111 protein-coding genes, 1 tRNA gene and 3 pseudogenes (1 of these 115 only partly in view) are annotated in these 111147 nt (G+C 64.6%); 60 read left to right on the plus strand and 55 right to left on the minus strand.

What is annotated here, in order from left to right:
• Positions 1-26: 26 nt before the first annotated feature.
• Together ACSFDB_RS05730 and ACSFDB_RS05735 are read right to left on the minus strand one after the other, a co-directional pair.
• Positions 27-977 (minus strand): Vms1/Ankzf1 family peptidyl-tRNA hydrolase, encoded by a 951-nt coding sequence (locus tag ACSFDB_RS05730; protein WP_440770046.1) that lies wholly within the window; start codon positions 975-977, stop codon positions 27-29.
• 29 nt (positions 978-1006) lie between these two features.
• Positions 1007-1384: a DUF5802 family protein gene (locus ACSFDB_RS05735; protein WP_440770047.1), complete on the minus strand. Its 378-nt coding sequence runs from the start codon at positions 1382-1384 to the stop codon at positions 1007-1009.
• A 413-nt stretch (positions 1385-1797) separates the two neighbouring features.
• Here ACSFDB_RS05735 and ACSFDB_RS05740 point away from each other — a divergent pair, with 413 nt between their 5' ends.
• Together ACSFDB_RS05740 and ACSFDB_RS05745 are read left to right on the plus strand one after the other, a co-directional pair.
• Positions 1798-2862 (plus strand): hypothetical protein, encoded by a 1065-nt coding sequence (locus ACSFDB_RS05740; RefSeq protein ID WP_440770048.1) that lies wholly within the window; start codon positions 1798-1800, stop codon positions 2860-2862.
• 128 nt (positions 2863-2990) lie between these two features.
• A complete protein-coding gene (locus ACSFDB_RS05745) occupies positions 2991-3647 on the plus strand; it encodes a metalloregulator ArsR/SmtB family transcription factor (RefSeq protein ID WP_440770049.1) in 657 nt (218 codons plus the stop codon).
• Positions 3648-3674: 27 nt separating this feature from the next.
• Here ACSFDB_RS05745 and ACSFDB_RS05750 read toward each other — a convergent pair whose 3' ends face one another.
• Positions 3675-4292 carry a DUF8526 domain-containing protein gene (locus ACSFDB_RS05750; protein ID WP_440770050.1) on the minus strand — a complete coding sequence of 206 codons (618 nt, stop codon included), beginning with the start codon at positions 4290-4292 and terminating at the stop codon, positions 3675-3677.
• 82 nt (positions 4293-4374) lie between these two features.
• On the opposite strand from ACSFDB_RS05750, the gene ACSFDB_RS05755 reads away from it, so the two are divergent.
• Both ACSFDB_RS05755 and ACSFDB_RS05760 read left to right on the plus strand, forming a co-directional pair.
• Positions 4375-4584 (plus strand): hypothetical protein, encoded by a 210-nt coding sequence (locus tag ACSFDB_RS05755; protein ID WP_440770051.1) that lies wholly within the window; start codon positions 4375-4377, stop codon positions 4582-4584.
• Positions 4585-4743: 159 nt separating this feature from the next.
• Positions 4744-4941, plus strand: coding sequence for a hypothetical protein (locus ACSFDB_RS05760; protein WP_090305731.1), 198 nt, complete (start codon positions 4744-4746; stop codon positions 4939-4941).
• Positions 4942-4948: 7 nt separating this feature from the next.
• On the opposite strand, the gene ahbB is transcribed toward ACSFDB_RS05760, so the two are convergent.
• Positions 4949-5989, minus strand: coding sequence for a siroheme decarboxylase subunit beta (ahbB, locus tag ACSFDB_RS05765; protein ID WP_440770052.1), 1041 nt, complete (start codon positions 5987-5989; stop codon positions 4949-4951).
• 250 nt (positions 5990-6239) lie between these two features.
• On the opposite strand from ahbB, the gene ACSFDB_RS05770 reads away from it, so the two are divergent.
• The 3 genes from ACSFDB_RS05770 (at position 6240) to ACSFDB_RS05780 (ending at position 8851) form a co-directional block, all read left to right on the plus strand.
• Positions 6240-7310, plus strand: a complete 1071-nt coding sequence (locus ACSFDB_RS05770; RefSeq protein ID WP_440770053.1) for an anthranilate phosphoribosyltransferase — start codon at positions 6240-6242, stop codon at positions 7308-7310.
• 178 nt (positions 7311-7488) lie between these two features.
• The gene (locus ACSFDB_RS05775) at positions 7489-8250 is read left to right on the plus strand and encodes an SDR family NAD(P)-dependent oxidoreductase (RefSeq protein ID WP_440770054.1); all 762 of its coding nucleotides are present in this window, start codon (positions 7489-7491) and stop codon (positions 8248-8250) included.
• 64 nt (positions 8251-8314) lie between these two features.
• Entirely contained in the window at positions 8315-8851 is a 537-nt protein-coding gene (locus ACSFDB_RS05780; RefSeq protein WP_440770055.1) for a small multi-drug export protein, read from the plus strand.
• A 2-nt stretch (positions 8852-8853) separates the two neighbouring features.
• Here the strand turns inward: ACSFDB_RS05780 and ACSFDB_RS05785 are convergent, their stop codons facing one another.
• Together ACSFDB_RS05785 and ACSFDB_RS05790 are read right to left on the minus strand one after the other, a co-directional pair.
• Entirely contained in the window at positions 8854-9843 is a 990-nt protein-coding gene (locus tag ACSFDB_RS05785) for a succinylglutamate desuccinylase/aspartoacylase family protein (RefSeq protein WP_440770056.1), read from the minus strand.
• Positions 9844-9984: 141 nt separating this feature from the next.
• Positions 9985-11157, minus strand: coding sequence for a glutamate-cysteine ligase family protein (locus ACSFDB_RS05790; protein ID WP_440770057.1), 1173 nt, complete (start codon positions 11155-11157; stop codon positions 9985-9987).
• A 655-nt stretch (positions 11158-11812) separates the two neighbouring features.
• On the opposite strand from ACSFDB_RS05790, the gene ACSFDB_RS05795 reads away from it, so the two are divergent.
• The 4 genes and pseudogenes from ACSFDB_RS05795 to ACSFDB_RS05810 all read left to right on the plus strand — a co-directional run bounded on the left by ACSFDB_RS05795 (position 11813) and on the right by ACSFDB_RS05810 (position 15973).
• Positions 11813-12331: a peptidylprolyl isomerase gene (locus ACSFDB_RS05795; RefSeq protein ID WP_440770058.1), complete on the plus strand. Its 519-nt coding sequence runs from the start codon at positions 11813-11815 to the stop codon at positions 12329-12331.
• Positions 12332-12508: 177 nt separating this feature from the next.
• Positions 12509-13213, plus strand: coding sequence for a xenobiotic acyltransferase family protein (locus tag ACSFDB_RS05800; protein WP_440770059.1), 705 nt, complete (start codon positions 12509-12511; stop codon positions 13211-13213).
• A gap of 343 nt (positions 13214-13556) precedes the next feature.
• Positions 13557-14065: pseudogene (locus ACSFDB_RS05805) on the plus strand (peptidylprolyl isomerase).
• Between the two features lie 183 nt (positions 14066-14248).
• Positions 14249-15973, plus strand: coding sequence for an outer membrane protein assembly factor BamB family protein (locus tag ACSFDB_RS05810; RefSeq protein WP_440770060.1), 1725 nt, complete (start codon positions 14249-14251; stop codon positions 15971-15973).
• Between the two features lie 191 nt (positions 15974-16164).
• Here ACSFDB_RS05810 and ACSFDB_RS05815 read toward each other — a convergent pair whose 3' ends face one another.
• A complete protein-coding gene (locus tag ACSFDB_RS05815) occupies positions 16165-16782 on the minus strand; it encodes a DUF192 domain-containing protein (protein WP_440770061.1) in 618 nt (205 codons plus the stop codon).
• Positions 16783-17030: 248 nt separating this feature from the next.
• Between ACSFDB_RS05815 and ACSFDB_RS05820 the strand changes: the two genes are divergently transcribed.
• The 3 genes from ACSFDB_RS05820 to ACSFDB_RS05830 all read left to right on the plus strand — a co-directional run bounded on the left by ACSFDB_RS05820 (position 17031) and on the right by ACSFDB_RS05830 (position 18600).
• Positions 17031-17978: an oxidoreductase gene (locus ACSFDB_RS05820; protein ID WP_440770062.1), complete on the plus strand. Its 948-nt coding sequence runs from the start codon at positions 17031-17033 to the stop codon at positions 17976-17978.
• Between the two features lie 84 nt (positions 17979-18062).
• Positions 18063-18404 (plus strand): ferredoxin, encoded by a 342-nt coding sequence (locus ACSFDB_RS05825; protein WP_440770063.1) that lies wholly within the window; start codon positions 18063-18065, stop codon positions 18402-18404.
• A gap of 112 nt (positions 18405-18516) precedes the next feature.
• Positions 18517-18600: transfer RNA gene (locus tag ACSFDB_RS05830), tRNA-Leu, on the plus strand.
• Between the two features lie 351 nt (positions 18601-18951).
• Here the strand turns inward: ACSFDB_RS05830 and ACSFDB_RS05835 are convergent.
• The 5 genes from ACSFDB_RS05835 to ACSFDB_RS05855 all read right to left on the minus strand — a co-directional run bounded on the left by ACSFDB_RS05835 (position 18952) and on the right by ACSFDB_RS05855 (position 23129).
• Positions 18952-19656 carry a TOBE domain-containing protein gene (locus ACSFDB_RS05835; protein WP_440770064.1) on the minus strand — a complete coding sequence of 235 codons (705 nt, stop codon included), beginning with the start codon at positions 19654-19656 and terminating at the stop codon, positions 18952-18954.
• The gene (locus ACSFDB_RS05840; RefSeq protein WP_440770065.1) at positions 19656-20423 is read right to left on the minus strand and encodes an amino acid ABC transporter ATP-binding protein; all 768 of its coding nucleotides are present in this window, start codon (positions 20421-20423) and stop codon (positions 19656-19658) included. Before ACSFDB_RS05840 ends, ACSFDB_RS05835 begins: the two co-directional genes overlap by 1 nt.
• Entirely contained in the window at positions 20420-21139 is a 720-nt protein-coding gene (locus tag ACSFDB_RS05845) for an ABC transporter permease (protein WP_440770066.1), read from the minus strand. The genes ACSFDB_RS05840 and ACSFDB_RS05845 overlap by 4 nt, the downstream gene beginning before the upstream one ends.
• A gap of 12 nt (positions 21140-21151) precedes the next feature.
• Positions 21152-22072, minus strand: coding sequence for an ABC transporter substrate-binding protein (locus ACSFDB_RS05850; protein WP_440770067.1), 921 nt, complete (start codon positions 22070-22072; stop codon positions 21152-21154).
• A gap of 256 nt (positions 22073-22328) precedes the next feature.
• On the minus strand, positions 22329-23129 hold the full coding sequence (locus ACSFDB_RS05855; protein WP_440770068.1) for a DUF7344 domain-containing protein: 801 nt from the start codon (positions 23127-23129) through the stop codon (positions 22329-22331).
• Between the two features lie 136 nt (positions 23130-23265).
• Between ACSFDB_RS05855 and ACSFDB_RS05860 the strand changes: the two genes are divergently transcribed.
• On the plus strand, positions 23266-23508 hold the full coding sequence (locus ACSFDB_RS05860) for a hypothetical protein (RefSeq protein ID WP_440770069.1): 243 nt from the start codon (positions 23266-23268) through the stop codon (positions 23506-23508).
• 27 nt (positions 23509-23535) lie between these two features.
• Here ACSFDB_RS05860 and ACSFDB_RS05865 read toward each other — a convergent pair whose 3' ends face one another.
• Positions 23536-25008 (minus strand): aldehyde dehydrogenase family protein, encoded by a 1473-nt coding sequence (locus ACSFDB_RS05865; protein ID WP_440770070.1) that lies wholly within the window; start codon positions 25006-25008, stop codon positions 23536-23538.
• Positions 25009-25290: 282 nt separating this feature from the next.
• Here ACSFDB_RS05865 and ACSFDB_RS05870 point away from each other — a divergent pair.
• Both ACSFDB_RS05870 and ACSFDB_RS05875 read left to right on the plus strand, forming a co-directional pair.
• Positions 25291-25736 (plus strand): annotated as a pseudogene (locus ACSFDB_RS05870) (IS5/IS1182 family transposase); the annotation flags it as partial.
• A pseudogene (locus tag ACSFDB_RS05875) lies at positions 25666-25827 on the plus strand (IS5/IS1182 family transposase); the annotation flags it as partial. The pseudogenes ACSFDB_RS05870 and ACSFDB_RS05875, both read left to right, overlap by 71 nt.
• Positions 25828-25956: 129 nt before the next feature.
• On the opposite strand, the gene ACSFDB_RS05880 reads toward ACSFDB_RS05875, so the two are convergent.
• Positions 25957-26895, minus strand: coding sequence for a hypothetical protein (locus ACSFDB_RS05880; RefSeq protein ID WP_440770071.1), 939 nt, complete (start codon positions 26893-26895; stop codon positions 25957-25959).
• Between the two features lie 60 nt (positions 26896-26955).
• Entirely contained in the window at positions 26956-27237 is a 282-nt protein-coding gene (locus tag ACSFDB_RS05885; protein ID WP_440770072.1) for a helix-turn-helix domain-containing protein, read from the minus strand.
• A 264-nt stretch (positions 27238-27501) separates the two neighbouring features.
• Here ACSFDB_RS05885 and ACSFDB_RS05890 point away from each other — a divergent pair, with 264 nt between their 5' ends.
• The 4 genes from ACSFDB_RS05890 (at position 27502) to ACSFDB_RS05905 (ending at position 29692) form a co-directional block, all read left to right on the plus strand.
• Complete coding sequence (locus tag ACSFDB_RS05890; RefSeq protein ID WP_440770073.1) at positions 27502-28191, plus strand: hypothetical protein; 690 nt, start codon at positions 27502-27504, stop codon at positions 28189-28191.
• Positions 28192-28213: 22 nt separating this feature from the next.
• Complete coding sequence (locus ACSFDB_RS05895) at positions 28214-28594, plus strand: hypothetical protein (RefSeq protein ID WP_440770074.1); 381 nt, start codon at positions 28214-28216, stop codon at positions 28592-28594.
• A gap of 501 nt (positions 28595-29095) precedes the next feature.
• Positions 29096-29491: a hypothetical protein gene (locus tag ACSFDB_RS05900; RefSeq protein WP_440770075.1), complete on the plus strand. Its 396-nt coding sequence runs from the start codon at positions 29096-29098 to the stop codon at positions 29489-29491.
• Positions 29492-29494: 3 nt separating this feature from the next.
• Positions 29495-29692: a helix-turn-helix transcriptional regulator gene (locus ACSFDB_RS05905; RefSeq protein WP_440770076.1), complete on the plus strand. Its 198-nt coding sequence runs from the start codon at positions 29495-29497 to the stop codon at positions 29690-29692.
• A gap of 172 nt (positions 29693-29864) precedes the next feature.
• Here the strand turns inward: ACSFDB_RS05905 and nadC are convergent, their stop codons facing one another.
• From nadC to nadA, 3 genes are read right to left on the minus strand one after another with little or no spacing between them, the layout of a single operon-like run.
• Positions 29865-30680: a carboxylating nicotinate-nucleotide diphosphorylase gene (gene nadC / locus ACSFDB_RS05910; protein ID WP_440770077.1), complete on the minus strand. Its 816-nt coding sequence runs from the start codon at positions 30678-30680 to the stop codon at positions 29865-29867.
• A gap of 6 nt (positions 30681-30686) precedes the next feature.
• Positions 30687-32273: an L-aspartate oxidase gene (locus ACSFDB_RS05915; RefSeq protein ID WP_440770078.1), complete on the minus strand. Its 1587-nt coding sequence runs from the start codon at positions 32271-32273 to the stop codon at positions 30687-30689.
• Between the two features lie 6 nt (positions 32274-32279).
• Positions 32280-33413 carry a quinolinate synthase NadA gene (gene nadA / locus ACSFDB_RS05920; protein WP_440770079.1) on the minus strand — a complete coding sequence of 378 codons (1134 nt, stop codon included), beginning with the start codon at positions 33411-33413 and terminating at the stop codon, positions 32280-32282.
• Between the two features lie 205 nt (positions 33414-33618).
• Here nadA and gfo6 point away from each other — a divergent pair, with 205 nt between their 5' ends.
• Positions 33619-34689, plus strand: coding sequence for a D-xylose 1-dehydrogenase Gfo6 (gene gfo6 / locus ACSFDB_RS05925; protein ID WP_440770080.1), 1071 nt, complete (start codon positions 33619-33621; stop codon positions 34687-34689).
• 61 nt (positions 34690-34750) lie between these two features.
• Here the strand turns inward: gfo6 and ACSFDB_RS05930 are convergent, their stop codons facing one another.
• Together ACSFDB_RS05930 and ACSFDB_RS05935 are read right to left on the minus strand one after the other, a co-directional pair.
• Entirely contained in the window at positions 34751-35230 is a 480-nt protein-coding gene (locus ACSFDB_RS05930; protein ID WP_440770081.1) for a DUF2267 domain-containing protein, read from the minus strand.
• A gap of 109 nt (positions 35231-35339) precedes the next feature.
• Entirely contained in the window at positions 35340-36899 is a 1560-nt protein-coding gene (locus ACSFDB_RS05935; protein ID WP_440770082.1) for an amidohydrolase, read from the minus strand.
• Positions 36900-37070: 171 nt separating this feature from the next.
• On the opposite strand from ACSFDB_RS05935, the gene ACSFDB_RS05940 reads away from it, so the two are divergent.
• The 3 genes from ACSFDB_RS05940 (at position 37071) to hmgA (ending at position 39309) form a co-directional block, all read left to right on the plus strand.
• Positions 37071-37463 (plus strand): hypothetical protein, encoded by a 393-nt coding sequence (locus ACSFDB_RS05940; protein WP_440770083.1) that lies wholly within the window; start codon positions 37071-37073, stop codon positions 37461-37463.
• A gap of 79 nt (positions 37464-37542) precedes the next feature.
• On the plus strand, positions 37543-37935 hold the full coding sequence (locus ACSFDB_RS05945; protein ID WP_440770084.1) for a hypothetical protein: 393 nt from the start codon (positions 37543-37545) through the stop codon (positions 37933-37935).
• A 123-nt stretch (positions 37936-38058) separates the two neighbouring features.
• Positions 38059-39309 carry a hydroxymethylglutaryl-CoA reductase (NADPH) gene (gene hmgA, locus ACSFDB_RS05950; RefSeq protein WP_440770085.1) on the plus strand — a complete coding sequence of 417 codons (1251 nt, stop codon included), beginning with the start codon at positions 38059-38061 and terminating at the stop codon, positions 39307-39309.
• A 39-nt stretch (positions 39310-39348) separates the two neighbouring features.
• On the opposite strand, the gene ACSFDB_RS05955 is transcribed toward hmgA, so the two are convergent.
• The 3 genes from ACSFDB_RS05955 to ACSFDB_RS05965 all read right to left on the minus strand — a co-directional run bounded on the left by ACSFDB_RS05955 (position 39349) and on the right by ACSFDB_RS05965 (position 40643).
• Complete coding sequence (locus tag ACSFDB_RS05955) at positions 39349-39705, minus strand: hypothetical protein (RefSeq protein ID WP_440770086.1); 357 nt, start codon at positions 39703-39705, stop codon at positions 39349-39351.
• A gap of 66 nt (positions 39706-39771) precedes the next feature.
• Positions 39772-40296: a DUF5817 domain-containing protein gene (locus tag ACSFDB_RS05960; RefSeq protein WP_440770087.1), complete on the minus strand. Its 525-nt coding sequence runs from the start codon at positions 40294-40296 to the stop codon at positions 39772-39774.
• A 158-nt stretch (positions 40297-40454) separates the two neighbouring features.
• On the minus strand, positions 40455-40643 hold the full coding sequence (locus tag ACSFDB_RS05965) for a hypothetical protein (protein ID WP_440770088.1): 189 nt from the start codon (positions 40641-40643) through the stop codon (positions 40455-40457).
• Positions 40644-40797: 154 nt separating this feature from the next.
• On the opposite strand from ACSFDB_RS05965, the gene ACSFDB_RS05970 reads away from it, so the two are divergent.
• The 4 genes from ACSFDB_RS05970 to ACSFDB_RS05985 all read left to right on the plus strand — a co-directional run bounded on the left by ACSFDB_RS05970 (position 40798) and on the right by ACSFDB_RS05985 (position 45148).
• Entirely contained in the window at positions 40798-41136 is a 339-nt protein-coding gene (locus tag ACSFDB_RS05970; protein ID WP_440770089.1) for a cupin domain-containing protein, read from the plus strand.
• 361 nt (positions 41137-41497) lie between these two features.
• Positions 41498-42886 (plus strand): DoxX family membrane protein, encoded by a 1389-nt coding sequence (locus ACSFDB_RS05975; protein WP_440770090.1) that lies wholly within the window; start codon positions 41498-41500, stop codon positions 42884-42886.
• A gap of 111 nt (positions 42887-42997) precedes the next feature.
• Positions 42998-44374, plus strand: coding sequence for an NRAMP family divalent metal transporter (locus ACSFDB_RS05980; RefSeq protein WP_440770091.1), 1377 nt, complete (start codon positions 42998-43000; stop codon positions 44372-44374).
• A gap of 48 nt (positions 44375-44422) precedes the next feature.
• The gene (locus tag ACSFDB_RS05985; protein ID WP_440770092.1) at positions 44423-45148 is read left to right on the plus strand and encodes an SDR family NAD(P)-dependent oxidoreductase; all 726 of its coding nucleotides are present in this window, start codon (positions 44423-44425) and stop codon (positions 45146-45148) included.
• A gap of 225 nt (positions 45149-45373) precedes the next feature.
• Here the strand turns inward: ACSFDB_RS05985 and ACSFDB_RS05990 are convergent, their stop codons facing one another.
• A complete protein-coding gene (locus ACSFDB_RS05990; RefSeq protein ID WP_440770093.1) occupies positions 45374-45757 on the minus strand; it encodes a helix-turn-helix domain-containing protein in 384 nt (127 codons plus the stop codon).
• Positions 45758-45852: 95 nt separating this feature from the next.
• Between ACSFDB_RS05990 and ACSFDB_RS05995 the strand changes: the two genes are divergently transcribed.
• A complete protein-coding gene (locus ACSFDB_RS05995; protein ID WP_440770094.1) occupies positions 45853-46473 on the plus strand; it encodes a DUF7509 family protein in 621 nt (206 codons plus the stop codon).
• 18 nt (positions 46474-46491) lie between these two features.
• Here ACSFDB_RS05995 and ACSFDB_RS06000 read toward each other — a convergent pair whose 3' ends face one another.
• The 4 genes from ACSFDB_RS06000 to ACSFDB_RS06015 form a co-directional block, all read right to left on the minus strand.
• A complete protein-coding gene (locus ACSFDB_RS06000) occupies positions 46492-46923 on the minus strand; it encodes a GNAT family N-acetyltransferase (RefSeq protein ID WP_440770095.1) in 432 nt (143 codons plus the stop codon).
• A 111-nt stretch (positions 46924-47034) separates the two neighbouring features.
• A complete protein-coding gene (locus ACSFDB_RS06005; RefSeq protein ID WP_440770096.1) occupies positions 47035-47961 on the minus strand; it encodes a hypothetical protein in 927 nt (308 codons plus the stop codon).
• Between the two features lie 197 nt (positions 47962-48158).
• Entirely contained in the window at positions 48159-49421 is a 1263-nt protein-coding gene (icd, locus tag ACSFDB_RS06010) for an isocitrate dehydrogenase (NADP(+)) (protein ID WP_440770097.1), read from the minus strand.
• 245 nt (positions 49422-49666) lie between these two features.
• Positions 49667-49948: a hypothetical protein gene (locus ACSFDB_RS06015; RefSeq protein WP_440770098.1), complete on the minus strand. Its 282-nt coding sequence runs from the start codon at positions 49946-49948 to the stop codon at positions 49667-49669.
• Positions 49949-50048: 100 nt separating this feature from the next.
• On the opposite strand from ACSFDB_RS06015, the gene ACSFDB_RS06020 reads away from it, so the two are divergent.
• The 3 genes from ACSFDB_RS06020 to map all read left to right on the plus strand — a co-directional run bounded on the left by ACSFDB_RS06020 (position 50049) and on the right by map (position 52139).
• Positions 50049-50975: an isoaspartyl peptidase/L-asparaginase gene (locus ACSFDB_RS06020; RefSeq protein WP_440770099.1), complete on the plus strand. Its 927-nt coding sequence runs from the start codon at positions 50049-50051 to the stop codon at positions 50973-50975.
• 65 nt (positions 50976-51040) lie between these two features.
• Positions 51041-51175 (plus strand): hypothetical protein, encoded by a 135-nt coding sequence (locus ACSFDB_RS06025; protein WP_440770100.1) that lies wholly within the window; start codon positions 51041-51043, stop codon positions 51173-51175.
• 67 nt (positions 51176-51242) lie between these two features.
• A complete protein-coding gene (gene map / locus ACSFDB_RS06030; protein WP_440770101.1) occupies positions 51243-52139 on the plus strand; it encodes a type II methionyl aminopeptidase in 897 nt (298 codons plus the stop codon).
• A 178-nt stretch (positions 52140-52317) separates the two neighbouring features.
• Here map and ACSFDB_RS06035 read toward each other — a convergent pair whose 3' ends face one another.
• A complete protein-coding gene (locus ACSFDB_RS06035; RefSeq protein WP_006088794.1) occupies positions 52318-52518 on the minus strand; it encodes a DUF7835 family putative zinc beta-ribbon protein in 201 nt (66 codons plus the stop codon).
• A 251-nt stretch (positions 52519-52769) separates the two neighbouring features.
• Here ACSFDB_RS06035 and ACSFDB_RS06040 point away from each other — a divergent pair, with 251 nt between their 5' ends.
• Together ACSFDB_RS06040 and ACSFDB_RS06045 are read left to right on the plus strand one after the other, a co-directional pair.
• Complete coding sequence (locus ACSFDB_RS06040) at positions 52770-53312, plus strand: HIT family protein (RefSeq protein ID WP_440770102.1); 543 nt, start codon at positions 52770-52772, stop codon at positions 53310-53312.
• Between the two features lie 157 nt (positions 53313-53469).
• Entirely contained in the window at positions 53470-53874 is a 405-nt protein-coding gene (locus ACSFDB_RS06045; RefSeq protein WP_440770103.1) for a cupin domain-containing protein, read from the plus strand.
• 40 nt (positions 53875-53914) lie between these two features.
• On the opposite strand, the gene ACSFDB_RS06050 is transcribed toward ACSFDB_RS06045, so the two are convergent.
• Positions 53915-54151: a glutaredoxin family protein gene (locus ACSFDB_RS06050; protein ID WP_440770104.1), complete on the minus strand. Its 237-nt coding sequence runs from the start codon at positions 54149-54151 to the stop codon at positions 53915-53917.
• 128 nt (positions 54152-54279) lie between these two features.
• On the opposite strand from ACSFDB_RS06050, the gene ACSFDB_RS06055 reads away from it, so the two are divergent.
• On the plus strand, positions 54280-54759 hold the full coding sequence (locus ACSFDB_RS06055) for a redoxin domain-containing protein (RefSeq protein ID WP_440770105.1): 480 nt from the start codon (positions 54280-54282) through the stop codon (positions 54757-54759).
• 21 nt (positions 54760-54780) lie between these two features.
• Here the strand turns inward: ACSFDB_RS06055 and ACSFDB_RS06060 are convergent, their stop codons facing one another.
• Together ACSFDB_RS06060 and ACSFDB_RS06065 are read right to left on the minus strand one after the other, a co-directional pair.
• Positions 54781-56034 carry a tRNA (N(6)-L-threonylcarbamoyladenosine(37)-C(2))-methylthiotransferase gene (locus tag ACSFDB_RS06060; protein ID WP_440770106.1) on the minus strand — a complete coding sequence of 418 codons (1254 nt, stop codon included), beginning with the start codon at positions 56032-56034 and terminating at the stop codon, positions 54781-54783.
• Positions 56035-56197: 163 nt separating this feature from the next.
• Complete coding sequence (locus tag ACSFDB_RS06065; protein WP_440770107.1) at positions 56198-57319, minus strand: glycoside hydrolase family 26 protein; 1122 nt, start codon at positions 57317-57319, stop codon at positions 56198-56200.
• 94 nt (positions 57320-57413) lie between these two features.
• Between ACSFDB_RS06065 and gatD the strand changes: the two genes are divergently transcribed.
• From gatD to ACSFDB_RS06080, 3 genes are all read left to right on the plus strand, one after another.
• The gene (gene gatD / locus ACSFDB_RS06070) at positions 57414-58664 is read left to right on the plus strand and encodes a Glu-tRNA(Gln) amidotransferase subunit GatD (RefSeq protein WP_440770108.1); all 1251 of its coding nucleotides are present in this window, start codon (positions 57414-57416) and stop codon (positions 58662-58664) included.
• Positions 58665-58806: 142 nt separating this feature from the next.
• The gene (locus tag ACSFDB_RS06075) at positions 58807-59775 is read left to right on the plus strand and encodes a GNAT family N-acetyltransferase (protein ID WP_440770109.1); all 969 of its coding nucleotides are present in this window, start codon (positions 58807-58809) and stop codon (positions 59773-59775) included.
• A gap of 146 nt (positions 59776-59921) precedes the next feature.
• The gene (locus tag ACSFDB_RS06080) at positions 59922-61187 is read left to right on the plus strand and encodes a sulfite oxidase (protein WP_440770110.1); all 1266 of its coding nucleotides are present in this window, start codon (positions 59922-59924) and stop codon (positions 61185-61187) included.
• 33 nt (positions 61188-61220) lie between these two features.
• Here ACSFDB_RS06080 and ACSFDB_RS06085 read toward each other — a convergent pair whose 3' ends face one another.
• From ACSFDB_RS06085 to ACSFDB_RS06095, 3 genes are read right to left on the minus strand one after another with little or no spacing between them, the layout of a single operon-like run.
• On the minus strand, positions 61221-61502 hold the full coding sequence (locus ACSFDB_RS06085; RefSeq protein WP_440770111.1) for a ubiquitin-like small modifier protein 1: 282 nt from the start codon (positions 61500-61502) through the stop codon (positions 61221-61223).
• A gap of 31 nt (positions 61503-61533) precedes the next feature.
• A complete protein-coding gene (locus ACSFDB_RS06090; RefSeq protein WP_440770112.1) occupies positions 61534-62850 on the minus strand; it encodes a DUF8167 domain-containing protein in 1317 nt (438 codons plus the stop codon).
• A complete protein-coding gene (locus ACSFDB_RS06095; RefSeq protein WP_440770113.1) occupies positions 62847-64109 on the minus strand; it encodes a DUF8167 domain-containing protein in 1263 nt (420 codons plus the stop codon). Before ACSFDB_RS06095 ends, ACSFDB_RS06090 begins: the two co-directional genes overlap by 4 nt.
• Positions 64110-64326: 217 nt before the next feature.
• Between ACSFDB_RS06095 and ACSFDB_RS06100 the strand changes: the two genes are divergently transcribed.
• The gene (locus tag ACSFDB_RS06100; RefSeq protein ID WP_440770114.1) at positions 64327-65298 is read left to right on the plus strand and encodes a patatin-like phospholipase family protein; all 972 of its coding nucleotides are present in this window, start codon (positions 64327-64329) and stop codon (positions 65296-65298) included.
• Positions 65299-65348: 50 nt separating this feature from the next.
• Complete coding sequence (locus tag ACSFDB_RS06105; RefSeq protein ID WP_440770115.1) at positions 65349-66548, plus strand: NAD-binding protein; 1200 nt, start codon at positions 65349-65351, stop codon at positions 66546-66548.
• Between the two features lie 109 nt (positions 66549-66657).
• Here ACSFDB_RS06105 and deoC read toward each other — a convergent pair whose 3' ends face one another.
• Positions 66658-67293, minus strand: coding sequence for a deoxyribose-phosphate aldolase (gene deoC, locus ACSFDB_RS06110; protein WP_440770116.1), 636 nt, complete (start codon positions 67291-67293; stop codon positions 66658-66660).
• 72 nt (positions 67294-67365) lie between these two features.
• On the opposite strand from deoC, the gene ACSFDB_RS06115 reads away from it, so the two are divergent.
• From ACSFDB_RS06115 to ACSFDB_RS06135, 5 genes are all read left to right on the plus strand, one after another.
• Entirely contained in the window at positions 67366-68343 is a 978-nt protein-coding gene (locus ACSFDB_RS06115; protein WP_440770117.1) for a ribose 1,5-bisphosphate isomerase, read from the plus strand.
• A 136-nt stretch (positions 68344-68479) separates the two neighbouring features.
• A complete protein-coding gene (locus ACSFDB_RS06120) occupies positions 68480-69301 on the plus strand; it encodes a DUF63 family protein (RefSeq protein ID WP_440770118.1) in 822 nt (273 codons plus the stop codon).
• Between the two features lie 37 nt (positions 69302-69338).
• Complete coding sequence (locus ACSFDB_RS06125; RefSeq protein ID WP_440770119.1) at positions 69339-70217, plus strand: ATP-dependent ribose-1-phosphate kinase; 879 nt, start codon at positions 69339-69341, stop codon at positions 70215-70217.
• Between the two features lie 146 nt (positions 70218-70363).
• Positions 70364-70666, plus strand: a complete 303-nt coding sequence (locus ACSFDB_RS06130) for a HalOD1 output domain-containing protein (RefSeq protein ID WP_440770120.1) — start codon at positions 70364-70366, stop codon at positions 70664-70666.
• A 122-nt stretch (positions 70667-70788) separates the two neighbouring features.
• On the plus strand, positions 70789-71517 hold the full coding sequence (locus ACSFDB_RS06135) for a guanosine phosphorylase (RefSeq protein WP_440770121.1): 729 nt from the start codon (positions 70789-70791) through the stop codon (positions 71515-71517).
• 99 nt (positions 71518-71616) lie between these two features.
• On the opposite strand, the gene ACSFDB_RS06140 is transcribed toward ACSFDB_RS06135, so the two are convergent.
• Positions 71617-72477 (minus strand): HNH endonuclease, encoded by an 861-nt coding sequence (locus tag ACSFDB_RS06140; RefSeq protein ID WP_440770122.1) that lies wholly within the window; start codon positions 72475-72477, stop codon positions 71617-71619.
• Between the two features lie 135 nt (positions 72478-72612).
• Between ACSFDB_RS06140 and ACSFDB_RS06145 the strand changes: the two genes are divergently transcribed.
• Entirely contained in the window at positions 72613-73293 is a 681-nt protein-coding gene (locus ACSFDB_RS06145; RefSeq protein ID WP_440770123.1) for an amphi-Trp domain-containing protein, read from the plus strand.
• Between the two features lie 3 nt (positions 73294-73296).
• Here ACSFDB_RS06145 and ACSFDB_RS06150 read toward each other — a convergent pair whose 3' ends face one another.
• On the minus strand, positions 73297-74031 hold the full coding sequence (locus tag ACSFDB_RS06150) for a DUF547 domain-containing protein (RefSeq protein WP_440770124.1): 735 nt from the start codon (positions 74029-74031) through the stop codon (positions 73297-73299).
• A gap of 115 nt (positions 74032-74146) precedes the next feature.
• On the opposite strand from ACSFDB_RS06150, the gene ACSFDB_RS06155 reads away from it, so the two are divergent.
• The 3 genes from ACSFDB_RS06155 to ACSFDB_RS06165 all read left to right on the plus strand — a co-directional run bounded on the left by ACSFDB_RS06155 (position 74147) and on the right by ACSFDB_RS06165 (position 77401).
• The gene (locus tag ACSFDB_RS06155) at positions 74147-75172 is read left to right on the plus strand and encodes an AI-2E family transporter (protein ID WP_440770125.1); all 1026 of its coding nucleotides are present in this window, start codon (positions 74147-74149) and stop codon (positions 75170-75172) included.
• 118 nt (positions 75173-75290) lie between these two features.
• Positions 75291-76352, plus strand: coding sequence for a DUF7972 family membrane protein (locus ACSFDB_RS06160; protein ID WP_440770126.1), 1062 nt, complete (start codon positions 75291-75293; stop codon positions 76350-76352).
• An 80-nt stretch (positions 76353-76432) separates the two neighbouring features.
• Positions 76433-77401, plus strand: coding sequence for an AAA family ATPase (locus ACSFDB_RS06165; protein ID WP_440770127.1), 969 nt, complete (start codon positions 76433-76435; stop codon positions 77399-77401).
• Here the strand turns inward: ACSFDB_RS06165 and ACSFDB_RS06170 are convergent.
• From ACSFDB_RS06170 to ACSFDB_RS06190, 5 genes are read right to left on the minus strand one after another with little or no spacing between them, the layout of a single operon-like run.
• Positions 77387-78778, minus strand: a complete 1392-nt coding sequence (locus ACSFDB_RS06170) for a hypothetical protein (RefSeq protein ID WP_440770128.1) — start codon at positions 78776-78778, stop codon at positions 77387-77389. The two genes, ACSFDB_RS06165 and ACSFDB_RS06170, sit on opposite strands and share 15 nt — an antisense overlap.
• Positions 78775-80112 (minus strand): DUF58 domain-containing protein, encoded by a 1338-nt coding sequence (locus ACSFDB_RS06175; RefSeq protein WP_440770129.1) that lies wholly within the window; start codon positions 80110-80112, stop codon positions 78775-78777. The genes ACSFDB_RS06170 and ACSFDB_RS06175 overlap by 4 nt, the downstream gene beginning before the upstream one ends.
• Entirely contained in the window at positions 80109-80795 is a 687-nt protein-coding gene (locus ACSFDB_RS06180) for a DUF7269 family protein (RefSeq protein WP_440770130.1), read from the minus strand. Before ACSFDB_RS06180 ends, ACSFDB_RS06175 begins: the two co-directional genes overlap by 4 nt.
• Positions 80792-82444 carry a DUF4129 domain-containing protein gene (locus ACSFDB_RS06185; protein ID WP_440770131.1) on the minus strand — a complete coding sequence of 551 codons (1653 nt, stop codon included), beginning with the start codon at positions 82442-82444 and terminating at the stop codon, positions 80792-80794. The genes ACSFDB_RS06180 and ACSFDB_RS06185 overlap by 4 nt, the downstream gene beginning before the upstream one ends.
• Positions 82441-83529, minus strand: coding sequence for a M48 family metallopeptidase (locus tag ACSFDB_RS06190; protein ID WP_440770132.1), 1089 nt, complete (start codon positions 83527-83529; stop codon positions 82441-82443). The genes ACSFDB_RS06185 and ACSFDB_RS06190 overlap by 4 nt, the downstream gene beginning before the upstream one ends.
• A 177-nt stretch (positions 83530-83706) precedes the next feature.
• Between ACSFDB_RS06190 and ACSFDB_RS06195 the strand changes: the two genes are divergently transcribed.
• Both ACSFDB_RS06195 and ACSFDB_RS06200 read left to right on the plus strand, forming a co-directional pair.
• The gene (locus ACSFDB_RS06195) at positions 83707-84039 is read left to right on the plus strand and encodes a hypothetical protein (protein WP_440770133.1); all 333 of its coding nucleotides are present in this window, start codon (positions 83707-83709) and stop codon (positions 84037-84039) included.
• Between the two features lie 81 nt (positions 84040-84120).
• On the plus strand, positions 84121-84411 hold the full coding sequence (locus ACSFDB_RS06200; protein WP_440770134.1) for a hypothetical protein: 291 nt from the start codon (positions 84121-84123) through the stop codon (positions 84409-84411).
• Positions 84412-84532: 121 nt separating this feature from the next.
• Here the strand turns inward: ACSFDB_RS06200 and ACSFDB_RS06205 are convergent, their stop codons facing one another.
• A complete protein-coding gene (locus tag ACSFDB_RS06205; RefSeq protein WP_440770135.1) occupies positions 84533-87607 on the minus strand; it encodes an FAD-binding and (Fe-S)-binding domain-containing protein in 3075 nt (1024 codons plus the stop codon).
• Positions 87608-88482: 875 nt separating this feature from the next.
• Positions 88483-89367 (minus strand): 3-hydroxyacyl-CoA dehydrogenase family protein, encoded by an 885-nt coding sequence (locus tag ACSFDB_RS06210; protein ID WP_440770136.1) that lies wholly within the window; start codon positions 89365-89367, stop codon positions 88483-88485.
• 280 nt (positions 89368-89647) lie between these two features.
• Between ACSFDB_RS06210 and ACSFDB_RS06215 the strand changes: the two genes are divergently transcribed.
• Positions 89648-90790 carry a thiolase family protein gene (locus ACSFDB_RS06215; RefSeq protein ID WP_440770137.1) on the plus strand — a complete coding sequence of 381 codons (1143 nt, stop codon included), beginning with the start codon at positions 89648-89650 and terminating at the stop codon, positions 90788-90790.
• A gap of 166 nt (positions 90791-90956) precedes the next feature.
• On the opposite strand, the gene ACSFDB_RS06220 is transcribed toward ACSFDB_RS06215, so the two are convergent.
• From ACSFDB_RS06220 to ACSFDB_RS06235, 4 genes are all read right to left on the minus strand, one after another.
• The gene (locus tag ACSFDB_RS06220; protein ID WP_440770138.1) at positions 90957-92096 is read right to left on the minus strand and encodes an acyl-CoA dehydrogenase family protein; all 1140 of its coding nucleotides are present in this window, start codon (positions 92094-92096) and stop codon (positions 90957-90959) included.
• A gap of 222 nt (positions 92097-92318) precedes the next feature.
• Positions 92319-93875 (minus strand): long-chain-fatty-acid--CoA ligase, encoded by a 1557-nt coding sequence (locus ACSFDB_RS06225; protein ID WP_440770139.1) that lies wholly within the window; start codon positions 93873-93875, stop codon positions 92319-92321.
• A 60-nt stretch (positions 93876-93935) separates the two neighbouring features.
• The gene (locus ACSFDB_RS06230) at positions 93936-96197 is read right to left on the minus strand and encodes a TRAP transporter permease (RefSeq protein WP_440770140.1); all 2262 of its coding nucleotides are present in this window, start codon (positions 96195-96197) and stop codon (positions 93936-93938) included.
• A gap of 75 nt (positions 96198-96272) precedes the next feature.
• Entirely contained in the window at positions 96273-97349 is a 1077-nt protein-coding gene (locus ACSFDB_RS06235) for a TAXI family TRAP transporter solute-binding subunit (RefSeq protein WP_440770141.1), read from the minus strand.
• A gap of 293 nt (positions 97350-97642) precedes the next feature.
• Here ACSFDB_RS06235 and ACSFDB_RS06240 point away from each other — a divergent pair, with 293 nt between their 5' ends.
• The 3 genes from ACSFDB_RS06240 (at position 97643) to rdfA (ending at position 100662) form a co-directional block, all read left to right on the plus strand.
• Complete coding sequence (locus tag ACSFDB_RS06240) at positions 97643-98806, plus strand: acyl-CoA dehydrogenase family protein (RefSeq protein ID WP_440770142.1); 1164 nt, start codon at positions 97643-97645, stop codon at positions 98804-98806.
• A gap of 224 nt (positions 98807-99030) precedes the next feature.
• The gene (locus ACSFDB_RS06245) at positions 99031-99795 is read left to right on the plus strand and encodes an IclR family transcriptional regulator (RefSeq protein WP_440770143.1); all 765 of its coding nucleotides are present in this window, start codon (positions 99031-99033) and stop codon (positions 99793-99795) included.
• Between the two features lie 249 nt (positions 99796-100044).
• Complete coding sequence (gene rdfA, locus ACSFDB_RS06250) at positions 100045-100662, plus strand: rod-determining factor RdfA (protein ID WP_440770144.1); 618 nt, start codon at positions 100045-100047, stop codon at positions 100660-100662.
• 508 nt (positions 100663-101170) lie between these two features.
• On the opposite strand, the gene ACSFDB_RS06255 is transcribed toward rdfA, so the two are convergent.
• The 4 genes from ACSFDB_RS06255 to ACSFDB_RS06270 all read right to left on the minus strand — a co-directional run bounded on the left by ACSFDB_RS06255 (position 101171) and on the right by ACSFDB_RS06270 (position 104401).
• Positions 101171-102346, minus strand: coding sequence for a threonine synthase (locus ACSFDB_RS06255; RefSeq protein WP_440770145.1), 1176 nt, complete (start codon positions 102344-102346; stop codon positions 101171-101173).
• A gap of 98 nt (positions 102347-102444) precedes the next feature.
• A complete protein-coding gene (locus ACSFDB_RS06260; protein ID WP_440770146.1) occupies positions 102445-103266 on the minus strand; it encodes a fumarylacetoacetate hydrolase family protein in 822 nt (273 codons plus the stop codon).
• 2 nt (positions 103267-103268) lie between these two features.
• Complete coding sequence (locus ACSFDB_RS06265; RefSeq protein WP_440770147.1) at positions 103269-103619, minus strand: cupin domain-containing protein; 351 nt, start codon at positions 103617-103619, stop codon at positions 103269-103271.
• Complete coding sequence (locus ACSFDB_RS06270; RefSeq protein WP_440770148.1) at positions 103616-104401, minus strand: SDR family oxidoreductase; 786 nt, start codon at positions 104399-104401, stop codon at positions 103616-103618. The genes ACSFDB_RS06265 and ACSFDB_RS06270 overlap by 4 nt, the downstream gene beginning before the upstream one ends.
• A 507-nt stretch (positions 104402-104908) precedes the next feature.
• Here ACSFDB_RS06270 and ACSFDB_RS06275 point away from each other — a divergent pair.
• Positions 104909-105703 (plus strand): IclR family transcriptional regulator, encoded by a 795-nt coding sequence (locus ACSFDB_RS06275; protein ID WP_440770149.1) that lies wholly within the window; start codon positions 104909-104911, stop codon positions 105701-105703.
• An 85-nt stretch (positions 105704-105788) separates the two neighbouring features.
• Here ACSFDB_RS06275 and ACSFDB_RS06280 read toward each other — a convergent pair whose 3' ends face one another.
• Positions 105789-107081 carry a nickel pincer cofactor-dependent isomerase, group 22 gene (locus ACSFDB_RS06280; RefSeq protein WP_440770150.1) on the minus strand — a complete coding sequence of 431 codons (1293 nt, stop codon included), beginning with the start codon at positions 107079-107081 and terminating at the stop codon, positions 105789-105791.
• A 90-nt stretch (positions 107082-107171) separates the two neighbouring features.
• On the opposite strand from ACSFDB_RS06280, the gene ACSFDB_RS06285 reads away from it, so the two are divergent.
• From ACSFDB_RS06285 to ACSFDB_RS06295, 3 genes are all read left to right on the plus strand, one after another.
• Positions 107172-107360, plus strand: coding sequence for a hypothetical protein (locus ACSFDB_RS06285; protein WP_440770151.1), 189 nt, complete (start codon positions 107172-107174; stop codon positions 107358-107360).
• Between the two features lie 69 nt (positions 107361-107429).
• Positions 107430-108647, plus strand: a complete 1218-nt coding sequence (locus ACSFDB_RS06290; RefSeq protein ID WP_440770152.1) for a mandelate racemase/muconate lactonizing enzyme family protein — start codon at positions 107430-107432, stop codon at positions 108645-108647.
• A gap of 63 nt (positions 108648-108710) precedes the next feature.
• Complete coding sequence (locus ACSFDB_RS06295) at positions 108711-109889, plus strand: CaiB/BaiF CoA transferase family protein (protein ID WP_440770153.1); 1179 nt, start codon at positions 108711-108713, stop codon at positions 109887-109889.
• 49 nt (positions 109890-109938) lie between these two features.
• Here the strand turns inward: ACSFDB_RS06295 and ACSFDB_RS06300 are convergent, their stop codons facing one another.
• Positions 109939-111147: the 3' portion of a TRAP transporter permease gene (locus ACSFDB_RS06300; protein ID WP_440770154.1), read on the minus strand. Its footprint extends 783 nt past the window's final position; 1209 of the gene's 1992 nt are visible here — the last part of the coding sequence; its start codon lies off the right edge, out of view — the gene reads right to left on this strand; it ends in the stop codon at positions 109939-109941.

The raw sequence follows: 111147 nt of genomic DNA on the forward strand, positions 1-111147 counted from the left end.
ACGGCAGGTGCCAACACGCGAGACGCTTACAGTACCCGCAGATCGGTCGTCCAGAACGACCGGTGAGCGTCCTCGAGCGCCGGTTTCGGGTCGCCGGTCGCGTCGACGGCGGCGGTTCCCGCGACATCGAGCCCCGATTCCTCGACGAGCGTGTCGACGACGCCGCGCTGACCGACGACGAACAGGCGCTCGACGTCGTAGTCGGCGAGGGCCGCCGTACAGCGCTCGAGGTGGTCGTCGATCTGGTCGTCCCGAATGCGTTCGAATCGAGCCTGCGAGAAACCGCCCTTCGAGTGGCTGCCCTTCACGTCGCTCTCGAAGCCCCGGTAGTCGACGCGCTCGTCGCCCTCGTAGACGCCGAGCGCGAACAGATCGGTTCGGACGAGCGCGAGCGCGTACCGGCCGGTCGGCAGGAGCCACTCCTCCTCGAGGGCGAAGCGGTCGGCCCACGTCGTGTGCGACTCGTCGCCGCCGAGCGTCTCGTCGGTGAGGTCGACCGGCGGCTCGAGCGTGACGGCGACAAGCCCGGCGTCGTCGACGCAGAGCACGCACGGGGCCGCCTCGTCGACGAGCCCGGTTCGGTCGCCCAGCACGTCCTCGAGGTTGAGATCCGTCTCGTCCCGGAGGTCGTCGACGGTGTCGTCGGCCCCGAGAACGGCCGTCAGGGCCCCCTCGGGACCGGTCCGAACGGAGGTCAGTCGATCGACCACGTCGGCGAGGCGACGTCCGCGCAGGCGTTCGCGACGACGGACCGCGAGGCTGTCGCCGTCGTCGTCGACCTGCTCGAGTTCGCCCTCGAGTTGGGCGATACGGTCCTCGAGCCGGTTGACTGTCTCTTCGGCGTCCTGTCTGGCCGTGGCCGCGTCGGCCCGGCGCTCGGATTCGGCCTCGTAGCGGCTCTGCAGTCGCTCGTTTTCCTCCTCGAGTTCGTCGATACGGTCTTTGAGCGAGGCGCGGCCGAGCAACTCGTCGAGCATTCGTTCGAAGGGGCGAAGCGAGAATACTTCTAGGTTCCGGCGTTTCGCACGTCGTCGCCGGAGTCGGGCCAGCCGCCGGACCAGGTGAGCAGTCGCTCGGCGTGCTCGCGTCGGGCGAGCAACACCTCCCGGAGCGACGGCGGATTCCGGACGTCACAGCCCTCGAGCATCGGCTCCGGGAGGGCGAGCGTGTTCGTCGGCACGTTCTCGTTCCCGTGGACCGGAAAGTGCTGGCTCTCGAGTTTCATCACGAGCGGTGCATCGAGGCGTTCGACGCCGTCGCCGGTCGCGTACACCGCTTCGTTGATCTGCTCGTGTTGGTCGCTGTGCATGAGGGCGTGATCCCCGTCGGTCGGCGTCACGTAGAGTCGTCCGAGATAGTAGCTCCGCGAAAAGCGCTCGAACATGCTATACTATACCACACTCCGACGAGACATAACTATTTTCGGACAGGCTTAAGTCGAAGGACTAACAGCGAAGACGGTCACCGGCAACGGATTCCGGACTGCGAGGAACTGGTTCGACTGGCCAATCAGTTCACGAACGATCAGAGGGGCGTGTGAACGATAGTCACGGCCTGGGAGCGCGACCCGACGGTGCGGACCGCGGCTGTTGCTCGCACGGACAGCGATCGGAGATGAACGGCCTTCACGATCGCAGCGTTCGAGCTGAAACTCGAATTCAAGGATCGGTTGGATGCTACCAAAAACGGCGCTAACGGTTGTGAACGGTCGAAATTGAACTGACGATCCACAAATTCGATTGAACGGTACGAACGAAGGTCACTCTTTTTAGTATGTTCGGGACAAGTGGAATAGTAATGAGAACCAGTCGGTCGGTCGCGTTCCTCGTACTGGTCGCCATCGTCGGACTCACGGTCGCCCCGATCGCGAGTGGTGCCGTCGTGGGGACGCTTACCGACGATTCCGACAGCGAGGGCGAGTCGAGCGACGAGGTGAACACGGACGTATCCGCGTTCATGCAATCCGTGGCAACCGACACCGATCGGTCAGTCGAGTCCGGAATGCACGATTCGAGGTTCGAAGCCGCCGATGACGATCGCCGGGCCGATATCGTGCTCGAGCGAACGGCCGACCTCGAGGACCGACACGCCGACCTCGAGGCCGAACGTGAGGAACTCGAGGAACGGAAAGACGACCTCCACCGGGGAGAGTACCAGGCGCGGATGGCGCAGGTGACCGTCGAGATCCAATCGCTCGAGCGAGCGATCGATCGGACCGAACAGCAGGCCACCGAAACCGACGTCGATGACGAGCGACTCGACGAACGCCTCGGGGAACTCAGAGAGAACGCCGCAACGCTGTCAGGTCCGGAGGTAGCCGAGATCGCACGCGGACTCGGCGGCCCTGACGGTACTCCCGGCGGTGGCCCACCGGCGCACGCAAGCGCCGGCAATCAGTCGAACGGTGCTCTCGATCAGGGAAACGGTAGCCCACCGGATCACGCCGGTCCCGGCAACCAGTCGGATACTGGGAGTCAAGGGCAGGGAAACGCTAGCCCGCCCGGTCAGGCCGACCCCGGCGACCAATCGGACGACGGAAATCCGGGGCAAGGAAACGCTAGCCCGCCAGAACAGAGCAGTTCTGACGACCGGACCGACGACGAAGCGCAGGCCGGCGACGAAGCGCAGGCCGACGACGAGAACCCGGGGCAGGGAGCCAGTCCTGACCGAGGGACCGACGTCGATCGAGAAACCGGTAGTCCGCCGGACCACTCCGAGTCCGACGGACAGACTGATGGCGAAGACGCCGAACAGGGCGACGAGCCTCCCTCGAACGAGGGCGACTCCGGCAACCAGACAAACACCGGAAGTCCGGGGCAGGGAAACGCTAACCCGCCGGGCCACGCTGGCGCCGGCAACTGACGGGCGATTCGAACACCGACTCGAGCGATACTCCACCGTTCTCACCGACCGCCACCGACCCAGACCCGTACGTCTGCGTTCGCACCGAGCAGACACCCTTTTCAGCGACGACCCCTAACCCTCTCGTGATGGACTCCGCCGCGTTGCTGGATTTGTTGGGGAACGAAAACCGGAGACGGATCCTCCGGCTGCTCGCCCGCAAGCCCTGTTATGTCACCGAAATTTCGGAGTACCTCGGCGTGAGTCCCAAGGCGGTCATCGAACACCTCCGGAAGCTCGAGGAGGCGGGCCTGATCGAGAGCCGGGTCGACGACCAGCGTCGGAAGTACTTTCATATCGCTCGCCACGTCCGTCTCGAGGTGAACGTCTCGCCCTACGGCTTCGCGAGCAAGAGCGCCTATCCCGCCAACAGCAGCTTCGACATCACGACCTGTCGGCACCTCACGCTCGACGTCTCCTGGGACGAAGGCGGCGATCTCGACGACCTCCTCCACGCACTGGAAGATCTCGAGCAACTCGAGAACGAACTCTCGCTGGCCCAACGATGGGTTCAGGGACGACTCTGTGATGTGCTCGACGGCATCTCCGAGACGGTCGGCACCGGTCCCGAAAGTCGGATCTACGCCGACCTGCTGGCGAGCATTCGCTCCGAACCGAAATCGGTCGGCGAACTCGCCGAGGACGTCGACGCACCTCGCGAACTCGTCGCCGAACTGCTCGAGTCGATGGCCGACGAGGGGGTCGTTCGCCGGACCGAGCGGGGATGGGAGCTGACGACGGCCTAAACGGGCTCGACTCCGCGAGTCGGCCGCTCAGTCGATATCTCGAACGAGCCCGTTACGCAGGTCACGACCGAAGTAGTAGCCGATGAGACAGCCCACCAGCCCGGCGGCCACGCCGACGGCGACGACGGCCTGGTAGGAGCCGGCGACCGCGAGCACGGTGTAGCTGGCCAGCGCAGAGAGGCCGCCGACCGTCGTCCCCGCGGCGGCCATCTCGAGGTACCGTCGTTTCGACGTGAGCAGTCCGACCGCGAAGGCGACGCCGAACATGCCGAGGACGCGGCCCGCGAACGGAATCGTCATTCCCCCGGCGACCAGTCCGGTTCCGACCAGCAGGACGAACGCGAAGAACGCTCGCGGCGAGAAGTACTGCTCGAGCGAGGGTCCCGACGTGGGGATCGAGAGCTTCGACTTCAGGCTCGAGAGCCGCGACGAACCCGATTTCGCGTCGGGTTCAGCGGGAGCATCGAGCGGCGTAGACGTCGTCCGCGAGTCCGCGTCGACCGACCGCTGTGGCTCACCCTCCTCCGGGGATCGTGACTCGCCGGGGTCGACGCCGCCCCCAGTTCCCGAGAGCAGTTCCTCGGTCTCCGCGAGGAGATCCTCGGTGTCGCGGCTCTCGGTCACCTCTTCCGAGCGATCGCTCATACTCGTTCGTTGCATTCGAGAGCGCATGGGTTTTTCCCCAACCGGCCACAGGATATACGACTCCGGACCCCCCACCGGAGTCATGGAGTGGCTCGCGCCGGCGACGTTCGGACTGTTCGCGGCCGGCGCAGGCCTGCTGTGTTACGTCCTCGTCTCGAACCTCGAGCCACAACCGGAGTATCCGGCGCTGATGACGGACCTGATGCGACTGCTCGGGGCCGGCATCGCGATCTGCGGGCTCGCGATAGGCGGCGTGTTTCTGTACGCGGCTGCGGGGACCTACCTCGGCTGAGCGACCGCTCAGAACCGGCGCGGATACCGACTCGCGATGCATCGTCTCCGTCGGTCGCGTCGCTGTTGCTCCCGTGGCCCGACGTCAGGCACAGCGACAGTTCTCGGCAGCCGATACGAAGAGACCTATTTTTCACCGCGGAGCCAGTATCTGTCAGCGATGAACGCCGAACTGCTCGCGTTCGGTGTCAGTGCACTCGCCTTAGGGATCGGTGCGTTGGTCGGTGCCCGGCACCTCTATCCGCGACTCGAACTCGCCGAGGACGCCGAGTCCTCGCTGCAGTTGCTGACCGCGATGATCGCGGGCGTGCTCCTCCTGACCGGGTTAGGGCTGGTGCTGGTCGGTTTGTTCGGCTAACGTAGCGTCACTGCCCGACGAGTTCCTCGTAGCGCGCGCCGGTCTGTTTCAGCGTCTCGGTCGAGTAGAGGCGCTCGTGGTCGACCGGAAGATAGTCGGTCGCCAACTCGTCGATCTTGGCGTCGACAGCGTCAGGATCGCGACCGTGGATCATCGTGAACAGGTTGTACGACCAGCCCTGCTCGGGCCGGCGCGGTCGGTGATAACAGAGCGTGACGTAAGGCAGACCGCCCGCGCGCTCACCCCACGCGTCGAGGTGGTCGTCGGGGACGTCCCAGACGACCATGCAGTTCGAGTCGAAGCCGGTAACGACGTGGTTGACCACGCAACCGATGCGTTTGATACAACCGTTGTCGACGAGCCGACCGATCGACTCGAGCACGTCCTCGACGTCCGCCTCGAGCCGGGCCGCGATATCCCCGTACGGCGTCCTCGAGAGCGGAAAGCCGTCCTGGATCGCGAGCAGGAGATCGGCGTCGAACGCGGAGAGGTCGCCGGTCGCCTCCTCGCTCATGCGGGTCGCGGAGGAGTCGGTGCCCGCGTCTATCGATTCGCGTGCGAACCGGTCCGCGTTGACGACGGGGAACTCGAGGTCGATATAGTAGTCCGTCAGCATCGGCAGGTTGAGAACCGCACAGCCGGTTCGGGCCTCGATTTCCGCGAGGATTTCGTCCCGCGTCGCCCGCGAGCCCGCGGTGACGACGAACCACATGTTCCACTCGTGGTCGCGGGCGTAGTTGTGGTTGACCTGCCGGTACTCGTTGATGATCGCGGCGACCTCGTCGAATCGGTCGTCGGGTGCCTGCACGGCCGCCAGCGTCGACGACCCGATCACCGGCGGGTTGAGCACGGCTCCGAACCGCCGGACGATGCCGGCGTCGTGGAGTCGGCTGACCCGCTCGAGCGCGTCGTCCTCGTCGATACCGAGATCCGAGCCAATGTGGCGAAACGGACGTTCCGCGACGGGAACGCCGCTCTGGTAGCCGTCGATGATGGCCGCGTCGACGTCGTCGATCGACTCGCGCCACTCCCCCGAGAGGCTGCTCATTGGATGGGCTAGGGAGAACACCACCGTATCGTTTTCGGGTCCGCTCGAGCGCCGGCGGGTGTCGGGGTCGGTCCAGACCGGGCGGAGACTAGGTCGCCGCTGCGCCACCCGGCCGGTTGCCGACGTAGAACCGGTGGCGACCGATCCGATTTCTGGGACTGTCGCGTTGTTGGCCGAAAAACCCGTCATTCGTCGGCGAGACGAGACCGGAAACGGGAGGTTTTTGCGCCGCCCGTCCCAACGAGCGCGTATGGCGAAGGCAACCCAGGAGTTCGGCGAGTGGCCGCTCAAACGGCTGATGACGGAGATCGTCGGCTCCGGTCCAAAGTCCGCCGACGACATGACTCGCGAGCAGGCTCGAGAGGCCCTCCAGCGCATTCTGGCCGGCGAGCCCGACGAGACGACACTCGGCGCGTTCTGGCTGGCCAACCGCTGGAAGCGCAACAACCCCGAGGAACTCGCGGGCTACACCGACATCATGCTCGAGGAATCGGTCGTTACCGCCGAGCCCGACGCGAATCCCGTCGACTGCGGCGCGAACTACGACGGCAAGCACACCTCCGCCGTCCTCGGCGTTGGCGCCGGACTCGTCGCCGCCGCCGCGGGAACGCCCGTCGTCGTCCACTCCGGTGATCGAGTTCCGACCCAGAAGGCGACCGCGTACAAACACGTCCTCGACGAACTCGGCGTCCGGACGGAACTCGAGCCGACCGAGAGCGCCGAGATGGTCGACGAGACCGGCTTCGGCTTCTACTACCAGCCCGCCTTCAATCCCGGTATTCAGGAGCTCTACGAGCGACGCGACATGATGGGCGTCCGGACGTTCGTCAACACCATCGAGACCGTCGCCAACCCCGCCAACGCCGACGTTCACCTCGGCTCGTTCTACCACCTCGCGTTCGCGAAGAAGATGACCGACCTGATCGAGGAGAGCGACCACCTCTCCTTTTCCCGTGCTATCTTCTTCCAGGGGATGGAGGGCTACGACGACATCCGACCCGGCTACACGAAGGTCGCCGAGTGGGACGAAGGCGAGGCGGAGCTCGAGGACTACGAAATCGAAACTGCGAACTACGGCATGGAGATGGAGGCTGAGGACCTCGCGGTCGACGACGTCACCGCGGATTCGGCGTCGATCACCGAGGAGGTGCTGGCCGGCGAGCGCGACGACGACTTCGCCGACGCCATCGCGCTCAACGGCGCGTTCCGGATGTACGCCCGACAGGACGTCGAGAGTTTGGAGGATGGCCTTGAAAAAGCGCGTAACGTGATCGCGGACGGCAGTGCAGAGTCGGTGCTCGAGGATCTTCGCGCGTTCTGAATCGCGTCGGTGCGGGCGACGTTCACGATAGCGGATCCCGGTTTTTGCTGAAGACCTGCGAACGGCCGTTCAACCATCTTACCACTGTTTAGGTTTCGAGAGGTTTCGGCAAACAGAACCAGTTTCCGAATCGATAATGATGAACGACTTTATGTAGCCGCCCTCCGATGTCGCGAGTATGCGATTAGCAGACAAGACCGTCGTCATTACGGGTGCGGCATCGGGGATCGGCGAGGAGACTGCAAAGCGGTGTGCCGAGGAGGGCGCCCGCGTCGTCGTCACGGACGTCGATACGCCGGGTGGCGAGGAGACCGTCGCCGACATCGAAGCGGCCGGCGGCGAGGCCGAGTTCCGCGAACTCGACGTCACCGATAGCGAGCGGTTCGACGAAGTCGTCGATGCCGTCGCCGAGGAGTACGGCATCGACGTGATGATCAATAACGCCGGCACCGGTCACCCCGGTGGGAGCCTCGAGGACGTCGACGACGCCGTTCGGGATTTCGTGATCGACGTCAACATCAAGGGCGTCTGGAACGGCTGTGCCGCCGCGCTTCCCCACATGAAAGCACAGGGCCACGGCTCAATCGTCAACGTCGGCTCGCTGGCCTCGATCCTCGGACTGCCAAAGCAGGCCGCCTACTCGACGACCAAGGCTGCCGTCCTGAACATGACTCGAACGATCGCCGCCGAGGCCGGTCCCTACGGCGTCCGCGCCAACGCCGTCTGTCCCGGCTTCACGGAGACCCAGATGCTCGATCAGTACTTGGCAACGCAAGACGATCCTGAAGCGGCTCAGCAAGCGATGGCCGAGGATTACCCGCTGAAGCGACTCGGTAAACCGGAGGAGATCGCCGACTCGATCCTCTTCCTCGCCAGCGACGAAGCGTCGTTCGTCAGCGGCCACGGGCTGGTCGTCGACGGCGGCTTCTCGACCTGCTGACGGATTCGGCCGGGAACGCTGCCGGACGCGCAAATCGAAACCGGTTTTTCGCCGACGGTCGTTTATGGCTACTAATACGTCCGTCGGCCGGACGGCTTTCACGATGCTCGTTCCAGCACTCGTCGACGTCGGCACGATCCTCGAGGAGGGAACCGGCCTCGGCCGCTACCTACTCGTCTTCCTGCTCGCGATGACTCCGGCGATCGAGCCGTTCGTCGTCATCCCGGTCGCCATCGGACTCGGACTCGATCCGGTCGCGACGGGGCTTGCCGCCTTCGCGGGCAGCGCCACCGCCGTCGGCGCGATCGTCGTTGGGCACGGGCGACTGGTCGCCTGGTGGTACCGACGGACCGGCACCGACCCAACCGACTCGAGCAAACGCTACGGACGCGCGCGACGGCTCTGGAAGCGCTACGGACTCGCCGGTCTCGCCCTCGCCGGCCCGATACTCGCGGGCATCCATCTCACGGCGTTGCTCGCGGTAGTCGCCGGTGACGACACGCGAGCGATCCTCGGGTGGCTCACGGTCGGACTCGGCGTCTGGACGGTCGCGCTCGTCGTCGTCTCGACGGTCGGCTTCTCGCTGTTGGGGCTTCCCTGAGCTCACTCCTCGCGGATCAGCGCGACGCTCGCGAGCTGGTCGCCGCCGACGACGGTCGCCTCCTGCGTGAGCGCGTAGAGAATTCCGTTGCGGTCGGCCACGGCCTCGTGTAGTGGTTCGTACGTCGTCGGATCGTACACCGTGCCGATCGGCGTTCCGGCGGTGATCTCCTGACCGACCTCGAGCGATGGCTTCGGTCGGAACAAGCCGGCCGTAGTGGCGGTAACCTGTCCCAGATGGTTGCGAGCGACGGTGAGATCTCGCTCGGGGATCTCGCCGGGAAGCATCCCGAGGTACCGACAGACATCGAGCAAGCCGTCGACGCCCTCGTCGACGACGTCCTCGACGATCTGCTTGTTGTGCGCGAGTTCGGGGGTGATCGATGGGATCCCTTCGTTCGCGGCGGCGACGCGGAGCTTTCCGGCGAATCCGCGTCGATGCCACTCGTCGGAGGCGTCGTCGTCGGCCTCTTCGGACAAGAGGAGATCGATTCCGAAGGCCTCGGCGAGCCGACGAGACCGCGTATCGCCCTCCTGGTAGACGGTGTGGGGGAGCATGTCGGGACTGCCCGTGTGGAGGTCGATAACGGCGTCGGCCTGGCTGATCTCCTCCCAGAGGCGGGCGGCCATTCGCTGGTGGAGGCTCCCGCCGGCGTCGCCCGGCCAGATCCGATTCATGTTGGCGTTGACGCTGTCGAGTTGCTCCGGCGTCGTATAGGAGACGCGATCGAACGTTAACGGATTCGCGACGGGAACGGCGACGACGGTTCCCGACAGCGACTCCAGCGGCAGCCGTTCGTGAAACCGCCGAAGTGTCTCCGTTCCGTTGATCTCGCGACCGTGCTGGGCCGCCTGTACGTAGAGCGTCGGACCCTCCTCGGCGCCCCGATACGTGTGGGTCGTCGTCGTGAGCGCCACGCCGGACGGTAACCGTGCGAGCGTTATCTCGTTCGTCTCGTGGGTTCCGTCGGTCTCGGGAATTCCGTGGCTCATGGTTTATCGTTCCACGTCCGGTGGTATGTAGCTGCGGCCGCCTGCTGCCATCGGATCAGACGTGTCACTCCGTCCCTCCGTCGTCGGATCGACCCGACGCTGGGGAGGCACGCGAGAGTCCGGTACTCGAGGCGGGTGAACTTAGACGCTACCGCGACGAAATCGCTCTCCCGAGTCGATCAGTTCGTTCGTCCGAAGACGGCGGTCGTCGGCAGCCGCGTGACGTTCTCCGAACGGATCGTCGGACTGCTTCGCCGCATCGAGCAGGTCGACATCCGCTCTGAGGAGTCGCGCACACTCGAGTCGCATCGCCCTGGCCTCGTCGGGGGAGATCGTCCCGGCGAGCGGGAAACGCTCGACGAGCGGCGAGTAGGCCGTCGGATCGATCCCGAACGACCGGAGGTACGTCCGAACTCGAGGGGTCAGCCCATCGACGATCGCTTCGTCGGACAGCCCTCGGAGATGCTCGAACGTCGGGATGACGATCGCTCCCGGATAGCAACCCGGCTCGCCGCCGACGACCACGGGCTTCGTCGCCGCCTCCTCGAGAATCCGTGCGATATCGAACGCGAGTTGGGAGAGCTGGCTCGGAAGGGCAGTGTCCGACGCACGCCACTCGACGGTTCCAAGGTCGTCCCGGATCCGGACGGGACTGTGGATCACGTTCTCGATCGAGAACTGTTCGTACACGGTGGCCTCGGGAACCCCGCTGGCGACGGCGAGGTTCAGAAACGAGTCGAAGTTCTGCCGTGCCTGTTTCGCACGCGCGTCCGGTGTCAGCACGTATGGCTGGAGTTCGCGAAAGCGGTGAAACCGGTCGTCCATCCCGCGACGATACGCGGCGGCCCGCGCCGCGGTCGCCGTTCGCTGCCCGCCGTAGTACGGCGACGACGCGACGAGCGCGAGCGCCGGATCGAGTGCCGTGAGGAGGTTCGCCTGTGCGATCGAATTCGTTTGGTCGAAATGAACGTGCATGCCAGCGACGTTCTTCGCGAACCGCAGGTCGTCGCCGTAGATCCGCTCGAGCGTCGCGCCCCGTTTCGATCGCACGGCCGGCGACTCCTCGAGTAGCGGCGTTCCGAGCGGGACGAGCTGTTTCCCGTGTGCGGTCGCGACGTCGAGAACCGTGTTCAGTACGTCGATAAACGCGATCTCGAGGGCGACTCGTGACTCCATCGGCGGGAGGACGACTTCGATGAGTGAGTCCACGAACTCCGGAACCACGCACTCGTGTGCCTGCACGAGCGGGTCCCCCGACGTGAGATCACCTTTCTCGTCGATCACCCAGTATTCGACCTCGAGTCCTAGTTTCATAGCGATCACTTGTACGAACGTTCTACATCCCGACAGCCAGTGGCGGGCGAAATAGTTCGCGCAGTGTACTACTCTTCCGAGAAATATAAGGTCATTCTAGCATTTAGAGTACTTACCTATAAGTTATAATATACTCGCAGGCGGTTAAACCACTACTCGCGGGGCTTGCAGTACGGGAACCAACACCGGAGAGAAACGGGGAACGAACTCAACAACCTACCAGAAGAACCGGTCGAGTACATCACATCGGCTGAAAGCGTGCATTGCGGACTCGCTGAAGGTACTGCGCTACACATTACAGGCGCGAGTGGAACGCCAGTATCCGCACAAGCGAAGCGAGTGTAGTCCACCGACGGCGAGACCGGTGGCCGAGCAGTCGGTCATCGACGTGTTTGCGCCCGACGAGGGACGCCTTGCGTCCCTCAAGCCGTGCGAGCGGATTGCCATAGCGAACCCGAGGGAGAAAGCGTTCGTTCCCTGTACTCAGCGCGGTGTTCGACGGCTACCTGGGTCTGTCAACAGCGGTTCCGGTAACTGCGTCGTCCGTGCGCACCGCTGATGGTACGGCACGTATCACTACGGCGAGTTTCGACGGCGCTCGCCGTCACAACTCGAGACCACTACCGTTTTCTGTCGGCCCACCGTCGGCGAAGCTATGGGAGACGTTACTGCGACCCTCCACACCAACAAGGGAGACATCGAGGTCGAACTGTACGACGAACGCGCGCCACGAACCGTCGACAACTTCGTCGGGCTCGCGACCGGCGGAAAGAGCTGGGAGGACCCCGAAACGGGCGAGGAGGTCGACGACGAGCCGCTGTACGACGACGTCGCGTTCCACCGCGTCATCGAGGACTTCATGATCCAGGGCGGCGACCCGACCGAAACCGGTCGCGGCGGCCCCGGCTACCAGTTCGACGACGAGTTCCACGACGAACTTCGACACGACGACGCGGGCATCCTGAGCATGGCGAACTCCGGGCCGGACACGAACGGCTCGCAGTTCTTCATCACGCTCGACGCCCAGCCCCACCTCGACGACCGACACTCCGTCTTCGGGAAGGTCACCGACGGGATGGACGTCGTCGAGGAGATCGGCAGCGTCAACACCGGCCGCAACGACGAGCCCAAAGAGGACGTCGTCCTCGAGTCGGTCTCCGTCGACTACGAGTAATCTCGGCACCGGTCTCGAGCGGCACTCGAGCGTGTCGCCCTCGAATCACCGAGCGGAGCTTCCCGACATCGGGACATTCCTAGAGCATGAGTGTTACCGCTCGAACAGACGCTCTCGTGAGTGCGGTGCAAAAACGGGTGATGCTTTTTATACTGATCTTCCGAAACACCGAACACGGTGACTCTCGAGACCCTTGTGGAACGGACGCTGTCGGTACTGGGTTATCCGTCCGTGACACACGGGCTCGCTGACTGGTATTTCGATTCGACTGACCTCGAGATCGCTCCCTCCGCTCGTATCGCGATGGGCTGTCTGCTTCGAGGCGCGGTCAATCTCCGCCCGCATACGAGAGTGAGTCGAGGCTGCATCCTCGCCGGCGACGTGACGATTGGAAAACGGACGAACCTCGAGCCGAACTGTGACCTCATCGGAGAGGTCGAACTCGGTCGATACTGTGCAATCGCCCGCGAGACGACGTTCCAGCAGACGAACCACGAGACGAGGAGACCGTCACAACAGATCCGGTTTTACGACGAGGTGCTCGACAGCGACCTTCCGCCGACGACGAAGGGGGCGATCACGGTCGGTAATGACGTCTGGATCGGGACCAGGGCGACGATCCTCTCCGGCGTGACGATCGGGGACGGTGCCATCATCGGGGCCGGAGCGGTCGTCAGTTCCGACGTCGAGCCGTACGCCGTCGTCGCCGGGGTCCCGGCCGAACGGATCAAGTGGCGATTCCCTCGGGCGGTTCGAGAGAAGCTGCTGGAACTCGAGTGGTGGAACTGGGACGAGGAGACGATGCGCGATCGACGAGCGTTCTTCGAGCACGACCTCCGGACCGTCGACGACGTCGCGGAGATAGCGACCCTGCTTGAGTGAACCCGTGTTCGAAAGCCGTGCGCGTGTGGTCACGGCCGACGGAACGCAGTCCGACGGCCCTGAGTCGTGTTGTGCGCGTTCGCGAACCGCCTCGAGACCGTCTCCGCCGACGACGGATGCGCCTCGGGACGAGTTCGAAATCCGATATCGTTATTTTGTCGCCGCGCTCACCAGCGGTATCGCTCCACATCGGCCGCTCCATCGACGAACGCTGCTCGCAGCGACCGGCTCGGCTCTCGGACTCGCCCTCGCCGGCTGCGCGAATACCGCTGGAGAGGATGTAAAACGCGACGCGGACGCGAGCGACAGCGGATCGACTTCGGACGCCAAGACGGCCGACGCGCTGACGGCGACACTCCACATCAACACGGGCGACGTAGCGGTCGAACTCTACGCCGACCGCGCCCGCGAACCGTCGAGAACTTCGTCGGTCTCGCGACCGGCGAGCGGCCGTGGACCGATCCCGAAACGGGCGCGGACGTCGACGGCGAACCGCTGTACGAGGACGTTCTCTTCCACCGCGTCATCGAGGACTTCATGATCCAGACCGGCGATCCGCTCGGCACCGGCCGCGGCGGTCCCGGCTACCGGTTCGACGACGAGTTTCGCGACGACCTCCGACACGACGATGCGGGCGTTTTGAGCATGGCCAACTCCGGGCCGAACACGAACGGCTCGCAGTTCTTCATCACGCTCGAGGCCCAGCCCCACCTCGATGGCAGACACACCGTCTTCGGCAGGGTTACTGCGGGAATGGACGTCGTCGAAGCGATCGGGAGCGTCGACACCGACGCGAACGAACGGCCTCGAGAGGACGTCGTCCTCGAGTCGGTCTCCGTCGGCGACGAATAACGGGACCCCAGAGCGCGGGTTCGTCGTTCGGGACGCCCTTCGAATCTCGAGGTGCGTACAGACCGAGCATACGTCGCTCAGTCGAGCGAAGACGGTACTGGAGTTCGGTTTGAAACAGTTGCACGGCTACGAACTCGCATTAAGAGCCAGATAGTGTTACGACAAGTTTCGCCACATGGTCGTATGTCTACGTGGAACCGACGATCCGTACTGGCAACTGGTGCAGCGCTCTCGCTCGGCGGGCTTTCGTCGATCGGTGCGGGATCGGAGGCTGACGACGCCGCAGAGCTACCGGATCCGACCAGCGATCCCAATCCAGAAACGGATGAGGACTGGCCCTCCTACGACGGCGGTGCTGGACACTCGAGGTCCATTTCGGACACCCGCGAGTTCGACGGTGAGACCCTCGAGGCCGCCTGGTCGGTCGCCATCGATAGTGGCCGCGGCGAATTCGGCGCCTCAGTCGCCGTCGCCGACGATACCGTCTACACGAGAACCGAGTCCGCGGTCGTCGCGCTCGAGGCGGCGGACGGGGCGGTCGTCTGGGAGACCGACGATGTCGACGCGTGGGGGCCGGCAGTCGCCGGCGAAACCGTCACGCTCTCGGGCGAGGAGGTCGTCGCGCTCGATCGAGCCGACGGAAGCGTGCGGTGGACCACCGAGTTCGACCCCGAAGACCGAGGCGACGTCAGCAGGCACACGGTAGCCTACGACGCCGTCTTCGTTGTTTTCGACGGAACGCTGTACGCCCTCGAGATCGACGACGGTTCGATCCGCTGGCGGCTCGAGTCGATCCGGGACGAAGACGGTGAGGAGCACGAGTTTGTCACCGACGTTGCTGCGGCGAACGGCGTCGTCTACGCCGTCTCCGAGGAGGTCGCCCTCGCGCTCGAGCCCGACTCGGGCAGCGAAGTCTGGCGGTCCGAGGTGTACAACGGCGGGGTGTCCCTTCCGTCCCGCGCGACATCGGCGGGCGCCCTCCTCGGGGGCGATATGTACGAGCGTTCGATCAGTGATGCTGAGTCGGGTGAGGGTATCGGAGTGGTCAACTCGGAGTACATCGAGCCGGTTTTGGACGAGGAGATGTACGTCGACGGCGGTCCGCACACGTTCTCGGGGCAGTCCTACGCCGCGGACGACGAGTACGAGTGGGACGTCGACATTCACTACAGTTCGGTGTCGACCGTCATCACCGGCGACACCGTCTACGCCTACGTCGACGAGGCGAACCACCCGCCGAACGCGGAGTACAGCGCGGATCTCGTCGCCCTTGACAGGTTCGACGGGACCGAACGGTGGGTACGATCGGCCGACGAGGCGCCCGTTGGCCCGATACGGGCGATCAGCGGCGAGACCATCTACGTCGACCACGACGGCGAACTCGTCGCGCTCCAGGAGCAAACAGACGAGAAAGACGGTGACGACCAGCCCGACGAGGGTAACGAAAGCGGCGAAGATGACGACGGTTCCGGCGATGACGGCACCGACGAAGACACGGACGAGGGAGGCGACGAGCGGAGCGGATCCGAAGACGAGGACCAGCAACAGGACGGGGAGGACGACACCGACGAGGGCGAACCCGACGAAAACGACCAGCATCAGGACGACGAGAATGAATCCGATGAGGACGAATCCGACGGCGACGACCAGAGCGGGTCCGCCGGCGGAGACAACGACGGTTCGGAGGCCGGAGATGAAGACGCTGAAACCGAGACAGACGCCGAAAACGAAAGCGAGACGAATACGGGGAACGAAACCGAGACAGACGTCAGCGACGACACAGATACCGACGGCGTGCCCGGATTCACGACCGGTGTTGGACTTCTCGGTGGGGCGACCGCTCTCGAGTGGCTGCGCCGAACGTCAGGCGCTGACGAATCGACCAGCGTGAACGAACCACCCGAGTAAGGGACTCGATTGCCGTCCGTCGGACGGGACTGCTGACACCGTATGTACGTATCGAACCGGATGGCTCGATTTCACGCTCCGTCCGGATCGACGAAAGCCGTACTACCGACCATCGAAACCACTGAATCCGACACGCCTCGAGTTCGAGAACCCATCGCCCGTTCCGAACGGTTCGCCCCAGCGATCGAAAGCTACAGTTCGAACTCGAGGCGGTCCCCTTCCTCGACGTCGCGCTCGTCAGTCCACTCGTAGACGACCTCCAGCACGTACTGGCCGCGGCCGGCGTAGGTCTGTTCGCTGCCGTCCTCGTCCGGGCCGGGCTCCGGCGCGTGATGGATCTCCGTGATAACCCCCTCGTCGTCGGCGAAGACGATGTCGATCCCGAACGACATCTCCCGCATAAAGAACTCGCGATCCTCGACCGCCTCGTAGACGAACAGCATGCCGCGGTCGTCGGGTAACTCCTCGGTGTCGCTCAGTCCCAGGCCTTGCAGCTCCGGCGTGTCGGCGATGGCCGCCGTCACCGTACCCAGTTCCTCGCCGTCGGAATCCGTCACCGCTACCTCGGTCGTCTCGTACTCCGCGTGAACCTCGGCCGAAGAGTCGTCACTATCATCGATGTCGCCGGTATCGTCGGTATCGTCGCTCGAGTTCTCCGTCGTCTCTTCGAGTTCGTCACCGTCATCGTCGGCTCCCTCATCGTCGCCGGTATCGTCGGCACAGCCCGCGATTACGAGAGTACCGAGGCTCGCGGCGGCTCCTGTCAGCACGGTTCGTCGGTTCACGGTCGACGATTGTCGCGAAGTCATTTCGATACGCAACCGACCACGAAAGCGCTGATAAGTGTTTGTCGATCGGTTCGTGAATATAACTCGGCGGACAAGGTTCGAATCGCCTACCGAGCGGCTCGGTCGGCTTCGTGCCTCGAAGGTGAGGCCGTTTGCGGCAACCCTTCGTGACGTGCTGACTCCAAGTAGCGTCGTCGAACGGAGGCCGAGAGTCGTCGGTGGGAAACGCAGTGCGTACGTTTAGGGAGAACGCACGCGTTAGAGACAATGTGAACTGGACAGCCGACGACGTCCCCGACCTGCACGACCGAACGATGGTCGTCACGGGAGCCAACAGCGGGATCGGTCTCGAGGCGACCCGCGAACTCGCCCGAAACGGCGCGACGGTAGTCATGGCCTGTCGGGACACCGAGCGCGGCGAGGCCGCCGCAGCGGACGTCCGCGCGGACGTTCCCGACGCCGACCTCCGCGTTGAGGCCTGCGATCTGGCGAGCCTCGAGTCGATCCGCGCATTCGCCGAGCGCCTCGAGGGCGAGACCATCGACGTCCTGATCAACAACGCCGGGGTCATGGCGATTCCCCGCTCGGAGACCGACGACGGGTTCGAGACCCAGTTCGGCGTCAACCATCTCGGCCACTTCGCGCTCACGGGGCTGTTGCTCGAGAATCTCGGGATCCACGAGGGGCGCGACTCGCGGATCGTCACCGTCTCGAGCGCGATGCACGAACGCGGCGAGGTCGACTTCGACGACCTCCAGGGCGAGGACTCGTACGACCCGTGGGACGCCTACTGTCAGTCGAAACTGGCGAACGTCCTGTTCGCGTACGAACTCGAGCGGCGGCTGCTCACCGCGGACGCGAACGCCGAGAGCGTCGCGGTCCATCCGGGTTATGCGAACACGCAGTTGCAGTTCCGCGGCCCCGAGCAGAGCGGCAGTCGGATCTGGATGGCGGCGTCGCGGCTCGCGAACACCGTGGTCGCGCAGTCGGCCGAGATGGGCGCGCTCCCGACGCTGTACGCGGCGACCGCGCCGGACGCGGAGGGCGGCGCGTACTACGGTCCCGGCGGACTGCTGAACATGCGCGGCGCTCCCGAACGACAGGCTTCTTCGGATCGGTCGTACGACCGCGAGACCGCTCGTCAACTGTGGAAGGTCTCGAGCGATCTGACCGGTGTAACGTACGATCTTCCCGAACCGAAGGCCCCGTCATCGTGAGCTGTTGACTCGAGAGCGCCCGGTGCGATGGTCGCTCTCGCGGCGACCGTAACGCGAAAGGCGACGCAGCCGAACTGTCGAGTAATGAGCGACGACGACGGTATCCAGCGCGCGAGCGACGTCGGCTCGTCTGACGCGCCGCCGATCGAGGAGAAGCCCTACAAGATCATCTTCGAGGCCAACAAGTGCTTCGGCGCGGGCAAGTGCGCCGAGGTCAGCGACAATTGGGAGATGTCCATCGCCTCAGGTATCGCCAAGCCGAAAACGTACTTCTTCGGCGAGGACGATCTCGAGCATAATGTCCGCGCGGCGGAGGTCTGCCCGGCGAAGAAAGACGATGGCTGCATTCACGTCGTCGACCGCCGCACCGACGAGGAGATCGCGCCGGACCCCCACGGCGACGGGACGCTGAGCGTCGACTGGTAGGGCTCGCGTTCGCAATCCGGCGGGCGCGACTCACTTCGGTCGCGATTCGATCGCTCGAGGGAACACCGAAACGCACATCCCGAACCGGGGACAACGGACGACTGCCTTCTGTGCGAGGGTAGCCAAGCAGGCCAACGGCGGTGGGCTTAAGACCCGCTCCTGTAGAGGTCCGAGGGTTCAAATCCCTTCCCTCGCATCGCTGTCGCGAGTCATTCACGAGCGACAGCGATCGAATGGAAGGAGTTGAACGAGAGAAGACGCAGCGCGAACGGAGTGAGCGACCGTCTTCGCGTTGTTCAAATCCCTTCCCTCGCATGTCACGCGAACACCGGTGAGCGGTGACTGCGAGCGGAGGAATTTGAATCAGGGAGAGGAGCGGAGCGAAACGACCGTGGTTCAAATCCCTTCCACCGAATTCCGTTTCTCACGATCATTCAGTTCGAAATTCCGGTAGAGTATAGAGACCATCCGAGAAATAAGTAGAGAACCGTTTCGGCGTGCTCGAGGCGACCGGCAGTAGACGCCGTCCGTCGAGCACGGAATCCTGCTACGACTCCGACCTCGAGTCCACGCTAATCCCCCTCGCCGCCGTCGCCTTGAACGACGCCGTGATCGACCGGCCGGCCTCGAGACCCAGTCGCTCCGCGCTGGCTCGAGTGACGAGTGCCTGTAACGTCGTTTCGTCCGCGAGCCGAACCGTCACGCGGTCGATCGCATCGCCGGATTCGACGTCCGAGACCGTCCCCGAGAACCGGTTGCGGAGGCTGGTGTCGTCGTCTCGAGGGGTTTCGTCGGGATCTGTCAGGACGACGGCGTCCGAGCGGATGCTAACCTGCACTTCGCTCGCGTTCTCGGGGGCGAGCGCCAGTATCGAGCCGACGGCGGTCTCGACGGTCGCGAGTTCGCCCGTTCGGTCCCGAACGGTGCCCGAGATAACGGACTCCGTGACCCGGGCCACGCCGTCGAGTTCGGCAGCGTGTCGGTCGAACCGTCGGCGAAGGTCGTGGGCGTTCTGCGTAAGAACTGTCCCACCGCCACCGCGGCCGCCGCGTTGCCGTTCGGTGACCGGACCGACGGCGTCTTCGATCTCGACGATCCGATTCTGCAGGCGCGCGTACGACCGGCCGAGTTCGTCGGCCGCGCTGTGCATCGAACCGTGGTCGTCGATCGCCTCGAGCATCTCGACGTCGCGGCGATCGATCGTCACGCCGTCGACCGACAGTGTCGTGGTGTAGCCCTTTTCGATCGTCATCAGTAGATCAACTCTCCGTCGATGAACTTCCGTGCACGTTCATCGGTTGGCTCCTCGAACACCGTTTCGGTTGGCCCGACCTCGATAATCTCGTCTTCGAGCAACACGGCGACCCGATCCGCGATCCGTTCGGCCTGATGCATGTCGTGGGTGGCGATCGCGACGCCGATGCCCCGATCTCGCGCGTTGCGGATCGCCTCCTCGAGGACCGCCGTGTTTCGCGGGTCGAGGTCCGACGTCGGCTCGTCGAGGAGGAGCACGTCGGGTTCGTACGCGAGCGCCCGGGCGAACGCGACGCGCTGGGCTTCGCCGCCCGAGAGCGACGAGGCGTCCTGCTCAGCCTTGTCGGCCAATCCGACAGCGGCGAGCGCGTCGGTCACCTCGATGGTGCCGTTTTCGGCCCCGACGAGACTCGCGAGTTCGTGTCGAATGCGGTCCGTCCACGACTGTCTGACTCGGAGCCCGTACTCGGCGTTGCGAACGACGCTCGCGTCGAACAGGCTGGCTTCCTGAAAGACCATTCCAATTCGGCGACGGTACTCGAGTCGTTCACGGTCGCCGACCGCCCAGACGTCGGTTCCGTCGTACTCGATCGAGCCGTCGTCGGGCGCGTCGAACAGCGCGAGCAGCCGCAGCAGCGTCGACTTCCCGACGCCGGAGGGGCCGATGATGGCGACGACCTCGCCGGGCGAGACAGATAGCGAGACGTCCTCGAAGACGGTCTCGTTGTCGTAGGCGTGGCAAACGTCCGTCGCGCGCAGCGTCATCGGTACCGCCCTCCGCCGTCGTTTCCGAGTCGAACGACGACCGCGTTGACGGCCAGGACGAGGACGAGCAGGATCGCGCCGAGGAGCATCGCGGTCTCGAACCGGCCCTGCCGGGCCTCGAGCTGGATCGCCGTCGTGAGCGTCCGGGTGACCGACGTTCCGTCCGAACGGGCGATGTTACCGCCGACGATGAGGACGGAGCCGACTTCGCTGATCGCACGGCCGAAACCCGCCAACACGGCCGTCGCGATCCCGTAGCGCGCTTCCTTGATGGTGACGAACGCGACGTCCGTCCGCGTCCCGCCCATCGCGTACGCCGCGTCCCGGACGTTCTGCTCGACGCTGCTGACCGCGGCGAGACTCACGCCGGCGATGACGGGCGCTGCAAGCACGAACTGCGACAGGATCATCGCCTCGGGGGTGAAAACGAGGTCGAACGAGCCGAGCGGTCCCTGATTCGAGACGGCAAAGAGGACGACGAGGCCGACGACGACGCTGGGAAAGCCCATCCCGGTGTTGATGAGCGACGTGAGCAGCGTCTTCCCGCGAAACTCTTTGAAGCCGATGAGGAGGGCGACCGGAAGACTACACAGCGTGCTCAGCGCGACGGCGACGAGACTGACGTACAGCGAGACGACGATGATGCTGCGGATGTAGTGCCACTCGAAGGGAAAGTCGACGACCAGCGGCGCGCCCGTGGTGAGTTCGAGTACCATCCGTGCGCCCCCTCAGTCGTCCGTGCCGTCCCAACCCTCGGGGACGTACTGCTGGAAGTTCGGTTCCTCGGAGACGGCCTCCGGAAAGAACAACTGTTCGCCCTCGACCGCGTACTGCTCGATCCGTTCGCGGCTCTCGAGTCCCGTGAGATACCCGATGTACGCCATCGCGAGGTCGTAGTTCACGTTGTCGTGGACGGCCGGATTGACGGCGACGATGCCGTACGGATTCGCGAGCAGGTCCGGACCGTCTCCGATCGGACCCTCGACGTGGATCTCGAGGCCGATATCCGACCGCATCGAGAGATACGTGCCGCGGTCGGCGAGCGTGTAGCCGCCGCCCTGGTCCGTCTGGGTGAGTATCTCGCCCATGCCGCCGCCGCCGTCCAGATACCACTCGCCGAATTCGTCGTCGCCGACGCCGGCGGCGTCCCAGATCCCGAGCTCTTTTGCGTGGGTACCCGAGTCATCCCCACGAGAAACGAACGTCGACTCCGCCTCGGCGATGTCGGTAAACGCCGCTTCGACGTCCGTACTCCCCGAAACCCCCGCGGGATCGTCGGCGTCGCCGACGACCACGAAGTCGTTGAACATCAGGTCTCGGCGATTGATTCCGTAGCCCGCTTCCAGAAACTCGTCCTCGAGCGAGCGGGCGTGGACCATCACGACGTCCGCGTCACCGCTGCGGGCGGTCTCGAGTGCGGCACCCGTCCCCTGACCGATCGCCTCGACGGTGACGCCGTATCGGTCCTCGAAGGGCGCGTTGAGTTCGTCGAGCAGGCCCGTATCGTAGGTGCTCGTCGTCGTCGTGAGCCGGAGCGTTTCGCCGGTGATCGCTCCCTCCTCCCGGCTCCTGAACGCCGTACAACCGGCGATTCCGGCAGCTGCCGCAGAGCCGACCGCTGCGACGAACTGCCGGCGTTGTATCGACATAGATACTACGATACTGCCTCGGATGAAATAGGTTTGGATCGCGGCGTAACCACAGCGAGTTACGTCCGTCTCGATTGAGAACGCCGTTCGGGCACGAGGAGTGCGTTTTTCGACGTAACCGAATCAGCTGCGTAACCAAAAAAGGCAACTCATCCGAGCGCTACCGAAACCCGACCCAGCGTTCCACCAGACGAGACGTGTACTCGCGTCTCACTCACTACCGAACCCGAGGCCGGCGGAGATGTGCCGCGAGGAACTACTCTTCGACCGATGACTGTTTCTCGTCGGGCAGTCGTGCGAGCGCTTCGATGGTGGCGACGACCGGTTCGTCGGCGTCCGCGGGACGAACGACACTACTCGCCGCGTCGTACTCGAGCGCCCCGTCGGCGGCCAGTTTCGGCAGTCGATGCTGGACGAGATCGAGGTAGACCGCCTCCTCGGCCGTCCCCTCGAGCGACGCGATCTGTGCCGCGATCGTTTCGACGCCGAGCGGCCGGTCGGCGAGCGATACCGCCTGTAGCGTGTACCATGCTCGCGTATCGGACGCGAGACTGGCAACGGTTCGTGCGTGCGGCGAGAGGGAGTCGATGTCACCCTGTCCGTCGGCGGCGTCCGCTTCCTCGAGCGACCCCAGTTCGACGGTGTGTCGCTGGTTCGCCGCTGCGGCGGCCAAACCGACGACGCCGCCGCTCAACATGCCGATGATGAGCAAAAGCGACGAATCCGCGACGGCGTTTCCGACGAGCCACTCCGCGAGCAGGAAGCCCGAGACGAGCAGTCCGGCGGTGAGGGAGCCGACGAGAGACCACGTCGCGATCGACCACTGATCCTCGTAGGAACGCCGCTGCATCGCGACCCAGTAGCCCGTGTAGACGAGTGCGAGCGCCGGCGCGATCACGAGCAGGCTTTCGATCGATTGGACGACGATCGGTTCGGGGTAGCGATACACCTGTCCCAGCCCGGCGACCCCGAGTGCGATTCCGAGCACGGCGACGAACCACGCCGCGCTCTCTTGCCATCTCGTCGACCGTGGCCGTCTGCTGTCCAGTGAGCCCATCTCTGTCTGTACTGTAGCACGTCGCAGAGTAAGAACGTTCGTGCGTTCGTCGAAGGGGAATCGATCGGTCCGGCCAACCAGAGGGTGCAGGTGCAACTGTTTCACGTCACCGGCTGGTACCACGGCCGAGAGTCCGATGGGCAACCCGAATCGAGAGCAATCACGGATCGCCAACAACCGACTGGCAGTCGCCGTAGTCGTCGGTTCGCTGCTCGTCCTCTCGGCAGTCGGACTGCTCTATCGGACCGGGCTGCTCGAGGACATCGTGCCGACCTACGGCCCTGCAGCCGACGCAGCTCCCCTCTACGTTCTGATGGCCGTCGCGCTGCTCGCACTCGTCGTCTGGAGCTGGGGCCGGCTGTTCTCGTGGTTCGAGTAAAAGCGGCGACGACGGGACGGCTTCGACCTAGAAGGGGTACTCTCGAGACTCGCGCTGGACCGAGATCCACTTCGTCGTCGTCAGCTCCTCGAGGATCGACTCGCCGTTGTACCGGCCCAGTCCGGACTGTTTCATCCCGCCGAAGGGGACGTGGGGCTCGTCGTTGACCGGCTGATCGTTGATGTGGATCATCCCCGTCTCGATACCGTCGGCGATCGATCGGGCCTGCGCGAGGTCCTCGCTGTGGACCGACCCCGAGAGGCCGTGGATCGTGTCGTTGGCCAGTTCGATCGCCTCCTCGTCGCTCGAGTAGGGGATCACGGGCGCGACCGGGCCGAAGTGTTCGTTACACGCCGCAGCCATGTCGTTGTCCGCGTCGGAGAGGACCGTCGGCTGGACGACCAGTCCGTCGTGCTCGCCGCCCGTCTCGAGGGTCGCGCCTTCGTCCACTGAGGTCTCGACGTACTCGAGGATCTGATCGCGCTGGCCCTCGTCGATGATCGGTCCGACGACGGTGTCCTCGTCGGTCGGATCGCCGGTCGGAAGATTCGCCGCGCGGTCTGCGAGCATCCCCACGTAGTCGTCGTAGACGTCCTCGTGGACGAGGTGGCGGTTGATCGAGATGCAGATCTGGCCCTGGTGGAGGAACGAACCGAAGACGCCGCCGTCAACCGCGCGCTCGAGGTCGGCCTCGTCGGTGACGACGTGGACGTTGTTCCCGCCGAGTTCGAGCGCGGGAAGCGCGCAGTTGCCGGCCGCGTTCGCGGCGACTCGCTGGCCGATCTCGGTCGACCCCGTGAAGGCGAGCACCCGCGGAGTCTCGTGGTCCGAGATCGCGTCACCGATCTCGGAGCCGCTGCCGGTGACGACATTGAGGACGCCCTCCGGCACGCCGGCTTCCTCGAAGATCCGCGCGAGGAGCAAGCCGCCCGTGATCGGGGTGTTCGAGGCCGGTTTGAGCACGACCGCGTTGCCGGTCGCGATGGCCGGCGCGACCGCTCGCATCGAGAGATGCAGCGGGAAATTCCACGGCGAGATGACGCCGACGACGCCGGCGGGCTGGCGCTCGACGACGTTCTCCTTTCCGGGAATGGTCGACTCCATCTGCTGGCCATCCATTCGGAACGGGTAGCTCGCCGCCTGCTGCATCATCCCCGTCGCCGTCTGCAGTTCCGCCCCGGACTTGACTTGTGTGCTGCCGGACTCGAGGGCCAGCAGTTCCATGATCTCCTCGCGGTGCTCGCGGACGAACTCGAGTGCGGCGGTGATCACGCCCGCTCGTGCCTGGGGCGGTTGCTGGGCCCACTCTTTCTGGGCCTCGCTCGCGGCCTCGTAGGCCCGATCGACGTCGTCCTCGGTCCCGGCCGGAACGGTCGCGATCGCCTCACGCGTGTAGGGGTTCTCGACCGCGATCGTCTCGCGATCGTCGGGCTCCGTCCACTCGCCCGCGAGATACAGCGAATTCCAGCCCGAATCGGGTGTCAACGGGAGCTCTGTCATACGGCGACGTTACCCGACGAATGTGGAAAAGTGACATACTGGCAGGCGCAACGGGGCGAAATCCACGTTCGCTCCGTAACCCCTCCGAAGCGGAACGTCACCGTGTCCAGCGGTAGGTGCAGGTCAGGCAGGTAACAAAATCGCATTTGGGTTCATTATTTGCTGTTCATAGCAAGTGTAACACTACACAGATTATACAAAAGTCGGCTCTGGTGAATCACCAGACTACGCCGACGTGATCCGATACAACTAGGAGTTGAAGCGGGAAACGGCGGATGCTCTATGTCCAAAATTTCCCGCTTCACCGGGAAGGTCGTGACGTTAGCTAAAATGCTGTTAATGGTCGAGGCGAATCCGCCGCCCCGTAGGGTGGCGACGGATTCGCCGACTACGCGGTCGTTTCGCTGCATTGTCTACGGATTTACTCGGAAAAGTCCTACCGTGAAGCGCTCGATCTCTTGACCGAAATGCCACAAATACTGGCGGAGATCGGCCTTGAGAAAGCCGATTTCCCTGACCACTCGACTCGTGAAGGCATTTGGCAGGATCAAGATGGCGGTCTGGCGAGTAGTGCTGCTCCTGTCGGCGCAGCTCCACGAGCCATCTGGTGAGTAGTGCTGCTCCTGTCGGCGCAGCTCCACGAGCCATCTGGTCATGCAGCGATGGATGCGACGTTTTTCGACCGCGAAAACGCCATCAAACACTACTGCCGCCGGACGAATTATCGTCGACGCCGTGCGTGCGCAAAGTTGGTGTCGAGAGTTCCGTGAAATCGTCCTAATGTGTGCCGTCTACAACATCAAGCATGCTGTGAGCTAGGCAAATTCAACGCCGTATGGCGATTCACCACGGCCGGGGTTTTCGATCGGCTATCCGACGCGACCAAGCTCGAGGACGAGTTCGAACGCCGGAATCCGAGGTGATTTTGGTCTCCGGTGAATATGTCAACTATAAACTATCAAACACAAGAGTGGCTTTCCCGTTATGATCAAGAAGTGAGCTTCCGCTGGGGTCTTCGGCATTATCCACATCGTAGTGGTCAGTGAAAGAATCCATGAAGCCATCAATCCTTTCCTCAGCTTCGAGATACGAGACTGCTTCATGAGGAACTGTATCATCCTCATGGGCAGCAATGAGCACTTGAGTTCCAGAATCCCATAACCGCCCATGAGTTCTCCCAGTAAAACCAAAGGGACCTGACGCGACAGATTCATCATGAGATTCAAACTGCCCATCAATCATCGCATATCGAGTTGCGTCGGTGACTGACGTCGTCCAGGTGTAGCTCCCAGTCCCATTACTGGCAATAGTGCTTGCACAGTCATCAGCATCCGAAAACTGAACACTACCAACCAAATTGATTGGACCACTGAGAGTGAACATGTTGTCCTCATTGTTGTGGTAGTACTTTGGATGCTCACTCGGATAGGAAGCTGCCGGGCCGATCTCACCATTCTCTGACATCGAGACCAGCAATTGGTCAGCATTATCCGATTCAGTTAGTTTGGCCCACTCATCTTCCATCGCTACAATATCCTTCCACTCCTCCGTCTCCGTAAAGTTGTCTTCTCGAGGAAGATCGTCTCGTTCTGGCTCTGGACGCTCGTGGGTCTGAGTCACCTCTAGCGAACTTTTCCCATACCGATCTTGAAGTTGGGGACTCTGTTTCTTTGTCGTTACTTCCACTTCACTAGGAGTGATTTTGACAGTAGTTATTTTTCGTCCCTCAACACTGAAGTCGGCCATATCCACGTTTGGTCCAGATTTTGCAACCACAGTTCCCAATGCTGAACTGGCAAGAATCGTACTCCCTGCAACAGCACCAAGGAACGTCCGGCGAGTCGAATCTCTTCTCTTTGAATTCGCACAGTCAGTTTTCTTCGACATGCAACTCAGAAATACAGTCACTATAATTTATATTTAATTGGCTAGTTTAAGTGGTTTCTACTAATCGGAAGAAGCCATGCCATCTAGTGTAGTTAGGTAGAATATTTGATTCATATATCCATAATGAATGACCGTAGCCAACTCCCCCTGCTTTGTTAACTCATACATACCATTTTTCTTCTTAACTAATCCATACTCTTCTAATTCTTTATGCGCATTGTAGACCGTACTCTTAGAAACGCCCATCTTTTCAGCCAATTCCCGTTTATACATCGGATTTTCGTAAAGAGCATGAAATAGTTCTGAATGCTTTACAATAGCTTGAGCTACATCTCTACTCATTATTGTACCAATCATACCACCCCTACATGAACTTTATTATTCATTGTCATTAATACATCTACCATCTTTAGTCTCCTAATCGAATTCTGCATGAAATTGTATAATTAATACATATACACTATTGTATTGAGAGTATGTGGTTATTATTTATGATCAGTTTGAATTCTGGCGGGAGTAGAATGGATGAAATGGAAGTGGGTAAGGTACTCGTCCCCATATAAATCATCCAATTAAGTTTATTTAGGAATGGATATATTTCAGAGTATGGGAGATAGCCCAAACAATCCCAACCAAAACACCAGTCCAGATGTATCACGCCGAAGGATACTCCAGACAATGGCAGTTACATCTGTAGCTAGTACAGGTGCACTCAGCGGCGTTGCCAGTGCAAATACAAACGACCTCATCAAGAAATACGAAAGCAGTAACAACTTCAACGAGGCAATCGACACGGAAAAAGAATTTGTTGACGCACTGCTTGAGTCCATCAACGAATCTCGAGAAGAACTAGATCTGGAAGTAGAAACAGTTTCAGAACCAGACGAAAGCGGAGAAGGTGAAGTGATCAAGAAGAGAAAGGGAGATAATGGACCAGTCCCTCAACTGAACTTAATTAGAAAAACAGAGAGTGGGCCACTAAACATAATAATCTACCCAGAATCTGACAAGGATCCTTTCGCAACTAGAACGATAGAAGACGGAGACAAACTAGAGAGTTTTACAACCGGGGAAGAAAACAACGATAACAATGTCGAAAAAGTAACAGAGTCACTTTCCGGTGACGTGACCACTCAACACTACACCTGTCCACCATCTTGCCCAACAGACGATGATTGCTGTGAATGCGTCAGGGAATGCATCGGCTGTTGCAATGAAAGTTGCACACCCACTTACACCTACGGATGTGACTGCTGTCAATATACCAACCCCAGCTGCTGGGGAGATTGTTATTGAATTGTAAGCGAGTGTTGGGATAATGAAAATACACAACTATAAAGGTACCCATCATATGGCTATACGGAAAAAATTCATCAGCCCAGATAAAATTACGATCACAGTGTTCATTGCGCTGTTAGCATTGCCTCTACAATACTTCCTATTCATCGCGTTATTCCCAGATGGTGATTTTGAAATGGTAAGATCAATGCTGGACACACTAACAGAAGTAGTTCTCTTTCCAGCAAATCTCTTTCTTGGAGGACTAGCCAGCATTCTTGAACCGGTCCCCCTGGTAACTCACGGACGTCTTCCAGGTGGGATCGGATTAATCATTTACATGGTGTATTTCTACATCATAGGTGCGCTTGTTAGTTCTCTCTATGACCTTACCGTCAAGGGTAATGCTAACAAGACATAGTAGTCTCGAGGCTCTATTGTAATCCTCTGGATTTACAGGTTCGCCCTGTATGTACACTTTCTCGTTGATTATATCCCACCAGCAATATACTGGTAATCAATTCACAGTTCTCATCGACCAGCTGTTTCAGATTAAAGTGTATTTAGATAGTTGAATTTCAACAGAGCCGAGGGTCGTCAGTCTGGAAGTCAAATTGATGGCTCTGGTGAATCGCCATACTGCTTCGGGTTATAGTGTTCTGAGGGCCTTGTGATAGCGTCCATCTGCTTCGTCACTGTCGATATCCTCAACGTCACAGACACATTCGCCTCAGGATGACGCCTCGGGCAACGTAGTTTCTCATCGAAAGTCGACACAGTCTAGCAGTCATTAAAGTCCAAAAATACTATATTAAGTCGTGTAAGATACACTATATGGAAAGGACACATACCATATTGGAAAGCAGGGTTGACATCACCCTCGACAAAAAGGAGGTTGGGAAGTCGAATGGCCGGTGGCACAATGAGTGAACTCCCATCAAATATTGAACGTCAGAAGCGGAAAGGAATCGTCCTGTTAGCTGGCGCGGTACTCATCTTTGGTGGCGGAATGCTCGTCTTCCAATACTACGATCTTCCGCCCGTGAGCTATTTGGGGCTCCTCGTACCAGTCGGCATTCTTGGGTTCTTTGGGTACAGAGCAGTGTCCGCCACTCGTGATCGAAACGCATTGCAGGACGAGCGCACCACCGAATTACACGGAAAGGTTAGCCTCAACTCGTTCTGGTGGTTAATAAATATTATATTCGTCGACGCGGTCTTCGGGTTCTTTCCGGAAGAAGGATCGAGCATACTGTATGTATTCATTGGATTGGCAATATACGGACTGTATTTTGGATATTACCGATACATCGAGTAATCTATGGACAACGAACTAAAGGTATATCGTGCGATGCATGATTTGACACAGGAAGATCTCGCTAAGGAAGTGGGAGTAACTCGACAAACAATCAATGCACTTGAAACGGGTCGATATGATCCCTCACTCGAACTTGCGTTCAAACTTGCAATCTACTTTGACTGCTCAATAGAAGATTTGTTTTCCTATAACGGTGATTAAACCGTTCCACTCACATCTGTAGTATGCCTCCCGTTCATTGAACGATCACGAACAGTACAGTGTCTATCATCCGATAAGAACGCGCCGCAGTCCTCACAGACTCGAGCCACCTCCGACACGGACCGTACCGATCGCTCGAGCGAAAAAGACGACTCTCTGACCCCGACTGTTGTCAGTCGCCCGTCCGAAACGACAGATCCAGTGACGGCGCGGAGTGAGTAAGCGATCCCATCGAGATAACGTCGACGCCCGTCGCGGCGTACGCCGCAACCGTCCCGAGCGTGATCCCCCCACTCGCTTCCGAGAGCACGCCGTCGTACGCCGCAAGCGCATCGACGGCGTCTCCGGTCTCCTCGGGCGTCATGTTGTCGAGCAGGACGATATCCGCACCGGCCTCGGCGGCCCGCGGCGCGTCCTCGACGGACTCGACCTCGACGTCGAGTTGCGTCGCGAACGAGGTCCGCTCCTGAAAGTGGTCGACCGCGCCCTCGAGTCCCATCTCCGCGACGTGGTTGTCCTTCACCATCACCATATGGGAGAGGTCGAGTCGGTGGGTATCGCCGCCGCCCGCGACGACGGCGCGTTTCTCGAGCCCCCGAAGTCCGGGCGTCGTCTTGCGAGTCGCGGCGATCCGCACGTCGTCGGATTCGGTGCGAGCACGATCGACGACCTGCTGCGTCCGCGTGGCGATTCCCGACGCGTGACCTGCCAGATTCACGGCGACGCGTTCGCCCCGCAGAACCTCGCGTGCGGGCCCCTCGACGCGGAGGAGTTCGTCGCCAGGTTGGACGTTCGCGCCCTCCTCGAGCGACTCGAGCACGTCGACGCCGAGATAGTCGAAGACGGCCGTTGCGGCCTCGAGCCCGGCGACAACGCCGGGCTCCTTCGCGACGAGGCGCCCCGCGGTCTCGCCGGGAACCTGATTCGTCACGTCGTGGTGGCCGACGTCCTCGCGGAGCCAGCGCTCGACCTGTGCGTTCGTGATCATTGTGGGTTAGTCGTCCGCCGGCTGTTCGGGTTCGCCGGGCGTCTCGTTCGCGTCGTTCGCGACGTAGTGACAGCCCGTCGATTCCGGATTCTCGCTCGCCGCTCGAGCGATCAGCAGGGCCGTCACGCTCGCGTTCCGGAGTTCGTAGAGGTCCCGAGCCGTCCGGGTGCGGATGTAGGCGTCGACCTCGCCCTTGAGTCGCCGGAGGACGGCGCTCGCGCGGGCGATTTCGTCGGGGTCGCGCTCGAGGCCCAGATACTCGTCCATCGTCCGCTTCAGCCGGATCGACTTCTCCGCGGCGAAGCGTTCGGGGAGGTCCGGGTCGCTGTCGCGGAGGTCGGGCGCCTCGACGGGTTCGGGGTCAGCGTCCAGACCCGCAGCGTCTTCGCCCGCGCGCAGTCCCCAGACGAGGCCCTCGAGCAGGCTGGTACTCGCCAGCCGATTCGCACCGTGGACACCAGTTCGTGCACACTCACCGACGGCGTACAGTCGGTCGAGGCTCGTCTGACCGCGGTCGTCGACGTCGATACCGCCACAGAGGAAGTGCTCGCAGGGTGCAACCGGAATCTCGTCGCCTTCGATACCGCGGTCGCGACACTTCTCGGCGATGGCGGGGTACTCCTCGGCGAACGCGCCCTCGAGCGTGCTCACGTCGAGCACGACCTCTCCGGTCGTCTCGCGTTCGGTCTCGACGGCGCGGGCGACGACGTCCCGCGGCGCGAGGTCGCCCTGCGGGTGGTAGTCGTCCATGAACCGCTCGCCGTCCCCGTTCCGAAGGACTGCACCCTCACCGCGCAACGCTTCGGACAGCAGGAACGTGTCTTGCTCCGCGACTTCGCCGCTTCGCTCCGACGCGCCACGCGCCTCGCTCCCATCGTAGGCGGTCGGATGGAACTGTACGTACTCGAGGTCCGCGACATCCGCCCCAGCGAGGGCGGCCATCGCGATCCCGTCGCCGGTCGCGTCGTCGGGGTTGGTCGAGCGCGTGTAGAGTGCACCGATGCCGCCGGTCGCGAGGATGGTCGTGCCGGCGAGTATCGGATTCCCCGTCGGATCTTCGTCGCTCACGACGCCGTGGACGCGGCCCTCGTGCGTAATCAACTCGAGCGCGGCGGTATCCTGCCTGACCTCGATCCGGTCGTGACTATCGATGTGATTCAGGAACGGTCGCAAGATGTGCGTGCCCGTTGCGGCGTCAACGTGGAGAATGCGGTAGTTCGAGTGTGCGGCCTCCCGCGTGTAGTCGAACTCTCCCTCGTCCGTCTCGTCGAACTCGATCTCGAGCGTCTCGAGCAGCACGTCTTCGACGGCGTCGTCGGCGTTTTCGACGAGCACGTCGACCGCGTCGGGATCGGCGGTGCCGTCGCTGGCCGCGATAATGTCCTCCTCGAGGCTCTCCGGATCACCGCGAGTCGTCGAGATGCCGCCCTGGGCCCAGTCGGTGCTGGCGTCGGCGGGTTTCGTCGCCTTCGTAAGCAAGCACACCTCGGCTCCCTCGCGGGCGGCCTGCAGGGCGGCTGCACAGCCCGCGATTCCGCTGCCGACGACCAGAACGTCCGCAATTTCGTGGTCGTGATTGTGAGTTGCGGTCATCGTGAATCAGATCTCGAGCATTCGATCGAGTGCGACGCCCGCGAGTTCCTTCTCCTCGGGGGCGACCTCGATGACGTTGCGTTCACGACCCTCGACGAGCTCCTCTAACACCCAAGTGAGGTAGTTGGGGTCGATCTGGCGCATGGCGTTGCAGTCCATACAGGCGTCGCCACAGAGCGGCAGGACGTTCACTTCGGGGTGCCAGCGTTGGAGGTGCTCGGTGAGGTGGATCTCGGTGCCGATGGCCCACGTGTCGCCGGGATCGGCCGTTTCGACGGTCTCACAAATTGTCGCCGTCGAACCGGATTTGTCGGCGGCCTCGACGACCTCGCGGCGGCACTCGGGGTGGACGATGACCTTCGCGTCGTCGTGTTCGGCCCGGATCTGCTCGATGTGGTCCACGCGGAATCGCTCGTGGACCTGGCAGTAGCCGTCCCAGAGGATGATATCGCTCTCGGCGACCTCGTCGGCGTCTTTCCCCTCGGGATCCCACGGATCCCACTCCGCAATTCGATCTTCCATCCCCATCCGGTGGGCCGTGTTCTCCCCGAGGTGTTTGTCGGGCAGGAAGAGGACCTTATCGCCCTTCTCAAAGGCGTACTCGAACGCTTTGTGCGCGTTCGAGGAGGTACAAACGAGTCCGCCCTGACTCGCACAGAACGCCTTCAGATCCGCGTAGGAGTTCATGTAGGTGATCGGGATAATGTTCGCGTCCGGCGCGGCCGCCGTGATCTCGGCCCACGCGCTGTCAACCTGTAGGGCTTCGGCCATTCCGGCCATCGGGCAGGAGGCCTCCATGCTCGGCAGGATGACGGTCTGGTCGTCGTCGGTGATGATGTCCGCGCTTTCGGCCATGAACGTCACGCCGCCGAAGATGACGTACTCGGCGTCTGCGTTCGCAGCCTCTTTCGAAAGCTGATAGGAGTCACCGATAAAATCGGCGTGCTCGACGATTTCGCGTCGCTGGTAGTTGTGGCCCAGAATAACGACGTCGTCGCCGAGTGCGGAGAGCGCCGCCTCGATGCGTTCGGTTCGTTCGTCCTCCTCTAATCCCCGATAACGGGGCGGCAGCTGTTCGAGGTTGTCGTATTTGAACAGACTCAGATCAGTCTCCAGCTCTGCCGTTTCCATTTTAACCATATCACGTCACCTGTGGGTGACTGAACATCACAGGGCGATATTGAATAACTTTTTCCTTCGATACGGATATATGACGGAATACCATCGGCTGGTACCGAAGTTGAAAACGTGGAGTTGGTTTTTCTCCGTTGGGAACAGGTATTCGGAGCCGACTCTCCGTCGGGCCGCCACTGACGACTTTCCGTTTGAGAGTGGAGGAGAGTGTATGTCACTCGAGGACGCCTTCGCGAACTTCACACGGCGAGACTGGGAGCGAGACGAACCCGACGGGACGGTCCGACTCGCCGTGATCGGCGTCGGCGGTTTCGCCCGAAATCGCGCACTCCCGGGCATCGCCGACGGGAGCTACTGCGAGACGACGATGCTCGTCACCGGCTCGCCCGACCGAACGCGGACCGCCGCGGAGTCGTTCGACGTCTCGCACGTCGTCGACTACGACGCGTTTCTGGCCGGCGACCACGCGGAGACGTACGACGCGGTCTACGTCGCGACGCCGAACGCGACTCACGGTAAGTACGCGATCGCAGCCGCGGAGCACGGGAAACACGTCATCTGTGAGAAACCCCTCGATACGAGCCTCGAGCGCGCCCGAGAGATCGTCGACGCCTGTGCCGATGCCGGCGTGACGCTGATGACCGCGTATCGACTCCAGACCGAGCCGACGGTCCGTCGCACGCGGGAGCTCGTCCGCGATGGCGTCGTCGGCGAGGTGGTCCAGGTCCACGGGGGCTTCTCCCACCCGCTTCTGGAACATGCCGGTCCCGACTCCTGGCGACTGGATCCCGACCTGTCCGGCGGCGGCGCGCTGGTCGACCTCGGTGTCTACCCGCTGAACACCACTCGATTCGTCCTCGACTGCGATCCCGAGGGCGTGTACGCGACGACACACTCGAGCGGCGAGCCGTTCGACGCCGTCGACGAGCACGCCGCCTTCCAGCTCGAGTTCGACACCGGCGCGACGGCCTCCTGTACGGCGAGTTTCGACGCCCACGCGAGCAGTCGGCTCGAGCTGGTCGGCACCGAGGGGATGATCCACATCGCCTCGCCCTTTGGCGGCGTCGTTCCCCAGGAGATGGTCGTCGAGAGCGGCGATCTGCGCATGGAGTACACCGGCCCGCCGATCGACGAGGTCTGTGAGGAGTTCGACTACTTCGGCTACTGCGTGCTGACCGGCACGGATCCGGAACCCGATGGTGCGGACGGGGTTGCGGATCTACAGGCGATCGAGGCCGCCTACGAATCGGCGAAGACGGGGTGTCGAGTGGCTCTCGAGTGAACGGGGATGTCGGATCGACCTCGAGTGATATCGAGGTTCGCCGTCGCCGGTCCGTCGCCGATCACTCCGACTGATCCGGCTGCTCCCAGGGCTTCCCCTCGGCGTCGACGAGTTCGAACATCTCGTCGAACTCGTCAGGGAACTGTTGTTCGACGTTCGCGATTCCGTCGCCGGGAACGGTCTCGTTCAACAGCGCGACGACCGCCTTGATGCGGAACACCGCGTCGGACTCGTCGACGTCTGACGGCCGGCCGTAGTTCGTCTCGAGGTCGAGATCCTCGTAGCTCATGCGAGCGACGACCCGTTCGACGAATTCGTCGAAGTCGTAGTCGTTCCCGTGGTCGACGTGGAGGAGATACCGGTCGATCTCCATCGGGAGCGGGCTGGCGATATCCGTCGCGCCGCCCTCGTCGACGCGTTCGCCGATCGTCTCGAGGACGGCGCGCGTCGTTCTGACGGCCTCGGCCTGCGTGCCGGCCTCGATTCGGTGCTGTACCTCGCCGAGGAAGTCCGTGTAGCTCGTCTTGTCAGTCTCGGTCATCTGGAATCCGAGGCAGGTACCTCACTCACCCTCTCGAGCGGTCGATCCAAAAACGTCGTACCGGGATTCGCAGGGGAGAAGCGCGTCCTCGAGTCGAAACAGTTCGCCGCTACGAGAGAGCGTCGAAAACGATCTCGCCGTCGACCACCGTCGTCGCCACGTCGATTTCGTCGATCCGTTCGGAGTGGTCCCACGGGGACTCCTCGAGCACTACCAGATCGGCCCGTTTCCCCACCTCGAGCGTTCCGAGTCGGTCCTCGTCGAACCCGGCGTAGGCCGCGCCGTGCGTGTAGGCTCGCAGCGCCTCGGTGACCGACAGCCGCTGGGCCTCGGTGCCCGCGTTCACCGCGTACTGGAGCCCGAGCAATGGATCGAGGGGCATGCAGTCGGAGCCGAAGGCGAGGGGAACGTCCGCCTCGAGCACCCGTCGAAGCCGATTCGTTCGGTTCCGACGCTCCCGGCCGAGTCGCTGATCGTAGAGCCCGCCCTCGTCGGCCCAGCGGTGGAAGTTCGGCTGCATCGACGCCACGATTCCGGCCTCGGCCATTCGCTCAAGGTGGTCGTCCGTCACCAGTTCCGCGTGTTCGATCCGGTGGCGCGCCGTGGTTGCGTTGGGAGTCTCCTCGAGGAGCGAGAGCGTCTCCTCGATCGCCTCGTCGCCGATGGCGTGGACGCAGATCTGGAACTCCTCGTCGCTCGCTCGGTCGGTGACCGACGCGAGTTCGTCGGGGTCGACAACCCACTGGCCGCGCACGTTGTCTCCGTCCGTCTCGGCGTCCGCGTACGGCTCCCGAACTCTGGCCGTTCGACTTCCGAAACTCCCGTCGGAGAAGGACTTGATCGCACCCGTCCGCACCCGGTCGCCGCCGGTGTTCGTCGAGAGTCCGACGTCGACGAGCGACTCGAGGTGGTCGCTCCAGTAGTCGAGCCGAACCCGTATCGGGAGCTCGCCGTCGGCCGCCAGTTCCCGATATATCTGCGGCGCCCTCGAGCCGCGAACCTTGTCGTGGACGCCGGTGACGCCGAGTTCGACCGCGTGTGCCATCGCCGCGGTGAGCACCTCGCGCATCTCCTCGCGGCCCGCCGTCAACTGTGATCTGACGGCCTCGGCCGCGTCTTCGACGGCGACGCCCGTCGGCTCGCCCTCGGCGTACCGGAGATCGTCGTCGGGCAGGTCGTCCGCGAACGCCTCGAGCGCGGCCGTGTTCAGCGACACCGTGTGGAGATCGACGCGCAACGCGACGACGGGACGCTCCTCGCTGACTCGATCGAGTTCATCGCGTGTGAGCGGCTGCGTCCGCGAGCCGTCCCACGCGCTCTCGTCGTAGCCGAAGCCGAGGACGTGCTCGCGGTCGGGATCGTCGTGGGCTTGCTCAGTCAGGAGATCGACGCACGATTCGGCGCTGTCGGCGCTCGAGAGGTCCGCGTGGACCAGGTGCTGACCCAGTTGCTCCATATGCGTGTGGGCGTCGATGAAGCCGGAGAGGACGACTCGGCCCTCGCAGTGGAGGACGTCGGTCTCGACGCCCTCGAGGAACGTGAGCTCGTCGGCGTCGCCGAGACGGACGATCTCGCCGTCGCGGACGGCGACGGCCTCGTGGACGGTGTCGGGGTCGGTGAGGGTGTGAACCTCCGCGTTCGTGACGATGAGGTCGGCGGCCGCTGTCATAGCAGCAAGCGTGCAGGCGAAGGGCAAAACAGTTGGGTCCGACGGCCCGCTGTCGGTGGCGAGTCATGACGAGACGGCTGCGGCAGTATGATGATCCGTCGATCTATCCCTGGAGATGCTAAAACTGCATCTCAGCACAAGGTTGACCTGTGAGGCCGTAGAATTGGCCATATGATCGACCGCGAGGGCCGGATCGTCTTCGGCTCGCTCCTGGTGTTCGTCGTCGCCCTCACGGGCTCGAACATCGCGGAACACCAGTTCGGGGCGTCGCTGCACGATCACCCGGTGCTGTCGTTTCTCGTATTCGGCGGTATCGCCGTGGTCGGCCCGCAGCTCTACCTCGCCGCGACCGAAGAGGAGCCGTGGTCTCGAGAACGGATCCAGTTCGTAACGGTCGCGACGGCCGTCTTCGCGACCCTGTTCGCCGCCGACGCGAGCGGGATATGGTATCTGGTGCTCGCGTTCATCGGTGCGTGCTCGCTGTTCGCACTCGTCTGCTACGAGGTGCTCCGGTGGCACCGGATGACGGTCGACGAGGTCCGGCCGGCCCCGACTGACCCGTAGCCGACGGTCGGACCCACGGCCGATTCGAATCGGCCGGGAGTGACAAAACTTCTAACTTTCTTCGATCGAATACGCCGGTATGGTCTCCCGAGAAAACCGCGTCATCCTGGGCTCGTTTCTCCTCCTCGTTGCCGCAGTTGTCGCCATTACTGCCGCAGAGCAGTGGCTGGACCTTCGGTACGGCGACAATCCGGTACTCGCGTTCCTCCTGTTCGCCGGGCTGGCCGTGGCCGTTCCGCAGCTCTATCTCGCGAGAACCGACACCGACGTCGACCCGCGGAGCAGGGTCCGATTCGCGGTGATCGCCACGATGGTGTTCGCGGCGATGTTCGCGGAGTCGACGGCCGACTTCCAGAGCCAACTGATTCTGGCGATCGCCGGCGGTGCGTTCCTCGTGCTCGTCGCCGCCGAGTTCGTCCTGGGGTATCGCGGGTCGGCGGCCGGCGGCACTCGAGGCGGTCCCGATCGATAACGGAGGATGGACCACGGTCGGTCCGTCGAAAGCCAAATACCGCGTGCGGCTTCGATCCGATGGCCCGTCCTCGAGCCACGACGATCAGCAACCCTTAGGACCGACCGCTGTCTTGGCCAACGCATGACAGACCCCGAGGACCTTGCTACCCAGGTACGCGAGGGCGACCTTCGCATTCACGAACTCGAGGAGCACGCAGACCACGATACCGCAGCCGAGGCCCGCCGGCTGTTCGTCGAACGCGAAACCGGGACCGATCTCGAGTCGATCGGCGACTACACGTTCCCCGCCGAGCGAGCGGAGCCGAACATCGAGAACATGATCGGTGCGGCTCAGATTCCGATGGGGATCGTTGGTCCGGTCGACGTCAACGGCGACGCGAGCGGCGCGAGCGACGGTGGCGCGGCCGACGGCGAACACTACCTACCGCTGGCGACCACCGAGGGCGCGCTGCTCGCGTCGGTCAACCGCGGCCTCGGCGTGATCCGCACCGCCGGCGGTGCCGACGCTCGCGTGACGAAAAACGGGATGACTCGAGCCCCGGTCTTCCGCGTAAACGGGGTCGCGGAGGCCGCCGAAACCGTCGAGTGGGTCAACGATAACTTCGACACGCTGGCCGAGGCCGCCGAGTCGACCACGAGCCACGGCGAACTCCTCGATATCGAGCCGTACGTCGTCGGCGACTCGGTCTACCTGCGATTCGCCTACGACACGAAAGACGCGATGGGGATGAACATGGCCACCATCGCGACCGGCGAGGCCTGCGAGATAGTCGAGAGCGAGACGCCTGCCTCTTTGGTCGCCCTCTCGGGGAACCTCTGTTCCGACAAGAAACCCGCCGCGATCAACGCCGTCGAGGGCCGGGGCCGCTCGGTGACGGCCGACGTGCTGATCCCCGGCGAACTCGTCGAGGAGCGCCTACATACGACCGCCGACGCAATCGCCGAGGCCAACACCCGCAAGAACCTCACCGGCAGCGCCAAGGCCGGCAGTCTGGGCTTCAACGCTCACGCGGCGAACGTCGTCGCCGCGGCCTTCCTCGCGACCGGCCAGGACGAGGCCCAGGTCGTCGAGGCCGCGAACACGATCACGACGATGGACGCCCGACAGCGTGAGGACGGCACGTCCGACCTCTACGCCAGCGTCTCGCTGGCCTCCCTCGAGGTCGGCACCGTCGGCGGTGGCACGAAACTGCCGACGCAGTCCGAGGCACTCGAGATTCTCGGTCTCCGGGGCGGCGGCGAGCCGGCGGGCTCGAACGCCGACGCGCTTGCGGAGATCATCGCCGTCGGCGCGTTAGCCGGCGAACTCTCCCTGCTTGCGGCGCTGGCCTCCCGACATCTGGCAAGCGCACACGAAGATCTGGGTCGGTGAGCGAACCGCAGACCGGCGCGGCATTCGAGAAATCGTCGCTCAGCCGGCGACCTCGCGCTCCGCCCGTCGAGTCCGGATCGTCACGAGCGCGATGTACGCGCCGCCGCCGACGAGCAGCAGGTAGCCGCCGAGCACCTGTAGGGCGCTCGCGGCCGGCGCGACCAGAACCAGTCCGACCGCCGCAACGGCGTGAGCGACGGCGAAGTCGCGCCGACCGTACGCGCCGTGGAGAACGGCGATAGCAGCGAACGTCGCGGCAAACGCGCCGATCGCCAGCATCGTCGGATCAAGTCCGAGAATCGTCTCGTCGATATACCTGCCGTACGCGAAGAACGCGAGCGCGACGATCGTTCCGACGCCGATCGCCGTCCCCTGTACGTCCACCGTCTCGTCCATATGCCCGACGTTGGGACCCGCGGTCCAAAGCCCTGACGTTCCGCTCGATTCACCGTCACTGACGGACTACAGCGACCGGTATCGGCCGCCGCTCTCGCTCACCACGCCGCGACTCGTGAGTTTCTCGAGGGCGTCCCGAACGTACTCGGCCGACACACCGCGCTCGTCGGCGTACTCGACGACCTCGCCTTCGGTCGGTTGATCCAGTTCCTCGAGGGCGCGTTTGACGATCTCTTTCTTGCTTCCGCTGCGACTCGGCTGGCGCGGGTCGCGGTCACCGGCGGCTTCGACCTCGTCGACATCCAGTCCGGACTCCTCGAGGTACTCCGCGTCGTCGACGACCCCCTCGGCGACGTCGTCCTCGAGGGCGTCGAAGGAGTCCAGTTTGGCGAAGGCTTCGCCCTCGCCCTGTCGACTCGCGAGCATCGAAGCGCGGACGTCGCGGGCGTGTCCGGCGTCTTCGGTCTCGACGAACTTCTTGCGTTTCTCGTAGCCCCGCCGCGAGCCACAGCGGGGACACTGCGTGGTCTCCGAGCGGCCCTCGATGATCCAGAGGTTCGAGCACTCACTACAGCCGACGACGGCGTACATACGTCGAAGTGAACGGGGACGGTAGTTCAAGGTTCGGCACGCGGGGCGGAAGTGGTTTCGTGAGCTGTTAGCGGACTCGAGTCATCGCAGGGCTCGAAGCACAACGACGCGCGCGTCTCGCAGCCATCCACACACCGCAGAATACGACGACCACGGCGTCACCACGGTGCCGGGAGCATCGAGAGGAAGATCAGGAACGCGGCGAGATTCAGCAGGAAGCGCATCAAGCATGCGCCGACGAGGTTGTCGTACCCGGGATCCGCCCCCATCGTCGCCGTGTACGCGAACAGGCGTCTCCGTCTACGGAACCGACGGCGAACGACGTGACGAGGTCGACCTCGAGTCATCGTCGAACCCCTATCGCTCGCCGACGATCGCTGACGGTCGACTGATCGTTCCCACGGACGACGGAGTGGTCGCAGTCGGCGACTGACGGTCGTGGTGGTGCGGCCGATCACCGCTTGAGGAGCCTTTTTTGCCCCGGATGCCGACGCAGACGCTATGGAACGGATTTCCCTCGACGACCTCGAGCCGTCCGAAGCCGCCGACGGCGTCCACCTGGCCCTGATGGCCGGCGCCGACTCGATGAACGTCCAGCATTTCGAGATCGAACCCGGTGCGGCGGTCGAAGAACACAGCCACCCCAACGAGCAGACGGGATTCATCTACGAGGGCGAACTCGTCTTCCGCAGCGACGGCGAGGAGGTCGTCTGCGGTCCCGGCGACTCCTATGCGATTCCGGGCGAGCAACCTCACGCGGCCGAGAACCGCGGGGACGAGACGGTTCGGGGCGTCGACATCTTCAGCCCGCCGCGGGAGAATCCGAGCTGGCAGGACTGAGACGGTCTGCTGTAAGTCAGTTCCGGAGCGACAGTGGACCGTCTTGCGATCGCTTCGGTAAACAGTTACAGCAGATCGGATGACGACGCTCGCGGGAGCCGCGGTTTTCTGTCGATAGTGGTCGACAGGCGACGTAGATGGAGCACCTCGATGACCCTCGAGAGAGCTCTGCTCTCTCGTGATGACGAGATGCTTTCGGCATCTCGAACCACTTGAACCCGAGGCAGTTCACGGCGTATCGAGAGCACCGGCTCTCTGCGCTGTCAGCGAACGATGTGAACGACGTGGAGCTGTCGTGTCACCACCCCATATAATAATTAAACCGAATATATTATTAATCCCTACTAATTTTTTAGTCCACATGTTAAGTGAGTCGGCCAGTGCGGACGAACCGGCATTCGACGAACGAGCGGGACCGTGGATCGCATTCGCACGCGTCTTCGCCGGGTTCTTGCTCCTGTACGAACTGACGCTGGGCGGCTGGTGGAAACTCGGCTGGATCACCACGGGTCCGAATCCGGAGTGGATCGGCTCGGACGCCGGAGCGGAGGTTCTCTCCGTCGCCGAACGGGCCGTCGAGGACGGAACATTCGGCTGGTTCGCGGCGATCCTCGAGACCGTCGTGATCCCCTATCCGGAGCTGTGGACGGCGCTCGCGCTGGCGGCTCAGATCGCGACCGCCGTCGGTCTGATCCTCGGCTTGTGGACGCGGCCGGCGGCGCTCCTCGGTATCCTGTACTTCATCCCTGTCTTTCACTTCGGAATGATCAGAACGTCGCCCCTGTTCACCGTCCCTATCGCCTTCGCGTTCGTCGCGAACGCTGGCCGGTACTACGGGCTCGACGGCATCCTCTGGCGACGATCAGACATCGTCGGCCGCCTCACGCGAGCCGTCAACGCGCCGCTGCCGATCCGCCACACGTGGTATCCGGCACTCGCAGCCGGGTTCGCCGTCGTCGCGGTCTACTACCTGCTCTCGATCCCCGAGATGGTCGACACTCGAGTGCACCTCACGAGCCTCGAGATGACCGTCTTCGCCGGACTCGTCGCCGGTGGTCTCTCGTTCGTCTACCGTGGTGCGAATCCGGTGACGGTCGCCGCGGACGCGCTTCGCGTCTTCGTCGGCTACCGCTTCCTCCAGGAGATCGTCGTCCGGACCGAGCCCGGGGCGAACGCGCTTCCCGGCTGGGCGAGCGCGGACGCCCAGACCGAGGTGTTCGAGGCCATCGCCGAAGCACACGTCGCGCCGATGAGCGCGTTCCTCGAGCTAGCGGTCCTCCCCGCGATGACCGCGTGGGTCGTCGCCTTCGCAGTCGTGCAGACGACCGTCGGAATCGCACTACTCGTGGGTTACCGGACGCGACTCGCGGGCACCGTCGCTGTTGGCTACCTCGTCGCCCTCACGGCACTCGGACTCGTTCGTCTCGCCCCGCTCGTCTTCGCGAGCGCAATCGTCGCCGCCACGCTCGCCGGACGACACGCGAGCCTGGATTCGATCGCCGGGCGTAAGCCACGGCCACCGGCGATTTCCGAGCGAGTCGCGCTGCCCGCCGCCGCCGGTGGGGTCGCGCTCCTGTCCAGTGCCGCCCTGCTCGGTATCGATCCCGAGGCCGGCTACGGCGAGGTCGCCGGCCCGGTCGCCCTCATCATGATCGCCTTCGGTCTCCTCGCACTCGCGCTGGTTTCGTGTACGACGCCGAAACGGGCGTCGGATCGACTCGAGCCGTCCGCGGCGACGGCCGAGGACTGATCGGGGCGAACCCGACCGCAGGGAGTTCGGTCTCGAGCGTAACCGATCGACGCCACCGGAGACACTGAAGAATACCACGGAGTTATATGCTGTAGTTTGCAAGGACAGCCGATGGCAACCGAATCGCAGTCGTCGGATTCGTGGGGAGTCGGACGGGTCGGATCGTACCTCGAGCGGTTAGGACCGACGTGGCTCGCCGGAGCGATCGCCGCGGGACCGGCGACGATGGTCAGTCTGCTGGTCGCGGGCGCGAGCTTCGGCTACGCGCTGCTGTGGGTGGTGGTCCTCTCGGCGATCCTCGGCACCGTCGGCCAGTATCTCGCGATGCGGCTGGGACTGCTCACCGAGGCCGGAATCGTCTCTGTCGTCGAGGAGCACCTCGGCTCGTTCTGGGCCTGGGTGCTGGTCGTCGACGCCGTCCTCGCCGCTGGACTCGCCCAGCTCGTGATCATGAAGACGCTGGCGGACGTCAGCGCGACGATCGTCGGGACGGCGGGCGTCGGTATCTTCGCGCTCGCCGATCCGCGCCTCTGGGGGGTCACCTGGGCGATACTCCTCGCGCTCGGGTTGGCCGGCGGAGGGTACCGGCTCGCCGAAATTGGTGCCAAAGTGCTCGTCTCGTTAGTGGTTCTGGCTTTTGTCGCGTCGCTGTTCGTCGTTCCGATCGATCCGGCTGCAGCCGCGTCCGGACTCGCACCCGAGATGCCGGCCGGCGTCGGCGGCGCGGTCGTCGCCGCCGGCGTCCTCGGCGGCGCGGTGCACATCACGCTCCTGACGATGCAGAGCTACACGATGCGGGCTCGCGGCTGGACCGAGGGCGACCGCGACATCGCGACCTTCGACGTCGTCAGTTCGATGCTCGTCGCCTTCGGGATCTTCAGCCTCGCCGTCTTCCTCGTCGCGGCGAGCGTGCTTCCCGACGCCGGCGTCGATCCCGCGACGCTCGACGCGATCCAGGCCGCCGAGGTCCTCGGTCCCGTCGCCGGCGAGTACGCGACGTGGCTGTTCCTCGCCGGCCTCCTCGGGGCGGCCGTCTCGACGCTGGGCGGGAACACGATCGTTCCACCGTATCTCCTCGCCGACAAACTCGGCTGGGAACAGTCCGTCGAGGATTCGCGCTACCGGGGGGCGATCGTCGCCGTCGCGCTCGTCTCGGCCGTCGGCGCGTTTCTCGAGGGAGCCTTCTTCGAACTGCTCGTCCTCGTGCTCGCCTTCGGCCTCGTCGGGACGCCCTTCGTCCTCGCCGTCATCCTCTATCTGTTGAACGATCCCGACGTCGTCCCCGAGACGAACTCGCACCTGCTGAACCTCGGTGGGCTCGCGCTGTTCGCCATCGCGAGCGTGCTCGCGGGCGAGTTCGTCCCCGAGGAACTCGAGACCGTCACCGAACCAACCTCGGCGTTCGTCGTGGCCTTCGCGGCCGCGATGGCGCTGGCGATCCTCGGTCTCGTCGCGCGGTACGTGCGGGAGCGATTCGGTGCCGAGTGACGGCCGTTCGAACCAATCTTCAAGCCGGTAGAGGGTCATTGATCCGCTATGCCAGCACTCGAAGACGACGTCGTGATCGTTACCGGCGCGAGCCGCGGTCTCGGTCGCTCGATGGTCGAACGCTTTTCGGCGGAGGGCGCTCGAGTCGTCCTCACCGCACGCGATGAGGACCGACTGAACGAGGTCGCCGCCGATCTCCCGACCGAGTCGCTCGTCGTGCCCGCGGACGTCCGGGACAGCGACGCGGTCGCAAACGTAATCGAACAGACGCTCGAGGAATTCGGTCGCATCGACACGCTCGTCAACAACGCGGGCGTGGCACCGATGGACTCTGACGGCGGTCTCGTGAACGTCACCGACGAGGAGTGGGAGGCCGTCCTCGAGATCAACCTCACCGGCGTCTTCCGCTTTACCCGCGAAGTCCTGCCCCACATGTACGACCAGGAACGGGGGAACGTCATCAACATCTCCTCGGGGCTCGGCCGGCGAGCGATGGCCGGCGTCGGCCCCTACGTGAGTTCGAAGTGGGGACTCGAGGGACTCACCCGAACGACGGCACTCGAGGGCGAGGAGCACGGCGTCAACGCCAACGCGCTCGATCCGGGCGGTCGGGTCGATACCGACATCTGGGCGCACCTGCCCGACGAAGAGCGCGAACGAATTCTCGATCCGGACGTGATGGACGACGCGGCCGTTCTGCTCGCCGCCCAGGGCCCCGACGGGGTCAGCGGCGAGTCGATGGACGTCGAGGGGTGGGAGCAGCGACTCGAGTAATCGTTCGATTCGGACGACTTCCATCCCACTTCGGATCGGTACGCTACTGCGGGTGGCGCGCGCTGGATCACGGTGACCGACAGGGAACCGTGAGCCGAAGCCGTGCGAGGGATGAGTGAGCGACTGTAAGGAGCGAACGAATCGGATGGGGAGGACGTGGAAATCCCTGTTGCCACGATAGCAGCGTAGTACTCTTTTCGTGGATATTTCCCTGTTCCCGTTCTCTTAGCTGTACGCCTCAAGCGCGTCCCACTCGCGTCGCATCAGTTCGCGGACGCCGTGCTCGAGTATCCCCTCACCGAGTGAGGTCGCCCGGTAGTACGAGTATAGCCCCTCGCTATCGGGATCCTTCCGTTTTCGGTTCTCGACGAGGCCGACGTCAACGAGTTCGTCGAGGTGATAGTGTAACGTATTCGATCGGATCTCGAGGCTGTCACGCAGTTCGCTCGCGTGCTGTGGCCCCGTCTCGACCAGCGTATTGAGCACGCGAAACCGCGTTTCGTTCCCGATCGAGCGCTGCATCTCGAGGTACTCTTCCAGACTCAGGATGCTCTGCTCCGGAAGCAATTCGTCCCCGGATCGACGTGCCGAGCGCTCGGACTCTGCCATGCGACAGTGTTGAATCGCCTCGTGCTTAAGCGTTCCCTGAGTCAGTAATTGCTGAAATCGGCCTACTTTATATAGTCGGAGTGAGCACGTCGCGTATGCGTGATCGGATCATCGACGAACTGGGCGAGTTACCGCGATCACGATTCCTCGTCTACGTGATGGGACCGTACGAGGCGTTCGACGTCGAGCACGCGCTCGAAACCGCCGATTCCGATACAGTTCTGGAATCGGTCGACTTCGGAACACTCACTGACGCTAACCACGACCTCGAGCGTGACGAGGCGGCACTGGATCTCCTACTCGAGGTTCGCGATCACCTGCGAACGAATGCAGGTGTCAGTGCATTTCTCGCGATCGATATCGACGTACCTCTCTCGGAGCTGGACGCCGCGACCCAAAGTATCGCCTTCGCTCGAGCGAGCAACGCGGTCGTCTACGTCGTTCCCGCCGTCGGTGATAATCTCGGTGTCGGGATCGAAGTGGGGTCCGTGCTCGAGGCGCTGTACGCCGAGAACGCCGCGGATCACCGACGAGAACGAGTCGTATTCGTGCACGAATCGGGTGTCCGTAGCGCGATGATCGCAGCCATTCGTGATCGTTGGGAGGCCCGAATCTACTCCTACGACGATCGTGAGGACCTAAATCGCCAGATCCGACTGTTCGTCCGTGATCTCGTTCGGAAGGAACGAACGGGTGAGTTGCCACAACTCGAATAGTTGCGTTTGTAGCGAACCTTACGACAGCGACTTCCGCATCTTCACGTGCGGTATCCCGGCCTCCTCGAACTCCTCGCCGTAGCGTTCGTACTCCAGACGGCCGTAGAAGGGGGCGGCGTGGGTCTGGGAGTGCAGTTTCAGCGACTCGAGTCCCGCCTCCCGAGCCTGCTCCTCGAGGGCGTTCATCACCGCGAGACCGACCCCCTCCCCGCGTCGCGACTCGAGGACGGCGACGCGTTCGACTTTCCCGAGCCCCGGTTCGGGCACCCGCAGCCGGGCGGCTCCGATCGGCTCGTCGCCGTCGTAGGCGACGAAGTGGGTCGATTCCGCTTCGTACTCGTCGTACTCGAGTTCCTCGTCGACGTCCTGTTCCTCGACGAACACCGTCCGGCGAACCGCGAAGGCGTCCTCGCGTTCATCCATCGTGTCGACTACGCGTACCTCAGTCATTGCACGCGAGTTCGACCCGTCGCAACGAGAGCGTTACGACACGCCCGCAGGCCGTTTCTTGGGCGGGCCCCGCCGGTTCCGAGGAGGACAAGTCGGACCATAGCGGCGACGTCACCGTCGTTCGAGACGGTAGTCGTGACGGTTACTGTCGCTCCCGTCCGTCTCGGTTTCGACGTCTCGTATCGACGTCATCGAGCCGTTGTCGACGGTGACCGACGCCGAATCGATCGTCGCCCCGAGGTTCGAGACGATTTCGAGGTCGAAGCGGCCGCGATGAACCGCGTCCTCGGGCTGGGGGACCACGATTCGCATCGGTCCGTATTCGAGATCGAAGTCCCGAACTCGTTTCCGGACGATCGTTCCGTCGGGAGCGGTGATCGCGACGTGGAATGCGGTCGATTCGGCTTCGAGCGCGACGAAAAACTCCGCGTCTCGGCCACTGTACTCGACGTCGACGTCGTCGATAGACGCCGCGGGCGGCGACGCGTATCGAGCGGCGGCGACGGTACCGACCCCGAGAACTGCCACCGCACCCGTCGAAAACGCGACGGTACGGCGCCCCGGAGCGCGAGAGTGACGAACAGATAGCTGCTCGGTCAACAGCGAAAGGACGACCGCGCTGGTGCCGGCGGTTCCGATTGCGACCGGATACTGGACGAGTGAACGACGGATCGCGAAGCTGTCGACCCAGTGAAAGCCGAGCATGGAGAGCAGCGGGAGGACCGCCAACAGGACGAGCCACGGGGCGATGATCGCCGTTCCGACGAAGGTGACGCGATCGAGATCGAGTCCCTCCACGACCAGCCAGGACGCGAGCCCGAAGCCGAACGCAGCCAGTGCGACGTACTGCTGTGGGCTACTGTACAGTTCGAGGTGAGGTTCGTACCGCGAGGCGACGACCAACGGAACGAGCATCCCGACGACGACGACCACGACTGCCGCCGCGAGATCGTCGCCTGGTTCTCGACCCGCACGGAGTCGCACGAGCGGATTCGCGACGGCGGACCGGTCGTCGTCGCGATCCGTGTTAGAGGGCATGCCCGTTCGTTTTCATCCGTATGTGATAGATATTTTCCCTGAGAGCGGTGACGATAATCCGCCGGTGAGTCGCGACTCGAGTGGGGTCGAGAAAAACGCAGAAAGTGAGGGGTCGTGCCGGACGAAGTCCGTTTTGAAACGTCGGCTTGCGCCAGTTTTCGATGTGTTCGGCGCGAGCCGAACGCCCGAGAAGCGCTCTACGAGAGCTTTTCGATGTTCGCGACGACTTCCTCGGCGTACTCGCTCGTTGCGAGCTTTTCGGCGTCCTCGAGCTGTCGTTCGAGGTCGTAGGTGACCTTGCCGGAGGAGATGGTCTCCTCGACGGCGTCGACGACGAGGTCGGCGGCGTCGTTCCAGCCCATGTACTCGAGCATCATGCGGCCCGAGAGGATCATCGCGGTCGGGTTGACCTTGTCCTGGCCCTCGTACTTCGGTGCGGAGCCGTGGACGGGTTCGGCGAGCATGCGTCCCTCACCGAAGTTTCCACCGGGGGCGATGCCGAGGCCACCGATCTGTGCGCCGGCGGCGTCGGACATGTAGTCCCCGTTGAGGTTCATCGTGGCGATGACATCGTAGTTGTCCGTTCGGGTCAGGAGCTGCTGGAGCATGTTGTCCGCGATGCGGTCGTTGACGACGAGCGTGTCGTCGTCGACTTCGCCGTCTTGCTCCTCCCAGAGGGTGTCCTCGGTGATGACCTCGTCGCCGTACTCCTCTTCGGCGACCTCGTAGCCCCAGTCGCGGAACTGGCCTTCGGTGAACTTCATGATGTTGCCCTTGTGGACCAGCGTGACCGAGTCGCGGTCGTTCTCGAGGGCGTAGTCGATGGCCTCGCGGACGAGTCGCTTCGTTCCGAACTCCGTGATCGGCTTGACGCCGATGCCGACGGGGCCGTCGTGAATGACGTTGTCGGCACCCATCTCGCCCTCGACGAACTCCTTGACCTGCTGGACTTCGTCGGTACCGGCTTCCCACTCGATGCCGGCGTAGACGTCTTCCGTGTTCTCACGGAAGGTGACCATGTCCATCTGCTCGGGCTCTTTGACCGGGGACGGAACGCCGTCCATGTGATAGGTCGGTCGAACGTTCGCGTAGAGGTCGAGCAGCTTTCGCAGGCCGACGTTCAGCGAGCGGAAGCCGGCGCCGACGGGCGTCGTCAGCGGCCCCTTGATCGCGACGCGGTGTTCCTTGATGGCCTCGACGGTCTCGTCGGGAAGGTTCTCGTCGTACTTCTCGCGGGCGGACTCGCCGGCGTAGACGCGCATCCAGTTGATATCGCGGCCGGTCGCTTCTGCGGCAGCCTCGAGCACCTTCTGTGCGGCAGGACCGACGTCACTGCCGACACCGTCACCGTAGATAATCGGGATAATCGGGTTGTCAGGCACCTCGAGTTCGTCCTCGGTACCCTCTTTCAGCGTGATCTTCTCCCCGTCTTCCGGGACCTCGATCTTGTCGTAGCTCATCTCGTCTGTACGGTTCTTCGACGGGGGTAAAAGGTCTACCATTTCTATCGACGGACGACGAAATGCCGACGGTTCGAAACCGGATCGGGACGGCGATTCGACGCGACAGCCGATCGCGGTGGATGCAGCCGCTCGGCACACTGTCGACCCCTGGAGCGGAAAATCCGCCCGACTGAAACGACGAGCGCGCTCGTCGTCGAGTGTCCCGCTCCCGTCGCGTCGCTGGCGACCGATTCCGATCGGTCTTACGAACAGTTCGGTTCCGGGGGGTCGTCCCAGTAGCGGACCATCAACACGACCCCAGCACCGACGAGGCACGCACCGAGGACACCCAGCGTCCCCCGTCCGATCGACGTCAGCCACCCCTCCTCGAGTGCGGCCCACAAGGCGGCCAACACGGTGATTCCGACGACGGTGAGCGCCGAGCCGACGTCGACCCGGTCCCGGCGGTCGTCGGTCGCCAGTCGCCAGACGGCGATGGCAGCCATCGTCGCACAGAAGACGGCGAGTATCGCGACTGGCGTCATTGTCGTCAGCGGTACACAGGCTGCCGTCGTAAGTGTACGGGATTCGGTCCCGCCGATCGATCACGAAACGTTCTCCTCCCCCGCGCTCGCTCGAGACCGTATGCAGGTGCTCGTACACGGCGGAGCCGGTAGCGATCCCGAAGAGCCCGAACCCAGACAGGACGTTCTCGAGCAGGCCGCCGACGCCGGCGCGGCGGAATCGGATCCCGTCGACGCGGTCGAAGCGGCGGTAGCGGTTCTCGAGTCCGACCCGCGGTTCAACGCCGGCGTCGGCAGCGCAGTCCAGAGCGACGGCGGGATCCGAACCGACGCGGGGCTGATGACCGACGATCGCTCCGTCGGCGCCGCCTGTTCGATGCCGGGCGTCGAACACGCGCTTCGCGTCGCCCGCGTCGTCATGGAGGAGACGCCTCACGGCTTCGTCGCCGGCGATCACGCCGTCTCGCTGGCCGACGCGTACGGCGTCGAGACCGGCGTCGACCTCTGGTCGGAACGCACGCGTGAGAAATGGAGCGATCTCGAACCCCCGACCGGTGATTCCAGGGCCCACCTCGAGTGGATCCGCAGTCGGTACGGCGACTCCGATCCGGACGGTCGAGACGAAGATGCGGACCCGGACAGCGACCCCGAACGGCCCGACAGCGACCTCGACCACGATACGGTCGGTGCCGTCGCGTTCGACGGCGACTCCCTCGCGGCGGCGACCTCGACCGGCGGCCGGTGGCTCGCGCTCGCCGGCCGCGTCGGGGACGTCCCGCAGGTCGGCTCCGGCTTCTACTGTTCGCCCGCCGCGGCGGTCAGCGCGACCGGTGCCGGCGAAGACATCGCCCGCGTGACGCTCTCGAGACGGGTCGCCCGCCACGTCGAGCGCGGCTGTGACGCCGACGAGGCGACCTCGCTTGCGATCGAGGAGTTCGGCGAACTCACCGGCTCTCGGGCCGGCGTCATCGCGATCGATTCCGACGGAACCCTCGGCTCGGCGTACAACAGCGACGCGATGCAGACGGCCCGAGCGGACCGGCGATAGCCCGATGAGATTTCGACGATTGACGTGAGGTACTTTTAATATCGTCGTGACCATCGTCGCACTCGATGCTCGAAGCCCCATACCACGCGGCCCGGCACTGTCCGGAGTGCGCCTCGAGGCTCTCGAACGTACAAGGTGTCGACGCCTGTTCGGAGTGCGACTGGGTCGATACCGACCGTTCGACGACACCGCCGGCCTGAGCGGCGCCGCCAACGGGAGTCGACCGGAGACGGAACCTCTTTTTGTCGACCGGTACAACCCCGGTGCATGGCCGAATCCGAGGTGGACCTCGAGTCCGAGAAGTACGAAAAGCACCGCGAAGCGGGGGAGATCCTCTCCCAGGTCCGCACAGAGACAGCCGAACGCGTCGAGGTCGGCGCGAGCCACCTCGAAATCGCGGAGTACGCCGAGGACCGCATCCGCGAACTCGGCGGGAAACCGGCGTTCCCGGTCAACATCTCGATCGACGAGGAGGCCGCCCACGCCACGCCGTCGATCGACGACGAGGAGACGTTCGGCGAGGAGATGATCAACTTAGATATCGGCGTCCACATCGACGGCTGGCTGGCCGACACCGCGATCACCGTCGACCTCTCGGGCACCCCCGAACTCGCCGAGGCCTCCGAGCAGGCCCTCGAGGCCGCGATCGACATCATCGAACCCGGCGTCGACACCGGCGACATCGGCGCCGAGATCGAGGACGTCATCACCGGCTACGGCTACAACCCCGTCGTGAACCTCACGGGCCACGGGCTGGGCCACTGGGAGCAACACACTAGCCCCAACATCCCGAACCGTTCCGTCTCGCAGGGGACGACGCTCGAGGTCGGCGACGTCGTCGCGATCGAGCCGTTCGCGACCGACGGCGGCGGCAAGGTCACCGAGGGCGCCAGCGAGGAGATCTTCTCGCTCGAGCGCGAGGGATCAGTCAGAAACCGACAGGCTCGCGACGCACTCGAGCAGATCACCGAGGAGTTCCGCACGCTGCCCTTCGCGACGCGGTGGCTCGAGACCGACCGCGCCGAGATGGCGCTGCGTCGGCTCAAGCGCAACAACATCGTCCACGGCTACCCGGTGCTCAAAGAGGACGATGGCTTCCTCGTCAGCCAGAAAGAGCACACGATCATCATCACCGAAGACGGCTGTGAAGTGACGACGGAGTAGCCGGGCGTCGAGATCAGTCTTTCTGGAGCGGCGTGGGTCGAGCAGTCTCGAAAGAGAGGAGTCAATCTCGGAAGAGAGCGCACTGTCACGCGCGGACGGCGCCAGGCGTCGGGAGAGCGAGAGCGCGGTATCGAGAGATCCGTTCCGTGCGTCGCCGTATTTGAACCGTATCGTGCGTTCAGGCGTTGTTCATCCGCTGGCTCGTCCGATTCCCACAGCGCTGGCACTCGGCCACGCGGTAGGGTTCGCGGGAGAACTGGGCGTTCTCTTTCTTGAGGCTCTCGGTCCGAATCTGGACGGACACCTCGTGGAGCGTGTCCAGATCGCAGTCGTCGCAATGCTCGGTCATCCCGTTGACGGAGTCGTCAGTCGTTGCCATTAGCGGACTCCTTTCGTCAGTACGGTCTTAAATCCCTGTTTCATTTCGAGCGCTGAGTCGAACAACTGGACGAAACCTCTCTAGATGCCCTCTCCGGCCACGAGAGCGTTTATTACCGTTCATGCATGTCTCCCTGAGATTCGTTCTCGGGCTACAGTCACTGATTGGAGCAGTACAAGGACCGTTTACGACGGGGCTCGGACCGGAACCGGGAGTGAAACGCTTTAGGGCCGTCTCGAGTGGGCATCGGTATGGAACAGGTGTTCGCACCGTGGCGGATCGACTGGATCAAACGCGAGGACAAGAACCCCGATATCGACGACTGCGTCTTCTGCGAGCTGCCGGAGCGAAGCGCGGATCGCGAGAATTTGCTGCTCGCACGGAGCGCACAGGCCTTCGTCATGCTGAACAACTACCCGTACAACCCGGGCCACGCGATGGTGATACCCCGAACGCACACGGGAGACTACCGAGACCTCACCGACGAGCAACTGCTCGATCACGCCCGCTTGAAACAGCGAACGTTCGACGCCCTCGAGGCCGCCCTCGAGCCGAACGGCTTCAACGCCGGCTTGAACCTGGGTGACGGAGCCGGCGGCTCCATCGACGACCACCTGCACACGCACGTCGTCCCGCGCTGGGAGGGCGACACCAACTTCATGCCCGTCCTCAGCGACACGTCGGTGATCGTCGAGGCGCTCGAGGAGACGTACGACCGCGTCCGCGAGGCGTTCGCCGGACAGGAGGGGGCCATCGTTCCCGACGACGAGGACGAAGCCATCAGGTTCGAGTGACGAGTGGGATCGGCTGATGAGCGTGGATCGACTGACGAGTGGGGATCGACTGACGAGTGGGGATCGACTGACGGGCGTCTCGCGCGCTGGCAACTACCGGCACGATACCCCGGTCGACCATACGTTTTTGCGGCGCTGTCGCGTGCTATCGAGCGTCATGGAGTACGAGGTCGTCCACACCGACGACGTACCGAAGACGGATCTCTCGGAGATAGACGAAGTGCCGCCGGACCTCCAGATCCGCGCGTTAGACGAGGTGCTCCCCACCGAGCACGTCCAGCTCAAACTCTGGTATTTCGAGCCCGGCGAGGAGATCCAGTACCACGCCCACAGCGAGCAAGAGGAGCTATACTACGTCCTCGAGGGGGAGTTCTCCGTAAAACTCGGCCGTTCCGGCGAGGAGGAGTACGTCGACGCCGGGCCGGGGACGTTCTGGATGGCGCGGCCGGAGATCGGTCACGGCCATCGCAACGTCGGCGACGAACAGGGCGTCGTCCTCGCGATCGGGGCCCCCGCCGTCGAGGATCCCGGTCTCGATCCGCACGGTCTCGAGGACGAGTAGCTGGTTCTGGCGACGGGGGACAGCATAGTTCGCCTCGAGGTCAGGCGTAGTTCGCCTCGAGATAGTCGAGAATGCGTTCGGATTCGGGCATCGTGACGCCGCGCTCGTCGTCGACGATGACGGGGACCTGCCGCTGCCCTGAAATCCGCTTGACCTCGTTTCGCTTCGAATGCAGCCCTTCGGTCCAGACGCTCTCGTAGTCGACCTCGAGTTCGTCGAGGCGGTCGGCGACGAGTTCGCAGTACGGACAGCCCTCGAGCTGATACAGGGTTACCATAGCCGTCCATTCGGCTCGCGCCGACAAAAGCGTGGGTGCCAACGCGCGTCGGCGTCGGTGCCAGCGCGCGTCGGTGGGGGTTCTGCCGCGGAACGGAGGTTTTTGTCGCTTCGCGGGGGAGACGGGGTATGCCACCGACCGAGGGCGACACCGTTCCGGCGTTCGAGGCACTGTTGTGCGACGGCGAGACGTTCCGCTCGACGGCGCTCGACGAAGCGCTCGGGGATCGGGGCGGCGTCTTGATCTGTACCGGCTTCGCGTTCAGCGCGATCGCACAGAACTGGTGGAAGCAGTTCGTTCGCGCCGGCTGGGGCGAGTTCGAGGACGTCTCGGTGTTAGGCGTCAGTCGCGACGGCCCCTACGCGCAAAACGAGTTCCTGCGCTGGCTGAACGAGCCCGCGTTTCGCTTCTTCGCGGATGTCAACGGCGAAGTGAGCGAGTCGCTCGACCTGCTCGCCGACCGCGACCACATGGCCAACGTCTCGACGCCGTGGCGATCCGCGTTCGTCCTCGACGCCGACCGGGAGGTCCAGTACGCGTTCGTCGCGGACGACTGGATCTCGCCGCTGCCGCGCGAGGAGATCGAAGCGGCTATCGACGAACTCTGAGGAAAGCGGCCCGTAACCGAGCTACACTGGCTTTCCGAACGCGTACATCGTCTCGTGAGCCGTCACCTCGCAGTCGACGAAATCGCCGGGCTCGAGGCCGTGCTCGCTCGCATTTTGTACGATGATCTGCCGGTAGGCCGAGTCCCGACACTTCACGGAGTCGGCGGTGCCCTCCTCGACGACCAGCACGTCTTCGCGGGTCTCACCGACCATGTCGGCGTAGGCCTCGCCGACGATTTCGCGCTTGGCTGCGCTCATTTCCTTCGAGCGCTCCTTCTTGAGCGTCCCGCCGAGACCCTTCATTTGGGCGGCGTCGGTGCCCGGCCGCTTCGAGAATCGGGTGACGTTGACCTTCTCGGGTCGCGTCTCGCGCAGCAGGGCCATCGACTGTGCGTGGTCGTGGTCCGTCTCGGTCGGGAAGCCGACGATGAAGTCCGTCGAGAGCGTCCAGTAATCGAGGGCCGCGTCGAAGGCGTCGATAACCTCGAGATACTCCTCGACCTGGTGCTGGCGACGCATATCGCCGAGCACGTCGTCGCTGCCCGACTGCACCGGCGCGTGCAGGAAGTCGTAGAGTTCGTCGTACTCGGCGAAGACGTCGGCCAGTTCCTCGCGGATGCCGTGGACGCCCTTCGGGTTAGCCATCCCGACGCGAACGCGGAACTCGCCCTCGAGTTCGCAGATCTGCTCAAGCAGGCGGTGCAGTTTGCGCTCGCCCTCGTCCCAGCCGTAGACGCCGGTGTCCTGGCCCGTGATTCGGATCTCCTTCGCGCCGGCGTGGATCAGTGCGCGAGCTTTTTCGACGTTCTCCTCGATCGACGGCGACTCGATCTTGCCCGTCGCGTGCTTGGTGATGCAGTACGAACAGTCGGACATACAGCCCCTCGCGATGGGCAGGATGCCGACGACGCCGTCAAGAATCGGCTCGGCGTCGGGCGTCGTCGTCGGACACTCGCCGTTCGTGACGGCCTCGGGCACCTCGTCCCAGTGGAGCACCTGCCCGTCGACCTCCGCCTTCGCGAACTCCTCGCCCTGGGCGAGGGCCATACAGCCCGTGATGAACAGGTCCGCGGTCTCGTCGGCCAGTTCTTCGGCGCGACGGAGCATGTTCCGCTCGGTCTTCTCGACGACGGTACAGGTGTTCAGGATGGCGACGTCGGCCTCATCGGCGCCGTCGACCCGGTAGTGGCCCGCATCGCGGAGCCGTCGCTCGATCTCACGGCTCTCCCCGCGGTTGGACGTACAGCCGTACGTCTCGATGTGGTACCGGGCCATTCGTTGCTATACGCTCGTCCGATCCGAACGGCCAAAAGCCCGACGGATCGGGGCAGCCCACCCCAGCGGACGACGGGATCCGCGCTCGAGGCCCTCTCGACGAGCCGGTGACTTGCGTATCGACGGCGCCGGCAGTGCGATCATCGCCGGACGTGCGGGGGCGCTAAAACTCGCCCCGAAACTGCGCGTCGGAGAGAACGCCGGGACGCCCCGTGCTCCCGCCCACGTACTCGCCGCGTTGGACCCGTTCACGAAAGGCGTCGTAGACCCGATACCGCTCACCGTCACGCGGGTCTTCGAACGTCTCCGTTCCGCGAGCGCCGCCGAACACCGCCCAGTCGGTTTCCTTGTCGATGTTGAACCAGCACGCCATTCGGACGTCGGTCGCTTCGACGTAGTCGAAAACGTCGTCGATCCACTCGCGTTTAGCCTGGACGTCGTGGCCGCCGTCCCGACTCGAGGTCGTCCCGAACTCGGGAATGGATAGGGGACGATCGGTGAGGGCCGCGAGCCTGTCGCGCATCGGTTCGAAGATCGAGTCCGGCGACTGCCAGCCGTCCCCCATCGGGCTATCGCCGAAGTTGTAGCCGTCGATGCCGACCCAGTCGACGTACTCGTCGCCGGGGTAGCTCGCCTCCGTGTGCACCGCCCCGTGTTCCGTCGCGTTCGGGTTCCAGAGCCACTGCACCCGATCCCGTGGGTCGTCCGCGCCGATCGCATCGACCGCGTCCATCAGCCGCCCGTGGACGTACCGCCAGGCGTCCACGAAGGCCTCGGCATCGCCCGCTTCGAGCACGCTCCAGGGGAGCCAGTCCCCGTTCATCTCCGGAAACGGTCTGAAGTAGAGCCGCCGCGGCCCGTCGATCACCGGATCGTCGGTCGCCAACCACGCCGCGAGTGCTTCCACCCACCACTCGAGGACGTCGTCGTACTCGCCGTCGCGAACCTGTCGCGTGATCGTCGATGCGGTCTCCGACTCCGAATCGGTGTAGGAGAGCCAGGTCACCATCGGCACGTGACCGGTCTGCCAGACCTCGGTCATCCCGGAGAGAAACTGCCGACGCACGCGCTCGTCGTCGTCCGCGTTCACGTACAGCGTGAGCACGCCGAAACGGGTCTCGAGCCACCGCTCGAATGGGCGGAACCGCTCCGGGGACGCGGCGTTTTCGCCCGGATAGGCGCCGAGAATCCGCCGGCGCTCGTCGGCCGTCGGCCCGGCACAGCCGCTGATCGCACTCAGAAGCGGGGCCGTGCCGACCGAGCAGAGTACGTCTCGTCGTCGCACGAGAGTGGTACGGCTCGGGGCACCATAGTCTCATGGACGGTCGCGGGCGCGCCGAAAGCGTGCCTTCAAGTCCGACCCCGCGCAACGCCACCACATGAACCCAGGCGATCGCGTTCGCGTCGACCGCGCGGATCGCACGTACGAAGGCGTGTTGCTCCCCTCGAGTACCGACGACCACCTCGTCGTCAAACTCGAGGGCGGCTACAACGTCGGCGTCGACCGGGAGGGCGCCGACGTCGAACTGCTCGAAGAAGACGTCTACGAGATCGACGGCGATACCGCGGGTGAAGAGGGGAGCGTCTCCGAGATCGAGTTCGACGACGAGCTGCCGACGATCTCGCTGATCTCGACGGGCGGCACCATCGCGTCGACGGTCGATTACCGCACGGGCGCCGTGACAGCCCAGTTCGACGCCGAGGACGTCCTTCGCGCGGTGCCGGATCTCGCCGGCCGCGCGAACTACCGCGGGAGAGTCGTCGCCAACATCCTCTCGGAGAACATGGAGCCGCCGCTCTGGCAGGACCTCGCGCGGGCGGTCTCCGAGGAGATCGAGGCCGGCGCCGACGGCGTCGTCGTCATGCACGGCACCGACACGATGCAGTACTCCGCGTCGGCGCTCGCATTCATGCTCGAGACGCCCGTCCCGATCGTCTTCACGGGCAGCCAGCGCTCGGCCGATCGGCCTTCCTCGGACAACGTGATGAACGCCGTCTCGGCCGTCGAAGCCGCCAAGAGCGACTGCGCGGAGGTGCTGGTCTGCATGCACGCCTCCGAGAGCGACGACGTCTGTGCGCTGCATCGCGGCACCCGCGTCCGGAAGAACCACACCTCGCGTCGCGACGCCTTCGAGACCGTCGGCGCGGAGCCGCTGGGCGAGGTCGAGTACGAGACGGAGGAGATCACGTTTCGACGAGAGTACCAACAGCGAGGCGAGACCGATCTCGAGCTTCGCGACGCCCTCGAGTCCGACGTCGAACTCCTCAAGTTCACGCCCGGAATGGACCCCGCCTTCCTCGACGTCGTCGAAGGGGCGGCGGGGCTGGTGATCGAAGGTACCGGTCTCGGCCACGTTCACACCGACCTGATCCCCCGCATCGAGGAACTGATCGAGGACGGGACGACGGTCGTCATGACCAGTCAATGTCTCGAAGGGCGGGTCTGTGACCGCGTGTACGACACGGGCCGGGATCTGCTCGAGGGCGGCGTCATCGAGGCCGGCGACACCCTGCCCGGGACGGCGAAGGTGAAGCTGATGTGGGCGCTCGAGCACAGCGAGGACGTTGAAGAGGCGATGGGTACCTCGTTAGACGGCGAAATTCAGGAGCGATCGGTTCCCTGGGAGTAATCGCGAAACCGACCGTCTCGACAGTGGTTCGGGGCGGACGATCCGTCCCGTCACCCAATCGCAGGTATGCGATTTCACGGCACGCTGCGTCCGTCTGAAAAGCGCTTTCCCGCGTGACTGCCTCAGGTGCGTTCACCGAACCATGGTTCCCAATCTGGAGACCGAGACGCCGGTCGAGATCCGCCGGGCGACCCACGACGACTACGAGGCCGTGGTCGAGTTCACGAGCGACATTTGGCCGGATCGGGGCGGCGATTACATCCCGAAAATCTACCACGATTGGCTCGAGGACGACGACGCCGAGGATAGGAAAACGTTCCTCGCGGAGGTCGACGGCGAGGCCGCAGGCATCGTCCAGGCCGTCATGCTCACCTCCGATGAGGCCTGGTTCCAGGGGATGCGCGTCTCGGCCGACCACCGGCGACAGGGCGTGAGCCAGCGGTTGACCGAGGCCTGCTTCGAGTGGGCTCGCGAACGCGGTGCGTCGGTCGGCCGGATCATGATCTTCTCGTGGAACGCGGTCTCGATCGGGGCCGCCCGTTCGAGCGGCTACGAGCCGATCACGGAGTTCCGGTTCGCCCATCCCACCCCTGATCCCGACGCCGAGGGACCACATCGCGTCTCGAGGGACCCGACGGCCGCCTGGCGCTACTGGACCCACAGCGACGCCCGCGAGCACCTGGCCGGGCTCGGGCTCGATCCCGAGGAGTCGTGGGCCGTCCGCGAACTCACGCGCGAGGACTTCGAGCGCTTCGCCGACGAGTCGGCGGTGTTCGCCGTCGTGGGCGACGATGGACTCGCGGGAGCGGCCTACCGGAGCCGAACGTACGAGCGGACCGTCGGGAACGATGACGATGTCGACTCGAGCGGCGACGACACGGAACCCAAAACCGAGACGTGGGCCGAGTACGGCGTCGGCGCGTGGGAGGACGTCGACGCCGCCCGCTCGCTGTTCGCGGCGATCGCTCGAGACGCGGCCGACTGCGGAGCCGACGAGGCCCGCGTCCTGATCCCAGAAACCGCCCGGTACGTCTGTGACGTCCCCTACGCCGGAGCGGGACTCTCCGACGAACCGGACTTCGTGCTCGGGATCGACTTGACCGTCGACTAACGGGGGCGAGCCGTCGGTTTCGGGCTCTGCAGGAGGACGATCGTCGGCTCACTCGCGTTTTCGAAGCCCGCGAGACGCCGCTCGTTCAGCGGTACTGACGGGTGGGCTACCTCTACTTGGTGCGTGCTAGCGTGGGTGACGACGATATGGTCGCCGAAACCCCGCGAGAGAGCCGCCACGACGAGATCGAGGCGATACTGAAAGCGAAGGAGGGAGGCGTGAGACCGGTTCGAGACGAGGCGGACAAGTACACGGTCGTCGGGCCAGCCCGGCGGGATACCTTCGCGAACTGGTTGACACCCATCGAAGAGCACTTCGTCTGCCATCGGAACGACATTCCGGACGCCGACGCCGACGCGTGGAACGTCTCGCTCACCGGACAGGCCGAGGCAGAGCTTTCGATAGGCGAAATCGTGGACGAGTACCCCACCGTCGCGGTCGCCCACACGATGGAGTGTGCGGGGAACGGCCGCGGGCAACACGACCCCGAAACGGGAAGCGTCCAGTGGGGGTTCGAGGCCGCCGCCACCGCGATTTGGACCGGCGCGCCGCTCGGCTCGATCCTCCGCGACCACGGCGTGGAGTCCGTCGAGGGGAAGTGGTTGACCGCGGTCGGCGGGGACCCCGCCGACGGAGACGACGTCTTCGCGCGGTCGATCCCGCTCGAGAAAGCGACCGACGGCTGCATCCTCGCCTTCGGAGTGAACGGCGAGACGCTCCCGCGGGAGCACGGTTATCCGGTCCGTTTGATCGTTCCCGGCTGGTACGGCGTCAACAACGTCAAGTGGGTCGAGGAGCTCCGAGTCACGGACTCGATGGTGGTTCAGGGCTCGCTCGATCGACCGGGCGAACACGCCTACTGGCAGCAAGAGGCCTACCGGATTCACCCCCCGGAGACCGACCCCGAACCGAACGAGACGATCGAGACGGTCGACACCTGGGAACAACTCGAGGGCGCGGTCGATCACCCCTACACGTTCGACGCGAACGTGATGTCGGTGATCGGGAGCCCCGACGGGGAGTCACCCGTCACGCCGAGAGCGGACGGAACGGTCGAAATTCGGGGCGTCGCCTGGGCGGGCGACGACGCGGTCGACCGCGTAGAGCTCTCGACCGACGGCGGCGAAACGTGGGACGACGCGGAGCTGTTCGGTCCCGACTACGCCGGCGCGTGGCGGCTGTTTCGGTACGACTGGGACGCAACGCCCGGTCACCACACGCTCGTGTCGCGCGCGACCGACGAACTCGAGCGACGACAGCCGGCGACCATCTCCGCGCCCGACGCCTGGGACGGGGCGCTCGAGAACGACGAGTTCCCCTGGAACGAGGGCGGCTACGCGGCGAACGCCTTCGAACCGAACGGCGTGACGGTCGAAATCGATTCCGCAGCCGACTCCGACGGAAACAAGTGAGTCGGATGGAGCGAACCGCGGCGCGACGGGGCGCTATCCGCCGCTGACCGGCGGAAACAGCGCCAGTTCGTCTCCCTCTTCGAGTTCCGTCTCGAGGCCCTCCTCCTCGACTAAGACGTTCGTTCCGTTGCGAAGCACGTTGATCTGTGAGCGCAGGTCGCCGTCGTCCAGGACGCGCTCTTCGAGCGCTGATCGGTCCGCGACGAGTTGCTCGAGGGCGTCTCCGACGGTATCACCGGCCGACGCGTCGACGGTGACGTGTTTGTCGCCTGCGCGCTCCGCGAGGTCGGCAAAGAGCTTCCACTCCGTAGGCATACGTGGCGATATCGGTGCCGACGGCAAGTAGCTACCGCTCCCGTGTACGGTTCGCCGGCGACACCGACTCCGCTGGTGATGGCTCTCCCGCGGCTGCAGCCGACTCCGTATTCGATCCGCGCGTCTGTGCGATCTCGGACACCCGTCGGAGCGCCTCCGGACGGCCGAGCACGTACGCCGTATCGCCGGCCTCGAGCCGCGTTTCTCCGTCGGGCAACGCGAGGTGGTCGGCGGCGTCGGCTGCCGACGTCCCGCGCTCGACGGCGACGACGAGCACCGGGAGGGTGCCGACGGTCGCCCCCTCGAGTCCGTCGCCGGCCGCGACGGGGAGCGTCGTCACCGTTTCGTCGGCCGCCCGCAGCAGGGACACGAGGTCGCGCTCCGCGCCCGGGCTCCGGGGAAGCGTCACGAGTCGGTAGGCGGCGTCGGACTCGAGTGATTCCGCGTCGTCGGCGTCGACGGCGACGGTCGCGACGTCGTCGGCCACGCCGCGGAGTTCGCCGCCGGTCACCCGTCGCAGTGAGTCGCCCTCGCGCCGCCAGATGCGGACCGCGTCGCCCGGACTGGCGTCGGGTGCGGGATCGCCTCGGACCGCGACGGCGACGCTGCCCGGCGCGAGCGTCGGCCCGATCCCGGCCGGCCGGCTGCCGAGGCCGAGGTGGGAGATCGTGCCGTCGTCGGCAAATTCGACGTCGACGTGGCCGATGCCGTGGTCGCGCTCGAGGCGATCGATCAGCCGCTCGCGGAGCCGATCGGTGGTGAGCCGCCGCGGAAAGAGGAACGTCTGGCCCGCGAGTTCCGCCTTCGTCGTGGGGTCGACGGAGTCGTAGCCGTCGATGTCGGCGATGGTCTCGGGGAGTTCGACGGTGACGACGCGGCCCGCCGAGCGGACGAGTTGGCCGACCTCCGTCATCGTTCGGGGAGCCGTCGCGGCGAACGCGTCCCGCGCGAGGTAGTCGCCCGCTCGGCGGCCGCCGTCGGCGGCGATCGCGCTCGCGGTGAAGGCCGCGACGGTGTAGACGGCCGTCGCGGGCTCGAGGAGCCCCGTGTCGCCGATGATCGCATCCTGGAGGGCGGACTGCGTGTTCAGCCAGATCGCGACCATCGTCACGCCGAGCAAGATGGCGATGCCCTCGGGAATCTCGTCCGCGCTGTACCAGCGAAAGACGAACGCCACCGTCGCACCAGTTCCGGCTGCGAGCAGCCCGAAGCCGAGGATGCGAACGACGGCGTCCACCAGCGTCTCCGAGGGGAGCGTCTGGGCGACGACGGGATCGAGGGCGAACGGTGGGACAACGGCGGCGAGGACGAACAGCGCGGCCACGGATTCGACGTGTGCGGCGCTCATTCCTCGAGGCCCTCCACGAACTCGTCGATCGTCCGCTCGGGGCCCGCGACGAACAGTTCGTCGCCCGCCTCGAGTCGCCGTTCGATGCCGGGGCCGAACACCCAGCCGTGGCGGCGACCGCTCGTCTCGCTCCCGTGGCGGCGAATCGCGAGGATCGTCACGGTTCCCGAGGAGACTGCGTCGGCGGTCGAATCGCCGGCGCCGGTCGGCCCGACGGTGACGCGCCGGATCGCGTATCCGACTCGTCTGACCAGGGCGAACGCCTCGAACTCGCGACTGGTGCCGCGCGAGCGGACCCGGATCCGCGGCCGATCGGTCTCGAGCAACGCTTTGGCGTCTCGGCGGGCGACGGAGACGGTGACGCGGCCGACACCGCCCGCGCTCGCGGTCGTCGGTTTCGGCTCCGAATCCAGCGCCGGTGCGTCCTCGCCGCCGTCGGTGACCGCCGTTCCGGACGGTCCGTCCCCAGACTCGTCGTCCGCGCTCTCGGCGCGTTCCGCGTCGATTTCGGTTCGCGCACTCAGGATCGTCCCGGAAATCGTTCGCTCACCGGCGCTGACGGTCACCTCGTCCCCACGGGCCAGCCCCGTCGGGACCAGCGTCGCGAGCGAGACCGCGCGCTGGCCGTCCGGGACCCGCCGCGAGAGTCCGCCCGACGGCGGCGCCGCGACGATCGTCGCGCGGGCCTGTTCGTCGATCGCCACGTCGACGTCGGCCAGATCGTGGTCCGTCCGCAGGCGCTCCTCGAGGCGGACCTCGAGTTCCGAGAGCGGGATGTCGGCCGGGAGCTTCCACGAGCCGTTCTTCAGCGTCCCGCGGAGATCCGGCGAGAGCGGGGGATAGCCCTGCATATCCCGAATGTCTCCCGATGGGCGAACCGTGACCTGGCCCATATTTCCGACGAGTTCGACGACGTCGGCTGAGAGCGTTCGTTGGCGGATCGAGGTGAAAGAGAGTCGGCGAGGCAGTTCCGCACCGAGTTTGTCGCCCTGGCTGTGGGCGTAGAGCGCGAGCATGAGGACGACGAGGACGGCCACTAATAGCCGCGGCGACTGCGCGATGTTGGGTTCGACGAGCCCCAGCAGGCCCCCCTGCACGCTGGCGATCGAGAGCGCGAGGACGACGACACCGAACCCGGGCAGCGTGACACCCGTAAAGTAGCGAACGAGAAAACCGAGCGAGCCGGCGACGAATGCGGGAACGATCCCCGTTAGGAGACCGAGATAGAGCCCGAGCAGGACTTCGACCGGAAGCGTCATTGGTGGTGACAGGCCCGGGAGCGATAAAGGCGTACCGACACCGGATGCGTGTTGGAGGCGTACCGACACCGGATGCGTGTCGAAGGCGTACCGACACCCGATGCGCATTTTCGGCTCGAGCGCAACCGCAGCGCAGCGACTCGTCGCTGAATTCACAGTCACGAGCAACCGACATCAGGCCGAACGAACTTGTCGACGGCCACCGAACACCCACAAAATGAGCGCCGACTCCGACTCGACGTCCGTCGCCATCGCCTGCCAGGGCGGTGGCAGCCACACCGCCTTCACCGCCGGCGTCCTCGACCGCCTGCTGAGCGATCCCACCCTCGAGCGCGAGGTCGATATCGTCGGCTTCAGCGGAACTTCCGGCGGTGCGGTCTGTGCGCTGCTCGCGTGGTACGGCCGCGAACACCCCGATCACGAGCCGGACGAGCTGCTCGCCGACTACTGGGCCGATCTGGCGGCCGAGGGGCCGATCGACCGCGCGGCCAACAGCGCGATCCGCTGGACCAGCCAGCTCGGCCGCATGGGCGTTCCGCTCCCCGACGTCAGCCCGTACCACTCCCCGGCCGCCTACTGGGGCAAGCGGGAGTTTCTGGACCTGCTCGAGCGCCACGTCGACTTCGAGGCAATTCCGCAGCTGTTGGACGGGACGGAGCCTGCGCTGTTGATCAGCGCCATCGACGTGCTGACCGGCGAGTTCGAACTCTTCCGCGAGGACGAGCTCTCGCCGGAGGCGATCCTGGCGTCGGCCGCGATCCCGTACGCGTTCAAAGCCGTCGAGGTCGACGGCAGCTACTACTGGGACGGCCTGTTCTCGAAGAATCCGCCGGTCAAGGACTTCGTGACGAATCGCGAGACCCCGGATCCCGACGAGCTCTGGATCGTCAAGATCAATCCGGAACGCCGCGATCGCGTGCCGAAATCGTCCGACGGCATCGCTGACCGCCGCAACGAACTTTCCGGGAACAAGTCGCTCAACGCGGAAGTGAGCTTCGTCGAGCACGTCAACGACTGGATCGAAGCTGGCTACCTCCCCGAGAAGTTTACCCACACTGAGATCGAACGGATTCGATTCGGCCGGTCGGATCTCGGCTGGCGGACGAAACTCGAGCGCAGCCCCGAGTTCGTCGAGTCGTTGTACGCCGACGGCGAGACGGCAGCCGAAGCGTTTCTCGAGGGGCGATGAAACCGTCCGAAGACGGAGCCATTAACTAACGCCGCCGCGGACCGGTGGGTATGGCAGAGGTCCGAGCGTGGCAAGATCGGCTGCCCGACAACTGGCGACGGATCCTCTCGACCCGGGCAGCCGTCGCGCTCGCGCTGACCGTCGCACTGCTCTCGGTCGCGACTGCAATCGTCAACATCGGCACCGACGTCGTCTACGGCCCGCTCGCACCGTACCTCCCGGAAGCCGTTCAGGACACGGCTGGCTTCACCGGCGCACTGACGGGATTCATGATGGTCGGCAGCGCGCTCGCACTGCGCCGCGGACTCCGCGTCGGCTGGTGGGCGACGTTCCTTCTCCTCCCGCTGACCGCGGCCCAGGGGCTCCTTCAGGCGAGTGCGTACTCGCTGCCACTGATCGTCCTCTCGCTCGTCTCGATGCCCGTCCTCCTCGTCAGTCGAAAGCGGTTCACCCAGCCGCTCGAGCTCGGGACGACCGAGATCGCAGCCGGTTCGGCCCTGATCGGCGTGCAGCTGTACGGAACCATCGGCGGCTACGCCCTTCGAGACCACTTCGAGGGAATCGACAGCATTCTCGACGCCTTCTACTTCACGATGATCACCTCGAGTACGGTCGGCTACGGCGATATCACGCCGGATCCCGACTCGACCGAAGCGCTGCTGTTCACGATGTCCGTCCTCGTCCTCGGCGTGGCCAGTTTCGGTATCGCCGTCGGGGCGCTGGTCGGCCCGGCGATTCAGGCGCGAATTACGAAAACACTCGGAAAGATGACCGACTCACAGCTCGAACTCCTCGAGGACCACATTCTCGTCCTCGGCTACGGCGAACTGACGGAACCGATCGTCGACGAACTCGCGGCCAGCGACCGGGAGTTCGTCGTCGTGACGAACAACCGGGACGTGGCACCCGCGCTCTCCGATCGAGGAATTCCGGTGGTCACCGGCGATCCGAGCGACAAGGGACCGCTCCGACGGGCGAAAATCGAGCGCGCGAGGGCGATTCTGGTCGCGACGAATCACGACGCCGAAGACGCGCTCACGATTCTTACTGCCCACCAGCTCGCCCCGGAGACCCGCATCGTCGCCGCCGCGACCGACCGCGAGAACACCGAGAAACTCGAGCGCGCCGGCGCGGATGCGGTGATCAGTCCCTCGGTGTTGGGAGGCCACCTGCTGGTCCGGTCGGCACTCGGCAGCGACGACAGCGAGCTGATCGATCGAATCATCGGCAACAACGAGAGTAACGACTGAAACGCTGTACACACCGATCGCAACGCCGTCTGACGATCGGATGTGCGGTGACGTTCAGTGGCTGCGATAGGTTTCAGAACGGTCTCGGTCGGTGACGCAGCGCTCGGACCTACTCCGGCGCGCCCTTGAGAATGTCGACTCCGCTCGAGGCACCGATCCGTTCGGCGCCGGCCTCGAGCATGGCCATCGCCTCGTCGTAGCTGCCGACGCCGCCGCTGGCCTTGACGGGACGGTACTCGCTCATGAGTTCGACGTCCGGGATCGTGGCTCCGCCATCCGCGAAACCCGTCGAGGTCTTCACCATCGAGGCGTCGGCCGCGACGGCGGCCTCGCAGGCGCGATGTTTCTCTTCGTCAGTCAACAGCGCGGTCTCGATGATCACCTTGACGGGAATCGGCACCGCGGCGACGAGTTCGGCTAGCTCGGCTCTGACGGCGTCGTCGTCGCCTGCCTTCAGCCGGCCGATATTGATCACGACGTCGAGTTCGTCCGCGCCGGCTTTCCAGGCCAGAACGCCCTCGCGACGTTTCACGTCGTGATCGTTCTGCCCGTGGGGGAAGCCGATCACCGTCGCGAGCGTGACGTCGGGTGCGTAGTCGTCGGCCTCCTCGAGGGCGTACGGCGGGATACAGGCGTTCATGCCGTGTTCGTTCGCCTCGTCGAGGACGGTTCTGACGTCGGCCATCGTCGTCTCGGGGCCGAGAACGGTGTGATCGATCATCGGCGCGAGTTCGCTGCGGTCCATACGGAGGGACAGTCACCGGACCGCCAAAAACCCGCCCGATCACTTTTGGCCGCTCGAGTGCAACCGGTTGGCATGGACGACAGTCTGCCTGCCGTCGATCCGGACGTCGCGGCGACCGCCGCCGACATCGCCGAGATGGAGATTCGCGGCGCGGCGACCATCGCCGACGCGGCCGCGGAGGCGCTCGCGAGACAGGCCGAACGCTCCGAGGCCGCGAGCCCGAACGAGTTTCGCCGTCAGCTGCGCGCCGCCGCGAAGACGCTCTACGAGACCCGACCGACCGCGGTGAGCCTGCCGAACGCGCTCCGGTACGTTCTCCGCGGGATGAGCGGCGAGACCGTCTCGGAACTACGGGCATCGACCATCGCCCGCGCCGAGGAGTTCCAGGTGGATCTGGCACAGGCCCAGTCGAAACTCGGCGAGATCGGCTCGAACCGGCTGCGCGACGGCGACGTGGTGATGACTCACTGCCACTCGACGGACGCCCTGTCCTGTCTCGAGGCGGCCGTCGAGGACGGCAAGGAGATCGAGGCGATCGTCAAGGAGACCCGCCCCAGAAAACAGGGCCACATCACGGCGCGACAGTTACGCGAGTTGGGGGTACCGGTGACGCTGGTCGTCGACAACGCGGCCCGCCGCTACCTGGATCGAGCGGATCACGTGCTCGTCGGCGCGGACAGCATCGCCGCCGACGGCAGCGTGATCAACAAGGTCGGGACCAGCGGGTTGGCGGTCAACGCCCGCGAGCGCGGCGTGCCGGTGATGGTCGCCGCCCAGACGATCAAGCTGCATCCGGATACGATGACGGGACACACCGTCGAGATCGAGATGCGCGCGGAACGCGAAGTCGTGTCGGACGAGGAGCGAGCCGATATCGCCGGCGAACGGGCCGACGACGGACTCGTCGTCGAGAACCCGGCCTTCGACGTCACCCCGCCGCGGTACGTCGACGCGATCGTCACCGAGCGCGGCCAGTTCCCGCCGGAGAGCATCGTCATCCTGATGCGAGAGCTGTTCGGCGAGACGACCGGCGAGCCGTGGGAGCCCTGAGCGACGGCCGTCGGCCACCGTCAGCGACGAGCAGTGACGACGAGATCGAAACACGAGTACGGCACCGAAGCTGTCTCGTCCGAGCGAATAGTTGACAACCGGAAAGTGTTAGTCGCTGGTGTGTGCCACTACCCATATGGTATTACCCGAGGGGTTCGTGCTCCCGCCGTGGTACCTCCTCGTTCCGATTCTCGTGGTACTGGCGGGGGTCATCGCACTGCTGTGGGCGCTCGAGCCGCCGGTGACCGATCAGACGGTGCTGGCGTTCGTCCCGTGGATGCTGTTCGGCTCGGCCTTGCACGTCCTTCACCGACTCGAGGCGTATCCGGACCAGTTCGAAACGCTGTTCGCGACGCCAACGGTCTATCTCGTGACGGCGATCATCGCCGGCGGCAGCTGGATCGTCGGGATCTTCCTCTACGCGGGCGGGCTGCAGTCGACGATCGAGCGGTTCGTCGGCGTCGTCGGAACCGCGTTCTTCACCGTCTTCACGATGGTCATCCTCAACATCGGCTGGGAGGAGGGGACGTTCGAACTGTTTTGGCCCGTCATTAGCGTCGTCGTCGCCGGAATCGTCACCGCGGTCGCCTGGATCGCGCTCAGCCTCTGGTTCACCGACGTCGCCGCGACGACGAGCGCCACCGGCGCGCTCGTCGTCTTCGGACACGCCTTAGACGGCGTCTCGACGGCGATCGGCTACGACGTCCTCGGCGCGGCCGAAGACGTCCCGCTCTCGCGGCTGATCCTCGAGGCCGGCGGGTCGCTGCCGACCGCCGAGTACGTCGGCGCCGGCTGGCTGTTCATTCTCGTGAAAGTCGTCCTGGCGCTCGTGATCATCGGGCTGTTCAAGGAGTACGTCGAGGAGCGGCCACAGCAGGCGCGGACGATTCTCGCGCTGGTCGCCGCGGTCGGACTCGGCCCGGGCGTTCACAACGTTTTGCAGTTTATCGTCACCTAGATTTTTTTCGGACGGCTCCGTCTTCTCGCTCGTATCGATGGATCCCACCGTACTCACCGCCGGCCACGTCAACTGGGACGTCACGTTACGCGTCGATCGACTCCCCGAACCCGACGGTGAGGCGACGATCCGCTCACAACGTCAGTCCGGCGGCGGCAGCGCCGCGAACGTCGCCGCCGCGCTCGCCGGACTCGAGATCGACACGGGTCTGATCGGCAGCGTCGGCGACGACGACAACGGCCTACTCGCCAGGCGCGAACTCGAGGACGCGGGCGTCTCGCTGTCGGGACTGCAGGTCGTCGAGGGTGCCGACACGGCCGTCAAGTATCTGCTGGTCGACGATACGGGCGAGGTATCGATTCTCGGCAACGACGGCGTCAACGAGGCCGTTCGACCATCGGATCTCGACGCCTCGCGCATCCGCTCGGTCGACCACGTCCACCTCACGAGCCAGCGTCCCGACACGGCCAACGCCATCGCGACCATCGCCTCGGCGGCCGGCGTCACGGTCAGTTTCGATCCCGGTCGGCGGGTCGGCGACCGCGACTACGGCGAGACGCTCGCGGCAGCCGACGTGCTCTTCGTCACCGACCGCGAAGCGACGGCGCTCGACGGCGACACCGACTACCGATCGGACGACCAGATCCTCGTCATCACGTCCGGCGACGACGGCGCGGCGGTTCGAACCCCCGACGGCACGTACACCCACCCCGGGTTCGACGTCGAAGCCACCGACAGCGCGGGCGCGGGCGACGCGTTTGCGGCCGGCTTCATCGCGTCGCGACTCGAGGGTGCGGGGTTCGACCGGGCGCTCGAGTACGCAAACGCCTGCGGCGCGCTCACCGCGAGTCGGGACGGCGCACGGAGCGCGCCGACGGCGAGCGAGGTCGATCGATTTCTCACGGACCGATCGTGAACGGTATGCATATACCAGGGTGTTTCGGGGGATATCCCCGTGCAGTCCGGCGATTCTCACCCGTCGTCGTCTGACGGTAATTATATAGGCGACGCCGTTGGCCACTCGGATAGACAGTCACGGAGACGTGACGGAGAGAGAGAGACATGACGGAACGAAGGATCAGCGAGTCCCACGGATGCGAGTTCAAACGCCGCGTCCGGTACGAGCGAGACGCGGACGAATCGCCGAGTATCGCAACTGCAACGGCGTTGGCGGAGTTCCACGGCGAGGACGTTGCAGCGAGCAGTACTCGATTGTACGACTACATCGATCCGGACGCACTCGATGCCCTCTTCGCGGAGACACACAGCGGTACCGCTCGAGCACCGGGCACCGTCGAGTTCACGGTCGAAAACGTGGCCGTAACGGTCGAGTCCGATCGAGTGACGGTGGAGCCGGCGGACTGACTGCTGTCCAACGGCTGGTGGACAGTAGCCAGCGGGGCGGGGGTGGCGCAGGTCGCCGGGACGACGGACGCTCGGGACCCGTCCTCGAACCTTTTTTCTCGCCGCCACGGAAACGGAGGAGTATGGCAACGCAACCGCACCTGTTGGTAGACGACGGCGATCTGACTGACCGGGTTCTTATTCCGGGTGACCCCGGTCGCGTCGACCGCATCGCGAGCCATTGCGACGAGCACGAAACGATCGCCGAAAACCGCGAGTACAAGGTCGTCAACGCCACCTACGAGGGCCAGGAGCTGACGATCTGCTCGACCGGCATCGGCTGTCCGTCCGCAGCCATCGCCGTCGAGGAACTGGCGAACGTCGGCGTCGAGACGTTCATCCGCGTCGGGACGACCGGCGCGCTCCAGTCGGATATCGAAATCGGCGACATGATCGTCGCGACCGGCGCCGCGAAGAACGAGGGGACTTCGAAGCGCTACGAGGCCGTCGAGTATCCCGCCGTGCCGGACTACGACGTGCTCTCGGCGCTCGTCGATTCGGCAGAGGCCAACGACGAAGACGTTCACGTCGGACCGATCGCCTCGGACGACGCTTACTACGCTGAATCCGACGAGGCCGTCGAAGACTGGGAGGCCGCCGGACTCCTCTCGGTGGAGATGGAAGCCGCCGCCGTCTTCTCGCTTGCCCGCCGGAAGGGCCTGCGCGCCGGCGCGATCTGTACCGTCGACGGCAACCTCGTCGAGGGCACCCAGAAGGGCACCGACACCGAGGACGACGAACTGCCCGACAAGGCCAAGAACAACGTCGGTCGCGCGATCGATATCGCGCTCGAGGCCACGACCCAGCTGTAGCGGTCGCTCGTCGCTGCTTCAGACACTCAGTTTTTCGTCGAAACGCTCGACCGATAGCGTCCGCTCGACTCCAGACACTCCTCGAAAAACAGGCGTCCGTCAGTCGTCCGACAGTCGTGCCGCGAGCGCCGTCGCCCGATCCGTGAGGTCTTCGGTCGTCGTGGACGCGTCTTGTAACTCGTCGTTAATCGCCGCAAAGAGCCGATCGAACGCCATCTCCCCGCTCTCTCGCTCCCAGTCGGCCGTCTCGCGGGTCTCGAGTCGGCAGGTCGAACACCGATCGCCCTCGAGCGCGTCGAAACAGCCGTGACAGCGCTCGAGCCCGGCGAGGACCGTTTCGGATCGCTCGACGACGGTTCGAAGCGTCGACTGCAGGTCGGTCGCCGACGCCGAAAACGCCTCGACCGACGACCGAACGTCGGCGTCGAACGCCGCCTCGTCGATCGCTGCGAGCCGCTCGAGCCGTGCGTCGGCGATATCGATCGCGAGCAAGACGTCCTGACGGATTCGGCGGTACTTCGCGGCGGTCTCGTCGGCCCCGGGCTGTCCGGCATCAGCCCCAGTGCCGGCGTCGGGCTCGGCATCGCCAGCAGCCTCGGACTCGGCGAGCGTCGTCGGAAGCGAGGTTGCAAGCGACGCGAACGAGGCGACGTCCGAGATGGCGCCACCCTGCGTGCGGGTCGTCTCGCGGACGTAGTCGAAGAGAGCTTCCCGCGAAGACGGTGGGTCGGGGGCTGCACTCGAGCGGGGAGTCGAGGACGAGAAGGACGCGAAACAGTCGGTGCAGACGGTCACGAGCGCGCTCTCGTGGACCGTCCCGTCGAGCGGCGCGGCACCGACGGGGTGCGTTCTGCAGTCCGTCGGATCGGTGGCGTCACCGACCGCGCCACAGTGTCGACACGTGTGGTCGTCTCGGTCGAAGACGGCTCGTCGGTCGGCCTGCCAGTCGCGGGAAGTCACGAGCGAGCGAAGACAGCGCGACGACAAAAACGCACCGGCTCCGCGGGTGGACGGGAAGAACGAGCCGTCCAAAGGGTGGACCCACCCGTCCAGAGCCACCTCAACCACTAACCCGCTGGCCGTCGAATACGACGTATGGCCGATTCGACCGACGAAGACGAAGACGCGTTCGACGACGAGTTCGAACTCGAGCGCGCGTACGACCGAGACGAACTCGCCGCGGTCTTTCGCGAGTTCGCGACCGCGCTGGCGGACGACCAGCCGCTGCAGTTGAGCGACGGCGAGCGAACCGCCACCGTCGCGATCCCACAGCGGGTGATCGCGGAGTTCGAGGTCGAACGCGACGCCGACGCCGAACCGCCCGTCGCGGAACTGGAGGTCGAACTCGAGTGGGACGACGCCGACGGCTCGAGCGTACGACTCGAGGAGCACGACGGCGCGGTCTCCGATAGCGCGGGCGACGAGGACGGCGAGAGCGACGATGAAGCGAGCGAAGGCGACGAAGGAGCGACCGAAACTGACGACGAAGCGAACGGAAGCGATGACGAGACGTCCGAGAGCGGCGACGGATACGTCGAGTCCGAGTCGGACGAGGATACGGTCACGGTACGGGCGGGAGACCGGAGCGGTCGAACCGGGCGATTCGAGATCTACGAGGATCGCGCCGGCGAGTGGCGCTGGCGGTTGGTTCACTGGAACGGGAACATCGTCGCCGACAGCGGCGAGGGGTACACCTCCCGATCGAACGCCAAACGCGCCGCACGAAGCGTCATGGGCACGGCACCGGCCGCGAGTATCGAGGATCTCTCGGACTGACGCTCAGGGTCGAAGCTCCTCGAGTTCGAGGTCGAACTCGAGGTCCGGCGGCCGGCTGGCTTTCTCGTACTCGAGCGACGGTCTCGCACCGGCCGGAATCCCGTTGTACTCCCGGAGAAACCCGATGATGCCGCGAGCCCCGCCGAAATCGCCGCGGTAGCGCCGGAACAGCCGCGGAATGGTGGCGACGTCGCCCTCCGGGTCGTATCCGACGTTCTCCTCTAAGAACCACTCGACGACGATATCCAGCTCCGCGTCGACGTCGGCCGGCGAGTAGACCGTTACCGGCGGACAGTGCTCGGCGCCGTGACTGATCGCGAAGTGGATTCGCGGATCGCACGCGGGCAGCCGAAACTCTCGTTCGAACGACGAAGGGAGCAGCCGGGGCAGATAGCCGAGCCCCCAGGGATGTTTCGAGCACCGAAGCAGCCCGTGCTCGATATCGTTGAGACTCAGCCAGACGCCCCCGATCGGGATCCGATCGCGGGAGACGAACTTCCAGCGCTGGAGGAGACTCCCCTCGAGCGACGACGGATCCGCCTCGAGGAGCAACTGCGCGTAGGCGTTGTAACAGTTGAGCCAGAACGCGAGTTTCCCCTCGCGGGTGGCGAGCGCCCGTTTCAGGTGGGCCTGCTCGAGCGTCGCGAGGTGGTCTTGCAACCAGTCGGTATCGCCCTCGGTCTTGACCGCGTACAGCAGATCCGCCGAGAGGGAGAGGGGATCGAGCTGGGTCGACATTCAGTGGTGTGTTAGCGTACCAGACCCTTGAAGACGTGTGGCGAGTGAGTACGACAGTCCAGACGCTGGATATGTCTGGTTCAGTTTTATCCGATAGGTCGTGGTCGAAACCGCTGTGAACCTGAGTCGAGGCTATCTCCTGGCGCTCTTTCTCATCGTCGCCTACCTGTCGTGGCAGCTCGTCACGCCGTTCGTGCAGTACGTCCTCGGTGCCATCCTCATCGCGTTCGTCCTCTATCCGCTCCAGGGTCGCCTCGAGAACTACGTCTCGTCGACGATCGCCGCGTTCGCGCTCGTACTCCTCGCGATCGTCGGCTTCATCGTTCCCTTCGTCGTCGTCGCGATAGCGGTCGCCGACGACGTTGCGAACATTCTCCAGGATATCGACCCTGAGACGCTTCAACTGGCGGAGATCGAGGACCGCATCGCGGAAGAGACGGGATTCGAGATCGACATCACGGAACAGCTGGCCGGCTCGGCCGAGCAGATCGGGACATTGCTGCTCGAGCAGACGACCGCGTGGTTTAGCGCGGTCACCCACGCCCTGATCGGGCTGGGGCTCATGCTGTTCATGCTCTACTACCTGCTCAAAGAGGGCGACACCCTCGTGGCGTGGCTTCGGGAAATGACGCCGTTGCCAGACGACGTCCAGGACGACCTCTACGGCGAACTGAACGAGGTCATGTGGGCGGTGCTGGCCGGCCACGTCCTGATCGCGCTCGCCCAGGGAGTCATCGCCGGGCTGGGACTGTTCGCGACCGGCATTCCAAACGCCACGTTCTGGACGTTCGTCATGGTGATCCTCGCGCTCGTTCCCCTGATCGGCACGTTTCTCGTCTGGGGACCGGCCGTCGGCTACCTCCTGGTGACCGGCGAACCGGTTCTCGCGCTCGTGCTGGCGATATACAGTGCCGTCATCGTCGGCGTCTCGGACGACTACCTACGGCCGATCGTCGTCGACCAGTTCGCCGAGATCAGCCCGGCCGTCATCATCCTCGGCGTGCTCGGGGGGATCTACGCGTTCGGCGTCATGGGACTGTTCTTCGGTCCCGTCATCCTCGGTGCACTGCTCGCGGTGGTCGACGTCATCAACGACAACTACGACCGACTCGGGGAGGAAGGCGGGACGCCCGATACGTAAGCGACGGTTGGACGGGACGCCCTCTCGCGGCAGATTCCGGTCACACAACGCGAAACGACGTTCGGTGGAACGAGCCGGTAGCAGCTATTTATCCGTCGGGACTGTCGGTCATCCATCGATGGCAGACGGTGACTCCGTACTCGAGTCCGTCCGGAATCGGTTCGGAACGCCCGAGCGGCGGATCGACCGCTCGAGCGAGAATCGGATCAAACGCTGGATCCTGTTCGACGGCAATCGCGAGCGCGTCGCGACCGCGCTCCTCGTGACCGTCTTCGCCGTGATGCTCGTCTTAGGCGGGCTCTGGCCGGTCGGCTACCAAGAGCTGCTGGCCGAGACGACGACGGTACAGACGGTGTTCAATACGCTCCTCTCCGGGACGATCCTGCTGGTGTCGATCGTCGTCTCGATCGCGGCCGTCGGCATCTCTCAGGAGCTGACCTCACTCGGCAACCAGTCCGAACGCGTCGACACGATCGTCGAGTTTCAAGAGGAGATCGAAGACGACGATATCGTCGACGTGAGTCCGGCCCGACCGGGACAGTTCACGGCCGTCGTCCTCCGATCGATCAAACAGCGAGCCGACGAGCTACAGGGGATCGACGGCACGGCGGGCCGGGAGTACCGGGACGAAGTCGACCGGCTCCAGAACGATAGCCACTCGAACACCGAGGAGGTGCTGACGACGCTCTCTCGGGTCCCCGACGGCACCACCGACGAACTCCTCACGGGACTGAACTACGACTCCTCGTGGCAACTCTACCAGTCGCGGCGCATCTTGAGCAAGTACGACGACGAACTCACGGCCGAGGAGCGGGAGATCATCGAGGACATCAGGGAGACGCTCCACAAACTCATGGTGAGCCGCGAGTACTTCAAGACGCTCTACTACAAACTCGAGCTTTCGGACCTCTCGACGACGCTGCTGACCGTTTCGCTGCCGATCATCGTTTTCATCACCTACGTCTTGCTCGCGCTCAACTCGGGGTTCTTCCCGGACGTCACGGTCGCCGGATTCACTCCGCTGACGGTCTTCATCAGTCTCGCCTACACCATCGCGCTGGCCCCCTACGCGGTTCTCACGGCCTACGTTCTGCGGGCCGCGAACGTGACGAAACGGACGCCCGAGGAGGGGCCGTTCGTGCTGGACGGCGACCGCGAGACTGCCTACGACCGGCAGTAGCTGGGATCGAATCTGTCCGACCCTCGAGCGGTCGTGTCGGCTGTCGTGAACTATAAGTCTCCGCAGAACGGCGAGACGGTATGTCAGTTGCCGACGCTGCATCGACCGCGGAGGCTATCGTCGACGAGATCCTGTCTGCAGTTGTCGCCGATAGAACCGTCCTCGAGGAGGTCACCGCCGGATTGCTCGCCCGCGGGCACGTGCTGCTCGAGGACGTCCCCGGAACGGGCAAGACGCTGACGGCCCGCTCGTTCGCCACTGCGCTCGGCCTCGAGTTCTCCCGCATCCAGTTTACGCCCGATCTCATGCCAGCAGACGTCACCGGATCGTACGTGTTCGAAGAGGACACGGGCGAGTTCCGCTTTACTCACGGGCCGGTGTTCGCGAACGTCGTCCTGGCGGACGAGATCAACCGCGCGCCGCCGAAGACCCAGTCCGCGCTGCTCGAGGCGATGGAAGAGGGACAGGTAACTGTCGACGGCGAGACGCACGATCTCCCCGACCCGTTCGTCGTCATCGCGACACAAAACCCGGTCGAGCAGGAGGGGACGTTCGAGCTGCCGGAAGCCCAGCGCGACCGATTCATGGTGAAGACCTCGCTCGGCTACCCCGACGCGGACGGAACGCGCGAACTGATCGACCGCCGCGCGGACCGCGACCGACCGGATCCGACCGTCGAACCGGTCGTCGACCGCGAGGCGGTCCTCGAACTCCAACGCGTCCCCGAATCGATCACCGTCGAGGGCCCGGTCCGCGACTACATCGGCGAGATCTGTCGGGCCACGCGCCGAGACGGTCGCGTCGACGTCGGCGTCTCGCCGCGGGGCGTCCAGCGGCTGTTCGAAGCGAGTCGGGCGGCGGCCGTCCTCGACGGCCGAGATTACGTGGTGCCCGACGACATCAACCGCATCGCCGGTCCCGCGCTCGCTCATCGGCTCGTCTTGCATCCCGAAGCGAGCGTTCAGGGAACCGCTCGACGCGAGGTTATCGAGTCCGTACTGGACGACGTCGACGTTCCGTCGATGGAGCCGCCCTCACCGGAGCAGTAACCGCGCGCCGACGGCGATCGTCACGACGGCAGTGAGGACCCCCGCCGTCGCCGGCACCGACAGCGTCGGAGAAACGACCGTCGCCAGCCACAACCCGCCTGCGGCGACGGGAACGGCGACAGTTGCGACGACACCGCTCCAGCCGATCCGGACGAGCTGTGGCCGTCGCGACGCGCCCGCCGAACCGATTTCTCGCGCGAGAACCCGCCCGTAACGGCCGACGTCGTACGCGAACAGCCCCGCCGCGAGTGCGACGAGCGACGGTACGGCCGTCCGGACTGCCTCAACCCCCGTGGCGGCCGAATCGGTACTCGTGGCGATAGCGACGACACCGACCGCGAGCCCGGCGACGATCATGTTCGCGGGGTCTGGGGTGCCGACCGTCCCTATCGCTTCAGTATACCACCACAGCACGAACCATCCGCCCCCGAGAACGACCGCCGACGCCCCGAACAGTATCGCGGCGTCGTTCAAGCCGATCGGATCGGCGCGAGTACCGATGCCCGCTGCCACAGCGGACGCTCCGACCCCGAACGCGGATCCGACGACGACCGCGACGACGGCGTTGCCTCGCTCGTCCGTTCGAGACCACGAGTTCCGGGCGATACCGCCCAGAACGGTGAGCATAGCCCCCGAGACAGCCATCACGACGGTCAGTCCGCGAACGATGGTGCTGCCGGCGATCACTTCGAGGAGCGACTGGAACGGTGGTACGAACGCGGCGACCAGTGCCGTCAGTACGAGCACGACGAGCAGCAGGATCATGCCGATCACGAGCCACCAGAGCAGCAGTCTTCGCAGCGCAACGTGTGCGTCCCGGCGTCGCGGTTCGGTGAACGCAGCGGAGGGAACGACGAGCAGGCCACTGGCCAGGAGAAGGCCGGCGACGACGATCCAGCCGAGCAGGCCGGCGATACCGTGGCCGGTGGCCCACAGCACCGCCTCGAGCATCGGTTGGGGCCCGCCGATCGTCGCTGTCCAGAACACGAGCACGGCGGCGATACAGGCGGCGATCCCAGTGGACAGCGCGCCCGTTCGCGCACGCAACAACGCCGACTGCGTCGGCCACGCCGCGTCGATGTGCCCGAGGGCGACCCCGACGACCGTTCCCGCGAGCAACAGGACGATACCGAGGGCCCCGGTTGCGCTCCCGAAGGCGGCCACCACCCCGAGGACGACCGCCGGCAGTACCGCCGACGCGACCGTCGCGCGCCAGAGCGAGCCTGCAAACCCGCGTATCGTCGCCGCGAGCGCGAGCCCGGCCACGATACCGACGGCCGCCATCGGATCGTGCACGGTCAGCGCGAGCGTGCCGACGACTGCGGCGACCACGATCGCTCGCGCCGTCGTCGACGGGAGCCGCTCGTCGACGGTCATCGATCACCCGCCTCCCCAATAGCATCGTGCAACACCAGCCCGAGCGGTCGCTCGAGTTGCCAGTCGACAACGCGAGCGCCGGTCGCTCGGACGCGGGCGAGCCGATTCCGTCGATCGAGCGCTTCCAGTCGCGTCGCGACGTCGTCGCTACCGGTGGTGACGTCGGGTGAGATCACGCGGACGGCGTAGCCGCGCGCCCAGAGCATCTCGACGAGCTCGGCCGGCAGATCGTCGACGAACGAGGAAAACAGGTACACCTGGGCCTCGCCGGGGAGTAGCTGGGGAAGGGTCTCGAGCGGGTCCCCCTGTCGCAGTCGGGCGCTGGTGGTGCCGACGGAGTCGGCACCCCACGTCGCACGCAGCAGGTCCACCGCGCGCCGTCGCGTCGTCGGATCGGCTCCCGGTGAAACGGTCGACAGCTGACGGTCGTGAACGCCGACGACGCCGGTCGGATGGCCCCCCGCCACGAGCGCCTCGAGGGTCCGTTCGGCGGCGGTGCCCGAGAGTTCGATCGCCGGAAGCTGTCCGGTCGTCGCCGCGCGAAACTGGCTGGATCGGGCGTCGACGACGCAGACGATCCGGGTCGCCCGCTCGGCCCGGTACTCGACGGTCGCCAGCTCCCGCGTGCCGGCGTACCGACGCCAGTCGATCGCGCCGACCGGGTCGCCCGACTGGTACTCCCGGACGGCGTAGAACTCGACGCCGCTGCCGCCCTCGTCGGTCGGCACCTCGCCGGCGTAATCGTTCGTCCCGCCGCCGAGGGGCACCGTCTCGACGGGTGGCAAACAGCGAACCGTCTCGTCGCCGGCCACGTTCGCCGTCCACGTCTCCGCCACCGTCCCCGTGAGATCGCGGGTCCGGATCGTCGCGTCGCCGAACGCGTGCTCGCCGCGGCACAGTTCGACCGCGTACTCGACGGTCGCCTCCGCGTCCGGCTCGAGGGTAACGCACGCCCGGGGCGATCCCGAGACGACCGACAGCGCCTCCGGAACGCCGTCGACGACGCGCAGATCGACGATCGGCTCCGAGCCGACGTTCCGGACGGTCGTTCGCACCGTGACGGTGTCGCCGGGGTCGCCGGAGCTGTCGTCCGCCCCGGTGTCGAAACCGCCCGACTCGCCGTCCGCACCGTCGTCGACGGCGAGTTCCCGCCGGAGGCGCACCGTCGCGTCCTGCCGGGTTCCGACGACCGCGGCGACGACGTACCAGAGGGGTACCGTGGCAGCGGCGACGAGCAGCTGGCTGCCGACGACGATACCGATTCCCGCGAGCGATAACGCGGCGACGAGTCCCCACTCGCCGCGGCCGAATCGGTCGATTTCGCGCTCGCTCACGGGTCCGCCTCCTGCCGATCGGCCGCACGCGTTCCGGTCTCGATCGCGTCGATCGCCTCGAGCGTGCGCCCTACACGACGGTGATGGGCTGCGCCGGGATCGACCGCGCCGCGCAGTCGCTCGGGGAGCGGCTGGCCCAGATCGTCCGCGAGAAACGCCGCGGCGACCGGGTCGTCGGTCCACGTCCCCGAGCGGACGGCTTCGCGGGCCGCCCCGGGCTCGAGTCCGCGTCGGGTGCTGACGACTCGAACTGCACCCTCGGCGAGGCGGTCGTGGATTGCCGCGGTTCCGTCGTTCGTCTGACACCGATACCAGCCGCGAGCCGCGGTGTCGAGTCGCCATCCCGTCTCGCGGCCGACCTGCCGCTCGGTGCGGGTCGTGGCGGCTTCAGGAGGCGGGCCCGTGACCATCGTCGGGATGGTCGGCTGGGCGCTCCCCCGCGCCCACCAGAGCGCGGCGATCACGATCGCGCCGCCGATCGCCGGAATCAGGACCGCGATCGGGTACAACAGACCGGTGAGCGGTCCGCCGATCGGGACGAATCCGCCGAGCAGCACCGCACCGGCCGCCAGCGTGACGCCGGCCGCGACCAGCACGACGGCGATCCGCTCGGGATCGACCGAGGCGATCCGATCGGTCGGGTCGCGCCACAACTCGGTGAGCGATCGTCGACGACCGCTCATTCCGATCCCTCCTCGCTTTCGTCCGAATCGACCTCGTGATCGATCACGTCGTCCGCCGCGGCCCGCGCCGCTTCGACGCGGTCCGGCGACGGTTCGCGATCGCCGTACTCGACCTCGCGGAAGATCGAGACGAGTCGGGACACGCTCGCGGCCGGAAACCCTGCGGCGAGCGCGTCGCGGGCGACCTGCCCCGGCGTCCGCGTCTCCCGCTCCTCGACGCCCAGTCGGTCGAGGAACGCGTGCCACGCCGTTCGGACCTCCGCGCGCGGACCACGCGGTGCGAGCGGTTCGTCCGCCAGCTGCGGACGGGGACGATCGTCCGCGGACTCGTCCGGGTCCTCGCGCTCGTCGTCGAACCCGAATCGGTCACGGAACAGCGACCCGACGGAGTGCTCCGATCGGTTCGGCCCGCGGAGGAGCGAACCGAGCGACGGCAGCGATCCGAACGCGGTGCCGAGCGACGAGAGGGCGGTGCCGAACGAGCGACGCCCGCCGCTGATGCCGGGACGTGGAATCGAGAGCGACGGCATCGATATCGACGGCAGTCGGAATCGGCTGAACGAGTTCGCGGGCCGTCTTAGCAGATCTGAGAGCGCCGCGAGCAGATCCGCGAGCCCGACGAAGATCCCGGTCGAGAGGCGATTGCGACGGGACTCGTGGGTGGCGGCGAAGCGCAGATACGTCACTGCCCCGCCGATGAGAAATCCGGGCCCGAACACGACCAGCACCGTCAACCGGAGGTAGAGGTTCTCGACGCTCGTCGTCGCGGTTTCCTCGCCGACCTCGACGGAGACCGTCGCCGCGTCGTCGATCGGCAGCCACACTCGCGTCTGGCCACCGTCGTCGGTCGTCGTCGAGCCGCCGCCCTCGAGCGACACCGTCGCGTTCGGGACGGCGGCCCCGTCAGCCGACACCTGAACGGGTGCTGGTGAGCCCGGAAACAACACCGGAGAGGTGAATCCGATCTCCGGTTCGGCGACGTCGACGGTGCGCTCGCCCTCGACGGGACCCCGTTCGACGCGAAGGTCGACTGGACGGGCCGTATCAGGAAGCGGGACCGTCGCCGTACCGTCCTCGTCGGTGGTCGCGACGGATTCGCCGTCGAGGAAGACCGTCGCGTTGGAGACGGGGGTCGAACCGACCGCGACGGCCACCTCGAGGTCGCGAGCCGGGACAGCGCCGCCTTCGGGCTCGATCGTCGCCGCCGTCTCGACGTCGACCGTCCGCGACTGGTTCGTATCGGGGACCGTTACGTTCATTTCCTCCGCGTAGGGGACGACAACGTTGATCGAGCCGAAGTCCGTCTCCCCGACCGATTCGCCGTTCACTTCGACGGATTTCTCGTTGAAGCGGCCGGTGTCGTCAGGCGAGACTGTGACGTCGTTCCCTGGTTCGAGATCTCCCTCGATCACGATATCGTGCGAACGGTCGTCGGTACCGCTGTCGTCGTCTCGATCGGCGTCAGTATCAGTTACGTCTTCGGTCGGGTTCGACGAGGGCGCGACCGACTCCCAGTCGCCGGCGGACGTCCCGCCGTCCACCGACGCCGGCGACTCGAGTCGGGGATCGGCCGCGGGCAGCGCACTGGCGACGACGAGCAGACAGCACATGCAGCCGAGGGCGAACAGCAGTCGACGCGTTCCCGTCACGATACGTCCTCCAGTTCGGTCGCGACGGCGGAGAGTCGCCGCACCCGTTCCGCCACCGGCGGATGCGTGTCGGCCGAATCGATCGACTCACGGAACGCGGGCGTGCTCCCCTCGAGCCACCCAGTGATCCGTTCGCGGCGCTGCTCGGACGTGGCCGGTCGCCGAATCGTGGGCAGCGAGGCCGTGTCGCGGCCCGTGACGAGTTCCGACGGGATGATACACAGGGCGCGGGTTCTGGCCCGCCGAAGGTCCGTCGCCGGGGGTTCCGTCGTCTCGGCGAGCGTCACCAGCGCGGTTGCAAGCGCCAGCGGCGCGCCCGTGATTCGGGCCGCCGCATCGTCGGCTGCGAACTCTCGCGTCTGCGAGAGCGTCCGGGTCGCCCAGTCCGCGACGATCGGGAACAGCCAGATCACGGGTGCGACGAGGACGTACGTCAGCACGACCAGCGGGAGAAACCACTGTAGCGCGACCCGCCCCTGGTCCGACAGCGCGCGCCGATCGTAAACCGCCCGCCGTGCGAGCCGCGCGGCGTGATACGTTCGGTCGGCGACCTCCAGAAACAACGTCGTGATCGTCATCAGCGTCACGTCGCGGTTAGCGATGTGGGCGATCTCGTGGGCGAGGACCGCTTCCAGTTCGTCGGCATCCAATCGGTCGATCAGGCCCGTCGTGACGACGATCGTCGCGTCGGTCAGCCGACCGATCGTGTAGCAACTCGCTACCTCGTCGTCGACGACGCGAACGGCCGGTTCGGGGACGTCGACGGTCATCGCTAGTCGTCGCACCGTCCGCGCGACCGCGTGCGATTCGTCGCCGTCGGCGCCGCTCGTGCCCGAGAGCACGCGCCGATAGCCGTAATACGCCTGCGCCGCCAGAAACCCGGCGACCAGCACCAGAGATGTCGACCACGAGACGGGCAGCCGGACGAGGTCGACGCTGACGGTCCCGTGCTGGAGCAACACGATGGCTCCACCGACGACGCTGGGCAGCAACACGCCGTAGGCCCACAGGAGCGCGAACACGAACAGGGCGTTCATCCCGACGAACACCGCGAGGACGCCACAGATCCGCAACCGGAGACTCATGGAGGGGTATTGATGTACCATCTCGAGTCCGTAACTAAAAATTTTCCGTGTGGTATCATATTCCTCGGTTACGCATCCGTGAGGGTTCGCGGCCCGTATCACGGCGACGGCTCACCCGACATCGGCGTTTCGCGCGAAGACTACAGCGTTCAAGGACGGCGATGTCGTACCCCGACCATGCGCGTTCTGACCTACATCTACAACGCCGACACTGCCGCCGAACACGTCGACCGCGTCCTCGAGCGACTCGAAACTCGCGAGGAGGACCTCGAGTACCAGAACGTCGCTGCGGCCGAGAACCGCGACGACGCCATCCGGGAGGCGACGTTCGCGATTCGAGAGTCCGTCCGGATCGGGCGAGGTCCCGGCGAACTCTACGACGACGAGGGGAGTCCCGACTTCTCCGCCGGCGCCCTCATCACGCAGGCGCCGACGGGTCGGCGAACGATTCACGTGGGGACGGAGGCACTCGAGGCACTCGATACTGACACACCCGACTCCCCCCGGTAGCGTCGTCCGTCCGCTCTCGAGCGAACGGCGCACGGGGGTGTCATCGAACCAACTATACTCGTCGAGAAACTGGTACAACCTATGGCGAGTCGATGGACGCAGATCGCAACCGGATTTCTACTGAGCGGCGGGCTTCTGGCGATTTTCATTGTGCTCTCCGTTCCCGAGTTGCCGCTTTCGTCCTGCACTGACGTCGGCTACAGCGGTACCGAGCCGCCGGGTGGGTTCGAGTACTACGAGTTCTCTCTGGGATGGGTCGCCTACTCGCCAGACGGCGGCGTAAACCGGTGTGATACGCCGGTTGTAACTATTGCGGTCGGATTACTCGCTCTCGGGAGCGGAATCCTCGCCGTCGACCGCTGGTACCGGTAACTCCGCGTCTGCACCGATCGGTCCGCCCGTGGCGCATCCGAGTCACTCATCGGCGACGATCGAGTCGGCGGCGAGCCACGACTCGAGATCCGCGCCGAACCGCCTCGTTCGACTCCTCACCTCACTCGAGCGCTGCGTCGACGAACTCGATCGGCGTCGGCGGCTCCTCGGTCGCGCCGGGGCGGTTCTCGAGTTGGGTTCGACAGGACGCGCCGGGGGCGACGATGCGCTCGCCGTCGCTCTCGTCGACCTGCTCGTACAGGATCGAGGCGATGGCGTCGCTCATCGAGGCGTGCTCGGCTTCGTAGCCGAAGGAGCCGGCCATCCCGCAACAGCCCGAGTCGAGCGGCTCGACGGCGTAGCCCGCCCGCCGCAGGACGCCGACCGCGTGGTGGTCCTTCCGGGTCGCCTTCTGGTGGCAGTGGCCGTGGTAAGTGAGCGCCTCTCCAGCGGCGTCAGCGTCGAAGGCGATCTCCTCGTCCAGTCGGAAGGCATCGATATACTCGCAGACGCCGTAGGTCGCGCCTGCCACCTGCACCACGCGCTCGTCGGTGAGCAGGTCGCCGTAATCGAGCTGGAACATGACCGCGTCCGAGGGCTCGATGACGACGATCTCCCAGCCGTCCTCGACGAGCGGGGCGAGCTTCGAGACGTTCTCGTGGGCCGTCTCACGGGCCGTCTCGAGGAAGCCCTTCGAGTACGCCGGCCGGCCCGTGTCGCCGAGTTCGTCGGGGACCGTGACGTGGACGTTTGCGGCCTCGAGGACGCGAACGGCGGCCTTTCCGGCCGCGGGATGGTTGTAGTTCGTGTAGGTGTCGGGGTAGACGACCGCCTTGCGGTCGGCCTCCTGCTCGCTAATCTGTGCGCCGCCACGGCGGTCGAACCAGTCCCGGAACGTGTTCGCGTGGAACGTCGGCAGCGAGCGACTCGAGTCGATCCCCACCGTCGCCTCGAGGAGTTTCCGCGCCCCGGGGAGCTTCGACGCGGTGTTCGAGAGCGGCGCGAGACGCGAACCCCACGCCGAGAGCGTTGCGACGTTCGCGAAGAGCCGATCCCGAAGCGTCGAGCCGTTGCGCTGGTGGTACTCGTGGGTCACTTCGGCCTTGAGCTTCGCCATGTCGACCTCGCTCGGACAGTCGATGGCACAGCCCTTACAGCCGATACACAGCCCCATCACCTCCTCGACGAACTCGTCGGAGAAGGCCTCTCCGGGCTCTAAGTCGCCGCTCATCGCCTGTCGAAGTCCGTTCGCCCGTCCGCGGGTGGTGGTGATCTCCTCGCGGCTCGCGCGGAAGGTCGGACACATCACGCCGCCGGTCGTCTCCTGTTCGCCGCGACAGCCGCCACAGCCGTGACAGAGTTCGACCATCCCCTGCATCCCGTTGTCGTTTTCCCAGACGAGTTCGGGCTCGAAGCCGGCCTCGAACTCGTAGTCGGGATCGAACCGCAGGTGTTCGCGCAGGTCGGTCGGATCGTCCTCCCGGAAGACGACCTGTCCCGGATTGAGGAGCCAGTCGGGATCGAACGCCGTCTTCAGGTCCTGGAAGCTCCGCCAGAGTTCGTCGCCGTAGAGCTTCTGGTTCCACTGGGTTCGAGCGCGTCCGTCGCCGTGTTCGCCCGAGACGCTCCCCCCCAGTTCGACCACGAGATCGGTGACGTCGTCCGCGATGCCGTGGAGCTGATCGATGCCGATCTCGGTCTTCGTGTTCACCAGCGGCCGGATGTGGAGGACGCCGGGGCCCGCGTGGGCGTAGAAGGCGGCGTAGGTGTCGTGCTCTTCTAGGATCGACTCGAAGCCCTCGACGAACTCCGGAAGCTGGGCCGGCGGGATCGCCGTGTCCTCGATGAACGAAATGTGTTTCTCGTCGGTCGTCCGCGAGAGCAAGATCGGAAGCCCGGACTTGCGGAGTTTCCAGAGCTGTGCGCGCTCTTCTTTTTCGTAGGCCTCGAGCGCTTCGATGGCGAGCGTCTCGGCCTCCGTTTCGGGCGCGTCTGCGGACGGCTCCCCGGCCGGCGTCGCCGACGGGAGGCGGTCGGCGAGCAGGCCCGCCACCTGCGCTTTCCCGTGGTCGGCATCCTCGGCGTAGAACTCGACCAGCAGGACGGCGTTCGTCCCGTCTGGGAGGATCTCGGTGACCGGCCCGAACTCCGCCGTGTCGCGGGCGAGATCGATCAACACGTCGTCGAGCACCTCGACCGCGGAGGGGTCGTGGGCGAGGATCGGCTCGACGTCCCGCATCGCGTCGTGGAGGTCCGAATAACACAGGAGGGTGACGGCTTTCGTTTCGGGGATGGACTCGAGCGAGACCGTGGCCTCGGTGACGATGGCGAGCGTCCCCTCGCTGCCGGCCAGCAGGCGCGCGAGATTGACGGTTCCCGGCTCGCCGGTGTCTTCGCCGCCAGGCATCGTATTTCCGCGAGCCTCCGCGACGAGTCGATCGAGGTTGTAGCCCGAGACGTTGCGTTTCAGGTCGGGGTAGGCCTCCTCGATCAGGTCGCCCTCCTCCTCGAGAATCCGGTCGACTTCGGCGTAGATCCGTCCCTCGAGGTCGCCGTCCGGATCGGCGCGGTCGGAGATCTCCTCGAGCGTGACCTCGCCGAACGTCGTCACGGTGCCGTTGGAGAGCACGGCTTCGACCTCCTCGATGTAAGCGTCGGTCTTGCCGTACTTCAGCGAGTGTGAGCCCGTCGAGTTGTTGCCGATCGCGCCGCCGATGGCGCTCTTGTCGCCCCACGCGGGGTCGGGTGCGAACTTCAGGTCGTGGGTGGAAAGCGCCTCGTTCAGCGTCCCGAGGATCGTCCCGGGCTGGACCGTCGCCGTCCGGCCGTTCGGATCGATCTCGAGGATTTCGTTCATGTGTCGCGAGAAGTCCAGTACGACCGCGCGGTTGACCGTCTGCCCGGCGAGACTCGTTCCGCCGCCCCGCGGGAGCACCGGTATCTCGCGCTCGGCGCAGTACTCGAGGATGCCGGAGACGTCGGCCGTCGACTCCGGGAACGCGACCGCGATCGGCGTCAGCTCGTAGGGGCTCGCGTCGGTCGCGTACAGTTCACGGGAGTAGGAGTCCGCGCGGACCTCACAGTCGACGAGGGTCTCGAGGTCGTCGACCAGCGCCGGACGATCGACGTCGTCGCTCCGATAGTCGTAGTTCGCGCGTCGGTCGGCGGCCGGGTCGGCGCTCGGCTCCAGAGACATACCGTGTAGTAACGCACAGACGGCTAAAAGCGTCCGGCATTAGCCGACCCCTCGGTCGCGTCCGGACGGAAACGCGGCCGCTACGGATGAATCGTGTTGGTATCCGAGACTGACTCGCGATGTCGGCTGGCCGTCCGCGAGTTTTCGGGTCGCCCGAGCGAACGGTATCCGTCTCTCGAAGGGCGTAGTAACGGGAAGTCGGCGTTCTGGTGCGATGAACCGACTGGTCGATCGGAGCGGATCTCGAGGCTCCTACTCGCCCGTTAGGGGTGACTCTGGTGGTGATCGAGTTGAAACGGCCCCGTCGTTTTCCCACGGACGCCCCCGGGGCCACCGTCCAGCCGACGGACGGCACGCTCTTTTGGCTGCCAACGCGAACAAGCGATGTGCCTTACTAGTTGGGGTATCCGGTGGCAGAGTCAGCGGCTGGAAACACCCTCACAGGAACTCCCGCTCCACCGCCGAGAAACCGGCTGGGAAACCTGCATTTCGGTTCTTCTACCACATTCCATATTATTTCCTCCATTATATATGTCGTTTTTGCAGTAGGTCTGGGAGCGTTGCTGACGTTTACGTCAAAACCCCCTTTTAGAGCGTCAGAGCACTGCTACAGAGTTCTAAGAGACGGTTCGATCGGAAACCGTGGGCGGCGTACAGATTCGGCGGGCTCCCTCGAGAGACCGAGTCAAATCACCGTACAGATCGTCAAGGGCGATGGATCTGTGGTTATTGTCCGCGGAACCGAGTTCTCGTTGCTATCGGTTAGTCTGATATCGGAGAGGAGAGTGGTTCGTAGATTGGTCAGATTCAACATGGTTATCATTCGCGAATCCGCTACCAACGAGTGGACGATACTGACCGTCGAGCGTCCGAGCTCAGTCGTCGCCCCAGTCGCCACTCATCTCGACGCGTTCGCCGTCCTCCCAGACGTAGTAGCCCTCGCCGGTTTTCTTGCCGAGATTGCCCGCACGGACCTTCCGGCGCAGCGACTGCGGCGGCTTGAACCGCTCGCCCAGCTCCTCCCGGAGGTGTTCGGCGATGTGCAGCCGGACGTCGAGGCCGACGTGATCGGTCAGCTCGAGGGGGCCCATCGGATGCCCGTAGCCGATCTCCATCCCTTCGTCGATGTCTGCGGGGCTGGCGACGCCCTGCTCGACCATCCGGATCGCCTCGAGACCGAGCGCGATCCCCAGTCGCGAGGTCGCGAACCCGGCGGTGTCGCGGACGACGACATCTTCCTTCTCGATCCCCTGGACGTAGTCGACGGCGAACGCCTCGGTTCGCTCGTCGGTCTGCTCGGCGATGATGATCTCCACCAGATCCATGATGTGGGGCGGGTTGAAGAAGTGGAGTCCGACGGCGCGCTCGGGGTGTTCGAGCGCGCTGGCCATCTCGGTTACCGACAGCGAGGAGGTGTTCGAGGCGATGACGGTGTCCTCGCTCGCGGCGTCCTCGACGTCCGCGAAGACCTCTTTCTTCAGGTCCATGTCCTCCGGTACGGCCTCGACGACGAGGTCGGCGTCCTCGACGGCCGCTGCGAGATCGGTCGTTCCGTCGATGCGCTCGAGGGTCGCTTCCATCTCGTCTTCGGTAAGCTTGTCCCGGTCGACGCCACCCTGGAGGTTGGTACGGATCCCCTCGAGCCCGTTCTCGACGAACTCCTCCTCGATGTCCCGCAGGACCACGTCGTGGCCCGCCATCGCCGACACCTGCGCGATCCCGTGTCCCATGCTTCCGGCTCCGAGCACTGCGATTTGCATACGTGGAGCCACTGCAGAAACTATCAAAAGCGTTCCCTTTCGAACAAACGGCGTCAGTACGCGCTCGGCCCGTGATGCCGTTGCTCAAGTCGAATCAGCCCACGTGGCGCGCGCTGTCGATCGCTCAGGGGCGATCGACAGCGCGCGCCACCGCGACGTATTCGCTCTGTGCTGAATACGACTCCAGTCCCTCGTCGGTCGCTCACTGAACCACGGATGCACGGTCGAATGACGAAGAACGGAGCTACTTTGGGTTCAGAGCGCGAGTCATTCAGTACCAATGAACGACCAGCAGCCAGTGATCGTCGAGGCAGTCAGGACTCCACAGGGGAAACACGGCGGCGTCTTCGCCGAAACCGGCAGCGAGGAGCTTTCGGTCCCGCTCGTGAACGCGATGCTCGAGCGAACCGGACTCACCGGCGACGACGTCGACGACATCCGGTGGGGCTGTGCGAAGCAGGTGAACGAACAGAGCAACAACATCGCGCGCGTCATCGCGCTCTGCTCGGATCTCGGCGAAGAGGTTCCGGGAACGACTATCGACCGGCTCTGTGCCTCCTCCGCCGAGGCGATCATGAGCGCCAGCGACGCCATCCGAGCGGGCCAGCGCGACGTCATCGTCGCCGGCGGCGTCGAGAACATGTCCCGCAACGAGCGCCGCAAGGGGATCGACTCCTACGACGGCATCGCCGAGCAGTACGACGCCGCGGGGCTCGCGATGGGGCAAACCGCGGAAAAAGTCGCCCGCGAGTACGACATCTCCCGCGACCGACAAGACGAGTACGGCGCCCGGAGCCAGCAGCGCGCCAACGAAGCCACGGAAGCGGGCACGTTCGACGACGAAATCGTCCCGATCGACACCGGTGAGCAAGTCGTCGAGGAAGACGAAGGCCTGCGACCCGGCACCACGAAGGAGAAGATTTCGGGGCTCCCGCCGGCCTTCGAGGAGGACGGCACCGTCACCGCCGCCAACGCCTCGCAGGTTTCGGACGGGGCCGCGGGTGTCTTGATCACGAGCAAGGAGTTCGCCGAAGACAACGACCTCGAGATCAGCGCCGAAATCGAGGATCACAACGTGGCCGGCGTCGATCCGACGGTGATGGGGATCGGCCCGGTTCCCGCCGTCCGCGGCATCTGGGAACGCAACGGCCGCTCCGCGGGGGACTACGACCGCGTCGAACTCAACGAGGCGTTCGCCAGCCAGACGCTGTACTGTCAGGACGAACTCGGCTTCGATGACGACGTTTTCAACGTCAACGGCGGCGCCATCGCCATCGGCCACCCGCTGGGTGCCTCCGGCGCCCGGTTGCCCGTCTCGCTGATTCACGAACTCGAGCGCGAGGGCGGCGGACTCGGCCTCTCGACGATGTGCGTCGGCTACGGGCAGGGCGCTGCGGTCGAGTTCCGGGTTCCGGAGCAGTAACGGCACGCAGTGGAACTCGAGCCCCGTTTTCTGCACGCTACGACTCGAGCAACGGCTATCGAATCACGGTTACGCTCGAGTATGTGCACAGACGGTGCTCGAGCAGGGACGACCCACCGTCCGCTGTCCGGCGAGAAAAACGGGAGAATCGATGCGGGATCCCGGCTTAGAGGATCTGGTCGGCGATGATGTTCTTCTGAATCTCCGAGGTCCCCTCGTAGATCTTCGTGATGCGGGCGTCGCGGTAGTAGCGCTCGGCGGGGTAGTCCGTGACGTAGCCCGAGCCGCCGTGGACCTGGACGCCCTCGTCGGCGACCTCGACGGAGATTTCCGAGGCGAACAGCTTCGCCATGCTCGAGTACTGCGCGGCGACGTCCTGGTTGTTCTTCTCGACCTGGCTGGCGGCGCGGTAGGTCAGCGAGCGGGCGGCCTCGACCTTGGTCGCCATCTCGGCGAGCTTGTGCTCGATGGCCTGGAACTCTTTGATCTTCTGGTCGAACTGCTCGCGCTCGTTGGCGTACTTGATCGCGGCGTCGAGGGCACCCTGGGCGGCGCCGACGGCCTGTGCGGCGACGCTGGTTCGGCCGGACGCGAAGAACTCCATCAGCTGGTAGAAGCCCTTGTCGACTTCGCCGATGACGTTGTCTTCGGGAACGCGAACGTCGTCGATGATGACCTCGGCGAGGTCGGAGGCGCGGATGCCGAGCTTGTTGGTGATCTTGTCGGTCGAGACGCCGTCGCGGTCCATCTCGACGAGGAAGGCGGTGATGCCACGGTGGCCCTCGCCGGGGCTGGTCTTGGCCATCAGGACGCCGACGTCGGCGACGGTCCCGTTGGTGATCCACATCTTGTTGCCGTTCAGGACGTACTCGTCGCCGTCCTTCTCGGCGACCGTCTCGATGCCGGCGACGTTCGAGCCGTGTGCGGGCTCGGAAATCATGGAACAGGAGGCGGTCTCGCCGCCCGCGACCTTGGGGAGCCACTCCTCTTTCATCCATTCGTCGCCGAACTCGATGATCATGTTCGTCCCGAAGCCGGCGGAGCCGACGGCGCTCCCGATACCGGGGTCTGCGCGCCAGAGCTCTTCGGTGACGATGGTGCTCGAAATCTTGTCCATCCCGGCACCGCCGTAGTCGATCGGGATACTGGGTGCGACGAAGTCGTACTCGGCGGCCTTTCTGCGGATCTCCTCGGGATACTTGTGCTCGCGGTCGTGCTCCTCCGCGACCGGAGCCATCTCGTTTTCACCGAACTCGCGAACGGCCTCGCGAATCGCATCGTGCTCGGCGGACAGCGTGAATGCCATATATCACGGTTGTTGTCCGGTACCAAAATAGCTTCGATGTATTCAACAGTTGCAACGTATGGCCAACTGATTTCGAACGTTGTAAATCAAAGTTCGACGTGGAGAAGCATCTCCTGCGATATTGAGCGAGCCGCTCCCCCTCTGCATTTACAGTGGTAAGCCGTGTGGCGATGGTGCTCTCGAGCGAGCCGTCCCACTCCCCACTGTTTTACAGCGTGCGGGCTACTCGTCCTCGCCGCGGATCTTGAACTTCTGGACCTTGCCGGTCGTAGTTCGGGGAAGTTCCTCGACGAACTCGACTTCGCGCGGGTGTTTGTACGCGGCCATGTTGTCGAGGCAGTACTCCTTGATCTCCTCGGGCGTCGCCTCGGCGTCCGGCGTCGGCACGACCAGAGCCTGAACGGTCTCGCCGCGTCGGTCGTCCGGTACGCCGACGACGGCGGCATCGGCGATATCCTCGTGTTCGAAGAGCAACTCCTCGACCTCACGGGGGTAGACGTTGTAGCCGCCGGTGACGATCATGTGCTTCTCGCGGTCGACGACGTAGAAGAAGCCGTCCTCGTCCCAGTAGCCGATGTCGCCGGTGTGGAACCACGTCTGGCCGCCCTCCTCGGTAAAGGCCTCCTCGTTGGCTTCGGGCAGGCCGTAGTAGCCCGCCATCACGTTGGGGCCGGAGACGACGAGTTCGCCGGTGATCTCGGTCAGGTCGGTCTCGCCTTCGTCGATCGGTCCCTCCTCGACGCGGGACACTGCCTCGAAGTCATCGTCGACGACCTTGGCGTCCATCCCGTCGAACGGCTTCCCGATGCTGCCCTTCCGGCGGGCGTCGGGCCCGTTCGCGTGCGTCGTCGGACTCGTCTCCGTCAGTCCGTAGCCCTCGTAGAGGGTCGGCCCGAAGACCGCCTCGAAGCGCTCGAGCACTTCCATCGGCAGACTCGAGCCCCCGGAGTTGACGAACCGAAGCGAGGAGAGATCGAACTCGTCGGCCTCGGGGTGGTTGATCATGTCGTTGAACATCGCCGGCACGCCGAACATGACGGTGATGCCCGCGGATTCGATCATCGTCATGACCTCGGTGGAATCCCACTCGGGGACCGGGTAGTAGGCCGCGCCGTTGAACAGGGCCCCGTTCATCACGACGGACATGCCGTAGATGTGAAAGAGCGGCAGCGTGCCGATCAGTTTGTCCTCGGGGTCGATGCCGCCGATCAGATCGGCGTTGGCTGTGGCCGTCCACGCGAGGTTGTCGTGGGTGAGCAAGACCCCTTTCGGCGTCCCCGTCGTGCCGCTCGTGTAGGGCTGGACGGCGATATCGTCGTCCGCGCGGTCGACGATCTCGAGGGTGTCCTCGGCGAGGAACGCCTCGAAGTCGGTCGCCTCTTCGACCTCGTCGCCCACGCTGATGACCTGTTCGACGTCGGTTTCGTCGACGACTTCGGCAACTGCCGGGACGTTCTCCGAGAGCGTGACGACGGCTTTCGCCCCGCTGTCGGAGAGGAGGTGGGAGATCTCTCGAGCCTTGTACTGCGGGTTCATCGGGACGACGATCCCGCCAGCCCGTAGCGTCCCCTGGAACGCCGTGACGAACTGCGGGAGGTTCGGGAGGTAGATCGCGACCCGGTCGTCGGCGCCGATGTCGTGGTCTGCGAGTGCCTGGGCGAACTGTCCGGCACGTGTCCAGAACTGCTCGTAGCTCAGTTCAGCGTCGTCGAAGACAACCGCCGGCGAGTCCGGCCGTTGCTCGACACTCTCGGCGACGTTCGTCACGAGATTGGTCATGATACGTGAATCATCCCAAACCGCCAAAACCGTTGCGAATCGTGATGTTCGCCGGCGTCGTCAGTCCGACACCGACGGACCGCGAACGCGATCGACGTCGTAGCCGATCAGATAGCGCGCTCGCAGGAGCAACAGCACGACCGTTGCTGCTGCGACGGCTTGGATGGCCATCCCCACGGTTCCGCCGACGACGGTGCCGAACATGGCCGCGAATCCGGCGACTACGTAGAACGCGCGAACGGGCAGCGATAGATCCTGCGCACCGTCGAAACCGACCGTCCCGACGATGAGGCCGATCGTGCCGGCGAGGACGACGGGGAACGCGAACAGCGTCATCGTACTCCACTGGATCAGACTGTTGTTCGCGACGAACGCGAACGGGATAACGAACCCTGGAGCACCGATTCGCAGCGCCTGCACGCAAGCCGTCATGAAGCTCGTACCGGCGATCCGTGACCCGACGGCAACGGAGATCGCCACCGGCGGCGTGATCGCGGACAGCATCGCGAAGTAGAACACGAACATGTGAGTCGTAATCTCGGGGACGCCGAGCTCCGTCACGGCGCTCGCGATCAGGAACGCGACCAGAATGTACGCCGCGGGCGTCGGCATGCCGAGGCCGAAGGCGATACTCGCGATCATCGCGAGCACCAAGACGAGCGCCAACCCGCCGGTAAAGCCCATGATCGACACGTCGGCGAATCCGATAATTCCCGCACCCAGACGTCCCGTCATTCCGCTCGTCTCGAGCAGTTCGACGATCAGCCCCATCGCTGCGAGCACGCCGACGAGGGGGGCCATCTCGAGGCCGCCCTGATACAGTCCGTCAACGGTCTGTTTCGACGTTTTCACGAGCGACCGATAGGAGGACGCCCCGACCCCATCGGTCGTCGAATCGGCCGACTGAGCATCTCCGTCGGTCGTTCCATCCGAATGGGTGTTCTTGCGACCCAGTTTGGATTGGACCGCCTCGTCGATGCTGAAGACGTCGATAAGGAAGTTCCGGACGAAGATGATGGCGACAATCGACAAAATGGTGTAAAAGCCCGCCGTCAGGGGCGTAAACCGCAGGATAATGAGCGTGTACAGCAACACGCCCAGCGGAATCAAGAAGTGCAGGCCGCTCAGGAGCACCCGCCAGTCGAACGGCGAGAGGTCGGACGTCGTCCAGCCGAACTTGAGGATGCTGAAGTGAACCGCGAGACAGACGCTCAGGTAGAACAGCGCCGCCGGGATCGTGCCGGCCTGAACGATATCCAGGTACGGGACCTCGATGATGTCGGCCATGAGGAACGCCGCGACCCCCATTACGGGCGGCAGCATCTGCCCGCCGGCGGAGGCGACGGCCTCGATCGAGGCCGCGTAATCGTCGCGAACGCCCTGGTCCTGGATCATCGGGATCGTGAAACTCCCCGTCGTCGCGGTGTTCGCCGCTGCGCTCCCGGTGATCGACCCCATGATCATACTCGAGATAACCGCGATCTGGACGACGCCGGTTCGCAGCGTCCCGCCGAGTTCCGTGCCGACTTCGCGGATGTAATCCATGAGGCCGTAGGCCTTGGCAATCCCGGCGAACATGATGAAGATCGCGACCCACGTCGAGCCGATTCCCATGATCGTGCTGTCGTAGATACCGGACTGTACGCCGAGGGCCGCCTCTTCGATGATCCCCGTGACGTCTTCGCCCGACCACGCGAGTAGGTCGGGGAGGAACGGCAAGGTGCTCACGGCGGCGTGGGAGTAGACGATCGCGAAGATGGCGACGGACGCGATGATCATCCCGAACGCCCGTCGCGTCGCGTCGGTGACGAGGATGATCAGCGCCGCGCCGATGATGTGATCGGTCGTCGAGAACCCGAGAATGTGTGCATCGCCGTCGAGGCGGTCGAACGCCCCGAAGATGTACGCCATCGTGACGAGCGAGAGGACGGCGAGTCCGATCGCGAGATACGGATCGAACCGGCCGTAGACCCGTTTGAACCGCTGTGTGGCACGCGACAGTCGGTCGCTCTCGAGACCGAGGTCGTCGAGCAGCGTCACTTTCTCCGGCGGTTCCTGTGGTCGCTCCGAGTCCGCATTGTCGGCTGCCGCCGGATCGTCGACAGCTGACGAGTCGCCCAGTCGCTCCCTGAACTGCTGGCGAGCATAGTCCAGGTAGTAGACCGCCAACCCCCAACCGGTAAAGAGCACGACGTACTCCGCCCGCTCGGAGAACACGAGCTCCGGCGGAATGAACGCTCTGAGAGAGATTCCGGCGAGAGACAGGTTCGTGAGGATGTAAAACGCGTAGTAGATGGTGAAGGCAGTCAGCGCTGCTGCCATGGCGTACGTAATACCGTCTAACAGCCGGAGCGGTGTCAGTCGGCCGAAACGAGAGCGTTGGGTGGACATCGGTCGTTAGTTATCCAGCGCGTGTTCCAGTGCGCGCTCGAGACCGGGCGCGGTACCGGAGCCACTCGGCGTCGGTGAGACCGTCATATCCGACTCGATGTCGGAGAGGGTCTCGAGATCCATATTGTTCGTGATGAAGAACCACGGCAGGTCGTAGTAGTGGAAGATCTGCGTCATCTGGAAGTCGAGCTGGTCGAACGGCTCGACACCCTCGCGGAACTCGCGCGCCGTCCAGTTCTGGAGGAAGCCCATCTCGATGCTTTCGTCGGCGATGTCGCCGATGTTTTCTTCCGTGCCGTCGCTCGTCTGGGCTTCGATGGACAGATCGTCCAGATGACCGTTCATGACCGACGCCAACGCCTCGTTCGCGGCGTGGCCCGTCGTCCCCTGCTCGGACGTTTTCATCCGGATCGTGTCGACGTCAAACGTGTCGTCGGGTTCGTCTGCGCGTTCGAACTCGTCGCTCCAAACGTCCAGTTCCTCCTCGTAGAAGTCCGCAGCGGCCGGGTGGAACGGAATCCCTTCGTAGGCGTTCTGCACCCAGAACTCCGGATCGTTGTGGAACGCGAAGATGCCAAACTCGTCGGCCAGCTCTTCTCGAACCTCCCACATGGTCTCGAGGTACGTGTAGACGACGTCGTAATCGAGTGCCGCCTGGGAAACGAAGTTGTACGAGAACGATGGACACGGAATCTCTCCGGGTACGTCAACGTCGTCGTTGTCGGCACCCTCCATCTCGTCCGTGTCCAGATTCTCGATGAGGAGCGTCTCGTCGTCCTGCCACGCCTCGTTCGTCTCGTCCGTGACGTCGAGCACGCGGAACTCGTCGACCGACGCCATGGCCTCCTGCAGCCAGCCGGGCGTGATCGAGAAGTTCATCATCGTGCCGACGCCGACGTCTAGCTGTCCCTCGTTCAGGGCTCCGCCCTGTTCGGAGAAGCTCACACTGATCCGTTCGTACCCGGAACCGTCGTCGTCCTCGCCGAAACAACCGGCGAGCGCCGTCGCGGTGCCGACGCCGGTCGCCGCGAGGAACGATCGTCGAGTCTGTCCGCTGAAGCTACCAGTGGGTCTCTCTACCATGAGACCAGAATCAATGCTATAAGGGTATAATAGTATCTATATTTGTTTGGTACTATTCATCAGATAGCTAAACACTGTTCGGATGACGTACAGCAAAGACTACGACTGCAACCCGAACCCACGTCGAAGACCGCTTTCGACTCGAGCGGTTCCGGATTCCATCGTTCGAGGACGGTCTGCGGATCCGTCGTCAGTAATCTGTACACGTACCGACACGCTACACGGTCACGTGTAACCGGAAAGACAACACGAAGACCACAATACCTATTGTGCCTATAATGCTCCTAGAAGGTATGTTGGACTTCGTCAATCTCGAAGCAGACCTCGACCAGGAAGAGCGCATGATCCGGGACACGGCCCGGGAGTTCGTCGAGGAACACGTCAAACCCGACATCGGGGAGCACTTCGAAAACGGCACGTTCCCGAAAGAGCTCATCGGCGAGATGGGCGAACTGGGCTTTTACGCGCCGAACCTCGAGGGCTACGGATCGCCCAACGTCTCCGAGACGGCGTACGGCCTCCTGATGCAGGAGCTCGAGGCCGGCGACTCGGGCCTGCGGTCGATGGCGTCGGTGCAGGGCGCACTCGTCATGTACCCCATCCACGCGTACGGCAGCGAGGAGCAGAAAGAGGAGTGGCTCCCGGCGATGGGGCGGGGTGAAGCGATCGGCTGCTTCGGACTCACCGAACCCGAACACGGCTCGAACCCGACGGCCATGGAGACCTACGCCGAACGCGACGGCGACGGCTACGTCCTGAACGGCTCGAAGACGTGGATCACGAACTCGCCGATCGCCGACGTCGCGATCGTCTGGGCGCGCGACCGCTCCGCCGAAGACACTCCCGTTCGCGGCTTCCTCGTCGAGACCGACCGCGACGGCGTCAGTACGAACAAGATCGACGAGAAGCTCTCGCTGCGCGCGTCGATCACGGGCGAGATCGGCCTCAACAACGTCCACGTGCCCGAGGAGAACGTTCTGCCGGGCGTCGAGGGCATGAAGGGGCCGCTGTCCTGTCTGACCCAGGCTCGCTACGGGATCGCCTGGGGAGCAATCGGCGCCGCTCGAGACTGTTTCGAGGAGGCCCGTCAGTACGCCAAAGACCGCGACCAGTTCGGCGGTCCGATCGGTCGATTCCAGCTCCAACAGCGCAAACTCGCGGAGATGGGAACCCAGATCACCCTCGCCCAACTGCTCGCCTACCGACTCGCCGAACTCAAAGAGCGCGGCGAGATGCGCCCGCAGCACGTCTCGATGTCCAAGCGAAACAACGTTCGCATGGCGCGCGACCAGTCGCGGATCGCCCGCGAGATGCTCGGCGGGAACGGGATCACCACCGACTACTCCCCGATGCGCCACATGGCCAACATGGAGACGGTCTACACCTACGAAGGGACCCACGACATCCACACGCTCGTCCTCGGCGAGGAGTTCACCGGCATCGCAGCCTACGAGTAACGTTCCATTCGGTCCGAACCGCGTTTTTTCGTCGCCGCAGCGTTCCAACTGCGATTTTGCGGCCTCCACTCACATCCAGAGCACCACCGAGACTGAGAGAAAACTCTGTTTCACATAGCGGAACAAAAGATCGGTACGCCGAACGGAGGACGATTTGTTCCGCACAGCGATAATTTCGTTTTGCTATCCGGAACATTGATTGAGATCGTGACGTATACCCCTGTATGAGCACGCACGGGACGGACGAAACCGACGCCGGGGTCTCGACGACACGCAAGACGTTCGAGATCCTTGAGGCGCTCAAAGCCGAAGAGGGGGTGACGATCACGGAGCTCACGCGACGAACGGGGTTGAGCAAGAGCACCGTCTATCGACACCTCACGACGCTCACCGACCTGGGGTACGTCGTCGAACGCGACGGCGGCTACTACATCGGGTTTCGACTCCTCGAGATCAGCGAACAGGCTCGAACCCGGAAGACGGGATATACGGCCGCGAAGCGAAAGGTGTTCGAACTGGGGCAGGAAACCGACGAGCGGGCCGTCTTCATCGTCGAAGAGGAGGGAGAAGGGGTCTACGTCCACCGATACGGCAGTCTCGCGGACACGATGATCGGCAAACGCCGACCGCTGCACTCGCTGGCATCCGGCAAGGTTATTCTCGCGGAGTGGAACGACGACGCCGTCCGCGAGTTCGTCGAGCGGCGCGGACTCGAGGCGATTACGGACAACACGATCACGGACCCCGACGTTCTCTACGAGGAACTGGACCGCATCCGCGAGCGCGGCTACGCCGTGAACAACCAGGAACATATGGAGGGCCTGTGCGGCGTCGCCGTTCCCGTCTACACCCCAGATGACGAACTCCTCGGCGCGCTGGGCGTCTTCGGGCCGACGAGTCGATTCAAGGACGAGTACCTCCACGAGGAGCTGCCCAGCCTCCTCTGGGACAAGGCGGGCGAGATCAGGGTCACCCTCGCCTACGGCTGAGTCGAGAGTTCGGATGCTGAACTGACGGGCCGACAGTGACGACAGGTGATTCACCTGCCCGTCGACCGATCACCGTCCGCTCTGCCGCCAGAAAGACGGCTCGCTCCGCTCGAACGGTCCCCATCGAATTCTCGATCGGTCGGCAATTGGTCCCGAACACTCTAGTCGCGGGCGGACAACGACCGGATGATGAAACGCGACGTAACGCCATCGAAACGACTTTCCACGGGTCACGAGTAGCCACGCCGCATGGACGAGCGGAACAGGAGTCCCGGACCGATGCCGAAAGTCGCGCGACTGCTCGAGAAGTACGACCTCGAGGGCGTCGGCGACGAACTCGAAGCCCAGTGGACCCACCCCGACGACCGCAAGAGTCTCCGGGCGCTCGCCGATTCGTTCAACAAACGACTCCTCAGGGCTGCACTCGAGGCCGAACGAATCGAGACGATCACCGAAGACGTCAGCCACCTCTACGAACTGCTCGATCGGACGACGGGCAGCCGTGGCGAGCAGTTACAGGCCAGGCGACGCCTCGAACGAGACGGTGTCGACGTCGAGACCCTGATCGACGAGTTCGTTTCGTATGGCGCAATCCGGTCGTACCTGACCGGCTATCGCGGCGCGTCGCTTCCGGAGACGACCGACTCCGACGTCCGCCGAACGGAACGGAACGCCATCGAAGGCCTCCGCCAGCGAACGGTCGCCGTGACCGAAAGCAAACTGGCCCGACTCCGGAACACCGACCGATTAGCTATCGGGTCGCATCGAGTGCTCGCGAACGTCCAGGTCGTCTGCGAGGACTGCCACAGCCAGTACGACGTCGCCGAACTGCTCGAGGCAGGCGGGTGCGACTGTGACGCGCCGTAACGGTCGACGCTGAACCCGATAACGGTCACCGGCTGTGAGTGACTGTTCAGAGACATATAACAAAAGTACAGCTGTTATGGGTTGTGCGCTATCGACCGGATTCGGCTGCCGGTTCGTTCGCAGAACCGCACGAGCTACCAGTTATCGGAGAATGTAAGGTATCGTATCGCACGGTCGCAGTCGTTCCGTTCGGTAGCTGGTATCGAAACGGCGAGAGGCGACGTGACACACGTGTTTCGGCCGGACAGTGCCCTGGCTACGGGCGATAGTTGGTGGTTCACGGAGCCATTCCAGATCTCGTCGTGTAACGGCGTTCGATCGACTGTAACGTCCGTTTGCCGGTATTGTCAGCAGGGCCAGATTACTCGTCACACATGATGTCGCCGAAACTGGTTTCCAAAACCGACAGATCCCGGAATTATTCGTAGACGAACGGTCGACCGACGTGTGTTCTCCGCTGCGACAGCAACGCGTCTCCGGTCGTGAGAGCCGCGACGAGCGCGGGTCGTCAGTCGACGATCGCCGCGAGTTCCCGCTCGAGGGCCTCGAGGTCGATCGATCGACTCCGGACGTCGCCCTCGTACCGTTCCTTGTACCCCGAGCCGGTCAGAATCGCGACGACGTCGTCGTCCAGTTCGATGGCGCCCGATTGCGACAGGGTCCGGATGCCGGCGACGGCGACCGCGCTCGAGGGTTCGACGGAGACACCCACCGTCGTCGACAGTCGATCCATCGCGTCGCGGATCTCCGCGTCCGGGACGGAGACGACTGCACCGCCGGTGTCTCGAGCGGCCGCGAGTGCGCGCGTCCCGCTCGGCGGATCGGCGTTCGCGATCGAAACAGCGAGCGTGTCGTCGGCCGTCACCGGCGACACGATTGCGGCGTCCTCGCGATAGGCCGTCGCCACGGGATCGCACGCGGCCGCCTGCACGAGATAGAGTCGGGGTACGTCGTCGAGGAGACCCGCTCGGTTCAGCTCCCGAAGCGCTTTCCAGACCGCGCTCGCCTGCCCGCCGCTGCTGACCGGCAGGACGATCGCGTCCGGCGTTGCTGGCGACAGTTGCTCGAGGATCTCGTAGGCGACCGTCTTCTGTCCGGCGACGCGAAACGGCGTATCGGAGTTGACGAAGGCGACGTCCGCCTCGAGCGCGAGCGTCTTGTGGTAGAGTCGTCCGTACTCGCCCTCGACCCGGAAGAGGTGCGGCTCGTGTCGCGCGATCAACTCGAGTCGCTCCTCGGGCGTGTCCGCAGGGACGAATACCGCACACTCGAGGCCGGCGCTCGCGGCGTACGCGCTCGTACTGAGCGCCATGTTTCCGTGCGAGACCGTTCCGACCCACTCGTAGCCGGCCTGTGCCGCGTAGCTCACGCCGACCGCACTGCCGCGATCTTTGAAACTCCCGGTCGGATTCTGGCCCTCGTGTTTCAGCGAGAGCGAACAGCCGGCGTACTCGTCCAGCCCGCCCGCGCGAACGAGCGGCGTCGTCCCGGGTGGAACGCCGACCGGCTCCGACGCCGGAAGCACGTCGGCGTAGCGCCACATGCCGCGGCTCCACTCGGCGTCGGGCCACTCGAAGCCGCTCGGATCGGTCTCGACCCAGAGGGGTTCGCCGCACGAACAGCGGTTCCGATAGTTGGTTTCGTACGCTCGCCCGCAGTCGTAACAACACAGCTGTCCGTTCATCTACAATAACGGTCCCGCCGGAGCGATAAAACGCTTCCCTCGATGGGACTCGCGAGATGGTTTCGCGGGCGGAATAGTGACGCCGAGGAAAGGTGGCGTCAGCGGACCACGGGGGCGTCGACGTCGCCGATCGTCTCGACCGACGCGCGGACGTGGTCGCCCGGTTCGATCGGCTCCGCGCCGGGCGTGCCCGTGCTGAACAGGTCGCCGGGCTCCAACGTCATCACGTCGGAGTGGAACGAGACGATCTCGCGGGGTGGGAACAGCATGTTCCGGACCTCGTTTTCCGCCGCGACCCGATCGTTGACGATCGTCTGCACCGTCAGGTCCTCGAACGCGAGCGGGTCCTCGGGGACCGCGATCGTCGGGCCGACGACGAGGAACGAGTCGAAGCTCTTCGCCCGCGTCAGGAATCGCGGGTTGCGCTGGAGGATGTCCTCCGCGGTCATGTCGATGACCGGCAGGTAGCCGGCGACCACGTCGTCGACCGCGTCCTCGTCGACGTTCCGACACGCTCGTCCCATCACCACCGCGAGTTCGGCCTCGGCCGTCACCCTGTCGGTCTGCTCGACCGGCGGGAGCCGGATGGGGCCGCCCGGCCCCGTGACGGCGTTGCTCGGCTTCATGAAACTCGCCGGCTCGTCGGGTCGTTGCTCGTCGAGGTCGCCCGCGTGTTCGGCGTAGTTCAGCCCGATTCCCCAGAGCTTTCCGAACCGCTCGAGCGGCGGTCCGAACTGGACGTGTGCCGAGTCGATCTTATCGGCCGGCGTCGCGTCCACGTCGGGGAGCGTCCTCGCCGCAGCGCGCGGGAGCGCGTCCTGGACGGTCTCGAGGTCGGGTGCGGCCGCCGAGAGGGGGACAAACCCCTCCTCGTCCCCGAGAAGCGGACGCCCGTCGATCGTGCGTGCCAGGTACTGCACGGTCACTCCTCGCGATCCGTCCAGAAGTCGAACGAGCGGCCGGGCGCGAACACGTCGAGCCCGACGGCCAGTTCGTCGCCGGTGTTCTCGACCCTGTGGGGTTCGTCGGACTCGAGCAGGACGGAGTCGTACCGCTCTAAGGTCACCGACTCGCCGTCGTCGGTCGTGACCGTGAGTTCGCCCTCGAGACAGAGACAGACCTGCTCGTTTTCGTGGTCGTGCATCGGGGAGCTGTGGCCCGGCGGCTTCTCGAACCATTCGAAGGAGAACTGGTCGCTGCCGGCCATCGAAACGCGTCGCCACCCCTCGTCGGGCTCGTACGTCTCCGCGTCGTCGAAGTCGACCGGTTTCATAGGTTCGCCCCCGTGGAGCCGCCGTCGATCAGGACGCTCTCGCCGTTGATGTAGCCCGACACCGGCGAGGAGAGGAACGCGACGGTGTTGCCGAGTTCCATCGGGTCGCCGACTCGCTCGAGGGGGTTGCTCGCCCAGTCGTCGAGCCCCTCCTCGTAGGAGTCGTAGTCGCCGCGGTCGACGGCCTGATTGACGAGGTCTTCGATGCGCTCGGTCTCGTGCGGGCCGGGGAGAACCGCGTTGGTCCGAACGTCGGGCGCGAACTCCTTCGAGAGCGTCTTCTCGAGGCCGATGACGCTCATGCGGACCGAGTTCGAGAGCACCAGACTGTCGATGGCCTCCTTGACGCTTCGGGAGGTGATGTTGACGATCGTCCCCTCGCCCTCGCGCAGGTGCGGTTCGGCCTCGCGGGCGAGTCGGACAACGCTCATCACGAGCAGGTCGTAGGCCTGATACCAGTCGTCGTCGTCGGTATCCAAGAACGGCCCCGACGGCGGACCGCCGGCGCTCGTCACGAGGTGGTCGATCCCGCCGAACTCGTCGACGGTCGTCTCGATCAGCGTCTCGATGTCGTCTTCGTTCGTGAGGTCGCCCTGCTGGGCGACGACCTCGCCCGTCGCGACGTCCTCGATCTCCGCTCTCGCGTCCTCGAGTCGGTCCTCATCGCGGCCGTTGATAACGACGTTCGCACCCTCTCGAGCGAGGGCCTTCGCCGAAGCCTTCCCCAGGCCGCTCGAGGAAGCCGTTACGAGCGCTGCGTTGTCGGTGAGCTGTAAGTCCATCTCGTCCGTATTCCCAGAGGAAAAACCCAAAAAGCTTGGTGTTGCGGTAAGGACTCGGGACAGGCCGATCGGGTGCAACTGCCGTCAGTCGGCGTCACGTGAACGAACTCGTTGTCGACGTGGAACAGACGCGCACTCGTTGCGACCGGCTCGGCGATCGCACAGGTAGATCAGTTCCATATAGCGGAATATAGTTCCGTGGAAAGCAACGCTTGCTGCCGTACCGCGTCCCCCACCGCGCTCGAGTCGGCTATCAGCCGTCGTGCTATCGCGTCGCCGACCAGTACGTAAATTACAACCATATGAATGTAATTGCGGGCTCGTACACGTCAATTCGAAACGAGAATCTTCCATACTGTGGAATTCTCCCTCGCGTCCGAGCGTCCGTACGTCGGTCCGAACCGCTGTACGTCGGTTCGAGCCGCCGATCTGCGCTGAGAGCCAGCACTCGGTGCGTTTCAGTTCCGTATGCTGGAATTTATACGTCGAGTGCTCGTACGCGAGCGTATGACGGACGACAACCCCAATCGGATCGGGAGCACGAAGACGAGTTTCGAGATCGTCCACGCGCTCCAGGAGAACGGTCCGTCCCGGCTCTCCGAGATCGCCGACCGACTCGAGCTGACGGAGAGCACCACCCACCGGCACCTGAACACGCTCTGTGACCTCCGGTACGTCTCGCGGCAGGGCGAACTGTACCAGATCGGTCTCCGCTTCGCCCGGTTGGGTCGAGCCGCCCAGACGCGGGACCCGGCCTACCAGATGGCGAAGCCGTACGTCCAGACGCTGGCCGAAGAGACCCAGGAGCGGGCGCAGTTCGTCGTCGAGGATCACGGTCTCGGGATCTACCTTTACCTGGAAACCGGCAGCAACGCCGTCCGAGCCGGGTTCGGCATCGGTCGACAGATCCACCTGCACTGCTCGTCCGCTGGCAAGTCGATCCTCGCACAGTACTCGCGAGAGCGCGTCGATACGATTCTCGACCGATGGGGGGTTCCGGCCCACACCGAGAACACGATCACCGACCGCGAGGCGTTCTACGAGGAACTCGAGCGCGTCCGCGAGCGCGGCGTCGCCTTCAACCGCGAAGAGCACGTCCACGGACTCAACGGGACTGCGGTGCCGGTCAAGCGGGAGGGAGAGGTGCTCGGCGCGCTCGCCGTCGCCGGCCCCTCTCATCGGCTGAACGGCGAGCACCTCGAGGCCGACGTTCCCGATCGGTTGCTCGCGGCCGCGAACGAACTCGAGTTGAACATCACCTACTCGTCGCCGGACAGCGCGGACGACCACGTGGTCGAGTGATACGGATTACTGTACCGATTTACCGGTGCAACCGCCGCCAGATCGCGGTTGCGGCGGAAATGACTTACAGGAAACCGTATGAGCGTCACTCGAACGACGCCGTTCCCTCGTCGAAGGCGAGTCGCTCGCGCGCTATCACGGAGACCGAGTCCCCGAGATCCTCGAGCAGCGCTTCCGAAACGCGGAACTCGGCGAGATCGGTCGTGTTTTCGATCCACGCGACCCGGACCGTCTCGGGATCGTAGCCGCCGAGGGCGTTCAGCGCGACCCGGAGCGCGAGTTCGTCGTCCGGCGCGACGACGGGAAGCTTCGCCTTGGAGAGCGAGCCGCTCGTCAGCGCGTTCGCGTAGGTTTTCTGCAGATCGAGCTGGTCGACCGCCGCCCGTCGGGTAATATCCGCCAGCCCGATGCCGTTCCCGTTCCCGCTCGTCGCCTCGGTGAGCCCGCGGGCGTAGATCAGATCGATCGACGGCGTCTCCGGATCCGGCGCGTTGAGGACGCGGTATCGACCGATCACGTTCGTATCCATTCCGGCGCCGGAGATCTCCTTGCCGAGTTCGTCGACGACGAGAAGATCGATGTCGTCGACCGGCAGCGTCGCCATCTCCTCGCGGGCGCGCTCCAGCATGGCGGGCTCGCGTCGCTCGAGCGACGGTCCGTCGATCGCCTCGACCTCCCCGATCTCCTCGTGGAAGTTTTCGATGAGCGCGAGTCCGCCGAGCAGCGGGACGGAATCCCTGATGGAGGCAACCAGCGACTCGATCGTCGGCACGTAACCCCGATCGAGCGCCGTCGAGTGAAACGCCTGGGCGCCCCGTTGCTTGCCGAGCCCGACCGCGAGCATCTTGCAGAGCCCGCTCTCGAGCGAGCCGGTGAAGTTCGTGTGCGGCTTGACGCGATTGATCACCAGGACGGCGTCCGCCTCGAGCGCAGCGGTCGAGAAGTAAACCGGCGTCGTCATCCCGTCGACGTCGACCTCGTCGAGTTTTTCGACGTCCATCCGCGCATCGATCGGTGCGCCGACGTACTCCTCGGTGAGATCCAGCGCGGCGAGGATCTCGCGCTGGCCCTCGGGAGTCGCGCCGCCGTGACTCCCCATCGCGGGGACGACGACCGGTTCGAACCCTCGGTCTTCGATGTACGAGACCGCCTCGGCCGTGATATCGGCGATTCGGTGGATGCCCCTGCTTCCGATCCCCACGGCGACCGTCGCGCCGGGCTCGAGATCGTCGAACGCGAGTCGGTCCAGCTCCGAACGCGTGGTCGACAGCGGATCGGAGAGCGTACTCGTCGGCGGGTCGTAGCTGACGCGCGCGAACGACGGGGAGCCCCGTGGCTCGATGAGCGGCGCTACGTCATCACGATCGGGAAAGTCCATACGCGACATAGTATGACCTGCGTGTTAACTCCTCTGCGGAAGCTTTGCCGAAAGCTGAAGGAATTTAACGATACTCGTCCGTGACCGAGTATGGAGCGCTGCCGCGTCGAGTCACGCCCAGTCGCTATTGCGCTGGAAGAGCCGGTAATCGTCTCCGGCAGAACCCCCACGCATCGCGATCGCGCGATCACGGACGTTCGTCCCGAGAGCGGACCCGAGGGGCCACGATACGCCTTCGAACGGCTGTACAGCGACGGGGCCAGGGACGTGCTCACGTGACGGTCTTCGAGGGCATCATCGAGGAACCGCTCCGGCCGGACGACTGACATCCAAATACCGAGAGTACTCATGAAAGACTTCTCAAACCAGATAACGAACCGAGACGAGAGCCGCGACGTCGAAATCACGGACATCAACACCTGCGTCGTCGAGGGCAACTTCGAGTGGAACCTGATCACAATCGAGACCGACGCCGGCGTCACCGGCATCGGCGAGTCCTATCGGGGCGGCGGCGTCCCCGAACTCGTCGAGTACACCGAGCGGTTCCTGATCGGCGAGAACCCCCTCGACGTCGAACGACTCTACAGGCAGATCATCCAGGAGATGTCGGGCCACGGCGGGACGACGGGAAAGGTCGTCACCGCCGCCTCCGGCATCGAAATCGCGCTGTGGGACGTAGCCGGGAAACTCCTCGACCTTCCGGTCTATCAACTCCTCGGCGGGAAGTTCCGCGACGAGGTCCGGATCTACTGCGACTGTCACGCCGGCGAGGCCTACGCCGTCGAGGACGGCTCCACCGAGTACGCCACCGCGGAGGCCTACTCGCCGGCGGCGTACGCCAACGAGGCCCGCCGCGTCGTCGACATGGGCTTTACCGCGCTCAAGTTCGACCTCGACCTCGAGATGGACAACGATCCCGACCCGTTCAACGGTCGCCTCACCAACGGCGCGATCGAACACAAACGCGAGATCGTCGCGGCCGTGCGAGAGGAGATCGGCTACGATATCGACCTCGCTTTCGACTGCCACTGGGACTACTCCGTCGAGAGCGCGAAACGGCTCGCGTACAAGCTCCGGGAGTACGATCTGATGTGGCTCGAGGACCTGATCCCGCCGGAGAACATGGCGGCCCAGACGGAAGTCACGAAGGCGACGAAAACACCGGTTGCAACCGGCGAGAACCGGTTCCGGGTACACGAGCTCTCCGAACTGATCTACGATCACGGCGTCGACATCGTGACGCCGGACCCGACGACCGTCGGCGGACTCACAGAGACGATGCGCATCGCCGACCGCGCCGAGGAGAACTACATGCCCATCTCCCCGCACAACGTCTGCAGTCCGGTCGGCACGATGGCCTGCGTCCACCTCGGCGCCGCCATCCCGAACTTCGACCTCCTCGAGTACCACGCCCTCGAGGTGGACTGGTGGGACGACCTGATCGAGCGGGACGAACCGCTCATCCAGGACGGCTACATCGAGGTGCCCGAAAAGCCGGGCATCGGCGTCGAACTGGACGAGGACGTGGTCGAAGCGCACACGCTCGAGGGGACGACGACGTTCTGATCGGTCACCCACCGCTGCGGGCGAATGCGTGGATTTACGTCGCTATCCGCGAGAGGTAGTCCAATGACATCGACTTCGGCGGCCCCGCTGGACGGCGTTCGCGTGATCGACTGTACGCAGATGCTCTCCGGGCCGTTCGCGACGCAACTGCTCGCAGATCTCGGTGCGGACGTCGTCAAGATCGAGCGCCCGAACCAGGGGGACATTACCCGCAGCGTCGGCCCGACGGTCGGCAACTCGGAGATCACCGCTTACTTCGCGTCGTTGAACCGCGGGAAGCGAAGCGTCGAACTGGATCTGTCGACCGCGGACGGCGCCGCCGCTCTCGAAGCGCTCGTCGAGACCGCGGACGTCCTCGTCGAGAACTACCGACCCGGGACGATGGCGAAGTGGGGCCTCGGCTACGACGACCTGCGAACGGTGCGCGAGGATCTCGTCTACTGTTCGATCTCGGGCTTCCTCGAGGGCCCGTACCGTGACCTTCCCGCCTTCGACATGGTGGTTCAGGCGCTGAGCGGCAGTATGAGTATCACCGGGGAAGCCGACGGACCGCCGGCACGTCCGGGCATTCCGATCGGCGACATCTGTGCGGGGATGTACGCCGTTATCGGGATCACGACGGCGCTGTACGACGGAGCCGGCCAGTACATCGACGTGCCGATGTTCGAGGGACTGGTGTCGTGGCTCACCGAGCGGGCGGGACGGACGTTCGTCACCGACGAACCCTATCCGCGTCAGGGGACCGTCCATCCGACGCTCGCACCGTACCGGACGTTCGAGACGGGCGACGGCTGGTTCGCGGTCGCGATCGGCAGCGACGGCACCTGGCGGTCGCTCTGTGACGCGCTCGAGCGTCCCGACCTCGCGGCCGACGATCGGTTCGAAACGAACGACGAACGCGTCGCCAATCGGGAGGCGCTGACGGCCGAACTCGTCCCGGTGTTCGAGCGGCGGACGAACGACGAGTGGTTCGACCTGTTCCGCGATCACGGGATCCCCGGTGCACCCGTCAAGGATACGCGCGAGGTGTTCGAGGACGAGCACCTCCGGGCGAGCGGCGTCCTCTCCGACCTCGAGATCGACGGCGTCGAACTCCCGTTCCCCGTCTGTCCGATCGCGTTCTCCGGGAGGACGACCCGGTCGGAACACGAACCGCCACGGCTCGGCGAGCACACCGCCCCCGTTCTCTCGGAGTCGCTTCCGGAGGAGACGGTGGCCGCGATCCTCGAGCGACGCGGGTAACCGAGCCGACTCGCACGGCCAAAAAACGGTTCAGAGCGCGGAATCGCAGCTACGTAGAACTCGAGACGAACGGCGCGTCCCACCCGTTAGCGATGGCTCGCTCCGCGAAGAAGATCAGCGCGAACACGCCGACCCCGGCGAGCTGGAAGAGACGGCCCGGATACACCATGATGAACGCACCCAGCCAGAACAGCCCGAAGCGAAGCGGTAGCCTGAACCGTCGCTTGAGATCGAACGGGAAGTTGATCCCGTAGATGATCGTCAACGCGCCTGCGAGCACGACGAGCCCGGTGATAACGGACTGGATCCCGAGGTCCGACGAGACGATCTCCGGGTGGTAAATAAACGAGACCGGGAGCACAAACAGGGGTGCGGCGATCGTGATCGCGACGCCACACGTCTCCCAGAAGTTCGATTCGGCGATGCCGGAGGCGACCACGACCGCGATTGCGACGGGCGGCGTCACGCCGGCCATCACCGCGGCGTAAAACACCATGTAGTGGGCGGCCAGCTCCGGCACGCCGAACTGGTTGACGAACGCCGGTGCGACGAGCGTCGAGACGATGACGTACGCCGCGACGGTCGGCATACCGACCCCCATGACGATACAGACGGCCATCCCGAGCAGTACCGCGATGAGCAACACGCCACCGGAGAGATCCATCAGCAACAGCGCGATTCTCGAGGGAATTCCGGTGACCATCAACAGGTCGACGACCCCGTTGACCGCCGCGAGAATAATGGCGATCGGAGCGAGAATAATCGCTCCACGACGGAAGCCACCGACCGTGTTCTTGAGTTCGGTGGTGAGCGCGTGTACGGGACCGTCGCTATCCGTCCGGTCGGCGACGATTTCCTGCAACACTGGCGTCGCGAGGCCGAGCGTAACCATCGCCACGATGGTCCACAGTGCCGACGTCATCACCGTCCACTGGAAGTATCCGAGCGTCACGAGGAGGATGGAGAACGGAATGCCGAAGCGAATCCCTTCGACGATCTTGTCGTTGCGCGTCATCTGCTCGTCGAAGTAGTCCTGAAAGTCGAGCTCCTGATCGCCGATCTCGTTGACCGAGGTGTAGTGAACGGCGACCGCGATGCTGATCAGGAGGATCGCGGCGGGGATGAGTCCCGCGACGATGACGTCAACGTACGCGATTCCCAGGAACGACGCCATGACGAACGCGGACGCTCCCATCACCGGTGGGAGTACCTGACCGGACGTCGACGCGGTCCCTTCGATAGCCGCCGCGGTCCGCCC

The organism is Natronorubrum amylolyticum, from assembly GCF_052040145.1.
Lineage (GTDB): Archaea > Halobacteriota > Halobacteria > Halobacteriales > Natrialbaceae > Natronorubrum.

Coding starts and splice junctions, on each gene's coding strand:
- ACSFDB_RS06085 (WP_440770111.1), bottom strand. CDS start 61,502: ATGCCTACGGAGTGGAAGCTCTTTGCCGACCTCGCGGAGCGCGCAGGC.
- ACSFDB_RS05900 (WP_440770075.1), top strand. CDS start 29,096: ATGAGTGAACTCCCATCAAATATTGAACGTCAGAAGCGGAAAGGAATC.
- ACSFDB_RS06295 (WP_440770153.1), top strand. CDS start 108,711: ATGACATCGACTTCGGCGGCCCCGCTGGACGGCGTTCGCGTGATCGAC.
- ACSFDB_RS05930 (WP_440770081.1), bottom strand. CDS start 35,230: ATGACCGAGACTGACAAGACGAGCTACACGGACTTCCTCGGCGAGGTA.
- ACSFDB_RS06280 (WP_440770150.1), bottom strand. CDS start 107,081: ATGGACTTTCCCGATCGTGATGACGTAGCGCCGCTCATCGAGCCACGG.
- ACSFDB_RS06130 (WP_440770120.1), top strand. CDS start 70,364: ATGACGGAACGAAGGATCAGCGAGTCCCACGGATGCGAGTTCAAACGC.
- ACSFDB_RS06020 (WP_440770099.1), top strand. CDS start 50,049: ATGCAGGTGCTCGTACACGGCGGAGCCGGTAGCGATCCCGAAGAGCCC.
- ACSFDB_RS06165 (WP_440770127.1), top strand. CDS start 76,433: ATGTCAGTTGCCGACGCTGCATCGACCGCGGAGGCTATCGTCGACGAG.
- ACSFDB_RS06005 (WP_440770096.1), bottom strand. CDS start 47,961: ATGCCCTCTAACACGGATCGCGACGACGACCGGTCCGCCGTCGCGAAT.
- ACSFDB_RS05860 (WP_440770069.1), top strand. CDS start 23,266: ATGGGCAACCCGAATCGAGAGCAATCACGGATCGCCAACAACCGACTG.
- ACSFDB_RS05965 (WP_440770088.1), bottom strand. CDS start 40,643: ATGACTCGAGGTCGACCTCGTCACGTCGTTCGCCGTCGGTTCCGTAGA.
- gfo6 (WP_440770080.1), top strand. CDS start 33,619: ATGTCACTCGAGGACGCCTTCGCGAACTTCACACGGCGAGACTGGGAG.
- ACSFDB_RS05735 (WP_440770047.1), bottom strand. CDS start 1,384: ATGTTCGAGCGCTTTTCGCGGAGCTACTATCTCGGACGACTCTACGTG.
- ACSFDB_RS06015 (WP_440770098.1), bottom strand. CDS start 49,948: ATGACGCCAGTCGCGATACTCGCCGTCTTCTGTGCGACGATGGCTGCC.
- ahbB (WP_440770052.1), bottom strand. CDS start 5,989: ATGAGCAGCCTCTCGGGGGAGTGGCGCGAGTCGATCGACGACGTCGAC.
- ACSFDB_RS05750 (WP_440770050.1), bottom strand. CDS start 4,292: ATGAGCGATCGCTCGGAAGAGGTGACCGAGAGCCGCGACACCGAGGAT.
- ACSFDB_RS06120 (WP_440770118.1), top strand. CDS start 68,480: ATGGTATTACCCGAGGGGTTCGTGCTCCCGCCGTGGTACCTCCTCGTT.
- ACSFDB_RS05780 (WP_440770055.1), top strand. CDS start 8,315: ATGGCTACTAATACGTCCGTCGGCCGGACGGCTTTCACGATGCTCGTT.
- ACSFDB_RS06200 (WP_440770134.1), top strand. CDS start 84,121: ATGGCGAGTCGATGGACGCAGATCGCAACCGGATTTCTACTGAGCGGC.
- ACSFDB_RS05915 (WP_440770078.1), bottom strand. CDS start 32,273: ATGACCGCAACTCACAATCACGACCACGAAATTGCGGACGTTCTGGTC.
- ACSFDB_RS05770 (WP_440770053.1), top strand. CDS start 6,240: ATGGCGAAGGCAACCCAGGAGTTCGGCGAGTGGCCGCTCAAACGGCTG.
- ACSFDB_RS06215 (WP_440770137.1), top strand. CDS start 89,648: ATGAACGACCAGCAGCCAGTGATCGTCGAGGCAGTCAGGACTCCACAG.
- ACSFDB_RS05865 (WP_440770070.1), bottom strand. CDS start 25,008: ATGACAGAGCTCCCGTTGACACCCGATTCGGGCTGGAATTCGCTGTAT.
- ACSFDB_RS05810 (WP_440770060.1), top strand. CDS start 14,249: ATGTCTACGTGGAACCGACGATCCGTACTGGCAACTGGTGCAGCGCTC.
- ACSFDB_RS06190 (WP_440770132.1), bottom strand. CDS start 83,529: ATGAGTCTCCGGTTGCGGATCTGTGGCGTCCTCGCGGTGTTCGTCGGG.
- ACSFDB_RS05825 (WP_440770063.1), top strand. CDS start 18,063: ATGAGCGACGACGACGGTATCCAGCGCGCGAGCGACGTCGGCTCGTCT.
- deoC (WP_440770116.1), bottom strand. CDS start 67,293: ATGGACCGCAGCGAACTCGCGCCGATGATCGATCACACCGTTCTCGGC.
- ACSFDB_RS06230 (WP_440770140.1), bottom strand. CDS start 96,197: ATGGCAGCAGCGCTGACTGCCTTCACCATCTACTACGCGTTTTACATC.
- ACSFDB_RS05955 (WP_440770086.1), bottom strand. CDS start 39,705: ATGGACGAGACGGTGGACGTACAGGGGACGGCGATCGGCGTCGGAACG.
- ACSFDB_RS06245 (WP_440770143.1), top strand. CDS start 99,031: ATGAGCACGCACGGGACGGACGAAACCGACGCCGGGGTCTCGACGACA.
- ACSFDB_RS05960 (WP_440770087.1), bottom strand. CDS start 40,296: ATGTACGCCGTCGTCGGCTGTAGTGAGTGCTCGAACCTCTGGATCATC.
- ACSFDB_RS06255 (WP_440770145.1), bottom strand. CDS start 102,346: ATGAACGGACAGCTGTGTTGTTACGACTGCGGGCGAGCGTACGAAACC.
- ACSFDB_RS06210 (WP_440770136.1), bottom strand. CDS start 89,367: ATGCAAATCGCAGTGCTCGGAGCCGGAAGCATGGGACACGGGATCGCG.
- rdfA (WP_440770144.1), top strand. CDS start 100,045: ATGGACGAGCGGAACAGGAGTCCCGGACCGATGCCGAAAGTCGCGCGA.
- ACSFDB_RS06040 (WP_440770102.1), top strand. CDS start 52,770: ATGGAACAGGTGTTCGCACCGTGGCGGATCGACTGGATCAAACGCGAG.
- map (WP_440770101.1), top strand. CDS start 51,243: ATGGCCGAATCCGAGGTGGACCTCGAGTCCGAGAAGTACGAAAAGCAC.
- ACSFDB_RS05985 (WP_440770092.1), top strand. CDS start 44,423: ATGCCAGCACTCGAAGACGACGTCGTGATCGTTACCGGCGCGAGCCGC.
- ACSFDB_RS06290 (WP_440770152.1), top strand. CDS start 107,430: ATGAAAGACTTCTCAAACCAGATAACGAACCGAGACGAGAGCCGCGAC.
- ACSFDB_RS06150 (WP_440770124.1), bottom strand. CDS start 74,031: ATGTCGACCCAGCTCGATCCCCTCTCCCTCTCGGCGGATCTGCTGTAC.
- ACSFDB_RS05835 (WP_440770064.1), bottom strand. CDS start 19,656: ATGACGATCGAAAAGGGCTACACCACGACACTGTCGGTCGACGGCGTG.
- ACSFDB_RS06205 (WP_440770135.1), bottom strand. CDS start 87,607: ATGTCTCTGGAGCCGAGCGCCGACCCGGCCGCCGACCGACGCGCGAAC.
- ACSFDB_RS06270 (WP_440770148.1), bottom strand. CDS start 104,401: ATGGACTTACAGCTCACCGACAACGCAGCGCTCGTAACGGCTTCCTCG.
- ACSFDB_RS06080 (WP_440770110.1), top strand. CDS start 59,922: ATGGTCGCCGAAACCCCGCGAGAGAGCCGCCACGACGAGATCGAGGCG.
- ACSFDB_RS06050 (WP_440770104.1), bottom strand. CDS start 54,151: ATGGTAACCCTGTATCAGCTCGAGGGCTGTCCGTACTGCGAACTCGTC.
- icd (WP_440770097.1), bottom strand. CDS start 49,421: ATGAGCTACGACAAGATCGAGGTCCCGGAAGACGGGGAGAAGATCACG.
- ACSFDB_RS06025 (WP_440770100.1), top strand. CDS start 51,041: ATGCTCGAAGCCCCATACCACGCGGCCCGGCACTGTCCGGAGTGCGCC.
- ACSFDB_RS05935 (WP_440770082.1), bottom strand. CDS start 36,899: ATGACAGCGGCCGCCGACCTCATCGTCACGAACGCGGAGGTTCACACC.
- ACSFDB_RS06045 (WP_440770103.1), top strand. CDS start 53,470: ATGGAGTACGAGGTCGTCCACACCGACGACGTACCGAAGACGGATCTC.
- ACSFDB_RS05885 (WP_440770072.1), bottom strand. CDS start 27,237: ATGAGTAGAGATGTAGCTCAAGCTATTGTAAAGCATTCAGAACTATTT.
- ACSFDB_RS05775 (WP_440770054.1), top strand. CDS start 7,489: ATGCGATTAGCAGACAAGACCGTCGTCATTACGGGTGCGGCATCGGGG.
- ACSFDB_RS06100 (WP_440770114.1), top strand. CDS start 64,327: ATGAGCGCCGACTCCGACTCGACGTCCGTCGCCATCGCCTGCCAGGGC.
- ACSFDB_RS05940 (WP_440770083.1), top strand. CDS start 37,071: ATGATCGACCGCGAGGGCCGGATCGTCTTCGGCTCGCTCCTGGTGTTC.
- ACSFDB_RS06145 (WP_440770123.1), top strand. CDS start 72,613: ATGGCCGATTCGACCGACGAAGACGAAGACGCGTTCGACGACGAGTTC.
- ACSFDB_RS05740 (WP_440770048.1), top strand. CDS start 1,798: ATGAGAACCAGTCGGTCGGTCGCGTTCCTCGTACTGGTCGCCATCGTC.
- gatD (WP_440770108.1), top strand. CDS start 57,414: ATGAACCCAGGCGATCGCGTTCGCGTCGACCGCGCGGATCGCACGTAC.
- ACSFDB_RS05760 (WP_090305731.1), top strand. CDS start 4,744: ATGAACGCCGAACTGCTCGCGTTCGGTGTCAGTGCACTCGCCTTAGGG.
- ACSFDB_RS06060 (WP_440770106.1), bottom strand. CDS start 56,034: ATGGCCCGGTACCACATCGAGACGTACGGCTGTACGTCCAACCGCGGG.
- ACSFDB_RS05945 (WP_440770084.1), top strand. CDS start 37,543: ATGGTCTCCCGAGAAAACCGCGTCATCCTGGGCTCGTTTCTCCTCCTC.
- ACSFDB_RS06095 (WP_440770113.1), bottom strand. CDS start 64,109: ATGACGCTTCCGGTCGAAGTCCTGCTCGGGCTCTATCTCGGTCTCCTA.
- ACSFDB_RS06055 (WP_440770105.1), top strand. CDS start 54,280: ATGCCACCGACCGAGGGCGACACCGTTCCGGCGTTCGAGGCACTGTTG.
- ACSFDB_RS06125 (WP_440770119.1), top strand. CDS start 69,339: ATGGATCCCACCGTACTCACCGCCGGCCACGTCAACTGGGACGTCACG.
- ACSFDB_RS05730 (WP_440770046.1), bottom strand. CDS start 977: ATGCTCGACGAGTTGCTCGGCCGCGCCTCGCTCAAAGACCGTATCGAC.
- ACSFDB_RS05975 (WP_440770090.1), top strand. CDS start 41,498: ATGTTAAGTGAGTCGGCCAGTGCGGACGAACCGGCATTCGACGAACGA.
- ACSFDB_RS05890 (WP_440770073.1), top strand. CDS start 27,502: ATGGGAGATAGCCCAAACAATCCCAACCAAAACACCAGTCCAGATGTA.
- ACSFDB_RS06000 (WP_440770095.1), bottom strand. CDS start 46,923: ATGACTGAGGTACGCGTAGTCGACACGATGGATGAACGCGAGGACGCC.
- ACSFDB_RS06090 (WP_440770112.1), bottom strand. CDS start 62,850: ATGAGCGCCGCACACGTCGAATCCGTGGCCGCGCTGTTCGTCCTCGCC.
- ACSFDB_RS05795 (WP_440770058.1), top strand. CDS start 11,813: ATGGGAGACGTTACTGCGACCCTCCACACCAACAAGGGAGACATCGAG.
- ACSFDB_RS06265 (WP_440770147.1), bottom strand. CDS start 103,619: ATGAAACCGGTCGACTTCGACGACGCGGAGACGTACGAGCCCGACGAG.
- ACSFDB_RS06195 (WP_440770133.1), top strand. CDS start 83,707: ATGCGCGTTCTGACCTACATCTACAACGCCGACACTGCCGCCGAACAC.
- ACSFDB_RS06160 (WP_440770126.1), top strand. CDS start 75,291: ATGGCAGACGGTGACTCCGTACTCGAGTCCGTCCGGAATCGGTTCGGA.
- ACSFDB_RS05880 (WP_440770071.1), bottom strand. CDS start 26,895: ATGTCGAAGAAAACTGACTGTGCGAATTCAAAGAGAAGAGATTCGACT.
- ACSFDB_RS06075 (WP_440770109.1), top strand. CDS start 58,807: ATGGTTCCCAATCTGGAGACCGAGACGCCGGTCGAGATCCGCCGGGCG.
- ACSFDB_RS05855 (WP_440770068.1), bottom strand. CDS start 23,129: ATGGGCTCACTGGACAGCAGACGGCCACGGTCGACGAGATGGCAAGAG.
- ACSFDB_RS06105 (WP_440770115.1), top strand. CDS start 65,349: ATGGCAGAGGTCCGAGCGTGGCAAGATCGGCTGCCCGACAACTGGCGA.
- ACSFDB_RS06170 (WP_440770128.1), bottom strand. CDS start 78,778: ATGACCGTCGACGAGCGGCTCCCGTCGACGACGGCGCGAGCGATCGTG.
- ACSFDB_RS05905 (WP_440770076.1), top strand. CDS start 29,495: ATGGACAACGAACTAAAGGTATATCGTGCGATGCATGATTTGACACAG.
- ACSFDB_RS06115 (WP_440770117.1), top strand. CDS start 67,366: ATGGACGACAGTCTGCCTGCCGTCGATCCGGACGTCGCGGCGACCGCC.
- nadA (WP_440770079.1), bottom strand. CDS start 33,413: ATGGTTAAAATGGAAACGGCAGAGCTGGAGACTGATCTGAGTCTGTTC.
- ACSFDB_RS06235 (WP_440770141.1), bottom strand. CDS start 97,349: ATGGTAGAGAGACCCACTGGTAGCTTCAGCGGACAGACTCGACGATCG.
- ACSFDB_RS06035 (WP_006088794.1), bottom strand. CDS start 52,518: ATGGCAACGACTGACGACTCCGTCAACGGGATGACCGAGCATTGCGAC.
- ACSFDB_RS06225 (WP_440770139.1), bottom strand. CDS start 93,875: ATGACCAATCTCGTGACGAACGTCGCCGAGAGTGTCGAGCAACGGCCG.
- ACSFDB_RS06135 (WP_440770121.1), top strand. CDS start 70,789: ATGGCAACGCAACCGCACCTGTTGGTAGACGACGGCGATCTGACTGAC.
- nadC (WP_440770077.1), bottom strand. CDS start 30,680: ATGATCACGAACGCACAGGTCGAGCGCTGGCTCCGCGAGGACGTCGGC.
- ACSFDB_RS05790 (WP_440770057.1), bottom strand. CDS start 11,157: ATGAAACTAGGACTCGAGGTCGAATACTGGGTGATCGACGAGAAAGGT.
- ACSFDB_RS06240 (WP_440770142.1), top strand. CDS start 97,643: ATGTTGGACTTCGTCAATCTCGAAGCAGACCTCGACCAGGAAGAGCGC.
- ACSFDB_RS05755 (WP_440770051.1), top strand. CDS start 4,375: ATGGAGTGGCTCGCGCCGGCGACGTTCGGACTGTTCGCGGCCGGCGCA.
- ACSFDB_RS05995 (WP_440770094.1), top strand. CDS start 45,853: ATGCGTGATCGGATCATCGACGAACTGGGCGAGTTACCGCGATCACGA.
- ACSFDB_RS05980 (WP_440770091.1), top strand. CDS start 42,998: ATGGCAACCGAATCGCAGTCGTCGGATTCGTGGGGAGTCGGACGGGTC.
- ACSFDB_RS05895 (WP_440770074.1), top strand. CDS start 28,214: ATGAAAATACACAACTATAAAGGTACCCATCATATGGCTATACGGAAA.
- ACSFDB_RS05815 (WP_440770061.1), bottom strand. CDS start 16,782: ATGACTTCGCGACAATCGTCGACCGTGAACCGACGAACCGTGCTGACA.
- ACSFDB_RS06220 (WP_440770138.1), bottom strand. CDS start 92,096: ATGGCATTCACGCTGTCCGCCGAGCACGATGCGATTCGCGAGGCCGTT.
- ACSFDB_RS05845 (WP_440770066.1), bottom strand. CDS start 21,139: ATGGTACTCGAACTCACCACGGGCGCGCCGCTGGTCGTCGACTTTCCC.
- ACSFDB_RS05785 (WP_440770056.1), bottom strand. CDS start 9,843: ATGAGCCACGGAATTCCCGAGACCGACGGAACCCACGAGACGAACGAG.
- ACSFDB_RS05970 (WP_440770089.1), top strand. CDS start 40,798: ATGGAACGGATTTCCCTCGACGACCTCGAGCCGTCCGAAGCCGCCGAC.
- ACSFDB_RS06180 (WP_440770130.1), bottom strand. CDS start 80,795: ATGAGCGGTCGTCGACGATCGCTCACCGAGTTGTGGCGCGACCCGACC.
- ACSFDB_RS05990 (WP_440770093.1), bottom strand. CDS start 45,757: ATGGCAGAGTCCGAGCGCTCGGCACGTCGATCCGGGGACGAATTGCTT.
- ACSFDB_RS05745 (WP_440770049.1), top strand. CDS start 2,991: ATGGACTCCGCCGCGTTGCTGGATTTGTTGGGGAACGAAAACCGGAGA.
- ACSFDB_RS05850 (WP_440770067.1), bottom strand. CDS start 22,072: ATGTCGATACAACGCCGGCAGTTCGTCGCAGCGGTCGGCTCTGCGGCA.
- hmgA (WP_440770085.1), top strand. CDS start 38,059: ATGACAGACCCCGAGGACCTTGCTACCCAGGTACGCGAGGGCGACCTT.
- ACSFDB_RS06275 (WP_440770149.1), top strand. CDS start 104,909: ATGACGGACGACAACCCCAATCGGATCGGGAGCACGAAGACGAGTTTC.
- ACSFDB_RS05840 (WP_440770065.1), bottom strand. CDS start 20,423: ATGACGCTGCGCGCGACGGACGTTTGCCACGCCTACGACAACGAGACC.
- ACSFDB_RS06285 (WP_440770151.1), top strand. CDS start 107,172: ATGGAGCGCTGCCGCGTCGAGTCACGCCCAGTCGCTATTGCGCTGGAA.